Here is a 115,343-nt window from a genome sequence, read left to right as displayed (position 1 = left end):
GTCACTTCAACACTACAATCCAATTGTGGATGATGAAGTTGCAACAACTTTTGGTATTCCACATAACTGGAAACTTCGCGCGCAATTGGTCTTTGGTTCAATTGAAGCAGAAGCAGGCGATAAAGATTTTATGAGCGATGATGAGCGTTTTAAAACCTTTAACTAAGTTTGATATTCTTTTAAACATCAAGAGCGCGTTTACGCGCTCTTTTTTTAGGAGGATGTATTGGAAGTTAGATTTAGCATTGATGCATACACCTGATGACTAAGTATTTAAATATTATTATAAAATTTAATAACTTAGTCATATATTTGAAATATTTGTCATAAAATTGTCACAACTGCGCTGCATAGTGCTCATGATTTAAAAAAATGTAGAGAAATCCGACAATGACTTCAAAATTCACACTTGCCGCATTAAGTTTATGTTTAAGTAGCTCTGTTTTTGCAGCTGCGACGATTACGGCTCCAGAGGAAATCGTAATACTGGCGGTCAATGACCAAGAGGTGAATTCAGGGTTATTGCGTAAAAAAGAAAATGATTACAAAGTTGATGCTGGCGAAATTAGTATTAGTGTCCGTTATCAGGAATTTTTTCAGCATCTAGATGGTGAGCACGATATTGTTAAATCTGGAATAGTAACGTTAAAAACGCCACCCCTAAAAGATGGAGCAACTTATCAACTAGATTTGGTTAATGCGCCGTCAAATTTTGAAGATGCAAAAAAATACGCTGAACAACCAACAATTGGTCTTTATAATGCAAATCACCAATTACTTGTTCAGCAAACAGGTGCAAATACAGAAGCTAAGCCTTGGTTTAACAGAGGGCTTTTTGGCAAAGCTTATGATTTAACTCAAACTAAATCTGCACCAGCAAATCAACCTGCACCCGTATATGCAACTCAAACTGTAGTGGCTAAAGAAAGCGTTGCTGTTCCAACCACAGTGATCAACCCTCAAACTTCGACTGCAGTTAAAAGCAACGATCAACAATTGGTTGAGTTATGGCAAAAATCTTCAAAAACAGAACGCCAAAAATTTATGGCGTGGCTAGCAGGGCAGTCGAATTAAGATAAATCTTAGGCATAAAAAAACCTCCGAAATTTCGGAGGTTTTTTTATTGAGTGACTATTATTTAACAAACCATAGATAATAACCAATCAACATCAGTGGCCATGAGATGTAAGGACTAAATAACCATTTCCACAACCAAAATTGGGGAATGTAGCCTACACCATGAATAAAGCCGCCTGAAATTCCTAGCATAACCAGCATAAGAACACTGTGATTGTAGTGTCCGTTTGCATCTAGCATCATACCAGGATGGACCAACAATACAGCTGCAAGTGGCAATGCCAACAAAAATGAAATTACCATCGCAATGGTCTGCGCTTTACTTCTTTTTACTGTTGTCACTGCTTCAGCCATAATGTTATTCCTCATCTAAATTTTGATGATGCTCAATATAAAGAGCGCTTAGAACACCTGCAAAACAAGCCATCAATATTCCAAGAATCCATGCGAAATACCACATATATTTCTCCTCGTGACCTTAGTACAAACTATGTGAATTAGCTTGAATGTCTTTATTGGTAATGACACCCCACATTTTATAGTAGCACCAGAAGGTATAACTTAATACGATTGGTACAAAAATACATGCAGCAACGGTCATGACACCTAGTGTTTTATGACTTGAAACAGCATCCCACATAGTAAGACTTGAAACAGGACTGATACTAGATGGCATAAGGAACGGAAATAATGCAAAACCAGCAGTTAAAATAGTTCCAACAATCGCTAAAGCAGATCCAAGAAAGCTTAATCCTGCTTTATTTTTACTCGAAGCAAATAAAGCAATCAGACCACCAAGAATACCCACAATAGGTGCAACCATAGTGATTGGATATTGGCTATAGTTGTTTAGCCAACCATGATTCGCATTGGTCACCACTTCTTTTGCTAAAGGATTTGCAACACCGTTGGTATCAAAAGGTTGTACCAAGGTATAACCTTCAATGTTACCGAAATAAAGCCAAGCACCAGCAGCAATAAAGCAAACAAGGTATACAACAGACATAATTTGAGTTGCTTTAGCCGCACGGCGATGTAGCGCAGCATCTGTACGCAGCATGAGCCATGCTCCACCGTGGGCACACAACATAGCAACACTCACTAGACCACATACTACAGAGAATGGGTTAAGTAAGCCAAAGAAATTACCGTCATAGTGAGAACGGACAGTTTCATCCAGACTAAAAGGTACACCAACCAGCATGTTGCCGAATGCTACACCAAATACAAGTGCTGGAACAAAACTACCAATACAAAGTCCCCAGTCCCAAGAGTTACGCCATTTGGTATTTTCAAGTTTAGATCGATAATCAAAACCAACAGGTCTTAGGAAAAGTCCAAACAGAACGAGCAATAAGGCCCAATACATCCCCGAGAAAGCGACCGCATAAACCATTGGCCATGCTGCAAAAATTGCACCACCAGCAGTAATTAACCAGACCTGATTACCATCCCAGTGCGGAGCAATCGTATTGATTGCTACGCGACGTTCATTATCAGTTTTACCGACGAAAGGCATCAAAATCATGGCACCCATATCGAAACCGTCAGTTAGGGCAAGCCCGATCAGGAGTACCCCGACCAAGACCCACCAAATTATTTTTAGGAGTTCATATTCGATCATGATTGAGCCTCCTCAGCGACCAAATTCGAGTTCTCTTGTTTTTCAAAATGGTATTTACCAGTATGAAGTGAGCTTGGACCTAAGCGTGCAAACTTGATCATTAGATACATTTCAATAATGAGCAGTACTGTGTAGAACGCTGCAAGTGCTATGATTGAGCCCCATACATCTCCAGTACTTAAACTAGATGCGGAGAGGTGAGTAGGTAATACTTCACCGATCGTCCAAGGTTGACGACCACCTTCTGCTACATACCAGCCAGTTTGAGCCGCAATCCACGGTAATGGCAAAGCAAACAAAGCAAACTTAAGTAACCATGGTTTATCTTCAGCATTGCGTTTAGCCACAGACCATGCCGCCAAGATGAAGAGCAAGAGCATGAGGAAGCCACAAGCAACCATGATACGGAACGTAAAGAATAAAGCAGGAACGTTCGGAATACTGTCTTTTACAGCAGATTGAATGTTGGCTTCAGTCGCATCAGTGACATTTTCGGTATATTTTTTCAATAATAAACCGTAGCCTAAATCTTTCTGGTTTTCTTTAAATGAGTTAAGCAAATCTGGAGATTTATCGCCTGCACGAAGTTTCTCAAGCTCGCTATACGCCACCATACCATTACGAATGCGTAGTTCATGTTCTTTCATCAAGTCGGTAATACCAGTGACTTGCTGATCGGTTGAACGTGTTGCAATTAGACCTAATGCGTAAGGAATTTTAATCGCATAATCAGTGCGCATTTCTTGCTGATTTGGGATACCAAATAGAGTAAAACTGGCTGGTGCTGGTTGAGTTTCCCATTCGGATTCAATAGCGGCAAGTTTTGCTTTTTGGACATCGCCTAATTCATAGCCAGATTCATCACCTAGTAAAATAACCGATAATGTAGAAGCTAAACCAAAAATAGCAGCAATGGCGAAAGAGCGACGGGCAAATGGCAAGTCACGTTTTTTCAACAGGTAATAACTAGAAATCGCTAATACAAAGATCGCACCAGTGACATAGCCTGCCGAAACAGTATGTACAAATTTAACCTGAGCGACAGGGTTAAAAATAAGTGCTGCGAAATCGGTCAGTTCCATACGCATGGTTTCATAGTTAAATGCAGCACCGACAGGGTTTTGCATCCAGCCATTTGCGACCAAAATCCATAATGCGGACATATTTGAACCAATAGCAACTAACCATGTCACACCAAGATGCTGTACTTTTGATAAACGATTCCAGCCGAAGAAGAACAAACCAATAAAAGTCGATTCTAAAAAGAAAGCCATTAGACCTTCAATCGCCAGTGGCGCACCAAAAATGTCACCTACATAGTGTGAATAGTAAGCCCAGTTAGTACCAAACTGGAATTCCATAGTCAGACCAGTCGTTACACCTAAAGCAAAGTTGATACCGAAAAGTTTTCCCCAGAACTTAGTCATATCTTTATAAATTTCTTTACCAGAAATGACATATGTCGTTTCCATAATGGCAAGAAGAAAAGCAAGGCCTAAAGTCAGAGGGACAAAAATGAAGTGATACATTGCGGTCATAGCGAACTGGAACCGCGAAAGATCGACCACGCTTTCAGAAATCATCAACGTGTCTCCTTGATTTGGGAATTTGTGCCAGCGATACGCTCGGCAACTTGATTGTCAAAATTTTTAGGGATAGTAGGGGCGTCAAACCAGATATGTTTAATTGTCAGTAAAAGAACAATCTTAATTATTAATATGATTGTAATTTCTTTGACTAAACGTTGATTAAAATCTTTTTTCATTAAGCTCATATATACAAGCCTATCTGGATGGATTAACCATATTATTAATGACATAAACAAAAAAATAAACAATTAAAACAATTAAAATAAAAATATATTATTAATTTGTTTTATATCAATTACTTATAAATATATTTTTTGATTTAAAAAATAATAAAAAACATATTAAAGCAGTCTAGTTTAGGCTGAAATAAATCAGACTAAAACGGTTGTATTTAATATTTTAAATCCGACTAAAATAGTAATAATTAAATTTCAGGCGAAATTAAATACCCAACTAAAATGGTCGGATTGTAGTTATGTGGGTATAGTTAAATATCGAGATTAAATTTTTAATTTACTCATTATATTTGAATGATCCTAAGTCAATTTTTCTTATTGATTAAAAGATATACATGATTATTGTTGTGGTGTAAATAAGTGATTTGATACTGCAATTTTTTTGGCGATGTAATGAGTCTGTTTAAAACGAATTAAAATCACTTGTGAGCGAAATTCTAATTCTCCAAATTCTGGTTCAACTTGTACATAATGAATCTGACCAAATTCGTCCCGAATTCGGGCTTGTGCTGAAAATCCTGGACGAGCATTGCCGCTTGAGATGGTTGCAAGTCGCCCAAGTAGACTGGTGTTGTGATGTTCGATCTGTGGCTTGATGACTTGATCAAGACAGTGGATCATAAATACCGTAAAGAAGATGGCAATAATCAGTGCAGGCAAAATCAGATAGAAGGGCGAAACAAAGCTGTGCTGTTTGGCAAAAAAAGCAAGTTGTAAAAAATAGCCAGCAAAACTGAAATTGATTAAAAGAAAAACAAGAATGAGAACTTTTGAAAACTTGACATTAAGCAGTGGCGAATACACAAGCCAATTTGGAGAAACTTTCTGAATAATTGTACTGGGACGTATCCCAATATAAATCCCAATAGTTTCTGCCATGCTGAGAATAATTAAAGCAACCACACTTAAATGAAAAGGAAGCAAGTCGTAGTTGAAGAAAAATTCTGACATGGCAAAAACCTGAGAAATTATTCTGTTAAGTAAATTCCACCATCTGAATGTATCTGAATTTCAACTTTCGTCAAAAACTCACCCAAACAAGGGCCAGAAATACATTCACCCGTTTCTACATTAAACAGCGCACCATGTGTTGAACACTCGATAAATTCCTGATCTTGATCTAGAAATTGATTTTCCAGAAATTCAAGTTCAACTTGTAGGTGTGGGCAGATATTTTGATAAGCAAAAAAACCGCCATCACGTTGCGTAATAAAAATAGTCTCTCCCTGAGGCGTTTCATAAGAACGCGCTTCACGTTCAGGGATATCCTCGGTCATGCAAATTTTTTCCATATTTATGCACATTCAGTCTGGAAATTTTTAAGCAGTTTAGCATAGTTTTCAATATCTAAACGCGGGCCATATTGGGCAACCACTTCACTTGAAATCAAAATAGCAAGCTGAGTTGCATCTTCAATAGACATGTGTTGATTAAGGGCATATAAGAATGCACCTGCAAAGGCATCACCCGCACCATTGGCATCAACAGCAGTAACACGACGACCACCTAAATGAAAATGTGTGTTAGCTGAATATACCGAAGCACCTTTGGCGCCTTGTGTAATGACAATGGTATGATTTTTTAATTTCAATTTGGCAAAAGCTTCATCCAATGTATGCGTTTCTGTATACATGAGCGCTTCTTGTTCATTACAGAACAACACATCAACGCCTTCATCAATCAGTTCATTGAGACCTTCGCGGGCATATTGAACCATCGCAGGATCCGAAAGCGATAAAGCAATTTTGACTCCATGTTCACGTGCAATCTGGCGTGCTTGTTTGACAGCTAGTCGAGCTGAAGGACTAGTCGAAAGATATCCTTCGATGTAAAGCCATTTTGCTTTTTTTAACGGTTCGTAATCGACCTGTTCCGCAGAAAGCTCGGTGGTGATCCCTAAATAAGTATGCATGGTACGTTCTGTATCTGGGCTAATCAGTACCATACAAGTACCCGTTACGCCATCCGTTTTTGATTTTGTGGAAGTGTAAATATCGGCGTCATTTAAACCATCAAGGTAAATTTGACCGAGTTCGTCATTTCCAACTCGACAGGCATAAAAAGCAGAACTACCTAAAGCACTAAACGCGACCGTTGTGTTTGCCGCAGATCCACCACTGGCTTGACCTTTATAATCCTGAGAATTGAGCAGGTTTTGATATAATGCGGCTTGAGTTGGACCATCCGTTAACTGCATGGTGCCTTTTTGCAAGCCTTGTTGAATTAGAAAATCATCAGAAATTTTAAATTCCTGGTCAATAAGTGCATTTCCAATTGCAAAAAGGTCAACAGTTGCCATGATTGTCTTCACAGGTAAAATCAAAGCACACAGTTTACACGATTGTTCAGTTTTACTGTAGTTCGATGAATAAATTTCATTATTGAAGCAGATGGACTGTCTTTATTTACTAAACTGCGTTGTTTGAAAAATGGGCTATAGCTTTTTTATTGATGAGCAAAGTCATTATCGAAAGGACATGTGATGATGTTCACTCGGGAACAGGTAATTCTATGAAAATTTAAAATAAAGTATGAATTTTTATAAAGTGGCTCGAATAGCCACAAAAATACAGCAAAACAAAGAAATTGTGTCAGATTAAAACTACCAAAATGGCATCTGACTAAGGCTATAATGGAGACCAATTATCAAAGCGAAATTTTAGGAGATCACATGACGGTAGATGTCACTGGAACTATTAATCAAACTGTACATCCTGCGTTTCAGTTGGTACGTCAACATCATGTTGAAGCTTTGGATATTTTAGTTTCTGAATATGCTCATAAAGTGACGGGCGCTGTTCATTATCATTTAGCCACTTCACATGATGAAAATGTTTTTTTAGTGGCATTTCGTACCCAACCGATGGATTCAAAAGGTACAGCACATATTCTTGAGCATACGGCACTGTGTGGTTCAGAGAAATTTCCTGTACGTGATCCATTCTTCTTGATGATTCGCCGTTCATTAAATACATTTATGAACGCATTCACGGCGGCAGACTGGACGGCTTATCCATTTGCAACACAAAATAAAAAAGATTTTCAAAACTTATTATCTGTTTATCTGGATGCTGCGTTTGCAGCAAATTTGAACCCGCTTGATTTTGCTCAAGAAGGGATTCGTATTGAGTTAGAAAATGGCGAACCTGTTTATAAAGGCGTGGTATTTAATGAAATGAAAGGCGCGATGAGTGCACCTTCAGATCAGCTTTATCACCAACTGGCTTATCATTTATTTCCTGAAACGACTTATCATTATAATTCTGGTGGTGATCCGAAAGACATTCCAGATTTAAGTTATGAGCAATTGGTCAATTTTTATAAGTCGCATTATCATCCAAGCAATGCGGTGTTTATGACTTTTGGAAATCAAAGTGCTTATGATCTGCAAGAGCAATTTGAAAAACTGGCTTTGGCAAAGTTTGAAAAGGGTACGACACTTTATTCAACCCCAGAAAAACGTTTGACCGCACCGATTGAAGTGACTGAAACCTATGCAGTCGATAGCGAAGATTTAACTGACAAAACCTATCATGTATTGGCTTGGTTATTACCTCAAGCCAGCGATATCAAGTTACGTTTGGGAATGCGTCTGGTCGAAGGTATTCTGCTTGAAAATTCTGCTTCACCATTGCGTCACTATCTGGAAACTTGTGGTTATGCCCAATCGACGGGTCCGCTCATGGGTGTGGATGATTCTAATTTTGAGATGACCTTCTATTGTGCTGTGCAAGGTTCAAATGCTGAGCATGCTGAAGAGTTTAAACAGGGCGTTCTCAAGGTTTTGCAGGATGTTGCCTCTAAACCGATTGATCAGGCCTTGGTTGATGCAATTTTGCATCAGATCGAATTGCATCAGCGCGAAATCAATGGCGATGGTATGCCTTATGGTTTGAGTTTGATCTTAAATGGTTTGGGCAGTGCGATTCACCATAATGATCCGATTCATGTTTGGGATGTAGATACTGCCATTGATCAGGTTAAAGAAGAACTCGAAGATCCGATGTGGTTGTCGAATTTGATTCAAACCTATCTTTTGGATAATTCACATCGTGTACAAATGACCCTGATCCCAGATGCTGAAAAGTCTGTGAAAGAGCAAGCGGATGAAAAAGCACGTCTGACAAAAATTGCTGAACATTTAACCGATGCTGATCGTGCTGAGATTGAGGCTAAAACCCAAGCATTAAAGGAGCGTCAGGATACACCTGATGATCTGGATTTATTGCCAAAAGTCGGATTAGAAGATGTTCCAGCAGATTTACACATTGTGCAGGGGCAACTTCGGGAAATTATTTCCAATCGGCATGATTATCCTCTGAATTTATATCATGCGGGAACCAACGGGATTTATTATCAACAGGTGTTGATTGAGATTCCAGAGGAAGTGGTGCAGTCGCCTTATTTTAGTCTATTGTCAATTTTGATGGGTGAAGTGGGTGCGGGCGAATATGATTATTTGACTCTGCAACAAGTACAGACGGCCTTGAGTGGTGGTTTGGGCATGGGCGCTTCATTACGTAGTAAAGTGGATGATAAAGGTAAAATTAGTGCGTGGTTGACATTGACCACCAAATCCTTAAATGAGCGATTAGATGCGATTGGTTTGTTAAAACTGGCTTTTGAAAAGCTTCGTTTTGATGAAAAAGATCGAATTATTGAGTTATTACAACAACGTAAAACACGTTGGAAATCACGTTTGTCTGGCTCTGGTCATAGCTATGCGATGCAAGCTGCATCACGCAATATGAGTGCATTGGCGCAGCGTGATTATCATAATACTGGCTTGGGTGCTTTAAACTGGCTAAGTGATCTGGTCGATGATATTGAACAAAACGATACGGCTTATGATCAATTGATTAATGAATTAAAAGCGATTCATTTGAAGCTGTTGCAAGCACCTAAACAGTTTTTATTAGTCTGTGAGGAACAACTTTCAGAACAGTTAATTGAAGAAATTCAAAATGTCTGGGATAAAGTTGAAATTGATACGCAGATTCCCGAAATTCAGAATATTTCGCATTCAGAAAATGATCATGATGAAGCATGGTTAATTCAGACCAATGTTCAGTTTTGTGCATCTGCTTATCCAGCCATTGAGGTTGCACATCCTGATGCAGCGCCGCTGATGGTACTCGCAGCCTATTTGCGCAATGGTTATTTGCACAGCGCGATTCGTGAAAAAGGCGGAGCGTATGGCGGTGGTGCAAGCTACGATGGCAATGCTTGTTCATTCCGTTTTTATAGCTATCGTGATCCACGTCTGGCTGAAACATTTAAAGATTTTGAAGCCAGTGTGGAATGGCTTTTGCATACACAGCAACAGCCCCATCAACTTGAAGAAGCCATTTTGGGATTGGTGTCGAGCATGGATAAACCTGGTTCACCTGCGGGTGAAGCCATAACGGCATGTTATGCGCTGTTGCATGCGCGTACACCAGCCTTTAGGAAAACTTTGAGAGAACGTTTGTTAAATGTCACGGTAGAGGATTTACAACGTGTGGCGCAACAATATTTAATTGATCAGAAACCCATAAAAGCTGTGGTTGCACCGTTTGCAAAACGAGAGCAACTTGAACAGCTCGGTTTTCAAATTAAACAAGTAGATTAAAAGAAAAACTGGAGAAACTTATGTCGTTCAAATCTTTTGAACGAACACCGCTACAACTGAGCATGCTGAGTATGCTCAGTTGTATGGGGGTGTCTGTTGTACATGCAGAAATGTCGGTGACATCGAATCAAACACCAAGCACTGTTGTTAAGACAGTTGAAGCACCTGCCGCACCAGCAAGTGCCAAAGCATGTGTCGCATTGGATTCAAATGCAGACCGTCTGGCTTGTTATGATGCGATTTTCAAAGCGCCTGTAGATACTCGAAACGCAATTGCAGCTCAGCTTGCTGCACCTGTTGAGCCTAAAGAGGATAAAGCGAAGCCTGAGACTTTAAAAGCCAAAGTTGAAGAGAAGGTGGGCAGTTTATTTGCATTGGAAGCTGACCCAATTGATCCGAATGTGTCTTTATTGGATAAACGTTGGGAACTCTCTGAAAAGGCAAAATTGGGCACATGGAATATCCGAGCATTCAAGCCAGTATATTTAATGCCAGTTTTCTGGACGACCAAGAAAAATGAATTTCCTTCAAGTCCAAACCCAAATAATACGGTGACAGAAAATCAAAATTTAGATTCGCTTGAGTCGAAATTTCAGCTTTCACTGAAAACAAAAGCTTGGGAAAACATCATTGGTAATAATGGCGATTTGTGGCTTGGATATACGCAGTCTTCACGTTGGCAGGTTTATAATGGTGACGAGTCACGCCCGTTTCGTGAAACCAATTATGAGCCTGAAGCAAGCTTAATGTTCCGTACCAATTATAAAGTATTTGGTTTAGATGGACGTTTGCTTGGTGTGACTTTAAACCATCAATCGAATGGTCGTTCTGATCCATTGTCGCGTAGTTGGAACCGTGTAATTTTTAATGTCGGATTTGAAAAAGACAATTTTGCCTTAATGCTACGCCCGTGGGTTCGCATTCAGGAAGATAGCAAAAATGACAACAATCCAGATATTGAGGATTATATTGGACGTGGTGATCTAACCGCATTTTATAAATGGAATGACCATGACTTTTCTTTAATGCTACGTCATTCTTTAAAAGATGGTGATGACTCGCATGGCGCTGCACAATTTGACTGGACATTCCCGATTAGTGGGAAGTTACGTGGACACTTTCAGGTCTTTGATGGTTACGGTGAAAGCCTGATTGACTACAATCATCGTGCTACGTATTTTGGTTTGGGTATTTCGCTCATGGATTGGTACTAATCCAATATAAACAGCATCATGATTTATGCTTTATCAAACGCTCAATAAACTTATTGGGCGTTTTCTATTCAATGGATGTACTAAAAATTAAAGTCGATTATTAACCAATTTGAATATCTGCACTCGGATGCTTAAGTCGACTTTTCTTGGGTGTTGCAATGAGATACGCCAGCGTAAGGGGGCCTAAACGACCTGCAAACATCAGTAAACTCAGTACAAATAAGCTACCATTATGTAATTCTCCTGTAACTCCACGAGACAAACCCACAGTGCAAGCCGCGGATACTACTTCGAAAAATAAATCCAGAAAATTTTTGTGTGGTTCCAAGATTAAGATCGTCATGAAACCGATAAAAATGAGACTTAAAGTAATCACGACAACAGCAAGTGCTTTAAACGTACTTTCATAGGAAATAGAACGATTAAATACCCGAATCTCATCGTTTCGACGTAAAAAAGAAATAACACTCAATACTAAAATGAAAAAAGTACCGACTTTGATTCCACCTGCGGTACTGAGTGAGCCGCCCCCAATAAACATGAGAAACATGGTCAGTAGAGTGGAGCTATTCATCAAAGATGCGGTATCGATGGTATTAAACCCAGAAGAACGAGGTACAGTCGCCTGAAACCACGCATTTACAGCTTGCTCGCCTAGATTCATTTGCATGAGCGTGAGTGGATTATTGGCTTCAATTAACCAAATAAGTAAAAAACCACTGATATTTAAAACGGCAATGGTCGATAACACGACTTTGCTATTGGTGCTGAGCTTTTTCCAACGCTTATTTTGTTTGATATCCATCAATACCATAAAGCCAATGCCGCCAAGTATGTACAGGAAACTAATCGCAAGACATGCAAGATAATCACTTTGAAAAGTAACTAAGCTATCGGGGAATAAAGAAAATCCTGCGTTATTAAAGGCGGATACACTATAGAAAAAAGCATAATACAAAGCATGAGCGAATCCGAAGTCTGGTGTCCAGATTGACGTTAAAATGATGATTCCTGTGACTTCGAAGAATAAAGAATAAAAAAACACGGACTGTGCAATGGTGGTAACTTTAGACAAACTGGTCTGCCCCAAAGAGTCCTGCGCCATCATTTGTTGCTTCAGTCCCAACTGTGGAGCAAGACTCAACGCTGCCAGTATAGCGAAAGTCATAAAACCGAGACCGCCACACTGAATCAAAAATAGCAAAATAAGCTGACCTGTAGTGGTCAGCGATTGACCGATATTAACAACGGAAAGCCCCGTAATAGTAACTGCGGAGGTTGCTGTAAATAAAGCATCCATCCAGCTTAAATTACCGTTATTGGCAAAAGGAAGCTTAAGTAAAAGTGTTCCAATGATGATAAAACTAAGAAATCCCAACGCCAAAAGAGAAGGTGGACTGAAATTAAAGGTTTTATTCTTAAGTTTAGCTTTCATCATAGCCTAGAAATCGTTTAGATAGTTTTTTGAGTGGTTCAAGATGACCTTCTATGATGAGAATATCTTTGGATTGTACCGCACAAGATGGTTCTGGATCGTAAATGATATCTTTACCGCGTTGTAATAAAATCGTTTTGATATGATGGGTGGCATCAATTAAACCTAATAAATGTACTCCGTTTAGATGTTTAGGAATTTCTACTTTGACAATGAAATGATCATCATTGAGTGCCATATACCGACTGACCATCGGATAGTTTAAAGCTTGCGCGACACGGACGCCCATATCTTCTTCAGGGTGAATAATTTTATCGACATGTAGATGTGACAAAATCATATGATGCGCTTTGGTTTTTGCTTTAACCCAAATTTTAGGAACACCTAAATTTTTCAGATGTAGCACACATAAAATACTGGCTTCAATATCTTCGCCAATCGCGACCACTACAGCATCACAGTTTTTAATATTGAGTTCTTCAAGCACATGTTCATCACTCGCATCGGCGATCACCGCATGTGTTAGTTGATCACCAATGTCTTCAACATTGCGTTTAATCGTATCTATTCCAATGACATCATGATTAAGCTGCGCAAGTTGTAATGCAACCGTTGCACCAAAACTACCTAAACCAATGACAGCGAATTGAGCCATAAAAAAACCTGATCTTTGTATAATAAGTTAAATTTTAAAATTTTGGATAATGCATAATGATGAAGTTAGTTTATTATTTTTGAATAAGTTTTAGTGCAAAGAAGTGTTAAAAAACCGATAAGGCAGGTTGATCCAAATCCAAATCGGTTTATGTTTGAAAACGCTGAAAAATTATTTCAAGAAACGCTGATAACCAATATTGGCTGTGATTTCTTCATAAGGGTACGTAATGTTTTCCAATGTTTCGATTAATACATCTGGATTTTCCTGCGTATCTGTCGCCTGTAATCCAACCAGTACGCGACCTTCGGCAGCGCCGTGATTGCGATAGTGGAATAAGCTAATATTATGCGTTGGACCTAAGCGCTCAAGGAAAGTAAGTAGGGCACCTGGGCGTTCAGGGAATTCAACACGGAATAAACGTTCATTTTCAATATTGGCATGACCACCAATCAAATATCGAATATGCAGTTTAGCCACTTCATCATCAGACAAATCATCGACTTCATACAATTCTTTAAGTGAATTAAAGATCTCGATACGTTCAGCCTGACCTGATTTTAGACTGATGCCAACAAATACCTGAGCTTGGTTGCTATCACTTGCACGATAATTAAATTCGGTAATATTACGGCCATGTAAAGCACGGCAGAAATTTAAAAATGCGCCTTTTTGTTCAGGAATGGTGACTGCAAAAATAGCTTCTTTATGTTCACCCAATTCAGTACGTTCAGCAATATACCGTAAGCGGTCAAAATTCATGTTTGCACCGCAAACGATGGAAACAATATTTTTGTCCTGAATTTGATACTGTTCAACGTATTTTTTTATACCAGCCAAAGCCATTGCGCCTGAAGGCTCAACGATGCTGCGACACTCATCAAAAGTATCTTTAATGGCGGCACAAATTTCGTCTGTATTTACCAATACGACTTCACGTTCAACAATTTGCCCAGAGTTGTCTGATTTTTGCAGTTGAATCACTTCAAATGGTTTTTCACCAATTTGAGCCACCGCAGTACCATCGGCGAATAAACCGACATGCGGCAAGATCACGCGTTGATTATGTTCAAAGGCTGCTTTCAAACAGGCTGATTCATCATATTCAACTGGAATCACTTTGACATGTGGTGCAACATCACCTAAATAAGCGGCAACCCCTGCAATCAAGCCACCACCACCCACAGCAACAAACACATATTCCACATCGCGCCATTGACGTAAAATTTCATTGGCAATCGTGCCTTGACCCGCCATGACCAGTTCATCGTCATAAGGTGGAATAAAGGTCATGCCTTCATCTTTGGCACGTTGAATCGCGTATTTATTGGCGACATCAAAAGAGTCGCCGTGTAATACGACTTCACCGCCTAAACGCTTTACGGCCTGAACTTTAATATCGGGTGTGGTTTTAGGCATTACGATAATGGCGCGTATTCCTAATTTTTGACCAGATAATGCAACACCTTGAGCATGGTTACCTGCTGAAGCGGTGATGACACCACGTTCCAATTGGGATTTTGGGAGTTGGCTAATACGGTTATAGGCACCGCGTAGTTTAAAAGAAAAAACAGGTTGTAAATCTTCGCGTTTAAAACGAATGTTATTATTCAGTTTTTCACTAATTCGTGGCGCTGCTTCGAGTGGGGTTTCGATTGCAACGTCATACACCGTTGCCTGTAAAATTTGTCGAACCAAACGAGACAGCATGTTAATCTTCCATCTAACAGTTTAAAATAAACGATTATTGTAACAAACCCCTAGGCATTTGCGCCGATTAATTCGTCCTAATGTCAAAAATAATAGTTGAGTGATGTCATGAGCCTGTATGCAACCCAAGATGAGAAAAAACAAGCTGCTGCGAAAGCAGCTTTAAAACACTTGCCAAGAGGTGGCATATTAGGAGTAGGAACTGGCAGCACAGTCAATTTTCTGATTGATCTACTACCTGAATTACAGCTCGAAGCAGCTGTTGCCAGTTCTCAGGCCACTGCCGAGCGCCTACAAAAGTTAGGCATTGAAGTGGTGGATATGAATCATGTCGGTGGCTTGGATGCTTATGTTGATGGCGCTGATGAAATTGATCGCCATATGCATATGATCAAGGGCGGTGGTGCTGCGCTCACACGTGAAAAGATTGTGGCATCTATCGCCAAAAAGTTCGTATGTATCGTCGATGATTCAAAATGGGTGGAACAATTAGGTCGTGAATTTCCATTACCTGTTGAAGTCATTCCAATGGCACGTTCTGCTGTCGCACGTAAAATTGTCACTTTAGGCGGTGATCCAGTCTATCGTGAAGGTGTGGTCACCGATAATGGCAACGTGATTTTAGATGTTTATAATTTAAATATCCTAAATGCCATTGAACTTGAAAAGACATTAAATGATATTCCAGGTGTGGTCACTAATGGTATTTTTGCGCTGAATCCTGCATCTGTTGCGATTGTGGCAACCAATAGTGGGATTGAAGAACGTACAGCGATTTAATGCTTTTGGAATCATTACCCGAAATTAAGATGGTCAGACATGTAAGGGCAAGACATTTGCGTTTACGTGTCGAACCGCATCAAATTCGTTTAACTGTGCCGTTATTTTGTACAAAAAAGCAAATTCAGCAATTTTTGGATCATTCGCAAGAGTGGTTATTACAAACTTGGCAGAAACAGACTCAGCAACAACAACTTGCAAGTTCAAATCTCCAGCAGATTCATTTTTTTAATCAAGATCAGCCTTATCAGATTATTTTGCGTAAACAGCATAAAAATTATCTGATTGATCATGAACAAGCGTGCGTCTTTATTCGAGAAGATAAAGGCAATACCGTGTTGAAAGATATGATCTACGACTATGCAAAACAATATTTACCCGTATATCTGAAGGAAATCAGTCAGCAGGTTGGACTTTCGTTTCGTGATTGTAGTATTCGACGGCCTAAAACCCGATGGGGAAGTTGCAGCGCGCAGCACAATATTATGTTACATGCAGGCTTGGTCTTAATGCAGCCTGAAATCGTACGCTATGTTTGCGTACATGAATTGGCGCATACGCGTTATTTTAATCATAGCGTGCAGTTCTGGGCTGAAGTTGAAAAATTCGATCCAAAATATTCCAAGCATCGTAAGCAACTGAAAAGTTATCAATTACCTGTGTGGTGGTATTAGGAGCCATAATGCATTACGGCTCCTATCACACATTTAATTGAAATTACAGCTTAATTTCTCGGTTTCGAGTTGTGCAGGTGAAGTATGTTTATCTAAACCCGCTGTTGCAGACAGAATTTTGTTATCTTTAATTTTAAGCTGAATAAACGGATACTGTTGAGAATTATTGCTCGGTTCAGCAGAGCCGCTATTGAGAATATAGTCGTTTGTGGATGCATTGACTTGCAGCAAGTTATCTGTACTTCCGCCGTTTAAGCTAGATTTATAAGTCTGTTCGCCCTGACTGAGTTCAATTTCACCTGTTGCTCGGACTTTTAAAATACAGTTATTGGCTTCATAGCGACCCACTAAATATTCAATTGTGGGAAAGTTAATATCTGTATTTTCAGTATTTATTCCAGTAATGCCTTGCTTACATGGATAAATAGAATCTCCACATACACTTGAATTGGTAAATCCAATAGCACGTCGATAGTCACCCGCACCACTCGTTCGGATATTAACAGTATTATAAGCGGTATTCGGCGTTCCACTATAGGCGCGCTCGTTCAATGCTTTATAGCCTATTCCATTTAAACTGGGTTGCAGTTGACGAGCAGCTAAGTCTAATACCGCATTTTTTAGACGGCTTGCAAACAGTTCTCTGACAGTTTTTTGATTTGCTCCAATATCAGGAGCCGTATTTAATATTGCTTCCGTATTTTCGACAGTACTCACCATTGGCGCAAAATCAGTGGTATGACCATTCACTGCTTTTCCATCCAGATAGCCATCTGCCAAATCGAGTGCAATGTTTTGAGTAAATTCTGAATAATAGTTGCTACTTTGATTATGTGAGTTATACCAATACACAAAGTATCCAAAGCTTAAATAACTATCTAAATAAAGATTCTGAGGAGATGCTGTATAACTCAGATTGGTTAATGCATTGGCATTGCTTAAAGTCGGGGTGTTTTCATTTTTAAATGCATTGAGTAGTGCGGCATTTACATCTTGCATTGCCATCGTAAAATGTGTGTCATTAATTTTTGAGTTTTCGATATTTTCATTTGGAAGTTGACCTGCGCGGACTAAAGCTCTTTGGTAAATGGCCTCAGATACAGGACTCGCAAAAAATATACGTGACTCAGTGGATGTTGGCCACAACAATGCATGATAAGTGCCCACAAAATTGATAAACTTATCATTAATAAAATCATAAATTTGAGAGTTCTGATTGGTCGTCATCTCAAGACGATAGATTCGATTTGCTTTTTCAATTGGAAACTTCAAAATTGAAGACGTTCCGCTAAAAGAACTGACCTCAGTAACGACTTGATTATTGGTATTGTCATAAAGTTTAAGATTCACATCATGTACTTCCAAAGGGAGTTTAATCAGGACTTCGTTTGGTTGTAAAACTTGATTGTTTGAATTTTCGTTATTTTGCTGTGTTGTTGGAGGGGTGTTAGAACTTCCCCCACAACTGGCAAGATAACTACTCAATATTATGATGCCAATTGATTTGAATAGATTGCTATATTGATATTGTCTGCTTTTAAAAAAAGGCATTCCTTCACCCCTGAAGTTTTAGTCATCCGTGTCAAGTAAGGAGTCAGTTTTATATACTGACAAATCATCATTAGACTTCTTTCATCATTATTTAAACCTTCTTTATTTTTCTCGCGTATGGAGAAATAAAGGGGATTTATCAAAGAAGCCTATTTAAATTTTAGATTTAAATCCTTGTCATTTAACGACATCAAATACTTTTTAGAACTTATTTTGCGATTACAAAGTTTTATTCAGTTTAAAATGTCGGCTTTAGTTTCATTTTATGCCATCTCAATATAATGGCTAAAGTAATTTTTGACCAATGGTCGGATATGTGACAAATACTTTATTACAAGGCTAATTTGAAGCGCCTTTAAAAAGCTTTTTTTAGGTCTCTGAGTCGATTGTAGAAATCCGAGTAAACTGCCATACTATCCGCCATTCGGTTGAAATTTAGAGGTAATAATCGTGGTCTCTGTCGGAATTGTTGGGGGAACTGGATATACTGGCGTTGAATTATTGCGTCTTTTATTACGACATCCGCAGGTCACTGTTCGAGTCCTTACTTCACGTACTGAAGCTGGTAAACGCGTTGCCGATATGTTTCCAAGCCTTCGTGGTCATACTGATCTTGAATTTTCAGATTTGAATCTGGATCTATTAAAACAATGTGATGTGGTGTTTTTTGCTACACCGCATGGTGTGGCGATGCAACATGCAAAAGAACTGGTGGCAGCCCAGACTAAAGTGATCGATCTTGCTGCCGATTTTCGTTTACAAAATCTAGAACAATTTGAAAAATGGTATGGTTTGCAGCACAGTTGCCCTGATATTTTACAAAATTCAGCTTATGGTTTGACTGAACTTAATCGTGAGAGAATTAAGCAGGCTAGTGTAATTGGTAATCCAGGTTGTTATCCAACCACGGTACAGTTGGGTTTAGCACCGTTATTGAAATCTGAACAAAACTTAGTAAACCCTTCAAGCATTATTATTGATGCCAAATCGGGTGTATCTGGTGCTGGTCGTAAAGCGAGTATGGGCATGATCTACTCGGAAAATGCCGATAATTTTAAAGCCTATGGGGTGAGTGGACATCGCCATCATCCTGAAATTGTAGAAGCACTCGAAAATATTTCAGGTCAAAAGGGTGTCTTTGATCATATCGTGTTTGTTCCGCATCTGGTGCCGATGATTCGCGGTATGTTAAGCACTATTTATCTTGATTTGACTGAACAGGGTGCAAATACAGATATTCAAGCGCTTTATGAGCAATTTTATGCCGATGAAAAATTTGTAGATGTGATGCCACCAAATAGCTCACCTGAAACGCGCAGTGTACGCGGAGCAAATGAATTACGCATTGCATTGTACAAACCGCAACCCCATAAATTGATTGTACTATCGGTACAGGATAATTTAGTAAAAGGTGCTGCGGGGCAGGCTGTACAAAATATGAACCTGATGTTTGATTTTGCCGAAGATGCAGGTCTAACAGGTATTGGTTTATTACCATAAAAAACGCTTTTAAGCTTCACACACATTTAAATTTCGATTTAAATGTGTGCTTTGGTTCTATCTTCAAACAGAGATGGCGATGCAGAATACTGAACAAATAAATAATGATGATCTACACACACCCAAGCCATCATTTTGGCATACGAACAGACCCTTAGTGATTGGAGCGATTGTTCTGATTTTGGGTAGTGTTTCGTTGGGTTATACCGTTGGACATCGTCAAGGATTGACTGTAGTAGGTTACGATGCAGATGCGGAACAATTGGTTGAAGTGGTTCAAAAGCAGAAAACTGCTTTAGATGCTGTCAATAAAAGTTTGAATGCAACTGTACAAGAACGAGATGTTGCAGTGAGCAATGCCAATGATTTATATCAGAGGATTACTCAAGCAAAGAATGATAAGGCGCAAATGGAAGGTATGAGTGCGCTTTATCGTGAGATATTACGTCAACGAGGCGGTTTGAGCTTAACGATTCAAGATTTGGCAATTAAACCATTGCCTGAAAATGCCTTTGAATATCAGCTTGATTTGGTACAAGTTAGCCCAAATAAACGTCGTGCAACAGGCTCGGTAGAGATGCGTCTGATACAAGGTGATGAGATTTTAGTAGTGCCACTAGAAGACAACAATTTCAATTTTGATGATTTTGAACGTTTAACAGGACGCTGGACGATGCCTAAAGGTTTTACTCCGCAGTTTATTGAAGTTCGATTGACAGGAGCTACACCTGTTACCAAACGTTTTAGCTGGCAACGTGGAAAACCAGTTGAGGCGGAATCTGCTTTTGTTGCAGAAATCCCGCAAGCCGAAGCAAATGCAAATTAAGAGTGAATCAAAGAGTATATGCGAACCAATAAGCGACAAATTAGTTTAAAAGACGTGAAAGCTTCCTTTTACCAATCTGGATATGTCGATTGGCATATCAATCCGCGCTTAAGTGATTCGCAAAGTAACGAGCCAGAAGGTGATATTGCAGTACAAACTGCTGAGCCTCAGCTAAAACGTCCACCTCTATATGCGGTAGTATTGTTGAATGATGATTACACCCCAATGGACTTTGTAATTGAAATTTTACAACAATACTTTGCATTGAATCTTGACCAAGCCACTCAAGTAATGCTAACTGTACACTATGAAGGTAAAGGTGTTGCTGGTGTTTATCCGAGAGACATTGCGGAGACGAAGGCAAACCAAGTAAATAATTACGCTCGATCCCAAGGTCATCCATTACTTTGTCAGATCGAACCCAAAGATTAAAGGGGGTCGTATGCTCAGTCGTCAATTAGAAGTATCCTTACGTTTGGCTGTAAGCATGGCTCGTCAAAAAAGGCATGAGTTTCTCACTGTAGAACACTTATTGCTGGCTTTGCTCGATAATGATTCGGCTGTTAATGCACTTAAGGCGTGTGGCGCTGATATAGTTTCATTGCGTAAAGAACTAGAAGAATATGTAGAACAACATACACCGAAGCTTGGTGAAAATAACGACCAAGCTCCACATCCGACTGAAAGTTTTGACCGAATTTTACAGCGTGCTATTTTTCATGTGCAATCTAGTGGCGGTGATCGTACCGTTGAAGGTGCAGATGTATTAGTGGCGATGTATTCTGAACGTGATTCTTTTGCGGTTTATCTTCTAAAGCGTCATCAAATCAACCGATTGACCTTAACGCAGTATCTCTCTCATGGAACCCGTAAAGAAGATATTCAGGCAGAAGAAGAGGTTGAAGATATCGAAGGAGATGCTGCTTCATCTTCAAATGCAGGCCCTTTAGAACAATTTACGCTAAATCTCAACAACGAAGCGCTTAAAGGTAAAACAGATCCTCTGATTGGGCGTGAAAAAGAGATAGAGCGTACCGCTCAGATTCTTTGCCGTCGTCGTAAAAATAATCCACTGTTAGTGGGTGATCCTGGCGTGGGTAAAACCTCAATTGCAGAAGGTTTGGCATGGCTTATTGTCAATGGCAAAGCGCCAAAACCACTTGCAAATGCTGAAGTCTATAGTCTGGATATTGGCGCCTTAGTTGCAGGAACCAAATATCGTGGTGACTTTGAAAAACGCTTGAAACAACTGCTCAATGCGTTAAAGAAAAATCCAAATGCGATTTTGTTTATTGATGAAATCCACATGATTATTGGTGCAGGCTCAAGTATGGGCAGTACCATGGATGCATCTAACCTCATCAAGCCGGCATTAGCCAATGGTACTTTACGTTGCATCGGATCAACCACTTTTCAGGAATATCGTCAGGTTTTTGAAAAAGATCATGCATTATCGCGCCGTTTCCAAAAAGTCGATGTGAATGAACCAAGTATTTCTGAAACCATCGATATTTTACGCGGTCTTAAAACCAAGTTTGAAGATTTCCATCATGTTGAGTATGAAGATAAAGCTTTAGTTGCAGCAGTAGAGCTATCTTCCAAATTTATCAATGATCGTTTCTTGCCAGATAAAGCCATTGATGTAATTGATGAAGCTGGTGCACAGCGCCGTTTAAAAGCAGAATCAGACGATAGTTTGATTACCATTGAAAATATTGAAGATATTGTTTCTAAAATTGCCCGTATTCCACCGAAAACAGTCTCTAAAGATGATAAAGCAGTGCTTGAATATCTTGAACGAGACTTAAAACGCGTGGTGTTTGGTCAAGATGAAGCGATTAGCGCACTTGCTTCTGCGATTAAATTATCTCGCGCAGGATTAAAAGCACCAGATAAGCCTGTCGGTAGTTTTGTATTTGCAGGTCCAACTGGGGTGGGTAAAACAGAAGTCACCAAACAATTGGCAAAATTGTTAGGCGTGGAATTGGTACGTTTTGATATGTCGGAATATATGGAACGTCATGCGGTTTCACGTTTGATTGGCGCACCTCCAGGTTATGTAGGATATGATCAGGGTGGTTTGCTGACTGATGCGATTCACAAAAATCCACATTGCGTATTATTGTTAGATGAAATTGAAAAAGCGCATTCGGATGTATTTAATTTATTGCTGCAAGTGATGGATCATGGTGCATTAACGGACAACAATGGTCGCAAGTCTGATTTTAGAAATGTGATTATTGTTTTGACCACGAATATTGGGGCCGAAAGTATTTCAAGAACCAGTATCGGTTTCACTGAGCAAGATAATAGCAATGATAATCAGGAAGCGATGAAACGTGCATTTGCTCCTGAATTCCGTAACCGTTTAGATGGCGTTATTCAATTTAAAGCTTTACCAACTTCAGTGATCGAATCAGTGGTTGATAAGTTCTTGACCGAGCTACAAGCACAACTGGATGATAAAAAAGTAGTGCTTGAAGTTGATCAATCTGCTCGTGATTGGTTAGCCACCAATGGTTATGATCGTCAAATGGGAGCACGTCCGATGCAGCGTCTAATTCAGGAACATTTGAAAAAGCCGCTTGCTGAAATGATTTTGTTTGGTGAGCTGGCTGATCATGGCGGCAATGTCGCTGTTTCTGTGAAAAAAGAAGATGGTAAAGAAGTTGGATTACAGCTTTCTGTCTTTGAAGACCAAACGGCTGAGCCTGCTTAATCGATGCTAGAAGATTTCTCAATCACCCGAATACTCAGTGTATTCGGGTTATTTTTAATCACTGCTATTGCTGAAATATTGGGCTGCTATTTTCCCTACTTAATTTTAAAAGAGGGGAAAAGTACATGGTTATGGATTCCTACCATAGCTAGCCTTGCATTATTTGTATGGCTTTTAACCTTGCATCCAACTGCTTCAGGACGCATTTATGCTGCTTATGGCGGGATCTATATTTTCACAGCGCTGATGTGGTTGCGTTTTGTTGATCAGGTTGCATTAACACGCTGGGATTTGTTGGGTGGCATCGTGGTTTTAATTGGTGCGAGTTTAATTATTTTGCAGCCGCAAGGTTTGATCCGATAATTGCTTTTAATTTTAAACATAAAAAACGCTGTTTTAAAACAGCGTTTTTTTACATCAAACATCTTATTTTGATTATTCGTTTAGCAAGAATTCCATCAATGCCTTTTGCGCATGTAGGCGATTTTCAGCTTCATCCCAAACCACAGAATTTTTATGATCTAGCATATGTTCAGAGATTTCTTCGCCACGATGCGCGGGTAAACAATGCATAAATAAGCAATCTGGATGTGCTATATCCATGAGTTTTTCATTGACTTGAAAGTTTGCAAAAGCCTGTTCGCGTAGCTTTTGTTCTTCTTCTTGTCCCATACTTGCCCAAACATCGGTCACAATCAAATCTGCATTGACGGCTGCATCTTCTGCATTGTCAAAAACTTCAACACAATGTGCAAATTCAGACAAAAATTCAGGTTTTGGTTCATAGCCTTTAGGTGAAGCAATTTTCAGTTTAAAGCCCATCATATGTGCAGCTTCAATATATGAATTACACATATTATTACCATCACCAATCCATGCCACAGTTTTACCTTCAATACTGCCACGATGTTCTTGATAGGTTTGTAGATCAGCTAAAAGCTGACAAGGATGGTGATCATCGGTTAAGCCATTAATCACGGGCACTTTAGAGTACGAAGCAAATTGTTCAACAATTTCATGCCCAAAAGTACGGATCATGACAATATCAAGCATGCTTGAAATAACACGGGCAGAATCTTCAATCGGTTCACCGCGACCTAATTGGGTATCACGTGGTGAAAGAAAAATTGCACTGCCACCAAATTGATTAATTCCAGCCTCAAAAGAAATACGGGTACGTGTACTTGATTTCTCAAAAATCATTCCTAGAACTTTACCAACAAAAGGCTGAAATATCTGTTTCTCATGCTGTAAGCGTTTTAGTTCACTTGCACGAGCTAAAATGCGTTGAAGTTCTGAAGAAGATAAGTCACGTAAAGTTAAGAAATGCCGTAGAGCCATGGTTACTCCACAATAATTGTTGTTAAACAACAATTAGTTGCTGATAAATGAACGAAAAAAGAATCGAATACTATACTACACGTGATTGAAAATGCAAAGAAATTAGCTGATTCTATGACCGTTTAAAAAAACATCAACGCAATATTCGATATGATCCAAAATTTCCTGATCATCAATTTTCATGGGAACGCCCATCGTCACTTTCCATTCAATATTACGTAAAATACCAAAATACATAATTGCAGAATGAAGCGGTTGCGAACAGTTGATTTTGCCTTGTTGAGTCGCTTGTGCCAAAGCACAAGCTATTGTTTTTTGAACGTATTCAGGGCCTCTTTCATGAAGATACAAAGCCAACTCTGGATCACTTTGCGAGCGTTCAATGACAAGACGCATAAAGGCTGCATTTTCTACACAGGTAATTTTCTGATAAAACCCAATTAAAGTCTGGATGAGATAACTTCTCAAATCCTCATGACTATTAAACGCCACACATATATTTTTAAAAAAAAGTTCACGTCTGTAGTCACAAATGGCCTTAAAAAGACCTTCTTTACTACCAAAATATTTATAAATAGACGCTTTTGAAACACCTGCATGATGGACAATATCATCCAGAGATACCGCATCGTAACCACGTTCCAAAAAAAGCTCCGTTGCACTGAGCAAAAGTGCCAAACGTCGTTCGTGACCTCGTTTGGTTTGTGGAAGTTCGCAACAGGCATTTGGAATCATAAGGAAGTTAGTTCTCTACATAATAAATTGAATATTTAAGACATCAAATATTCAAAAAAACAGTATAGCAAAAAAACTCAATGCTGACTGTAAAGACGGTTTACAGTGCAGTGAGAGACTCTATCTATATGGTTTCAAATATGAATAAATCAACGATATTGTGATGATCATCAGCTCATAATCTATAAATGGTATTCATCTTCAGTTTTCAAGAGCGCTTTTCACAAAAGAGAGCATGCAGAGTCAACGTGCCATGGAGTTGTTTATTAAAAGTCTATATTTCTAAACGCACAATTCAGGTAAGGATGATTGATAAAAAGAATTAAACAATAGGTGCTTTTAAAATTTGACAAAAATGTAGCGTAATTTTATAGGCGATGAAATTGCTCCAGAGATGTCAGTGATGTTGGTTTTTGTGTTGAAATGCTCATTGATGTTGCATTTTTTTAAATTTGTGCACAATTGAGACGTATTTTTTTAAGATGATTTAAATAAACTGTTTAAAAAAAAGACACTTAAGCTAAAAACAACCATAACTAAAACTAAAGTATAACAAAAAAGGAATTTTTTAACCTTTTCATTTTTTTTCAAAAGCGTATAAAAAGAGCTATTATCAATCGATAATAAGTAATAATTAAAAGTTGGCTTGATAATTGCAACTAGGAAAAACAGGCTCATCCTTTAGTATCGTTGAATAATACAAATAGATACCAAAGGAGGAGAACTTATAATCAAGGAGTTTTTATGAAACATTCAGCAACCTCATTACTTGTATCAGCACTTATGGTTTTTACAGTCGGAGGAGCAACACAGGTTCAGGCTGCCGATACTTTGGCAAAAATTCAAAAAAGTGGAAAAATTGTGATTGGACATCGTGAATCTTCCGATCCAATTTCTTATGTTGTTGGCGGTAAACCAGTCGGTTATGCAGTAGATATTTGTAATAACTTTGCCAATGAAATCAAGAAAGATCTTAAGATGCCAAATCTTAAAGTAGAGTATAAGGCGGTTACTTCATCTACCCGTATTCCTGAACTTTTATCAGGCAATATTGATATGGAATGTGGAACGACGACTAACTCGAAACAACGTCAAGAGCAGGTTGGTTTTTCGACTAACTATTATGCAACAGAAGTGCGAATGGCGGTTAAAGCTAATTCAGGCATTAAGAGTCTTGCTGATTTAAACGGTAAAGCAGTGGTAACGACTCAGGGTACAACCTCTGATAAATACATCAAAATGAATGAGCGTGGTCAAAAAATTAATGTGCAAAACATTTATGGTAAAGATCATGCGGACTCCTTTGCAATGATGGCTTCTGGCCGTGCAGCAGCATTTGTCATGGATGATAATATTCTTGCAGGACTTATTGCCAAGTCTTCGAATCCAAAAGAGTTTGCCATTGTAGGGCCAGTTCTATCTTCTGAACCTTATGGCATCATGATTGCAAAAGATGATCCAAAATTTAAGGCGGTGGCCGATCGTACCGTAAAAGGAATGTGGAAATCTGGTCAGATGGATGCTTTGTATAAAAAATGGTTCCAATCTGCGATTCCTCCTAAAAATACCAATCTGAACATGCCACAAAGTCAGTCGTTCAAAAAATTAAAAGCGAATCCTACAGATGCAGGTATTTAGCACTGACTTTTAACTCTAAATAAGGGTAGGTTAATTGTTGGCTCATGTAGTGAATTTAGCTGCATGAGCTGTGCTTTTTTGAACTTTAATAAAAGGGGCAGCTATGTCAGTTGGCTCATTAAACTGGACTGCATTTTGTGCTGAATCGAATGAATATGGACTGGATAAAGCTGCGTGGGCTGAGTCTGTCTGTAAAGCATTAGGTAGCGCAAGTTATTCTCCTTACGCCGATGCACCTACATGGCTTCAAATGTTAGGTTCAGGCGTATTTACCATGGTTTGGACATCATTTGCTGCATTTTTGATTGCATTTTTCTTGGGCTCATTACTCGGCATTATTCGAACTTTACCTAATAAGCCTTTAGCATTTATTGGGAATTGCTATGTTGAGATTTTTCGTAATATTCCTTTAATCGTACAGCTTTTCTTCTGGGCTTTTGTATTTCCTGAGTTTTTACCAGATAGTTTGAGTTCAGGCAGTGGAGATATCGTTGCGGGAGGTTGGTGGAAAAATATTTTAAACACGCATCCTGCTGTTATTGGTGTTTTTGCGTTGGGACTTTATACGGCCGCGCGAGTTTCTGAACATGTTCGTGCAGGTATTAGCACAGTCTCACGTGGTCAAAAATATGCGGCGTCTGCGCTGGGTTTTACCACAGGACAAAGCTATCGCTATGTAGTTTTACCTGTTGCATATCGTATCGTTTGGCCAACAATTACATCTGAAGCCATGAATGTATTTAAGAACTCAGCGGTGCTGTATGCCTTAAGTGTATTGAACTTCTTTGCTTATACCAAAACCATGCGTGAAGAGACTTCTCAGGATATTGTGATTCTCATTTTATCTACACCTGTTTATCTCATCATTACCTATGGCATTAAATTTGTGATGGCATGGATTGAAAAAAGAATGGCTGTGCCTGGTTTAGGTTCAGGAGGGAAGTAATATGGACTTTAGTTTATTACAAAATCCTGATGTGATTCATGCATTAAAAGAAGGTTTTATTTTTACCCTGACGGTGACAGTCCTATCGATGATTGGCGGCATCCTGATTGGTACACCTTTGGCAATGATGCGTTTATCCAATAACTTTGTGGCACGTAATTTTGCCAAGTTTTATGTGGATGTTTTTCGTGGCATTCCACTGATTCAGGTCATTTTTATCTTCTATTTTCTGTTGCCAAAAGTGTTTGCCTTCCAATCAGATACCTACTGGGGCCCACTTTTTTCCAGTGTGGTAACGTTTGCGATTTTTGAAGCTGCATTCTTTTCAGAAATTGTGCGTTCGGGTATCCAGTCTGTCTCTAAAGGTCAGGTGAATGCAGGTTATGCATTGGGTTTTACCTACGGTCAATCCATGAAATATGTGGTGTTACCACAGGCTTTTCGCAATATGTTACCTGTACTTTTGACACAAACGATTATTTTATTTCAGGATATTTCACTGGTTTATGTCATCAGCGCACCTGACTTTTTAGGTCGTGCCGATACACTGGCGAATACCTATGGGCCTGAAACTAAAGCAACTTTTTATTTTATTGTAGCACTGGTTTATTTCTGTAGTTCGTTCTTGCTTTCGCAACTCGTGAAACGATTACAGCAGAAAATTGCCATCATTCGCTAATTGGAGATTTTAAATGCCAATGATAGACATCCAACATATCTCTAAATGGTATGGTGATTTTCAGGTTTTAACAGATTGCACTACCAGTATTGAAAAAGGTGAAGTGGTTGTGGTTTGTGGGCCTTCAGGTTCTGGAAAATCGACATTGATTAAAACAGTTAATGCATTGGAACCGATTCAGGAAGGTAATATTTTGGTAGATGGCGTGTCATTACGCGATCCTAAAACTAATCTTGCCAAATTTCGTTCCAAAGTCGGAATGGTCTTCCAGCATTTTGAACTCTTTCCCCACATGACAGTGCTTGAGAATTTAACTGTGGCTCAAGTTAAGGTGCTCAAGCGTTCATCCGTTGAAGCACGTGAAAAGGGAATCAAGTATCTGGAACGGGTCGGTTTACTGGCTCACAAAGACAAATTTCCAGGACAGTTGTCTGGTGGTCAGCAGCAACGTGTCGCGATTGCGCGTGGTCTTTCGATGGATCCGATTTGTATGTTGTTTGATGAGCCTACATCTGCGCTTGACCCTGAGATGGTCGGTGAAGTTTTAGAAGTCATGATGCAGCTTGCAAACGAAGGCATGACTATGATGTGTGTAACGCATGAAATGGGCTTTGCCAAACGTGTATCGAATCGCGTCATTTTTATGGATGAAGGTAAAATTCTGGAAGATTGTGCGACTAGCGAATTTTTCGGTAATTTACATGCACGTCATGATCGTGCCAAATTATTTTTAGACAAGATCCAGATGATGCATTAAGTCTATGTAGTTGAAAGGAGAGCCGAGATATCGGCTCTTTTTTATTGCTTAAATATAAAGATTTGTAATAAAAAACCACAGAATATATCTGTGGTTTTCTAAATCGCAAAAAACCTAGAAGTTATATTTAGCCATCAAGTTTAGACGTGAATAATCACCATCGTCTGATTTATTTGGATCAAGCTGTTCAAAAATCTTACGTTGACCATAGGTATATTCCACACCCAAATCAATCGCTTTGGTTGGACTATAGAATGAATTGACGATGATGTTATACAACGTTTTATTCAAGCCATCACGGGTTGCTGCCGTAGTTGCTGCACGTGAAGCAAAATCAGCGTAGCCATTGTCGTCTTTATACCAAATACCGCCCGCAGCAATCGTTGATCTCAGTTTTGGACTCCATGTACGTGAATATCCAATCAGGCCAGAGTTAAACTCACTTTCTGAAATATTCAAGCTACCATCAGTATTGCTTGAAGCAACATAAGCAGGGTTGCCATAAAGTAAATAACGGTTATCACCCTTAACATGATAGTAGTTAGCAAATACGGTATCTACATCGGTAATTTTATATTTTGCGCCTAAACCAATCCCCCAGCCCAGTTTCTCTTCGTCGTTACTGTCATTGCTTGAGATACGATTTTCATGCAAAAGTGCATGTGCTTGAACTAAGAATTTATTATCAGCCGTTTTAAAATCATAACGTGCAGTGAATGCAGGAAAACGGTTACCACCACTTGAGGTGACACCATTTGCATTCACTGTGGTATTGCCTGTGGTAATGTTATCCACATCACCGCCTTCTAATGCCAGTAACAGTTTTTGATTGGCATCAATTGGCTGAGTATAACGAACCTGAACGGTACGTGTTGATCCATAGCCCATTGGGCCATTGAAGTCGACTGTTTCAGGTGCGGTATCAACGTTTACAAATGGAGAAGTGGTTTGACCTGCCAACCATTTTCCAACATTAACATAGGCATGACGAACACGTAATGATCCCGTTCCGTTTGTGCCAGACGAGCCCATAAAGTCGGCTTCAATTTTACCAGTAATCTCACCAATATCACTTGGACGAGAGAAATCCAATCCAAAACGAGTCGTTGCCGCAGTCACATTCAGTGCATCTTCGGTCGCATTGGCAGAGTTTAAAGGAACTTTGTTGGTTGGGTTATTGATATTGGTGGTATCCGCATTGGTACCTTTAAAGTCATAAGTCGCATCTGCACGGACGCTACCATAAAGTTTAACCTGAGTTTGACCATCTGGTAGAGTGAACCAACCTGGTTTTGTATTAGCAGGCGCAGGTGCGGCAGGAGCTTGTGCCACGACCACCGCAGGTGCAGAAGCCACAACCACTGGACGTGCTTTTTGCTCTGCCACGATTTGTTTCTGAGTTGCCGCCTGTTGTTGAATTAATGCGCGAAGTTCTGCGACTTCTGCACGTAATTGTTGAATTTCTTGTTGTTCACTTGCTGCTGCAAATGTTGGAAGTGAGATTGTAGAGAGTCCTAATGTACTCATACAGAGTACTAATTTATTAAGTTTGATCACGATAACTCCAAGGATAATAGTAAAAGCTGAAATCAAAAAAAGCTTCGTGTTCTTACTAACAAGAATAATGCCAATAATTAAGACAGACTAATGAGTCTTTTGTGTTTGGTTGAAAAACATCCAAAAAAATAGTCAATATGAAGAAAAAGAATTAAACAAGATAACTATATGTAATCTTTGAAAACTCTAAATTTTTTATTCAGAATAATCGATATTAAAAAGTCCTAAAATAAATCATGCATGTTCCAATTTATTGCAATTATCTAAATATTCCTTTAGAAGTCGATCGCTCTTTCTCTCTTGGTTTTTAAAGTAAATTTTATTAATTATAGGCGGTAAGCTGATATTTATAATCAATTAATTATCATAATTTGGAAATAAATTACATAAAATTTATTTTTAATGAAAAATAATTTAGATTTAGCTTGGTTTTTTCTTATTTTAGGGAAATAATCTCGTACAGATATTGGTACTTTATAGATCAGGGTGTGATGGGGATTGAGAAGAGTGGTCTGCGGATTGGGAGATACGCAGATCTAGCCCAAAAGGTCTCGACTCAGCTTTGACAGGATTGACCACAAGTTAATTGCAAGATGAATTCACTTATCGGTGAAAGAGTCGTCACAAGTAAACAGATGTTTTCCCTTGACCCTGTAAAAATTCAAGCATTATAAAAGTTCCAATACACTCAAATATCACGATTAAGCTTGTGGAGTAACGATGGAACTCGATCGTTTTGACAAACAAATTCTTGAAATATTAACCCATGAAGATGTCAATCTAAATGAACTTTCTGAGCGGATCAGTCTTTCAGTCAGTTCGGTACATCGACGTATCAAGCATTTAATAGAAACCAATATCATGAGTAGTCTAAAGCGTGATATTAATTTTGCGAAGCTTGGGTTTACTTTGCATATCTTGCTACAAGTTTCTTTAAGTAAACATGACACCGAAACCTTTGATAAATTTTTAACTGAAATTGAAGATATTCCAGAAGTTACCAATGCATTTTTGGTAACAGGGCAGAGTGCTGATTTTATTTTAGAATTGGTTGCCCGAAATATGGATGATTATAGTGATATTTTGCTGCGTAGAATTGGAAAAATTGACAATGTCGTGGCACTTCATTCAAGTTTCGTGATTAAGGAATATAATGTATTTAACTGCTATAAGCTTTTAAATAAAGTATAAAAAAACGCGCATCAAGCGCGTTCTTTTTAGGTCATATTAAGCATCAAGTTGTGCTAATACATCGTCTGAAAATTCAACATTGGTATAGACGTTTTGAACATCATCCAGATCTTCAAGCATATCAATCATTTTCAAGATCTGTTTTGCTTGCTCGATATCCGTAATTTCTGCTTTGGTCGATGGACTCATTACTACTTCGGCATTGTCAGATTTTAAACCTGCTGCTGTCAATGCATCTTGCACATCACCAAAGCTTTCAGGCGAAGTAATGACTAAAATACCGTCTTCTTCAATTTCAATATCATCTGCACCAGCTTCGAGTGCCACTTCCATGATTTTGTCTTCTAACGACACATCTTCAAAGCTGATTTCACCACGCTTGGTAAATAGATAAGACACTGAACCATTCGTGCCTAAGTTTCCATTGGTTTTGCTAAAGCAATGGCGAACATCAGGTACAGTACGATTCAGGTTATCCGTCATGGTTTCAACTAAAACTGCAACACCGCCGACGCCATATCCTTCATAGGTGACTTCGTTGAGATCATCATTATCTTCACCGCCAGCACCGCGCTGAATCGCACGATTAATGGCATCGCGGGTCATATTTACCGACAATGCTTTTTCAACTACAGCACGTAAACGCGGGTTACTTGCTGCCTCAGCGCCACCCAATTTTGCTGCGGTGACAATTTCACGAATATATTTGGTAAAAACTTTAGCACGGCTGGCATCTTGTTTTGCTTTACGATGCTTGGTGTTTGCCCATTTGGAATGACCTGCCATGTTGCAATATGCTCCTTAAGGATGGGGGAGAGTACCCGATCAAATTGTGCAGATTCTACCATAAGCCTATTTTTAGGAGGAAGAGGTTGGCTTTTGAAAAATCAACAAACGTTATTGTTTCGATTCTGGAATACATACATCTAACCCAACTTTTTCTTTATAAAGTCGTTGGATGGTTTGCAAATCCTGATTGAGATCGGAAGGATAAATTTTGCCTAAAATGCCACCTTGTTTGGTTTTCGCATTGGCATACATCATCACGATTGGAACATTGGCTGCTTTTGCAATATGCCAAAAACCTGTACGAATAGGTTTACGTGCTTCGCCATTTTTTGCACGGGTTCCTTCTGGAGCAATCACCAGATTGAAGCTTTCATGCGTTTCAAATAACTCAACCATTTGTGAGACGATATCTTTACTGGCTTTACGATCAACGGGAATCCCTCCTATTTTTTCTAATAGGGGTTTCAACGGCCCTTTAAAAAGCTCTTTTTTAATCAGCGTATGAATTTTAATATCCAAAATCTCAAACAGTGCCAGTGATAGTACGGCATCCATATTAGAGGTGTGCTCAAAGCCAATAAGCACTTGTTTGTTTTCCAAAATATTGGGTTCGATGTGATATGACCAGCCAGAAAGTTTGAAAATAGACTTAGCAAGTTGCTTTTTCATGATGAACATCCTCTAAAGATCGGCATAGTTTAGGCAGCTTTAATGAAAAAACAAGAAGTAAAAAGATATTTTTATACGCTTGTATAAAATTTTAGGAAAACTAAGGCGTAAGTTTAAGTAAGGATCCGTGACATTAGGTGAGTTATTTTCTCATTGAAATGTGGAAATAGAAGCTAAACTATTCTTGTTTAAAAAAAAGACAAAAAAAAATTATATTTTTGATCTTACATAAGATTAAATAATCTTACATACCGAATTATTGTAAACCATAACTTATGGTCTAGCATGAATGGACATCTTAGGTTTGAGCTTAATTTTAAATGGCTAAGTTCTAAATGACTAAGGTGATTTAAAAAGGAAAAAGAGGAACATTGTTATGTCTAATCAACGTCAACAAGGTCAGTCACAAGATCAACAGTCGAATCCGTCTAAGCAACCTCAGCATAACCAACAGTCTGACAAACAACGTCAGCAAGAACAGCAAAACCCAAATCAGCAAAAAGACCAGCAAAAGCAATCTAATCAACAGCAACGTTAGAATATCCTAATTCATATTCTATGGTTACAAGGAAAAATGGCGCATATATGCGCCTTTTTTAATCGTTAAAAAAAAATAAATAAGGTGTATGTAGCACCTTAAAATATAAAGTCGAAATAATAAAATCTGAATAATTAGAACGTTGAATTCAAGACTTTAATATTTAAATTTCACCGTAAAATTAATTTGTCGAGGGTTTCCAAGCGTAACCATATTGCTATTGAGCAATCCTGCATAATAATCTTTATCAAATAAATTTTTGATAGACAGTTGCGCTCCCCAATATACTGCTTCATAACCAGTTTCTGCATCGTAAAGTATATACGATGGAATGTGTACATCCAGACCACTATATGACTTTGAGCTTTCACCACGAATAGCGCCACCTAGATACCAACCTAAATCATTTGCGGTCAGGTAATAGCGAGAGGACAGGCTATAGGTATTCTGCGGAACATTATTCAGACTTAAGCCAATATTACTCAGAACGGTATCTTTTGTAATTTTAGCATCAAAAAGATGGCTATAACTTGCGGATAGTTTCAAACGATCTAATAAATAAGCATTAATTTCCGCTTCTATACCACGTGTTTGCTGTTCACCATTTAAAACATAAGCGCCTGAATTATTAGGATCTATCGTGGCGACATTTTGGCGACGTAAATCGTATAGGGCAATACTGCCCTGAATACGTTGATCCAGACTTTGTAACTTTAGACCGAACTCAAGCTGCTTTCCTGTTTCTGGGGCAAGAATATTACCTGATACATCCGTTCGAGTATTGGGTAAAAATGAAGTGGCATAGCTGGCATATGGAGCAATCATGTCGTTTATGTTATAGAGCAAACCAGCATTACCCGTAAATTTTTGATCAGAATTCGGGATTTGCTCTAATTTATTGGCAATACCATTTTTAGAGACATTTTGAGTAGAAGCTTGAGCCCAGTCTTGACGACCCGCCAAAGTTAAAATGATTTTATCAGTAAGGTTGATGCGATCCCGCATATACAAGCCTGTATAACGTAAACGATTAATATCTTGAGTACTATTGTTCTTGACATAGCTTACGGTCTGGCTATAAATAGGTTGATATATATTAAGATTACCCGTGGTATATCGATCATTGACATAATCATCTTTGGTCTGCATGGCATCTATACCAATATTCAGATGATGAACCATGTTTAATAAATTAAAACTGCGTTGAATACTATTATCAATCGAATAGGTGGTAATATCGTGAGTTTGATAACGACCATTATTGCTACGATTTAACGTTGTATAGGCAGGCGTGTTTGCCGCCCAAAATGAGGAGCCTGTTTGAGTAAAAACAACTCGGCCAGTCGATTGTAATTTTTGGATAGCGGCATTTTGAGTAAACTTCCAGCCATTATCAAAATTGTAGTTATACGTCCATCCGGTACGATAAACATCTCCCTCATAACCTCCAAATTCGGGTTCACCAATATATAAATCACGGTCGATTGGGCCATTTGGATTATATTTTAATGTTCCAATGACAGGGATGCCTTGTTGACGCATATATTTGCGATGCTGATAGCTTGCGATCACCGATAAATCAGCTTTATCTCCTAAATCAAAGTGATATGAAGGGGAGATATAGAAATTTTTAAAATAGACGTAATCCGTTGGATCATCCTGATCGGCAATACGACCTGTCAGACGAAAAGCACCTTTTTCTGTTTGATTTGGCGCATAGTTCATGTCAAAATTTGCTTGTTTGAAATCATAACTTCCGTAAGTTAATGAAGTATGAGCAAAAGTTTGTGCTTGCGGACGCTTAGTGACTAAATTCACCATACCGCCGGGTTGTACCAAACCAAAATTTACAGAGGCAGGACCTTTAATAATTTGAATCTGATCCATGCCCGAAAGTTCCACAGCGACACCTTCAGATGTGGATTGACTTTGTTTTAGACCATCAATAAAAATTTGATCAGATGAGTTTTGACCTCGAATAAAGAAATCATCCCAACCGCGGCGACCAAGATAACCTGCGCTCACACCTGCGACACCATTGATTGCATCAGCAAGAGTCGTCGCCTGTTTTTGATCTAATTGCTCACGTGTGATTACGCTTACAGATTGTGCAGTCTCAAAAAATGGAGTATCTGACTTTAAGGCCGAATTCGCATGAGTCGCTACAGTTTGAGCATCTTTTGCATTTGCTTTTAAAGAAATAATCGGGAGTACATTTGAGTGAGCGTCATCTACAGGCGTATTATTTGTCGTTGCCATTAATGATGTTGATAGCCCAGAAAATAAAATGAATGAGATCGCTGAACTGAGAGCATGTTTGCGCATTTAAATGGTTCAAAAAGATTAGTTAAGAGTGATTCTTATTATCTGTATTTATCAAGCGTATTCAAGTACGTATCTTATTGATTATTCTTGTTTTTGTTGAAAAATAAAATTTAGTTCTGATGTTATATTTTATTAAATCAACAAGATAAAATTTTTGTGGTAGCTATTTTTAATATATTGATAAACTAAATTAACAATGATCAGCATATAGATTTTATAAATATTCACCGATGTATAGCATTTCTATATGAAAAACCAAAGCACGACCTATCAAATAAAATGCTGACGTGCTTTGGCGTAGCCAATGACGAAGTCTATATTTTAGTTAAACTGAGATCATTCAATAAGCTTTTCTGTCAAAGATCACTTAAAATATCAGCCATATCATCGGCATGTTCTTCTTCCTGAGCTAAAATATCTTCCAAAATACGGCGTGTAGTTGGATCTTTATCGCCAATATATTGAATGATTTCACGGTAAGAGTCGATTGCAATACGTTCAGCAACCAGATCTTCAGTCACCATTTCTTTAAGAGTTTTACCTTCCACGTATTCGGCATGTGAACGTTCTTCCAAACCTCTTGGATTAAAGTTGGGTTCACCACCGAGCTGTACAATTCGCTCTGCCAGATTGTCCGCATGTGTGGCTTCCTGATTTGCATGCTCTAAAAACTCAGAAGCAGCAACCGAGGCTTTGACGCCTTGAGCCATAAAATAATGGCGTTTATAGCGTAAAACGCAAATCAGTTCAGTTGCGAGTGCTTCATTGAGTAATTTCAGAATTTCTTCGCGATCTGCTGAATAACCTTCTGTTACAGCACCTTCTTCAACATGTTGACGTGCTCTTTGACGTAAAGTAGCAATATCTGTAAATTCTACATTTGACATGGGTTTGTTCCTCAACTTTTTGAATTTAATATATATAAATATATTTTGATGGGATAAATTAGGGTGTATTTATTTAAAAGCTCAATCAGAAATTCTGTATTTCATTATTTCTTTTTACATTCTTATAGAAGATCGAATAAATAAATAGCAGAATATAGCTGCATATTTGTAAAAAAACGAAACACAAGTACTTGATAATAATTATTATTTTATTTATCGATTGGGATGATGAGTGAATGTAAATATCATATGTTTATAAGGCTATCGCATGGTTCTAGTTGAATCTTTAATGATCAAAAAATCAGTATCTTAACTTTACTATAATGATCCATATCGGATAGAATCACTCGGGTAAAATCTAGGTGCTTTATAGTTTTATAAATTAAAAAGCACTTGTATTTAATGATCAACTTAGATAATATCTGATTCGCTTAAAATCATTGATTATTCAATATTTTACATTATTTGGGCCTATAGCTCAGTCGGTTAGAGCAGTGGACTCATAATCCATTGGTCCCGTGTTCAAGTCACGGTGGGCCCACCATATATCGAACCCTCTAAACCATGAGTTTAGAGGGTTTTTCAATGGAAAAAATAAGAAAAACAGTTTAGACCAACGGTCTATTTGATGGTCCATTAGTTCAAAAATCCGATGGTCCAAATTGGTTCCATTACTTTAGTCAATTTGTTGTAATCGAAACTTTTGAAGATAAACTATTAATATTAACTATGTACTTGAAAAGATAGTAAATATGTAGCATTCTTCCACTTTTAAAACATTTAAGTTGATTAAAAAATGGCACGATATGTTGTGACTGGAAAAGTTCTTCCTGAAAATTTACAATTTGGAGTTGATTACAAATGCCGTAAAATTAGAAAATCCTCAGGAAAGTTATTATATAAAATAACGAAGGATGACAGTGGCTTATCATTATATATTGAAAATATTGTTGCAAAAAAGCGTAAAAGTTCTTATGTGAATGTAGTAGGTACAGTTGCAAATAGCTTTAACTTAACGGATGTTTTGGCGATTTTACAACTAAATAGTATTGCTGACACTGTAGCAGAATTATTACCATTTCTTGGTGATAGAAATAATGCTGGATTTGTTACAGCAGTTTTGGTTGATTTAGGGCTAGTAAAAATAATTTGATATGAATTTGTTTCTGGTCTTCAGATAACAAAGAAGGGTCTACTAAGTATTTCACCTTCTAATCCATGGGTTTAGAGCTTTTTAGTATGTAAAATAAGTCAAAGGCTTAGGACCAACAGGCTATTTGATGATCCATCAGATTCAAAATCTGATAGACCATTTGATTGTTAAGCTTCTTCTAAATCTGACATTTGAGCTGGTTCATTTGCTAATTGTATAGCCTGTTCTATAATAGTTTCAGTTGCCAATAATGCTGTATCAGGTGTGTATCCATATTTTTTAGTAGCCGATTCACCATTACACTTAACTTTGCACGAACTGCTTCTTTAATTTTCCAATCTAAGGTTACATTTTGGCGAATAGTTTCAGTAATTACCGCAACGGGATCTTAAAGTATATCTTTATGCATGTGTTCTTTTGGACTTTCATTTCAGCTACTGCAGATTAAAAAAGAATATTCGTACTCAGATAAATATTTCAGTAGCGAAATGATATGATTGTGGGAATCGTGGGAAAACAGGACTTGACCCTTTCGTTCTAAAGGTAAAGGTCGAGGACTTTTTTAATTCTCTTTAGAGAATTGTCTATATCAAAAAGTTTTTTTTTAGTATGATGATGTACTAGATAGTGGGTTCATATATATATTTACAGTATCTTTTAATGGATAAATTCCAATGTATGTAAATTTGACATCTGAATCTAAGAAATTATTTATTATCAATAAATAAGTGGAATATAAAAAATTGTAAGGTGCTACATGGTAAGTATTGATGTTGGCGAAGAAAAATTAAAGTCATTGATAAAAGAAGTTAGAGAAGATATCCAGACAATTGTAAGTGAAGAAGATGCAAAAGTTAAAATTATTAATAGAATTTTCCATGAATGCTTAGGTTGGTCATTTACCCAGTTCTCTTGTGAAAATAACCATGAAAATGGGTTTTCGGATTATATATTAAAAATAAATGGTGAGCCGTCTTTAGTTGTTGAAGCTAAACGTATAGGAATTTTGGGGGTAGAGTCTGCAATAACAGATAAATACCGAACTTTAAAAATCTCAGGTTCAGTTTTAAAACCGTCAACTGAAGGTATAAAACAAGCTCATTCATATGCCAGTGAAGCAGGGATTCCTATTACAGTACTAACTGATGGTATTACTTGGATAATATTCAAAACATGGGTCAAGGGGGGGTATAGAGAAAAGGAAGCATTCGTTTTTTCATCATTAGAAGCTATAGAAAATTCATTTAGTGTTTTTTATGAGCTTCTCTCATATGAGCATTTTAATAATAAGACTTATAATACACTTTTTGACCAAGTGCATAATAATCGTGAGCAATTAACTTTACCTTTAGTGGCTGCTCTTGAAACACATGAAATTAATATCCTTCAAAAATCTCCAATTTCATTTGATCTGGAAAAAATCTTTAATGGTTTTTTTACCCAATTAATTGGTGATGAAAACTCAGAAATAATGAAAGAATGCTTTGTTGAGTCAAATGAAAGTCAAATTGCTGATTATTCTTTGGAAAAAATTACTCAGAGTGTTTTAAATAATTTACCTCAAGATCAGAGTCATTTAGAAAGTGAATTAAGTAGTTTAATTCAAGGTAATGTAGAAGCTCAAATACCTGCAGATTCAGATTTATCTGTTTTTATTGTAGGCCCTACTGGTTCAGGTAAAACTACCTATATAGATAGATTCTTTTCTAAGATACTTCCAAAAAGTACACGTGAAGAATGTTTGACTATTAATATTAATTGTTTGGATGCTTCAGGTGATGAAGTTAATGTAATTAGTTGGATGAGAGAAAGTATTATATCTGCATTAGAACAAAAACTTTTTATAGAGAATTTTCCAGTTTATAACGACTTAAAAGGTATGTATTTTTCTGATTATAGAAGAATGTCTTCAGGGTATTTGAAGAAGATATATGAGAATGATAAAAGTTTATTTGATGAGAAATTTGCAAGCTTTTTAGAAAAAGAAGTCCAAGAAAATAGGGAGGGTTATTTAGAAAAACTACTGCATTTTTCGATTCATAACCGTAGGAAACTACCTATAGTTATTGTAGATAATACAGATGAATTTACGTTGGAATTTAAGATTCAAGTATTCCAATTGTGTAATGCTTACAGACGTAAAGTAAAGCTATGCATGTTAATGTTTCCAGTTACTGATAAGTCAGCATGGAGCTTTTCAAAAACAGATATTTTCACAATACATCAATCTAGATCTTTCTTTCTTCCAACTCCAGCTCCAAGAGAAGTGTTTAGAAAGCGAATTGAATATCTTAATAAAAAATTAATAAAAGCAGATATTAGTGAACGTAAAGAATACTTATCTAGTAAGGGAATCCGTATAGCATTAAATGATATTTCTAATTTTGCTAAAGTACTTGAAGATGTATTTGTAGAAAATAATTTTACTGCTAAAACCTTAGGAGAGCTTACGAACTACAATATTCGTTCCATTATGAATCTTTCAAAAAGAATTATAACTTCTCCTGTAATGAAAATTGAAGATCTTATTACGAGCTTTGTAACAACTGAACCTATTAATTATACAAAATTTATAGATGCTTTACTTAGGGGGGATTATGAAGCTTATAAGTCAAGCACAGGAGAGGATTTTGGTGTAATTTCAACTTTCAAAGTTAATTCAACTAGATCACATTCTCCATTACTGAATTTAAGAATATTAGCTTTACTGAGAGTTAAAAAATTTAATGGACGAGATGTTGAGGAACGTCATTTAACTGTCCAATCATTTACTAATTATTTCGAAGCATTAGGAGTCGATTCTATTGATATTGAACTCTGTTTGAAAGATTTGGTTATGATGAGGTTAGTTGAACCATATGATCCTTCAACAAGTGTTTTAAGTGATTCGCAGAAGTTGGCAATTACTTATAAAGGGCTAGCACATTATGAATTATCAACAAAAAACCCTGTTTATTTCTATCAAATGGCAATAACCACAGGTATAAGTGATCCAGAAGTTGCATCTGATATTCGTAGTTATTATAAATCTGATAAGTTTTTCTCTGATAAAACATCTTATATTCGTAGGAAGTTTGCCGAATATTTAATTTACGAAGATAAAAAATATCTTGTAGAAGTGCATGATAAAGATCAATTTGAATGCCAAAGGGAATTAACTAAAGACATAATATCTTTTAGTATAGATAGAAATAGTTGTAGGCCTATTCAGGATAATTATTCTAATTTTATTGGTAAAAGATTAGTAGGGAGAGTTAGGAACTATGATCAAGAAAAAGATTATGGTGTTATTTCTATACCAGAAATTAATGATGAGTTTTCTTTAAAATTTAGTAGATTGGATTCTAACCAAGTTGATTGTGTTTATAGTGGTGATGACATTTATTGCAGTATAGGTAGAAGTGATCGAGGATTGCATATAAAAACTATTGATGGATTTGTTGATAGTATTAATAACCTACAAGTAGAGAAGTGTTCGATAAAAATATATAAACCAGAACGAGGATATGGTTTTGCTTTTATTGGTACAACTTCAAATGAAGCTTTTTTTCATAAAACAGCATTTCCTAGCAATTTTTATGATTACTTAACAAATGGTCTAGATTTTGAGGCAGAGATAAGATTGAATGATAATGGGAAATATCAAGTAAGGCGTTGTTTAGCCCTTACTCAAGCTCATGAATAATTCTGATTTATTTTTAAATATTAAAAAGTTGGCGTTTATAATTTCATTGCTATATATGAATGTAATGATACGTTGATTAGGGTATTTCTATGGTCTAGAAAAGTATGTACTATATCTGCTTCTGGAAACTAACCTTGACTATCGACTGATTTTCTATTGCGTTCATTCAAATGAATTACTGATGTATTTGAGGAAAATCAAACCAAGTAAGACATATTTATATTTAGCAGCATCAATATTCTTTCTAAGCCTATCCGCTGACTTCCAAAGTACAACCTCAATTGGTTCTTGTTTTATTTGCTTTGGAGTATGAGCCATAATGTTTGTGAATTCTAATAAATCATCATTTTATTGAATAATTATAATAGACGGTCTAGTCAAAATGCTACAAGTTGCTGAATTATCAAGATATTAACTGTCGCTATTTATAGCTTGATTGATAAAGCAGATAAGCCATACGTCTAGTTGGGAATCTTTATAGTGGGAGTTTGAAGGGGGTAAAAAATCTGTAGAGAAAAAATAGGTGAAAGCATTACTCTATAAGGGGTAAAGACCAAAAAACAGGGGGAGTTTTCTTATATAATAATTCATATAACTAACAAGTTCCCCCCTTTATGTTTATGCTCAGACAGGCTTTAGCTGGTATTAGCAAAGATGAATACAGTCGAATGGATATGATGTACAACAAAAAGAGTAAGTCAAGGTTTATGAGTACTCATCGATATTGGATTAATCCGAAATGAAAAAATAGCTCGGCTACATATTATTTTCATGATCTTTATAACTAGGAATGATCATGAAGATAATTTATTTGGTACCAAGCAACGTCCCAGTTTCCCATAATCTTTGTTCGCTACAGCCCTATATTTTGAGCTTTGCCCTTATTGGGAGCGACTCAGAATGACCCAAATTTTGCAGCAATGGCTCAAAAAAGAAAGAAAATCTAAAGGAATTTCGAAACTAGAATTATCCAATAAGCTGAACAAACCTAGCTCATATGTCAATGATATTGAGCAGGGTGAATATGTATTGGATATTATTGAGTACCTATATTATTGCCATGCACTAGGGAGTGATCCTAAGCAAGGAATCAAGTACATCAGCGATGAGCTAGAAAATCAGCGTAAGTGATTCTGTTATTGTACGAACTGATTGTATTTTCTACAGTATAGATTTTGGAGGGGGAGTAAAAAATCTAGAATACAAAAATGTGTAAAATCCTTGCTAGACAAGGGTTAGTGACCAAAAATTAGGGGGAGTTTTCTTATATAATAATTCATATAATATCAATTTCACCCCCTACAGTTGATCATTTTCATTTTTCTAGCAAAGCGAAATAAATCTAACTTTGGTTTACATATTATTCGAGTGAATTGCTAAGTAAATATTGTATTCAGCAATAATATTCATAAACGTGAACAGGAGTACAGATGAAATACTCGCATCATTTAGAACGTGTCGCAGATGCAATTGCACTCATCCCTACAGAGAAAGCACAAACTTTGGCAAAGGCACTTTACACGTGTAATAACTCAGAACGAGATATTCTTGAGAAGCTAATTGCTATAGGTCGTATCCTGATCTGATCCAATCTCATTCACCTCAGAATTGATCCCGATATACGAAAAGTATATCGGGTTTTTTTATGCTCGCATTCATATTAGGAGAAAGCTTATGTAACAGACCAATTAGCATGAAAATATCTAGATTGTCGTGGATGATTGATAAGCTCAACAATACTGAACACTTAGGTGGAAGGTATGAAGTTATTTTCATTTGGAATTTCATTCTGAATTAATTCCACTCCAATCTGGGGATCAATACCCAAAGTATGGCAATACCATACATATTCTACGACATCTAAACGACGTTCACCTTGTTCGACTTTTTGGATAAACGAATGAGGTTTGTCCATGCGTTCTGCTAGAGCACGCATAGAAAGATTCTTAGCTTCACGTTCTTGTTTCAACCAACTTCGCAAAGCAAGCATTTCATTGGTATAGATACTATTTGTCATTGTACCTATTTAAGATACATTGACCTTTGTACCCAAAATAGGTACATTATGTGCGTATCTCTATCATCATTTAATTCAAATATTTATAAGTCAGGTATATATGGAAGGAAAAATCCTTGGAATTGATACTGTCCAAAATAAAGCAGTGATCATCACAAAAAATAGTGAGCGTATTACATTTGATCTATACGAATGGCGGGGCGCTATTCCAATAAAAGAGGGCTTAGAAATTGATTATGAGCTTAATGATTCGAGTCAAGCAATTAATGTTTATCCTTCTCTAGCAGCTACCACGGTAGTTCAGAATAAGGAAAAATCAAAAGTTGCATTGATACTCTTAACTTTAGTTGGAGGGGGCTTAGGCGCGCATAAATTCTATGTCGGGTCGTGGGGATGGGGAATTGTATATCTTTTGCTTTGTGTACTCTATATCCCACTTATCTTAAGCTTTATCGAATTTATTCGGTATTGCTTCCTGTCTGAGCAAGAAATCAATGAAAAAGTTCGAAAGCTTAAGGGACCATTTTCATGGCTTTGGTAACTTAGCTTCTTACTGATTCGAAATATCTATGTCCCGATGTACGCAAAGTACATCGGGATTTTTCATATCTAAATTTTGGAGATAAATATGCAACCACGTGTACCCGATAAAATTAATCATACCCTAGTCAATACGCTAATTTGCCCAAAGCTATCAGAACGAGCCAAAGGGAACTTACACTATCAAATATGGCAAAATAATGATGATGCATCTTTGGGAATAGCGATTAGCAAAAATGAATCATCAGGTGGATTTAGCGCAGAATTAGTTAAAATAGAAGATATTCTTCAGACAGTTTATGCATTACGAAAAAGTGGAAAAGCTTTTCATGCAACCGCATTGAAAGATCTATTCATCGGTAAGTCAGCAAATAACCCATGTTTTCTAGCTGCAATTCTCGTTGATCAGAAAGTCGTTCATCCTCATCCTAATACACAACGGTTATTAGAGGTCAGTGATGATGCTGAATTTTGGCTAAAAAGGATCAATGAAGCATCATCTGTAACACTATCCAAAGTATTAGTCGATGATGACAAAAAGGCAATCGATACAAAAACTATTACTGATAAGCCGAAACAAGGACGCTCAGAAACACCGAAAAAGGAGGAATAGCGAAATGAATATTGTCAAAAGTAAGCAAGATTTAGCATTTGTAATGAATCCAGCTTTACATTTAGCAATATCTAATACGATTGATCGAATCGAAATAGATTATCAGGAAGAATATCAAGCCACCCAACATGGGTGGTTTGTTGTTTTAGAGCATAGCCATGAACTTAGCGTACCTATTGCAGGTTTACCATTCTCAATTCTGGACAAACTAAATGCTAGTGAAATTGAGTACATTGAGAAATGCCCACATGCTTTTGAAGTGTATATCACCCTTAACGATACTGAAGGGGTATTGATCTACATTCCTTATCAAATCTATTCAAGTTTGGGTATAAATAATCCGTAATGATGCCTTAGCGAACCCCAATCAGCAAAGTAGTGGAGAAGATAATCGAATAAGCCTCTGAGTTATGCCTCTCTAGTTGTTAAACAGCATCCTATAAATCTAAACACCAGCTTTAAACCGTAAGATGAACCGTAAAACTTTTTGGATTTTACGGGAATTCTAATTTGGACTTGTAAGGAAAGGGCTAATGCATACGTCAAATAGGAAGAAGCAGGGTCTTGTAGTCCTTAGCTTAAAATAAAAAGCTTGTCAACCACTAAATAGTGGTGATTAAAATATAATCAGTCAATCTAAAAAAATGGATTTTTTACAAAAAAAATTTATGTATTTAATCAATGTGTTATGAAACACCAAATTTTCGTATTGTCAAATAATTTTAAAAAAGGGGAATTTATAAGTCATTGAATTATATTTGGATTTATTTTTGTATCAAAAATGTAAAAAATAGGTCCTAAAGAGCTAATCTTTACATCGAACTCACGATCCTGCACCATATTTTCAACTTATTCAGTTAGGAAAAATTTTTTGCCTCTTTGGATTTTGAGCTTAAAGACTATTTAAATTCAGAAGCCAACAACAGTCATCAATGAAATACTCGTTGATCTATTCTTCCCTATTTTGACTCATTTTTTGAATTATGGCCTTTAACGGTCAGGGGGATTTGTTTGCCTAATTTTTGGAGAAATTTATGAATGCAAAACTAAAATTGGATGAGGCACTTGTGATGAATATCATTTGTCCTCAATCTAAACGTGAGTTAGAAATAACGGATCATCTAGTCAAAGGACTCAAACTTGTAGTTACTCGTTTGGGTAGAAAGACTTGGTTATTTCGTTATGTGTCTAACGGCACTAAACGTGCAATGAAACTGGGGAATTATCCAGAATTACGTTTAGCAGATGCAAGAGTGATTGCTGCATCAAAGAATGATTTACTGACGATTGGAAAAGACCCACAGCATGAACGTGATGTGCAAAAAGCGATGCCGACAGTAACTGAGTTTTTCACGAACACATACTATCCACATGCGCAGAAGCGTAAACGTTCGCACAGTGATGATTTATCGCGTTTTAACAACCATCTACGTAATGTGATTGGACATATTCCATTAAATCAAGTCGAAGCAGCTCATGTCATGCAAATTCTTGATCACGCAAAAGATTCGGATCTATCACATGCAACTATTAATCGTATTCGTGCATTATTTTCCGTCATGTATAGCTATGCGATTGATCTTGGTTTGGTTGAAAGGAATCCTGTATTGCGTGTTAAGAAATATAAAGAGGTTAATCAAATCGAACGTTTCTTAACTGAGCAAGAACTACCTAGGCTGATGCAAGTACTCAATACACCTGCTCAATACGGAATTGACAACCTAGTGATTGTGGCAATTGTAAAGGTTTTACTACTAACAGGTATGCGTAAACGGGAAGTTATGGATATGAAGTGGGTCGACGTTGATTTGTCATCTGGTCACTGGAAGCTTGAAAATAACAAATCAGGCAAACCTCGCTTGATACGTTTAGCAAGTGAGAGTTTGACGGAGATAAGAAAAATGTTACCACGTCAAAGTGAGTACATTTTTGCTAATCCGCAAACAGGATTGCCATTTAATGATATTCGTAAATGTTACGACAAAATCATGACAGCAGCAGGAATAACAAATATGCGTATCCATGATTTGAGACACAACTTCGCAAGTATGGCTGTTAATAAGGGACTAAGTCTTTATGTCGTACAGCATTTACTAGGTCATGCCTCCCCACAAACTACCCAACGTTATGCTCACTTGAATGGTGAAGTTATGTTGGATGCCTACCAACAAGTTGCAGAAGTTGTAAATCAAGCTTCAGTTTCAGCTTAACACCTAAACCTAATTACCAACTTTAATTTTAGTGGGTATGAAAAATCATACCCTTAGGAACTCTTATGCCAAATTTTGCAAATACTATGACATTTAACCTAGATGACGGCCAGATGATTGCTGATCTTTTGACGTCAATTGAAGTTGGCACAACTTTGCTTAAAGCTTCTACAGGTACAGGAAAATCTACATTTGTAATGGAAACTCTTATGCCACAGCAGCGCGTTGTGATGTTGTGTCCAAAAGTGTCTCAGGTTCAACAGCTTGAGCAGAATTACAAAGATCAGGGGGCTGTTTTTTGTTATGGGAAGCTTAAAGTGTCTGACGAGGAATTATCGAGAAATAATATTGTGGCTACATATGATCAGTTAGCTAACATAAAAGCGTATATCCAATCAGATACTATTTTGGTGGTTGATGAAGTGCATCAGCTTTATTGTGCAGGTGGCTATAGAGGCAAGGCATTGAATGAAATATTAGAATTTATACGAAAGAAACATGTAAGCAAGGTGTTATTGGTGAGTGCAACGCTTACTATGGAACTTTTGGATAAATTGCCACTTTCACTTGATCATATTTATCAGTTTATACAAGTAAAACCAGTTCAACGTCAGATCTTTTTACAAGAGTATGCTCATCAACATGATCTTAACTGCCTCAACTTTATCATTAACAGAGTTAACTTGATGAAGTCTACGGATTCTGAAAAGATCATCTTTGTTCGAATTAACGATAAAAGGAAAGCAGAAGAATATCGCTTCTTTTTGGATAAACAGGGTATTTCTACACTTGTTGTAAACAGGGAAAGACAAGGTAATGAGGCTATTGTTGATATGGTTAACTCAAGCAAGTTGTCAATGGAATATAGCGTAATTTTGACAACTTCTGTTTGGGATGAAGCCATAAACTTCATGAATACTGATGATGAGATTGATAGTATTCATATATTGGGTGGTAATACACATGTAGATGAAATTACTCAATTTATAGGCAGAACACGTCATGCAAATCCACCAATTTACATTCATTTAGATCAAGAAATTGATAGTTCTATAATTGGTGATGTAGTGGCATTTCATCAGCAATGTGTAAATATGGTTAATTTAGAATGTACAGCCAATATTGCAATTTTAGAGCATTTTCAAGCTGCTTCACAGCTTATGAAGCAAAAACAATCGCTCAAAGGGCATAAGGTTGTAGAGACTATAAATAAGGCTCTCAAAGATTTGATAAAAATAGAAGGTCTTGGAAGCATTGATGATGAAATTATTATCAATCATGCGGTTGTCGCAGCTAAAGCATTCTCAATAGATACTCAGAATCTATATTCTGATATTGGATATTTTGAATATCGATTAGCTCAAGCTAACCCCAATGCATTTATTTCTCAAACAGTGAGCAACGCACCCATTGATGGTGAGTTGGAGACAGCTTACGCTGAAGCTAAGCAAAAGTTGCAAGAACTGAAAGAAAATAAAGTTTCAGGAGTTGCTAAACAATTTCTCAAGGATACGAGTCAAGTACATGGCGTTACTTTTCATGGTTGGCAAGTATTACAAACACCACAAATCAATCCCTATTTGAAAGATGAGTGTAGCATCGAATCTTTTTTGTATAATGAAATGGCTAAGATCTCAAGCTATGTCACTAATATGCATGATATTCTTGCAATATTACGATTAGATCACTATTGCCAAGTGAAAAAGGTGGGTGAAGCGTATCAAAATAACCGCATCATTAAAGTAATTATGGATCACATTGCTGAGCATATATTTAGAAACGATCAAGCATCTAAGTCATATGGTGTAAAAGCCTTGGAAAAGATGATTAATCTAGGACTAAGAAAGCTTGATAAAGATGCGGCTACCAAGTTTGCTTTGGGAATCAAAAGTACTAAATATTTTGAGTTAGACCAGACGAATAAGATCGTTCTTAAGTCTAAGCAAGCCGTAAATTTTATTAATAAATACTGCCATGTTACGATCAAAAACGATAAAAAAGCTTATGAAAAAAAGGTCGTAACTTTTGTGGCGTTAGGTTGGCAGGGATATGAATATATCGGTCTTTCCTATATTGATCCAAACAAACCACAATGTATTGAATTAAATGGTGACAGAATAGATGCTCGATCTGGTCAGTTACTTGGTGGCATATTGGAGTTGACGCAAACTATGGCAGCATGAAAATAAGTTAGACCGTAGTCAAGTGATGAAAAATCAGTCTACGGTCAGTTCTATACACGAAGAGTCAGAAAAAGGAGTCATGGTCAGTTACGGTCTATAAAAAACATATTGTTATCTACGGTTTATAGTTACGGTCTTCTGGTCTGGTTACGGTAAATCTTCGGTTTTACGGTAGATGTAAAATAATAAGGCTTTATTTCTCATATATTTACATTTACTGTTTTTTGATCAAAACTCTATCAAAATATAAAGAATTCGTTATTTTTCTTTGCTTTGTAAAGAATATTCTTACGGTATCTTGATATTGATGAATTTTTATTTATTGGTATATTTAAATTATTGATATTTATACAATTAAATATAAATTTATCTAAACTCATAATCCATTGGTCCCGTGTTCGAGTCACGGTGGGCCCACCATATAAAACAACCACTTAGGGGTACTAATCCTAAGTGGTTTTTTAATGTCTAATATCCATGTAACATTATTATTTTAATCGTTAATTTTTATAAAAAAGCAAACTGAGCGTAGATATGTCGAATACTTCAAATCGTGATCAGCACATCGTTACCAATCAACTCGATCAAACCATTATATGGTTGATGCAACATCAGGATATTTTTGATTCATTGAGTTTCGACGTCCTTACGCAGCAACTCACTGTAAAACATGCAGCAGGGGAAGATTTGATTCGTGAAGGTATGTATCTCACTGCTCAATATGGCATTTTAGTGACATCGTAAAAAACCCTCTTTCTTCAGAGGGTTTAAATAATATGAGACTTTGTTGTTATGCACTCATGGCATCGATAGCCATTTCTCGAACGGAAACTTTTGGTTTTTCAGCAACTAATCCTAATTTTGCAAAAAGCTGTTGATCTCTGCCTTCGCCCGCATTTGGGGTGGTGAGTAATTTATCGCCAGAGAATAAAGAATTTGCGCCAGCCATAAATGCCAGTGCCTGATCAGAATCGCTTAATGACTCACGTCCCGCAGAAAGGCGAATATAACTTTGTGGCATGATAATACGGGCAACGGCAATCGTACGAATCCATTCAGTCACTTCCAGCTTTTCAACATCAGCCAGTGGTGTTCCTTCAATCGGAACTAACATATTAATCGGCACAGATTCAGGGTGAATGGGTAAAGTTGCAAGCTCATACAATAATCCAATACGATCTTGCTTATCCTCACCTAAACCAACAATACCGCCACTACAGACTTTCATGCCCGCATTACGCACATGATCCAGAGTATTTAAACGGTCATCAAAGGTACGGGTGCTAATGATATTGCTATAATATTCGCGTGAAGTATCCAGATTGTGATTATAGTAATCTAGACCTGCATCATATAGGCGTTCAGCTTGTGATTGGTTGAGCATTCCAAGCGTCATGCAGGTTTCCATGCCAAGTGCTTTGACTTCACGTACCATTTCCAGTACATAAGGCATATCGCGTTCATGGGGATTGCGCCAAGCAGCACCCATACAAAAACGTGACGAACCTGATTCTTTGGCAGCTTTTGCTTCAGAAATAACTTTTTCAACGGCAATTCTTTTTTCTGCTTCTAATTTTGAATCGTAGCGTGCCGATTGCGAACAATATTTGCAATCTTCGGGGCATTTGCCTGTTTTGATGGATAATAGGGTACTGACCTGAATCGTATTGGCAGAAAAATATTGACGGTGCACTTGTTGCGCCTGAAAAACCAGATCTAAAAATGGCTGATCATAAAGTGCTTGGATTTCATTACGAGTCCAATCATTACGTAAGGTCATTGTCATAATCCATGATGATTGCATTTACTAGCAACTTATCATACAGAATTCATGCCAAAGCTATAGGGCAAAAAACATCATTTTTACTGACTTGCGCGTTGCTTTAATAATTGTTGTTCAATTGCCCAGTCAATATGCACATTCACGATGTCATCATGCTTTGATTTGGCTTGTATAAGTTGCTCAACAATTAACTCAGAATAGAGTGCATTACCCAATCCAATGGCAATATTACGTTTAAAAGATTGATAGCCTGTGCGACGAATCGGACTGCCTTCGGTGTTATTTAAAAATGTAGCTTCATCCCAGTTCCAGATTTCTATCAATGAAATATTGTCCAGTCCATGTCGGGGATCAAAATCAGGAATGGAGGCTGTTTTTGCAAAACTGTTCCACGGACAAATGAGCTGACAATCATCACAGCCAAAAATGCGATTGCCAATCCCACTGCGCAATTCTTCAGGAATAATTCCTTTATATTCAATGGTTAGATAAGCGATACACTTACGTGCATCCAGCATATAAGGTTCAACAATCGCTTGAGTCGGACAGATATCAATACAAGCACTGCAAGAACCACAATGTGCTGTAGCAGGTTCATCAAAAGGCAAATCGAGTGAGGTAAATAATTCACCTAACACAAAAAAAGAACCTGATTTCTTGTGAATAAGCAGGGTATGTTTACCTGTCCAACCCATTCCTGCGCTTTCAGCCAGTGACTTTTCGAAGATCGGTGCAGAGTCTGCAAAAGGACGTGATTCAAATTCCCCAACTTTTTCCTTAATTTTTGAGGCAAGAGTTTTTAAACGTCCCCGCATGATTTTATGATAATCGCGTCCTCGTGCATAACGCGCGATAATGGCTGAGTTGGGTTCATCTGGTACATAGCGCGGTTTTGGTGTTTCCACCAGATAGTTCATGCGCACACAAATGATGCTTTTTGTTCCTGGAACGAGCAATTTTGGATCTGCACGTTTTTCCAAATTTTCCTCTAAATAGTGCATATCTGCATGGTAGCCACGTTTTAAATACTCCTCAAAACGCGGCATTTGTGCTTGAGCATCTGGTTTGGCAATGACACAATCAGCAAAACCCAGTGCCAAAGCCTGTTGTTTGATCCATTGTTTAAGCGCAATGGCATCATGTTGAAGAACAGGAATAGAAGCTGCTGAAGAAATAGATGACATATGCCAAGAATAATGAGGAAGAAGAACAATGCGAAGCACAGTTTACCATAGCCCTGTTTATAATCGTGAAAGTATTCAAGCATGGGAAAAGCGTTGGTTTGCACAGCACAATTCTTCTTTAGGTCTCATGCAGCAAGTGGCATGGACGATTGTTGAACGATTGGATTTATATATTATACAAAATAGCCCAAGTATTAAAAAAATTGCAGTCTGGTGCGGTTCTGGAAACAATGCAGGGGACGGTTACTATACTGCTGTTTATTTGTCTCAAAAAGGCTATGAGGTTCAAATATTTGCAGCACCAACAGGTGATTCTTCAGATTTACAGCAAGCGATTCTTTACGCGCAGCTTCATAAAATACAGATTGAGCCAAATTTTGCAGTTCCCGATCAATTTGACTGCCATATTGATGCGTTATTTGGAATCGGTTTAAATCGTAAGCTAGATCAAAACTGGCAAGATATTCTTCAACATTTTAATCACTTATCTGGTTTAAAAGTTGCCATCGATGTGCCGAGTGGATTACATGCTAATACGGGTCAGACCTTACCAGTCGCAATCAAAGCCGATATTACTTTTACGGCTTTGGCAATAAAAGTAGGACTGGTGACAGGTCAAGCCAAAGAATATGTCGGGCAACTTGACATCATTTCTCTGATTCCAAATGATGAGAAACTACAGCCAGTCGCGTATCTTACATCTTCACATATTTATTTACCCAAACGTCAGGCTTTTGGTCATAAGGGAAGCTATGGACATGTGTTAGTGGTGGGCGGCCATGCCAATATGGGCGGAGCTGTGATCATGGCGGCAGAGGCGGCTTTTCATGCAGGTGCCGGCAAAGTCACTGTAATTTGTGATGCATCCCATCATTCAGCCATATTGTCACGTGCTCCAAATATTATGGTGCAAGATATTGATCAACTTGATCAGGAAAAAATTGAAGCATTACTTCGTCAGATTGATGCGGTTAGTTTTGGAATGGGCTTGGGGCGAGATGATAAGTCAGCGCAGATTTTTAAGCGGTGGTTTGAAATCTTAAAAAGCCAAACTCAGCTTGAAATTGTATTGGATGCAGATGCGCTTTGGTTTTTGGCAGAAGAAAGAAATACTGATTTGCATGAAAATATCTACTTAACACCACATTCGGCTGAAGCAGCACGATTACTGAATACGACTGTTCAAAAAGTTGAACAAGATCGAGTGGCGGCAATTGATCAACTGCAAGAAAAGTATCAAGGCAATTGGGTATTGAAAGGCTCAGGCAGTTTGATTTTGGAAAATAATACGTTATTTGTCTGCTCCACTGGTAATGCAGGGATGGGGACAGGCGGGATGGGTGATGTATTGGCAGGCATGATTGCAAGTCTAAAAGCGCAGTTCCATGCAGATATTGCACTTTCAGACATTGTGACATTACATGGAAAGGCTGGTGATTTGTTGGCTGAAAAGGGTCAAAGAGGAATTCAGGCACAGCACATGTCAGAGGCAATTTATCAGGTTGTGAATGTTTAATTGAACTTAGCGCCTTCTACTGTTATACCGACTACGTCCACGTGCCATGCCACCCAGAGCATTTAAAACTGCCATTTTGCTCATGCTTCCAGATACATGGGCGTGGCAAATGGCAGCGGCCAGCGCATCGGCAGCATCGGCTTGAGGTTTGATCGTTAAGCTTAAAATCCGCATGACCATCATCTGGACTTGCTCTTTATCTGCTGCACCATAACCGACTACAGATTGTTTAATTTGTCGTGCGGTATATTCAGCGACTTGTAAATCCAGATTCACCAAAGCCGCAATGGCTGCACCACGGGCTTGACCTAATTTAAGAGCAGAATCAGGATTTTGTGCCATAAACACCTGCTCGACTGCGGCTTCGGTAGGTCCATGAAATTTTACAATCCTTTCAACACCAGCAAAAATCCGTTTTAAGCGTTCAGGTATGTCCTGACTTTCCGTGCGTATGGTTCCAGCATCAATAAAACGTAACTGAGCGCCATCTTTTTCAATGATGCCATAACCTGTAAGGCGTGAACCCGGATCAATTCCTATAATTAATGGCATAACAGACTTTAAAAATAAAAGATTGCCCATATTGTTACATAACAGCATTAAAAAATCTTGATTCAGTTGAGATCAGTGTTTAATACTGCTGCAAACATTTATTTTTGAGATAGATACGTTTTACATGAATTTATTATTGATAGTTGTTTTTGGCGCGATTCTCGAAATTGCTGTATGGATTGGTATTGCCCAATTTGTGAGCGGTTGGTATGTTTTTTTCTGGTTTATTATCGCGTTCTTTATCGGGCTAAACATGTTGCGTTCCAGTACGTCTGGGATTATGCCACAGTTGCAGCAAATGCAAATGACAGGACAACTTGGAACAGATCCCGCAGTGAGCAAAAAACTTGCCATGGCAATGGCTGGTTTTCTGCTGATGTTACCGGGGATTATCTCTGATATTTTAGCTGTTTTGATTTTGATTCCTGCTGTACAAAAAGCTTTCCAAAATGCCTTAATGAAAACTATGGCAAAACGCCAACAAGCCATGATGGATAAAATGATGGGCGGCATGATGGGAAGTGCTGGTGGTCAAGCAGGACAAAATCCTTTTGCTGATATGATGCGTCAAATGCAGGATATGCAAAATCAGCAGTCAGGCGGTCAGTATCGTGATTCAAGCATAATCGATGGGGAAGCGCGTGAAGTCACACCAGAAGTGAAGAAAATCGAACACAAAGACAAAGATTAAAATAAGTTTGATGTGAAACGATTATATGCAAAAGCCGAATCATGTGATTCGGCTTTTTTGTGGCTTAAATACTGATCCTAAACTGCTGCCCTGAAAAGTGATAGTGTGGTTTTGCGATAAGCTGCTCCACGATGCCAGTCTGGTAAATGAGCATTATTTTGAAATAACTTTTCTCTTAATGTACCTTCACTGTACTGCATTGGATAAACTCCGCGTTTTTGCAATTCTGGTACGATAAAATCAACCACGTCCTGAAAACTTTGATGCGCTAAAATATAGGCCAGATTAAAACCATCAACATCGGTATCTTCAACCCATTGCTGTAATTCATCAGCTACAGTTTGAGCAGAACCAACTAAAACAGGGCCATTCCCGCCAACACCAATCCAATTGGCAATTTCTTCTATGGTCCAGATACGGTTTGGATCTGCATTGACATAGGAATCAAGCAGTGATTGAATTGCATCTGTCTGGATATATTCAACTTTATCTTTAGATTGATACTGAGAAAAATCAACACCCGACCAGCCAGACAACAAAGTTAAAGCACCATCGTAGCTTGCATAGGACTGATATTCTCTAAATTTGTGTTGAGCTTTCTCATCAGTTTCATCGGTGACAATCGAAAGTAGCGCATAAATTTTTGCTGAATAAGGATCACGACCATTTTCAACCAATTTGTGGCGAATACTTTGAACAATACTTTTAGTCGCTACTTTGGATGGCGCAGCTATGAAAATACATTCTGCATTTTGACTGGCAAATGTCTGTCCGCGTCCTGAAGCTCCTGCTTGATATAAAACGGGTGTACGTTGAGGCGAGGGTTCACATATATGAATACCAGGAACCTCAAAATATTTGCCTTTATGCTTTATTGGATGCACTTTTTTAAAATCTGCAAAGACTCCCGATTTTTTATCTGCAACAACGGCATCATTTTCCCAAGAGCCTTCCCAAAGTTTGTATAAGACTTCCAGATATTCATCTGCAATATCATATCGTTCATCATGACTGACTTGATTGGATAGACCTAAATTTTTAGAGCCACTTGCCAGATATGAAGTCACGATATTCCAGCCGACACGTCCTTTGCTTAAATGATCCAGCGTACTCATCCGTCGTGCAAAAGGATAGGGATGTTCAAATGAAATAGAGGTTGTCACGCCAAATCCCAAATGTTTTGTCACAGCAGCCATCGCAGGTACGATTTGGAGGGGATCGTTGACAGGAACTTGCACCGCACCTGTCAAAGCATGTTCTGCACTTTGCTGATAAACATCATAAATGCCGAGTACATCCGCCAGAAAGACACCATCAAAAATGCCTTTTTCTAGGATTTTTGCCAAATCTATCCAATATTCAAGATCTTTATATTCACGAGAACGATCTTGTGGGTGACGCCATAAACCGGGTGATTGATAGGCGATACAATTCATTTCAAAAGCATTAAATCGTATTTGTTTTGACATGACTTAACTCTATTTTTCATGATTCATGATGAGCTTAAGTCAAAATGTGCAGACGCTTTATATCGATTCATTCAAAGCTTTTATGATTATTTTTTTAATAAAAAATATGATGTATTAAGATATAAAAGATCTATTCATCTGTGTCTGGATTTTTCTGCGTTTCAGATGGCGTGTCAATTGTGGATTCAACATGGCTTGACTCGGCTTTTACACTAGGCTGATATTTATTTGAAGCCAGAGTGGTTTTTTCGTTTTCGGATTCTTTATATTTCCGACTACGATTAGCCCGTTCACGAAAACCACCTTTATTAATCAATTGGGTCATAATGATCAACTTCTGAGGGATTATTAATAAATTTTAACAATTTTTTTGTGGATAATTCTATTTTTTATGTAATCTTATAAGTGGTATTTTATGTATATTGTTGATAATTAATAAATTTATTATTTTTGAGTTTCGTTGAAATCCTGTTCTGTTTCACATAGTATAAAAATATAAGGCCTAAAATGATTTAGCTGTCAATAGAAAAACAAGTTTAGAGGTCTTCGGGAGGGTTTAATTATGCTATACCAATATAACTGTGCATGTTGTAACAAGGTCGTTGCATCGACAGATAAAGAATGTCCGTATTGTGGTTCACAACACATTCGCAGCCCATACGGGTGGTGGATTTTTTGTATTATGGGGTGTTTCGCTGTTGTAATGGTATTTAAATCAGTGCAGTTTTATATTCAGACACATGAAACTGATACGCCAGAACAAAAGTCGATACTGGATGTTTTAAATTCTAATGATAAAAAAACCAATTAACAGTCCAGTATTTAGGGGGCTATACTAATTTTTTTAGATTAACTATTTCGATCGGTTCTCATAAAAACAAGCCCGCAAATGCGGGCTTGTTTAAAATATAGAGCGTGGCTTTATAGACCAGCAGCATCCTTAAGAACGTCAACTTTATCTGTCTTTTCCCAAGTAAATGCATGATCCGTGCCTTCACGGCCAAAGTGACCATAAGCAGCAGTTTGCTTATACATCGGTTGTAACAAATTCAACATACGTGTAATACCAAATGGACGCAGATCAAAATGTTCACGTACTAAAGCAATAATCAGCTCATCATCGACTTTTGCAGTATTAAAGGTATTGATTGAAATTGAAGTAGGTTCCGCAACACCAATAGCATAACTTACCTGAATTTCACACTTATCTGCTAAGCCTGCTGCAACGATATTCTTTGCCACGTAACGACCTGCATAAGCAGCAGAGCGGTCAACTTTTGATGGATCTTTACCAGAGAACGCACCGCCACCATGACGTGCCATACCGCCGTAAGTATCCACAATAATTTTACGGCCTGTAAGTCCACAATCCCCAACTGGACCGCCAATCACAAACATACCTGTAGGATTAATATGGAATTTGGTACCTGCATGGAACATGTCTGCTGGAATCACAGGTTTGACAATTTCTTCAATCACAGCTTCTTTAAGCTGAGTTTGAGAAATTTCAGGATCATGTTGAGTCGAAAGAACCACTGCATCCAGACGTACAGGTCGACCATTTTCATAAGCAAAAGTCACCTGACTTTTTGCATCTGGACGTAACCATGGCAACACACCTGAACGACGTAATTCAGCCTGACGTTCCATTAAACGATGCGCATAGGAAATAGGCGCTGGCATAAGTACATCAGTTTCACGGCTGGCATAGCCAAACATTAAACCTTGATCACCAGCACCCTGATCTTCAGGCTTTTGACGATCTACACCTTGCGCAATTTCAGGAGACTGTTTACCAATCATATTGATTACAGCACAGGTTGAACCGTCAAAGCCAAGATCAGAATGATGGTAGCCAATGCCATTCACGGTTTGACGTACAATGGCTTCGAAATCTACATTGGCTGTTGTAGTGATTTCACCAGCAAGAACCACAGCGCCTGTTTTTACTAATGTTTCACAAGCAACCCGTGCGTATGGGTCTTCTCTTAAGATCGCATCCAGAATCGCATCACTAATTTGGTCAGCCATTTTATCTGGATGGCCTTCGCTTACAGATTCCGAAGTAAAAACAGCATACTCGCGCATGAAAGTCCTATCACAGTAATTTTTAAAGACATAATATGTTACATCGACTTGCCCTTTAGGACTAGCTTAACCTGACTAAATTGCGTGAATTAATTTCATTTTTGCCTTGTTTTATCTGATATGTGTATGAGTAAAACTTATATAGGCTATATAAAATGATCAGTTGCGATTGATTCTGGACAGTGCTTTAAAATTTAGTTTCTGATTTTTAAGATAGTTTCTGATTTTTAAGATAGTTTCTGTTTTGATTCAAAAAAATTATCAATTTACTCGTTGTTTCTAGCTTCGAAGACGAAGAGTTTACTATTTTTTAACGAATAGACTTCTTTCGTATGTCTCTTTTATTTCTCGCTATGAGAGGAAAATAAAGAGGGCTTATACAATGATGAAAGAAGTCTAATTACTCATCTAAGCTTTTAGTTGAATGTGATTCATTCTTTTTTTGAATAGTTGATTAAAATTCTTTTTTTAAAGGTGCATGATTTTCTTGAAAGTTAATACGGAAAATGAACGATTTTTAATCAACTTGATAGGGTTTTAAATAAATTTAACTAATTGATTTTATTTTATTTATACTTGAATTTGGTGGATTTAAAAATAATCTATTTCGTATGCGTTTAAAAAATACAAAAATGAAAACCTGTGTATCGCTACAAGATTCACCACAATTCAATCAAAACCACCATTTAAAAGTATGGAAAATCACGACATAGGCTTTACCCGTGCCTGTTTTTTTAAGACAATATAGCCTGTTTTTGAATCTCGATTCATGCACATCTTTTATATTCTATCGATTTATTTGGACGCTGACCTATGACGACCCCTTTAAACGAACGTCGTATTGCAAACGCAATTCGTGTATTGGCTATGGATGCTGTACAACAGGCAAACTCAGGCCATCCTGGTGCGCCAATGGGTATGGCAGACATTGCAGACGTCGTTTGGCGCGAGTTTTTAAACCATAATCCAGCCAATCCTCAATGGGCGAACCGCGACCGTTTTGTATTGTCAAATGGTCATGGTTCAATGTTGCAATATGCATTGCTACATTTAACGGGCTATGATGTTTCAATTGAAGATATCAAGCAATTTCGTCAATTACATTCTAAAACGCCAGGCCATCCAGAATTAGGTTATGCACCAGGTATTGAAACTACAACAGGTCCTTTAGGTCAGGGGATTGCCAATGCTGTAGGTTTTGCCTTAGCTGAAAAAACGCTTGCTGCACAATTTAACAAAGCTGATTTAACCGTAGTTGATCATTTTACTTATTGTTTCCTTGGTGATGGTTGCTTAATGGAAGGTGTTTCCCATGAAGCATGTTCACTGGCAGGAACTTTGGGGTTAGGTAAGTTGATTGCTTACTATGATGACAACGGTATTTCGATTGATGGTGAAGTAGAAGGCTGGTTCAGTGATGATACAGAACAACGCTTCAAATCTTATGGCTGGCAAGTGTTACGTGTTGATGGTCATGATGCAGATGCGATTCGCCAAGCAACGATTGAAGCGCAAGCTGAAACGTCTAAACCAACCATTATTATCTGCAAAACAATTATTGGTTTAGGTTCTCCAAATAAACAAGGTAAAGAAGATAGTCATGGTGCGCCACTCGGTGCAGATGAAATCAAGCTTACTCGTGAAGTGTTAGGTTGGGAAGATGAAGCTTTCGTCATTCCAGCTGACATTTATGAGCATTGGGATGCCAAAGCCAAAGGTCAACAAGTTGAATCAGCTTGGGATAAAGTTTTTGCAGCGTATCAAGAAAAATATCCAACTGAAGCAGCTGAACTTTTGCGCCGTATTTCTGGCGATTTACCTGCTGATTTTGCGGCTCAAGCAGATGCCTTTATTGCACAAACCAATGCCAAAGCTGAAACTATTGCAACTCGTAAAGCCAGCCAAAATACTTTACAGGCATTTGGGCCGTTATTACCTGAATTATTGGGCGGTTCTGCTGACCTTGCAGGTTCAAACCTGACGTTGTGGAAAGGTTGTGTGGGTGTTCAGGACAATCCAGCAGGGAACTATGTACATTATGGTGTACGTGAATTTGGTATGACTGCGATTGCTAATGGTGTTGCCTTGCATGGTGGATTCATCCCTTATGTTGCAACGTTCTTGATGTTTATGGAATATGCACGTAATGCAGTGCGTATGTCTGCACTGATGAAGCAACGTGTGATCCATGTCTATACCCATGACTCGATTGGTTTGGGTGAAGATGGTCCAACTCATCAACCTGTAGAACAGATTGCTTCATTGCGTTCTACTCCAAATCTAAATACATGGCGTCCTGCGGATACCGTTGAAACGGCAATTGCATGGAAATCTGCTTTAGAGCGTAAAGATGGACCATCTGCATTGATCTTGTCCCGTCAAAATCTGGCATTCCAAACCCGTACTGATGAGCAAATCCAAAATGCTGCAAAAGGTGGCTATGTATTGGCTCAGGAAAAAGGTGAACTTAAAGCGATTATTATTGCAACAGGTTCAGAAGTTGAACTGGCAATGAATGCTTATGCTCAACTTGAGGGTGTACGTGTAGTTTCAATGCCATGTGCAGAAGAATTTATGAAGCAAGATGCGGCTTACCGTGAAGCTGTACTTCCTTCTAACATCCGTGCTCGTGTGGCTGTAGAAGCAGCACATGTGGATTATTGGTGGAAATTTGTCGGTTTAGATGGCAAAGTGATTGGCATGACCACTTATGGTGAATCTGCGCCAGCTAAAGATCTATTTAAATTCTTTGGTATTACAACCGAAACTGTAGTCGAAGCTGTGCAGTCTTTAACGGCCTAAAATAAACTTTAGCGAAACTTAAAGTTTGTAATCCCAGTCAATCAAAAGCTTGGCTGGGATTTTTTTTGATTCAATGTTTCTATGATATATTTTTGAATAGTGTGATTTTAATTGGAGATCGGCATGAAATTTTCATTTGTGGATTTAAATGGACACACGGTTACAGGTGACTGCGAGTTTATAGATCATCCTGCGCAGTCTATCTCTCATGCCTTAGCCGCAGATATTAAAAACTCGACTGCACTTGATGGCGTGTTAGGAGAATTTAGTTTTTATCAAAAAAGTCATACGAAAAATGAGAGTGAAGTATCCAGATTTGCTGTTGATAACGAAAATAATGTCTTTCATAGTGATAAACTGCCTGATTTCGTTCAAATCGGAAGTCATTGGAAAAGTGATAACTCGTGATCAAGAAAAGCATGATTAAGAAAAGCTAGGTTAAGAGAATTATTGAAATTTTTTGTCTTTTAACCTGAGCTGTCTCAGCAACCGTTGAGCTTGATCTCAGTATTGCTGAGCACCGATAAAACTTGTCTATTCAGATAAGTGCATCAATGCAAAATCAAAAAGTCATTTCAGTCTCAATTGAAATATTTGAAGTCAACAATTTATGTACAGGACAACTTTCAGCAACTTTTAATAAACGTTTGTGCTGATCTTCAGTAAAGTTTCCTGTCAGTTTAATGTTACGTTCAATTTGATTAGAGTCAGAAGAAACGCTTTCTCCTTGAGGATTTAAAATCAAATCGACTTGTACATGTTCAAGTTGTATTTGTTTATGGTCTGCATACATTTGCAAAGTCACGGTCGTGCATGCACCTAAGGCAGAAAGAAGCAGCAAAATAGGATTAGGTGCAGAATTTTGTCCACCTTTTTCTTCAGGTTCATCGACGTACCAGACATGTCCAGAGGGATCGGTCAGCGTTACTCGATAAGGTGTTTTGGTGCTTTGAGCTTGCGCAGTGTATGACATGTAATAACCTAAGTTGATCAATAAAGTAGTATCTTTAGCATAAATCATATCGAGCTTGTTGTTATTTTGTATGTTGACAAGCAGACTTAAAAGCATTTGTTTAATTTTATCTAAATAATATAGTATTTAATTCAGTAATATTTAAATATATAAGCTTTATTTCAGATTGATATGATGATTTGTTAAGATAAACTAACTAAATCAAGATTGTTGCATGCTTGCAACAATTCGTCTTATAAATAACAGTGTATTAAAATCAGCAATGTATAAACTAATAACAATCCACTCAGTAGGAAATAATCATGCGTTTAAAAACATTATCACTTGGCTTGGCGGTTGCAGTTGCGAGTACATTAACTTTAGCTGCGCCAGTAGATTATAAAATTGATCCGACTCACACTGCGACTGTATTTTCATGGAACCACTTTGGTTTTTCTACACCAAGTGCCAACTTTAGCGACATTCAAGGTGTGATTAAAGTTGACAATGCAAAACCTGCAAACTCTTCTGTAGAAGTGACAATTCCCGTCAGTAGCGTTAATACAAACGTAACTGCGTTGGATAAAGAGTTTCAAGAAGAAGGCTGGTTTAATGCAGCTAAATATCCAAACATCACTTTTAAAAGTACTAAAGTTGAAACCAAAGATAAAAAACATTTCAAAATTACAGGTAACTTAACTGTTAAAGGGATTACTAAACCTGTCGTATTGGATGCTGTGTTAAATAAACAAGGCGAACATCCAATGGCAAAAGTCCCTGCAATTGGTTTCAATGCAACCACTTCATTTAATCGTTCTGAATTTGGTATCGGAAACTATGTGCCGAATGTTGGTGATAAAATTACTGTAAACATTACGACTGAAGCAGAAGCTGCCAAGAAATAAAAGTTTACAGTTTGAGCAAACCCATCATGAATAAAAACACATGATGGGTTTTTTATTGTGTAGCATAATAATCAATTCTAAAAAAATGAAAACCAATTAAACATCAATAAAAGGAAACAATATGTTCGGTCAATGTTTGTGTGGATCGGTGCAATTTGAGACAAATATTCATCCAGAGCAAATCACGGTTTGTCATTGTTCCATGTGTCGAAAATGGGGAGGTGGGCCATCTTTGACTCTGGAAGTGACAGATCATTTGAAAGTGACGGGTGAAAAATTAATTGGAAAATATGCATCATCAGAATGGGCTGCGCGTTATTTCTGTAAAGAATGTGGCACCAATTTATATTACAAACTCAATGAGCGGGAATACTACAGCTTAAATGCACAATTGTTTGAGTTACCTGAACAGGCAAAAATTCATCTGGAAATTTATGCAGATCATAAACCTGCATATTATCCATTTTTATCTTCAGCCAAACAGATGACTGAACAAGATGTGATTGAGTTATTTTCTTCGGAAAATTAAAAAGGAGGCCAAAAAGACCTTCTTTTAGCTTAATAGTTGATTTTGTTTTAAAAATTGTTTAATCACATGATATGCCGCATGTTCAAGGTGTTGAGCATGCAGTGAATTTTCCTCACGTAACTGAGGAATTGAAAACTTACCCTGACGCAATTCACATGTATGACCAATCAGCCAACGTTCGAACATATCTTCAGCCACTTCGATATGAAACTGTAAAGCCAGTACATGCTGATCGATTGAAAATGCCTGATGTGGATAAAGGGGAGAGCTAGCAAGAAGAGTAGCATGTTCTGGTAAATCAAAGGTATCCCCATGCCAGTGTAAAACTGAGACACCTTCAAGCGGTTCTAAAATATTATGCTCAATCGGTTTAATTTCAAGTTCACCCCAACCAATTTCTTTTTGGTGACCTGCATATACTTTGGCATCCAAGGCTCTTGCAATGAGCTGTGCACCCAGGCAAATCCCTAAAGTTGGTTTTTTACTGGCAAGTCGTTGTTGAAGTAAGCGAATTTCATCCGTTAAAAAAGGGTAGTCTTCTTCCTCATAAACGCCAATTGGCCCGCCCAAAATCACGGTAAGACCTTCATAATTTAGCGCTGGAGTTAAATCATCGACACCTGCCTCGAAATAGCGAATACGAAAACCTAACTGATAAAAAATATCTTCCAGCGAACCCAAGTCTTCAAAAGCAAGGTGCTGAATAGCGTAAATCGTTTTGGAAAAAGTATGATGCGTCATAAGGATCTAAACAGCGTGTGAGTATTGTTTTACATTAAGCCAAATCATGTAAAAAGAAAACAGTACAATCAGCAGCGCTTAAAAGAAAATACGGCTAGATTTAGGTTCGATGAAGAATAAAACGGCAATTCGAGTTCTTTTGAAAATAAAGAGGTGACTCAATCACCTTTATACTTAAATAGACTTCTTTCACAAGTCCCTTTTATTTATCCTTCTTATGGGAAAAATAAAGAGGGATTAAACAATAATGAAAGAAGTCTAATGTCTAAAAATTGGTTTTAGAAAAAGCCCATCGGTTTGGTTGAATAACTGACCAATAAGTTTTTAGTTTGTTGATAATGATCCAGCATCATTTTGTGGTTTTCACGACCAATACCTGATTGTTTATAGCCACCAAATGCGGCATGTGCAGGATAAATGTGATAACAGTTGGTCCAAACGCGACCCGCTTCAATTGCACGACCTGCACGATAAGAGGTATGCGCAGAACGAGACCAAACGCCCGCACCTAAACCATAAACCGTATCATTGGCAATGCGCATCGCATCGTCAAAATCTTTAAATGTCGTGACCGACAAGACAGGTCCGAAAATTTCTTCCTGAAAAATTTTCATACTATTATTGCCTTTGAAAATAGTCGGTTCAATATAAAAACCACCATCCACATCATGACGTGCATCACCACCTGTAAGCAGTTGCGCACCTTCATTTCGACCGCTATCGATACAACCAATAATTTTGTCAAACTGTTGTTTGGATGCTTGCGCACCAATCATAGTATCTGTATCTAAAGGATGACCTGTTTTGATTTTTTTAACACGTTCAACTGCCATTTCAAGGAAACGATCTGCAATGCTTTCCTGAACCAATGCACGAGAAGGACAAGTACAAACCTCACCCTGATTCAGAGCAAACATGGCAAAACCTTCTAGGGTTTTTTCAAGGAAGTCATCATCTTTATCTAAAATATCTTCAAAGAAAATATTCGGTGATTTGCCACCAAGCTCAAGTGTGACTGGAATGATATTCTCAGTCGCATATTGCATAATTTGTTGCCCGACTTTGGTTGAACCCGTAAAGGCAATCTTTGCAATACGTGGATTGGTCGCCAATGGACGACCAACTTCTACACCATAACCATTGACAATATTGAGTACACCCGCTGGTAAAAGGTCTTGAATCAGTTCAACCAGTACCAAAATACTAACAGGCGTTTGTTCAGCAGGTTTTAGTACGATACAGTTGCCAGCAGCTAAAGCAGGTGCAATTTTCCACGCGGCCATTAAAATGGGGAAATTCCACGGAATGATTTGACCTACGACACCTAAAGGTTCATGAAAATGGTAGGCGATGGTATCTTCATCAATCTCTGAAATGCCGCCTTCCTGAGCGCGGATACAGCCTGCAAAATAACGGAAATGATCAATCGCCAATGGAATATCCGCTGCCAGTGTTTCACGTACAGGCTTGCCGTTGTCCCATGTTTCAGCAACCGCTAACATTTCTAGATTTGCTTCAAGACGATCAGCAATTTTTAACAATAAATTTGAACGCGTCGTAGGTGAAGCTTTGTTCCATTGTGCTTTAGCTTTGTGGGCTGCATCCAATGCTAACTCGATATCTTCCACGCTTGAGCGCGGAATTTTTGTAAATACTTTGCCATCGACAGGAGAGATATTTTCAAAGTATTCTCCTTTTACAGGGGCAACCCATTGCCCACCAATAAAGTTTTCATATTGAGATTTAAATTGAACCTTAGAACCAGGTTGATTAGGATCGATGTAACGCATATAAATATTCCTTTGCTTATCATTGATATACATATCAAATTTGAAGCTTATACAGCTTTGGTATAAGGTACTTTTGTACACTATGCAGTTAGCATATAAAAACGAAGGTTGGAGAAAGGTTGGAGACCATGACAATTTTCAGGGAATATACAAATGGTTACAAAACAAAAGCTCAGGGAACAGCGCCACACGGTTGAGACACTTCGTCAACAAAGCATTCTCAAGACAGGACAAACAAGTCAAGTCAATGAAAGTATTGCCAGCTCTTGGCAACGCTCGGTATCTGCTGCAATTCCTAAAGAGCGATCTGCTGCGCCGTTATTGTCCTTAGCCCAAAAACAGCCGTCTGCACTGGATATTGCCTTGCAATATTGTGGCAATGATCTGAAACATGTGGCTGAACAATCATCCATGGTGATTGCAGTAGGGGATGTCGGTAGTACCATTATCTGGACAGCTGCGAGTCAACAGATGCGTAGCGCGGCTGAACGAGTGCATTTTGTAGAAGGTGGCCAATGGGGCGAGGAAATGGTGGGAACCAATGCATTAGCCTTATCCATCAAAACTCGTCAATCTAGTTGTGTATTTTCCAATGAACATTATATGCAGTCGGTACAAGATTGGGTCTGTTATGCTGCCCCGATTATTGATCCACATTCGAGGCAATTACTGGGAGTGATCGACTTATCCACCACATGGACGAATCATAATTCTTTAGGCATTTTAGCTGCTGAACGTTGTGCCTCAATCATTCAAACAGCTTTACAGGAACAACAGCGCCAACAATTGTATATACGGGCATTTTCTATTCCACAAGTGCTATTTAATGGAAAAAATCTGGTACTAACACCACGCCAGATTGAGATTTTGAGTATTTTGGCGCTATGTCCGCAAGGTCTAAATCTGGAAACGCTACATCAGGCGCTATATGGTGAACGTAAAGTCAGTATGGGAACGCTAAAAGCTGAAATGTCGCAGTTACGCGATGTGCTTGGGGGAATGCTTGGTTCACGTCCTTATCGCTTATTGGCACATGTTGAAGCTGATTTTTTACAGGCTGAAAATGCATTGGATTCAGGTTATGTATCGTCGGCATTACAGTTGTATACGGGGGTTTTTCTGGCAAAAACCGAGAGTCCATTCCTATGCGCGTGGCGAGATTGTCTGGAATCACGTTTAAGTGATGCGATTTTCAAAGCCAAAGAAACTGATATGTTACTGAAACACGTGGCGCGTTTCCCTGAAGCGATTGATGCGGTCGAGCGATTAATCGAACTATTGCCGACTGATCATCCTGCCCACCAATCATTAATTAAATATCAGCAGGCAGAACAATAGATTTTAAGGCATTTTGATTTCTAACCAATCAAATAATTGCTGATAAACCTGACTGCGAACTGGCTCAGCAGATAGTACTAAATCATGCAGACCATGATGAATGGTTTGGGTGGTTACGTCACCCTTAATTTTTCTAGCATACTTTTCGATATCTTTTACGCCCAAAATTACATCGCTTTGTGTCGCTTTTTTACTCCATCTTCTTGGATTTTTGGTTTGATTCGAATGCATGACCAGTGCAGGAATTGTAAGTTTAACGCCATGGTGAATTTCTTTTTGTGCAACATGAATAGCACGAATAAAACTTAACTGGACTTTCTTCATATTAGGCAGTTTCCAGTTTAAATCAAATGACCATTCACCGTAGTAATCTCGATGCAAACTAGGCACATACCATTTATTTAAACCGCTCGGAAATTTTGCTTGAGGTAGGTAACGACCAATTTGACTTAATAAAGGTACGCCTAGCGCTTTTTTTAGCGAATTCATATTAAAGTCATAAAATGGGCTATTGGCCCAGAGTGCCTTGATCAGAGGATGATCAGGATGATGTGCAGCATATAGTGTCGCAGTGAGTCCACCCGTAGAATGTCCTGCTAATAATATCTGGCGATGATTTTCCTCGCCAATAATATTAAGGGCTTCAGTAATCTCGGCATTGTATTCATTCAGATCGAGTACGTTATATAAAATCTGGTGAGGAAGATGAGAGCGACCATATTTTCTCAAATCCAGCGCATAAAAATCATAACCATGTTGATTAAATTGTTCAGCCATTTCGGTCTGAAAAAAATAATCGATGAAGCCATGAATGTATAAAACGGCTTTGGAAGTGGGTATTGCTGCTTTTTTTCTGACTAATGTCGCAATGACTTTACCTTCGTAATCATCAGGAAAGTTTAAAGTCAGTTGTTGGTAGCCTTCACCTAGAATATCTGGAGTGTATTGATTCATATTTTTATTCATTTGTGTTTTAAATCATGTTTTCATCCTTGTATGAAATGTTGGTTTTGTCAATTGAAGTAAAGAAAAAAAGAGGGAATATCTTGGAGAAATACTCCCTCAATTGAGCAAGCTGGTTGGAGAGAGAAGCTTGCTCTAAGGACAAAAGTTGGAGACTGTGAAATGATCTTGAATAATTCAAGTCATTAAAGTGCTGCTTTAAAAATCTCTACCACCTGTGCATGAGTTGCCTTGCGTGGGTTGGTCAGCATACAGGCATCCTTTTGTGCATTTTCAGCCATAACCGCCAAATCTTCGGTTTTCACACCTAATTCGGTCAGTCCAGATGGAATTCCGATCGATTGGGACAACTCTCGAATCGCATTGATCGCTGCGCGTGCGGCTTGATTTTGAGTTAAGCCTTGTGTTTGGACGCCCATCAGTTCCGCAATGCGTGCATATCGGTCTGGACAAGCGATTAGGTTAAACTCACAGACATGTGGCAATAGCACCGCATTACAAACCCCGTGCGGTAAGTTATAGAAACCGCCTAATTGATGTGCCATCGCATGTACATAGCCGAGTGAAGCATTGTTAAATGCCATGCCAGCCAGATATTGCGCGTAACTCATGGCATCACGTGCTTCCAGATTTTCACCATTGGCAACCGCAGGGCTGAGCCATTCACTGATCATGGAAATCGCTTTTTCTGCGCAGGCATCAGTAAGGGGATTGGCTGCGATTGAGACATACGCTTCAACGGCATGGGTTAACGCATCCATACCTGTTGCGGCAGTTAAACTGGCTGGCTTGGCGACCATCAGTTTGGGATCATCAATCGCAATAAGAGGTGTGCAGCGCCAGTCAACAATGGCCATTTTGACATGGGTATCGGTATTGGTAATGATACAAAAACGTGTCATTTCCGAGGCAGTACCCGCTGTGGTATTCACCGCAATCAATGGAGTCATTGGCACTTTACTTTTATCGATGCCTTCATAGTCACGAATGTGTCCGCCATCTGCGGTTACGAGCCCAATTCCTTTAGCGCAATCGTGTGATGAACCACCACCAAGCGAGACAATAAAATCACATTGATTGTCGTTATAGGCATCAACACCATGATGTACGTTTTTGTCGGTTGGGTTAGGTTCTGCACCTGGGAAAATATGACTATCTACCCCTGCATCTTTTAAGTATGTAGCAATCGTGTCTGCTACCCCAAACTTGAACAGACCTGCATCAGTGACAATCAGCGCTTTTTTTGCACCTAAATTTTGTGCTTTGGTTCCAATTTCTTTGGCACAACCTGGGCCAAAAAGGGAAACACATGGGATATAAAAACCATTTGTTTGGTCAGCAATATTTTTTAAAGCCATGGAGCGATTCCTTCTTCCATTAGTCCATTTGTTTTTACAGGTGATCTTCACCGTGAAGCTAGTATTCTGATTTGACTATTTTTTTCCTACCTACCAAAAACCTACCAATAAAAATATTGTTGTATCTATTTGATATTTATTTAGTTTAATATTTTGAGTCGCTTTCGGATTTCACTTTTGCATGAAAGTCGTTAAGCTATGGGCTGTTTTATGGAAATGATCAGGTTATGAAGCAAGAAACTGCACTGAAGTTATTAAAAGCGGGTGAAAATGTGTTTTTAACAGGTTCGGCTGGTGCAGGAAAAACATATACCCTGAATCAATACATTAATTACTTAAAAGCACGTAAAGTGCCTGTTGCAGTGACTGCATCTACTGGAATTGCAGCAACGCATATGAATGGGATGACCATTCATACTTGGGCCGGGATTGGCATTAAAGATTATTTATCTGATGATGATCTCAAACGCATGAAAGAGCGCAAATATTTAAAAGAACATCTTGAAAATGCACAAGTTTTAATTATTGATGAAATTTCAATGCTGCATGCCAAACAGCTTAATCTGGTCAATCAAGTCCTGAAATATTTTAAAGAAAGTGATGAGGCTTTCGGTGGGATCCAAGTCATTGTAGCGGGTGATTTTTTCCAGTTACCGCCTGTAGGAAAAAACGACGAACGTAATCGTGACAAGTTCTGTTTTATGTCGGATGCATGGGTTGAGGCTAAATTTCGGGTCTGCTATTTGACCGAACAGCATCGCCAGGATGATGAAATTTTGAATCAAATTTTAAATGCCATACGTGCACAGGATATTCAGCAACAACATACGCAGGCTTTACTACAATCACGTCAGCAAGATATCGGTGATACATTTACCCGTCTTTATACGCATAATATGGATGTCGATAATATTAATTTTCAACATCTTAATGAAATTGAAAATGAAGAACATCAGTTCAATGCTGTGCTAGATGGCAACGAGAAAATGTTGGAAACCTTAAAGTCTTCTGTACGCGCACCTGAAGAATTAATGTTGAAAAAACATGCCAAGGTCATGTTTGTAAAAAATAACTTTGATATGGGCTATATCAATGGCAGCTTGGGCGAAGTTATTGGTTTTGAAGAAGATGATGAACACGGCATTTTGCCCAAAGTAAAATTAACCGATGGCACGACTTTGCTTGTTGAACCTGAAACATGGTCAATTGAAAATGAAGCCGGAAAAAGTATTGCCAGTTTTCAGCAGATTCCACTGCGTTTGGCATGGGCGATTACTATTCATAAAAGTCAGGGCATGACCCTTGAAGCCGCAGAAATTAATCTGTCGCATACCTTTGAAAAAGGACAGGGCTATGTGGCTTTGTCGCGACTTAAATCCTTAACAGGTTTGCGTTTATTAGGTTTTAATGATCAGGCATTGGAACTGGATACATTGGCTCTAAAAGCTGATAAACGTTTTCAGGAATTATCTCAGGATGCAGAAGAGCATTTTCTTGATGCCGATTTAAGTGATCAACATAAAGCATTTATTCGTCACTGCGGTGGTACGCTCAATGAAACTGAGATTCAAAGAAATGAGAAAAAACTGGCCAAAGGTGAAAAGCAAAACTATGGTTCAGCGACACTGGATGAAACCCGTGCTTTATTTGAAGAAGGCTATGATATTCAGGATATTGCAACGGAACGTGGTTTAACACCTGCGACCATTATTAACCATCTGGCACGTCTACAAAAAGAACAAGGACTCGATATTTCTGTTGCACATCCGGGAGATGAAGTGGTTGAACAAATCAGAAAACTCTATAAACGTGTGCAAAAAAGCAAACGCCCAGAAAATTTTAATGATGACGGTTCTATCAAACTTAGACCGATTGTGGAATTAACCAGTCCACGTATGGGCTATGATCAGGTACGGTTAGCACTCTTATTTATTGAATAGGACGATTTGATTATGCCCCACGTGATTGTTGATTATTCTGCAAATCTGAAAGATTTTGAACCTAGACCATTATTATTGCAAATCAACACTGCACTGGTGGAAACAGGTTATTGCGAAGCACTTGATATTAAATCCAGAGCGCACATGGATGATGTTTTTGTAATTGGGCTTGGGGCTGAACAGCAAGCTTATGTGCATGTTAAAGTTTATCTTTTGTCTGGACGTGATCAACAGCAAAAGCAGGGAATTGGGAAGAACGTTCTGAAAGTATTACTTTCTTATTCTGCCTTACAGCAGCAAGATTTTCCTGTGCAAAGCTGTGTAGAATTAATTGAAATGCCGAAACAGGATTATTTTAAACACGTGATTAAATCGCAATTTTGATCAGGATCGGCGCGTTTAATCCTTTCATAATGCTTCTGTCAAATGAACAAGTATTGAAGCTATGATGGCGTATGATCTGAAACTAAAACGTGTCTGTGATTATATTCAACAACATTTGGATGAACCACTAAATCTACAGCGATTAAGCGAAATTGCAGGATTATCACGCTTTCATTTTCATCGTATTTTTTACGCACATTTAGGTATCAATGTGATGAAATATACGCAGATGTTGCGCTTAAAACGCGCATCATTTCAACTGGTATTTAATCACGAACTCAAAATTATTGATATTGCTTTCAATTCAGGATTTGACAGTCCTGAAGCATTTACGAGAGCGTTTAAACGTTCATTTGACCAGACTCCGAGTGCTTTTAGAACTGAGCCTAACTGGCAAAACTGGCATACGAAGTTTGTGTATTTCACCCCTAAAAGTGAGTTAGACATGAACGTAAATATCATTGAGCGACCGCTAGAGAAAATAGCTTATATTTCGCATCTTGGTTCGCCTGAAAAAGTATTTGAAACTGCGGCCAAGTTTATTGAATGGCGTAAAAGAACAGGACTATCTCCAGTCAGAAAATCTGCAACCTATGGCATACCTTTTTCTGATCCAGAACAGACGCCAGAACAGGAATTTCGCTTTGATATTGCGGGTTCAATCGATAAACCTTTTGCTCAAAAAGACGATGGAATCAAAATAGGTGAAATTCCAGCAGGGCGTTATGCCATGATTCGGCATTTAGGTAGTCACGATCAGATTCGCGAAAGCGTGTATTTTCTATTTAGAAACTGGTTACCTGAACAACAGGAACAAGCTGGCGATTATCCAGTTTTTTTTCATTATCACAATTTTGTACATGAAGTGAATGAAGCAGATTTAGTCACAGATATTTATCTGCTGTTAAAATAAATCATGGAAAGAGACGATGATTTTCGTCTCTTTTTTAGAATAAGTGCTGATTAATCATCCGAAATCAGTTCGATACAGGCATATTGCTCAATTAAATTGGCATCCATCATATGAATATAATCCATAAACATGGTATTAAAACTGCCCACCGTTTGAGCCTGATCATAAGCAAGCTTACCTGCAATCGCGAAATGAACATGGGCCGCAATGGTGGCTAAATGAATGGGTGCAACCGCAGAATATGCTGCAATCAATGCACCTAAAGCACAGCCTGTCGCGGTAATTTTGGGCTGTAGATGACTACCGCCACGAATTTTGACAATACAGGTCATGGCAGTCGACAAGATGTAATCGGTTTCCCCAGATATGGCAATACAACTGGCTTTACTCAGCAAGCCTTGTGCAAGTTGGAACATATCATCACTTTTTAAGGTGCTGTCTACGCCTTTGCTTTGAGATAAACTTCCTGCAAGTGCGCTGATCTCTGATGCATTGCCACGAATTAGAGAGGGATGATATTGCAGTAATTCATCGACCGTATCACTTCGCCATTTCAAAACAGCGCCATAACCAACTGGATCTAATACCCACGGAATTTGATTTTCATGGGCAGTTTTTGCTGAAATCCTGATGGCTTGCATCTGTTCAGTGGTTGGCGTACCTAAGTTAATGCTGAGTGCACCACTGATTTTGGTAAATGCTTCCGCTTCAAATGGGTTATCAATCATGGCAGGAGATGCACCTGCGGCGAGCAGAACGTTGGCTGCATAATTTGCTGCAACACTGTTGGTGATACATTGAACTAGTGGTGTTTGCTGTTGTAATTTTTCCCACGCTTCAATGACATAGTCGATAATATTGGATGAGTTATACATATTTTCCCCCTTAAAACTTATAAAAATTATTGCGTAAAATAATGATCCTGATGTTTGCAATGTCGACAAATCAAAGACACATAATCGGCAGCATCATAATCCACTTCTAAATCATGAGAACCACAATACATACAACGTTTGATCGAATAAAAATTAAGTCGAGGTTCAATCTTTCGCCATGCGCGCCAGATCGGTTGAATGAGAATACGCTCATCATAAGATAGAAAATGGAACAAAAAAATTTGACTCATTTTACTTAGAGGTAAATTCATTGGGCGTGGTAGCGTAGATGTTTCCCATTTTTCATTGAGTGAACGCTCACGATATTGCTCCAAGGTCTTTTTTAAAATATTAGTATTAATAAAGTTTTCATTACGTGGCTGTAAGGCTTTTTTATTATATAAATAATCCAAAGCAGTTTGAATAAGATAATAAACTTGACCTACAGCCAAGCTATCGAGCAAACGATAACAAAATTGCTGAAAGCTCCGATTACCTGCAATTTGTATGCCCCATGTACGGCAGTACATTTGCATAAATTGAATAATTTCCTGATAAAGCACTAAAAATAAAACATCTTTCACTTCATCTGAAGTTTTGTAGGGAATGCCTAGGCTTAAGTTTTCGTAAAACCAATAACGTAATTGTTGGGCGATACTAAATAAACTGGGTTCGTTGTAGCCATCCAAACGGACTCTTAAATAATAGATGTGCTGATCATCCTGAAGGTTTTTGGGAGCCAAAATACCCAATTTAATCAACTCTTTGAGCAAGCCATATTGAAATAAATAATTGGGGCTAATGTATTCATATTTGACTCGATCCCAGTAAATATATTCATCATGTGGCAGATTGTCCTGAATTCGATCATCGAGTAGGGCTAAAAGATAAAGCTTATGTAATAAACTTAAGTCTTCCAGATTATAGATGATGTCATCTTTAATTTTATTTTTGCGCTGTTCTTGTTGCAGAGTGTCTTGCATCATTTTTTTGCGTTGTTTGGTGCAAGTTGCACAATGACAGACCATTTTTGCATCAGCAAAGACTTGGTGCTGACAATGGCTGCATTCATGAAATAGAACCTCCTGATCAAATTGATCAGCTTCCACAAAGTACATTGCTGCCTGACATAAAGGGCAAAGTGTACTTTCATCAAGCTGTTTTTTCAGAATATTCAAAATCATGCGAAAATTATACGTGAGTAAAAAGAAGATTATAGCTTGCTCTGAGCCGAATGGTCAGGGGAAACTGGAATAATTGAAACTCCATCAAATGAAAAAGCCGAAACTCCGTAAAGTTCAGGCTTTCTTGATCTAAAAAATTGCTTTATTTAAACAGGGCAAGGCAAGGACTCGTCATGCTGTCCTAATTTTTTGGCAGCAATAAGTGCTTTCACTTTCTTGCTTGGTAGTTTTTCTTTACCCAGCGCATCATAAGTATTGACGATACTGGTCACATCCTGTGGCTGAATGTCTATACCCTCGGCAGTCATAAATACGGCAATCACGTTATGAGCGACGCCTGCATCATGTAAATCATGAATAGCTTTGATATTTTCAGCGCGGTACAAGTGTTGAGTTAATTCCATCTTATGTCACCTCTCGGCTATTTTGTGTATAGCATAGATTGAGTTTTTATTTTGACTAATGACGTCATTTAAGACAAAGCAAAAAACGTGCACAAACTGTAAGCAGTTTAGAAAAAAAGTAATTCGACGTAATCCATGCAAGCACATGTGTAGATTTGTTGGTCAATCTGTAACCAGTGAGATAGCTATGGTAATGCTGAACAGATGTTCTTACATAAGATATGAAGCAATATCAATAATTTTAACTCGTGGGGAATTGAAAAATCAAAGCCTTACACCCATGTAAATTTTAACGTGAAACAACACAGACACTTCAGTTAAGTTGGCGTATGATCAGATTCATACACAATAAATACTGATACCACGATACAAGTGGCGACATAGGAAAATATATGAATATTGCGGCAAATCCACACGTTCAGGCGGATCAAACGGTATATCTTAAAGACTATCAAAAACCTTCATTTTTAGTGCAGTCGATTAACCTTGATATTCAGGTCTATGATGATCGCACTATTGTCGACGCAACCTTGGTCATGAAACGTCAAACTGCTGGGGATTTGGTGTTATTAGGCCGTGATTTAGAGTTGAAATCGATTATATTGAATGGGCAAAGTTTACAAGCCGATCAGTATCAACTTGATTCTGAGCAGTTGGTCATTGCCAACGTACCTGATGATGTTATTTTAAATACTCAAGTGATGATTCATCCTGAAAGCAACACGCAACTCGAAGGTTTATATAAAGCGGGTGATTTGTTTGTCACCCAAAATGAACCAGAAGGGTTTCGTAAAATTACCTTTTATCCAGACCGTCCAGATGTTTTGGCTGAATTTATCACTCGTGTTGAAGCCGATAAAAAATATCCTGTATTGCTCGCCAATGGTAATTTACTTGAAACTGGTGAAGTGGGTGAGAATCGTCATTTTGCAATTTGGCAAGATCCAACCAAGAAACCTAGCTATTTATTTGCCTGTGTGATTGGTGATTTGGCGGTATTGAAAGACCGTTACACGACTTCTGAAGGTCGTGATGTTGCACTTGAAATTTATGCGATCGAAAAAGATATTCCAAAATGTCATATTGCCATGGAAGCCCTAAAACATTCGATGCGTTGGGATGAAGAACACTATGGCCGCGCTTACGATCTGGATAATTACATGATCGTTGCGGTGAGTCAGTTCAACATGGGCGCGATGGAAAATAAAGGATTAAACATCTTTAATACCTCATGTGTATTGGCAGATGAAGAATACACCACTGATGCCGCGATTATGCGCGTGCAATCGGTGATTGCTCATGAGTATTTTCATAACTGGACAGGAAACCGTATTACTTGTCGTGATTGGTTCCAACTCTGTTTAAAAGAAGGCTTAACTGTATTTCGTGATCAGTCTTTTTCAGAAGATTTACAATCGGCGGCGGTACAACGCATTGATGATGTTGCAGTGTTGAAAGCACATCAATTTCCTGAAGATGCAGGTCCATTATCACATCCACCAAGACCAGATCATTTTGTTGAAATTAATAATTTCTATACCGCTACCGTCTATGAAAAGGGTGCGGAAATTAACCGTATGATGTCGACTTTACTTGGAAAAGAAAAATTCCGTAAAGGGACAGATGAATATTTCCGCCGTTATGATGGTCAAGCCGTGACAGTCGAAGACTGGGTGGATGCGTTATCATCAGGTTCAGGTATAGATTTATCAAATTTTCTGACATGGTATAACCAGCCAGGTACGCCTAAACTCCAAGTCAATGCCGAGTACGATGCTCAAAAACAAACTTATCGATTAAACTTTAAACAAAGTTTAAAAGCGCATCCGAAATATCCAAATCTAAAAGCAGTCCCAATTCCTGTCGCGCTTGCATTATTTAATGCCAAAACAGGTGAACAATATACGCTTCATTCTCCAGATTTATTTGTTGATGCTGTTCAGGATGGGGTTTATCTATTTGATCAAGATACGGCCACTATTGAATTCACACAGGTCGCCGAGCAACCAGTTGTATCCTTGTTGCGCAATTTTTCTGCACCCGTGAACTTGGAATTTGACTATAGCGATGATGAATTGGCATTTCTGATTCAGCATGAAACCAGTGGTTTTAATCAATGGCAAGCCAGTCAAACTTTGCTTGAGCGGATTTTGCTTAAAGATCATGATGTTCAACCTTATATTCAAGCCATTAAAAATACGCTGCCTGATTTAGTGCGTAAAGATCCGCTACTCGCCTCGCGTTTATTTGATGTGCCAACTGAAGGGTATTTGGGTAGTCGTATTGATCGTGATTATGAACCACAAGTAGTGCAGGAAAAACGTAACTCGGTTCTGGAAACATTGGCACGTGAATTAGCTACTTTCTGGAAAGAAACTTATCTATCCCTTGATCCATCTTTGCAAAATGATTTCTCTCAGGCGATGGGCGAGCGTGCTTTAAAAAATATCATGCTGAGTATGATGGTGCGTCAGGGTGATGTCGGGGCATTTGAGTTGGCTTACAACCAGTATCAACAGACCCATAACATGTCAGAACGTATGGGCGCATTACGCGTATTGGTCTGGAATGATGCGCCACAAGCACAGCAAGCTTTAGACGATTTTTATAATCGTTATAAGGATGAAGCTTTATCGCTTGATCAATGGTTTATGGTACAGGCAGCCAATCCAAGTGCAACATCTGAAAGTATTGCTGCTTTGACCAAACATCCAGATTACGATTTAGGTACACCTAACCGTGTACGAGCGGTCAGCGGTGGATTAAGTAATAATCCTGTCAATGCATGGAGCTTTGGTGTTGAACACTATATTGGTTTAGCAGAATACTTCGATGAAAAAAATCCGATTTTAGGTTCACGTTTACTACAGGTATTGTCACGTTGGTACACGTTGGCTGAACCTCAGCGTAGTCATGTACAAGGTGCTTTAAAAGCTTTACAGTCTCGTGTGAAGTCGAAAAATGTGACTGAAACCTTAAATAGTATTTTAAGTGTTTAATTGAAATGATCTGCTGCATAATTCACTGAGTTGGGTTATGCAGTAATGTTATGCAGCAGACTACTGCTTTCCCTGAAAAGTGAGAAAATGTTTAGTCATAAAGAAGATTTCTAACGACGTTTGATTGTTTTGCTACGCAAGTAAATTTATAAGCACATTATTTTATACTTTGGTGGTATCATGTTGCCACCTTATGCATGACTGCGTGTGTGATGTCTCATCTCTCAAAATATGTTCAAAGTATTCTATATCCAGAGCAACCTTCGGAACATCAGGTAGTGGATAAAGAGGAAAAAATAAAACAATGGTTTGATGGTGATATTCAAGTTATTGGAAAAATGTCGCTTTTTCAGTTTGAAAATGGCATTACCATTCGCAAGATTGAAGAGCATGATGCAACAGCCATCGAGATCGAAGCTTGTCGTGAGCATTGGATTAGCTATGAAGTCGTCGATCATCAACATCGATTAGAGCATATCACCCCTAAGCGCATTCAGTTTAATTCGACATGTCGAGAAGCATTCTGGCTTAAATATTTCCAAGACGAAAACGTTTAAACAAAAAAACCGCTTAAGCGGTTTTTTTAGGTTTTTGCTTGTTAAGCTTTGACAATCAAAACAGGTACAGGACTTTCAGCAAGCACTTTCTGTGCAACACTACCCAGCACTAATTTTTTTAAACCTGAACGGCCATGAGAACCCATAATAATTAAATCCGCATTCACTTCATCTGCAATATTCAAGATTCCTATCGCTGTAGGTTCTTCTCTAATAATTTTGGTATTTGTTTCAATTCCATTGGAGCTGAAAATATTACTTATTTTTTGTAAATGTGCTTCTGCATTTGTTTCAGCTTCAAACAAATGTTCAGTAACCGCAGGTGCAACCTTATAAAAATCGACGCCGACAAAAGGATCAACGGCAACCACACTCATTACCGTTACACTACTATTAAATGCTTTCGCAACATCTACAGCATGTTTCACTGCTGCATCTGAAAGAGGTGAGTCATCGACTGGAACCAAGATACGATGATAAGACATAATATTTCCTCTTAATTTATTGTTTCTAAAAATCTTTTATGCTTTTAGGCTAACACAGTATCAGAAGATTGTGTTTCTAAAAATTATTATTATTTGTATAGGCTGCATAGGATAAAACTTATCACATTTTAAAAATTTTAAATGGTTTCTTCTGTTTGAATAAATAGTATGCACGATGATGACGTTGCATATTTCGCCTTTCACTTTTTTAGATTAGGATAAAATCAATGATAGTGTTTAATTAAAAATACTGCCTTGATAACAACAATGAGAGGAAAACATGTCTTATAAATATGAATACGCAGGCTTTTGGATACGTTGTGGCGCTTCGATTATTGATACACTGATTATGATGTTAGCTATCATACCTTCAGCATGGATTTTTTATCAAGGGAATTATGATCTGGTTTTTTCTACAGGTTTGGCTGATCAAAAAGCTTCGCTATGGTTTGATATTCTAGTCAATTATATTTTCCCATTTTTATACACGATTCTCTTTTGGTTATATTTAGGTGGAACACCTGGCAAGCGTTTGATGCGTTTAAAGGTGCTAGATGAAAAAACGGGTGATAAACTGACTTTAGGTCAGTCGATTATTCGTTATATCGGATATATACCATCTACTTTGGTTTTTATGCTCGGATTCATCTGGATTGCATTTGATTCAAAAAAACAGGGTTGGCACGATAAAATGGCGAAAACAGTCGTGGTCAAAGAACTTTAATCGATGCAGATGATGTTTTTACAGTAATTGTATTTTATCTGTAAAAAGTTGCACTAAAAGGACTTGTAAATTAAGAAAATCTAAATATAATACAGCCAAATTTAATATGAGGAGACCCTAAGTGGGAAGTTGTTCGAGGTTATGCTGTAAATTGGTTATGCATACTGTCATCTGAGCAAGAAAAGTCACTACTTAGGGCGACTATCTTGCAATGAGATAGTTTGTCATTACATTTATATCCATATCTATATTGAATCACGCTGAATTTTCATTCGGGCGTAATACTGCCTGCTTAGACTCCTTCTAAAATGTGGGAGAAGCTAATGTGGTTACATGCTTCAATTTTAAAACTCTATAGTATTCAATGCTTTTGCATCTGGATTTGTATGTTGCTGTCACAATATGCCAAAGCAGATCCATTGTTGAATACAGACGATGCAGACATTGTGTCTGCAAAACATTGCCAGTTGGAATCCGCTGTAACTCGCCCGTCAGTTTCACAGGCAAGCTATCAATTAAATACGGCTTGCCAGTTCATTGAGGGGGTTGAAAGTTCGATTTCTTATACTGACCAATTTGTTGATGCGGGAAAAGGGCAATGGTTCGCTCAAGTTAAAGGTGTGATCCAACCGATGAGTCAATGGGGAATGGCTGCCAGCCTTCAAGTTTCCCAGCAGAATGAAAAAGATAAAGAGTCCATTCAGTGGTTTCTTAACATTCCTTTTTCTTTAGTTTATCTTAATAATTCTCTGCATATAGATAGTAATATTGGTTATCAATATTCACCACGAAACTTGAATTTACTGCGCTGGAGTTTGGCATCTAACCTTGCTTTAACTCCAAAAACAAGTGTTAGTGTTGAAACTTATAACCAAGATCAACATGCGCCTTTGTTACAAGGTGCTATTCATTATTCTATCCTTCCTAATATTTTGACTTTTGAAGCGTCCATTGGACAGCGCTTAAATACTTTTCGAGAGCGATGGTTTGGCTTTGGCTTAAGCTTTACGCCCTAATCTGATTATTTAGAACCAAAGCACTTATTTTCTAAATCATTTATTGCAAATCCACTTTATTCATCTAAATAGAGTGCAGCTTCGTATGCCTGAAAAAAAGGAGATCTCTACATGAAATATGATCTATGGCAACGTCTATTTACACGTTTTCTGGAAACTTTTCATTTAAAACGTTTCTTTATTCGAAATAGTTCTTTTAAAGAATTGCATCAATCTAGTTATGCCAAAGAAATTGGGCAAACTCTGGCAGTGCAATTAAGACATTATTCAACACTTGAAAGTGAAGCACTCTTAAATACTTTATCTTCGCATGAAGAGGGTTTAACTGAAGTTGAAGCACAAGAGCAGCAGCTTAAAGTTGGACTTAATGAGGTTGCACAGGAAAAACCGTTAACGTGGTGGCAACATCTGTGGTACTGCTATCGTAATCCTTTTAATGTATTACTGAGTCTTTTGGCTGTTGTCGCATTCCTCACAGATGATCTAACTGGGTCAGTCATTATTAGCATCATGGTATTGCTTTCAACATTTTTGCGATATTGGCAAGAGTCTAAGTCAAACAAAGCCGCTGAGTCGCTCAAAGCTATGGTCACGAATACGGCCATGGTGTTGCGTCGTAAGATTAATTATTCAGATTTGAGTTTGCTGCAACAGCGATATGGGGCGAAAGTAAAACAGCTTAAAGAGATTCAGTTTGAAATACCCATCCAATATCTGGTTCCAGGCGATATTATCTTGCTTTCTGCGGGAGATATGATTCCTGCTGACTGTCGAATTCTTTCGGCAAAAGATTTATTTGTCTCACAGGCAGCCATGACTGGAGAATCTATGCCTGTAGAAAAATATGCATTACAACATAGTATGGATGTAAATAGCCCATTAGAACTTGATAATTTAGTCTTTATGGGAACCAATGTGGTCTCAGGTACGGCAAAAGCTGTCGTGCTTAATACAGGTATTCAAACTTATTTTGGTGCATTGGCACACCGGGTTACTGCAACCGATCGCAGCGTGACTTCATTTCAGCTAGGCGTGAATAAAATCAGTTGGTTACTGATTCGGTTTATGTTGATTATGGCACCTATTGTTTTATTCATTAATGGGTTCACCAAAGGAGATTGGGGTGAGGCAGTATTATTTGCCCTGTCCGTTGCGGTGGGTTTAACACCAGAAATGCTCCCGATGATTGTGACCTCAACACTTGCGAAAGGTGCGGTATTTTTATCCAGAAAAAAAGTAATAGTGAAACGTCTGGATGCCATTCAAAATTTTGGTGCGATGGATGTGCTATGTACCGATAAAACAGGAACGCTGACACAAGATAAAATTTTTCTATCACATCACGTCGACGTATTAGGAAAAAAATCACATACAGTGCTGATGCTGGCTTTTTTAAATAGCTATTATCAAACGGGACTCAAGAACTTGTTGGATGTAGCTGTACTTGAAGCTGTTGATCAAGATATGAAGTTTGAAAAGCTACGTTTTAAAAAGCTTGATGAAGTTCCATTTGATTTTGAACGCCGCCGTATGTCAGTAATCGTACGTACTCCTCAATCCCAGATTCGTATGGTGACCAAAGGTGCTGTCGAGGAAATGATCAAGGTCTGTACTCATATTGAAATTAAAGGAGAGATCAAAGAGTTAACTGCCCAACTTCGTAAAGAGATTGAAGAAATTACGCAACATTATAATCGTGAAGGTCTACGCGTTGTGGCTGTAGCTTATCGTGACTTTGATGGTATCTGCGAAAACTTTTCAGTCAAAGACGAGAGCGACCTAATTTTGGCTGGTTATATCACTTTCTTGGATCCACCTAAAGAATCTGCTCGACCTGCCATACAACAATTACATGCGCATGGTGTTAGTGTAAAAGTACTGACTGGGGATAATGAATTTGTGACCCAAAAAATATGTCAAGAAATTGGTATTCCTCATGAAAAGGTTTTATTGGGTGGAATGGTTGAGACATTATCTGACGAAGATTTAAAACTTGTCGTAGAAGAATACACTATCTTTGCCAAATTAAGTCCAATTCATAAAGAACGAATCGTTGAGCAACTTAAGGCAAATGGCCATGTGGTTGGTTTTCTCGGTGATGGGATTAACGATGCGGCAGCGATTCGTGCGGCGGATATTGGGATTTCTGTAGATTCGGCTGTTGATATTGCCAAAGAGTCAGCAGATTTAATTCTTCTCGAAAAAAGTCTGATGGTACTTGAAAATGGTGTCATTGAAGGTCGTCGAACCTTTGCCAATATGCTCAAATATATCAAAATGACGGCCAGTTCAAATTTTGGTAATGTTTTTTCGGTATTAGTAGCTAGTGCATTTATTCCATTTTTGCCTATGCTGCCAATTCATTTGCTTGTACAGAACTTACTTTATGATGTCTCACAAATTGCCATTCCGTTTGATCATGTAGATGAAGAGCAGCTTGAAAAACCTCAACGCTGGCAGCCATCAGAAGTTGGGCGTTTTATGGTGGTTTTCGGGCCAATCAGTTCTATTTTTGATATTTTGACTTTTGGCATGATGTGGTTCGTATTTGATGCGAATACACCAGCCCAACAAAGCTTGTTTCAGTCTGGCTGGTTCGTTGTGGGGCTACTGACTCAAACTTTAATCGTTCATATGATTCGAACCAAAAAAATTCCGTTTATTCAAAGCTGTGCTGCAACACCGTTGGTAGTCATGACGATGATCATTAGTGCAATTGGAATATTTTTACCAATGGGGCCTTTGGCACATTACTTTAAACTAGAAGCTTTACCATTGACGTATTTTCTATATTTACCTTGTATTTTATTGGCTTATATGTGTGTGACTCAATGGATAAAAGGTATTTATATTCGTCGTTATGGCTGGCAATAACAGGTGCAGTATGGTTTTGCAATTTTTACACAATACCAGTCTATCTAATATGGCTAATACTTTGATCAGTCTGACCACTGCTTTTTTATTGGGTGGATTGATTGGTTTTGAACGACAGTATCGACAAAGAACGGCGGGTTTGAGAACCAATGTTCTGGTCGCTTTAGGCGCTGCAATTTTTGTTGATATCGCCAATAATCTTTCAGGGGCAGATGGTGCAGTACGCGTAATTGCGTATGTAGTTTCTGGGATCGGTTTTCTGGGTGCAGGTGTGATTATGCGTCAGGAAGGCAATATTCATGGTTTAAACACAGCAGCGACACTTTGGTGTTCTGCTGCTGTGGGGGCTGCAGCGGGTTCAGATCTGATTATGGAGGCGATATTGGCGACAGCATTTATTATCGCCGCGAATACTTTATTACGACCTCTCGTCAATATGATGGATCGGCAACCATTGGATGCTGAATCAGAAGTGACCCATGTGATCTATCTGATCGCCCATAAGGATCATCGAAAAATGGTGATGTATAAACTCACCGAAATGTTGCAAAGTTTGAATTATCCCTTGATGGATCTGGATGTTGAACCTTTTGGTGAAGAAGATGTGGAAATCGAGGCAACCTTAATTGCAACGTCCATAGACCCTGTTGAAATGAATGAAATGATTAAGCAACTTAATCAAATGCCACAAGTTCAACAGGCCTATTGGGATAAAAATACGATGGCTTAAACATCGTATTTTTAGTTTCAATGAAATTTTAAAAAGCAGTTTGTTGTTTATACCTTTTTAAATTTTACTTTGAATATAAGCGAAACAACAATTCCGACAATTAATCCCCAAAAAGCAGAGCCAATTCCAAAAAACTGAACCCCAGAAGCGCTACATAAAAAAGTCAGTAGCGCTGCTTCGCGATCATTCGGTTCATGAAAGGCAATGGCGATATTGTGGCTAATGGTACCAAATAGAGCAATACCCGCCAGCGCCATAATGAATAATGACGGAAATGACATCAGCAAACTGGTAAGTGTCGCTGCAAACAAACCCATTAAAATGTAGAAAAATCCACAACTGATCCCCGCAATATAACGTTTGGTTGGGTCAGGATGCACTTGATCATCCAGACTTACAGCGGCACTAATCGCGGCAATATTGACGGTATAACAGCCAAAAGGGGCAAGTATGGTTTGCGTTGCTCCCGTCCAGCCAATCAGTTGATTAACATGAGGGCGATAACCATAACTTTTAATCATGGCAATACCAGGTAAATATTGTGATGCCATATTGATGACAAAAAGGGGCAGTGCTAATCCTAAAATTGCAGACCACGTAAATTCAGGTGTAATCCACACCGGTTTTGCCAAAGTCCAATGTAGAACAGGAGGGTGAAACTCCATAAAAAATGGGCAGATGATAATGCCAATCACGACCGTAATGACGATACAGTAGCGTGGCCAAACACGTTTAGAAACGATATAGATGGTAAGTAAACTTAGAATAAACTGCCAGTGATCCTGCATATTGGCAAAAATAGCAATTCCAAATTTAAGTAAAACGCCAGCCAGCATTGCACTGGTCAAACTTTGTGGAATATAAGCGAGGACTTTTTCAAAAACACCAAAAAAACCAAGCAGTGCTGTGATTAAGCCACATACCAAAAATGCCCCAATCGCTTCATGTAAATTATAGCCACTGCCTGTTGCAATAATTAAGGCTAGACCTGCTGTCGACCATGATGTTGCTACAGGATGTTTAAATTTCCATGACAAAATTAGACCAGATAAACCAATCCCAATCCCTAATGCCCAAAACCATGAGGTTATTTGTTCGGTCGTTGCACCCAGTATTTGTGCGGCTTGAATAACCAACACAGCAGATACACTGATCCCAATCAGAAAAGTAACAAATCCAGCAAAAGCGGCAGGAAGTGAAAAATCACGAATAAATTTTTGCATGATTCAGCTTTAGGTCATAAGGTGTTTAAGAAAATGCTTTTCAAAATTCAGCGAAAGAAAAGCATGGGTTGTATTCTAAAGAGGTAGGGATTTAAACAAAAGGTAAAATCTTACAAAGTTGAAGTCGCAAGTTTTAAACCAAAGCCAAAGAATAAAATACCGACCATAAAAATACTGACCGCAGCGATTTTATCTTGAGATTTAAAAAAAGCTGATAATTTCACTCCGGAAAAAATCAAAATGGTTAAATAACTTAGGCTTACGCATTGTAAAATGATGGATAAAATCAGAAAACTTAGCGCGGGATAAGGATAAGTAGGATCGACAAATTGCACAAAAAAAGACAAGAAAAATAAAATCGCTTTAGGGTTAAGTAAGCTAATGCCGAGTGCAGTGCGATAAGGATGAATTTGATCAAGTTGCGGTAAGTCTGCCATTTGAATCTCTTCCACAGACTTATTTTTCCAGCGTTGATAACTTGCTTGCAGTAGTTTAAACCCTAGATAAGACAGATAAAGTGCACCCACAATTTTTAGCGTGGTAAAAATCCATGGAAAAGCGTGCATAAGAGACGCGGCGCCAAGTACCGTACACAAAATTAAAATCGCATCGCCCGTAAAAATACCAAATGCACCACGATAACCAGTTTTAATACCATAGCGCGAAGCAATCGACATGACGTAAATAGAATTTGGTCCGGGTAAAAATACAATTAACAAGGTACCAACGATGTAAGTTGCTAGATCTATAATCCCGAACACGAAGATTTACTCATAAAAAACCGATTTTTGTACTATAACAAAAATCGGTTTTAATATGTGAATTATCAAATATTAGGGTTGAATTTCGGCATCAATTCCAAATGACTGACGTAGTAAGGTATTGAGCTGATCACGCGCTTTGATAAAGCCATCAATACCACTTTGTAATAACTGAAAAGCCATTAAATCATGTTCAAGTTCAATTTTGAAACTTTCACGTGTTTGTGTATCGCGATTGATTTTCTCGGCATCCGATGCTGATTTTGAGCTTAAAACAGTTTCAACCTGACGATGATCTTGATTTAATTCAGTCAACAATGCTGGAGAAATCGTCAGTAGGTCACAACCCGCTAGACCTAAAACCTGATCGACACTACGGAAACTTGCACCCATCACCTGAGTCTGGATATCGTGTTGCTTATAATAATGATAGATTTTTTTGACTGATATTACGCCCGGATCTTTTTCGATCGGATAGTGATCAATATTTTCAGCCTTTTTATACCAATCCAGAATACGCCCGACAAATGGAGAAATGAGAGTGATATGCGCATCTGCACAGGCTTGAGCTTGATGCAAACCAAACAATAAGGTTAAGTTACATGCAATGCCTTCAGCTTCAAGTACTTTGGCCGCTTGAATACCTTCCCATGTCGATGCAATTTTAATTAACACTCTAGATGCATCGATGCCATAATCTTGATAAAGTTTGGACAATTCACGCGCTTTTTGCAGCGTCGCCTCTGTATCATAAGATAACGATGCATCCACTTCAGTCGAAACACGACCTTCAATCAACTTTAAAATTTCTACGCCAAATTTGACAGTCAAAATATCAATGGTACGTTCAATCAATTGATCTGCCTGATAACCTTCTTCACGTGCTTGCGTGTAAGCAGCTTCGATGAGTTCACGATTTTCAGGCTGGCTAGCTGCCGCAGTGATTAATGAGGGATTGGTTGTGGCATCCAGAGGACGAAACTGGCGAATCGCTTCGAGGTCACTACTATCGGCGACAACGGTTGTAACCTGTTTTAATTGGTCTAAAGCTGTTTGTGTCATTGCAATCAACATTCTTGGTTTAAAATATTTATCTCTTTAGTTATAGCATATTCTATTGTAAATCCACGTTAAAACTTGTCGATTGATTATTTTCTGTCACGTCGAATATGCTCGATTAAATATCGCGCAGCAGATCCTAGCTTACTTTCTCGACTCCAGACTAGATCGATGTAATATTCAAATTTGGGCGTAAAATCCAGAAGATCTAAAACTTTCAGTTGTTGTTTTAATCTAGGGTTTTCCTGAAACATTTCTGAGGGTAAAACGCCCCAGCCTAAATTTCTGACAATCAGCATATAAGCCGAATGGTGATTATCTGTACGCCAATAATTTTTAGAGAACAATAATTCAGGTTTAATCGTATTATCCCGACTAGCCACTACGATTTGACGCTGATTTAACAGATCTTCAAATTGAATGTGCTGCATGTTCGCCAAAGGATGTGTTTTGGAGACGACAGGAATCAGTGATTCTTTTTTGATTTCAACAAATTGTTCACGATAATCCAGATTCTCCCGTTCAAACATCCATGCCAGTTGTGCGCGTTGATCGAGCAACATGGCTAAAGCATCTTCTTGAGGTGCCGAGGTAATATTAATTTGTAAGTCTGGAAATTGTTTGGAAATTAAGCTGACATAGTCTGTCCAATTGGTATCCAGTAGTTCAGACGCAATCACAATATTCAAGACTGATTCAAGTCCTGTACTGAGTGCATATGCCTGTTGTTTCCATTGATTCATTTCAATCAAAAGCTGGTTGGTCTTTTCATAAAGCACATGCGCTTCTGAGGTGGCAACAGGTTCACGACCAAGTCGTTCAAACAAATTTAAATTAAGATCTATTTCCAAATTAGCAATAGACATGCTGACAGCAGATGGAACTTTGTTTAATTTTCTGGCGGCAGCAGAAAATGAACCTGTTTCCATCACGGTCTTAAAGATGGTGAGTTGTTCTTGATTAATATTCATCTATCAAAATTATTGAAAGAACCTGATTGGATTTATCAAAATTATAAAAATAAAATAAGCATACTGTAAACAAAAAGAGTGTTTTAAAATGTTGATTTCCAAAAGACGAATTATTCATGCCTTGAGCTATGAAGTGATTCTATTGGTCATCATAGCAATCGCATTGAGTTTTATTTTCGATGTTCCGATGGAAGTCACAGGTTCGCTAGGTATTGCCATGGCGGTGACTTCTGTAGTTTGGAATATGATTTTTAACCATTTTTTTGAAAAATTTGAACATAAGCATCAACTTAAACGAACCATTAAAGTCCGTATTCTTCATGCCATTGGTTTTGAAGGCGGCTTGATGCTTGCAACGATCCCAATGGTGGCCTACGCCATGAATATGAGTATCTGGCAGGCGATTGTTTTAGACTTTGGCTTGACCATGTGTATTTTGATTTATACTTTTATATTCCAGTGGTGTTATGACCATTTAGAAATGCGTCTGGGTTATGCGCCTCAAAACTAATAGTTAAAGTCACTGATTTTTAAAATTGGTGACTTTTTTTATGAAAATTAACATAATTGACAATTAAATTTTTCATTTCGCTACTAATTGAATTTATTAGTTTTTTATAAATATTTAAATTTTATCATATTGAAATATATGATTTTTAATTTAATGCCATTTATCGGTTTTGTCTTATTTTTACTCAATATTTTTGTACGATAAATTGAGTTTTGTCATTGATGATGAGCTAAATATAAAGGGAATATAATATGAAAAGTAAAATATTTTACAAAACAATGTATTGCAGTTTGATTGGTGTAACATGCATTTCTGCGGTACATGCAGCTGATTTTAAAAGGTTCTCAGTGTCAGCAGGGTGGTTACATGTAATGCCACAGGGAAAAGCAAATCCGTTTGATATCTCGACCTCTGTTCCAAGCGGCACTAAAGCCAATGTTGGTCAAATCTCAGTCCCTGCTTTTATGAGTGCTGTTGATCCAGACGCTACTCTTCCATCTACAGGTGAAAACGCTAAAGATATTTTGGATTTAGTCTTTAAAAAACCTGAAGGCGGTGGGCAAAGTGTTGGGGAGCTACTGGGATTTGTTGATTCTGAAGGTAATGTCACCCCAGTTACGTCTGGAGTAGCTACAATTAATGGCATTGATCATTGGCAAAATGAAGGAAGCGGATTAGAAGCGAATGACGTAGATACTCTTGGTCTAACTTTTAACTATTATTTAAATGAAAATGTTTCATTGCAATTTATTGGAGGTATTCCTCCTAAAGTTGATATTAACGGTAAAGGGTTTATTAAAGCACCATTGACAGGTTCTGCTGCGCCAGGTGGTTTGGCTGGCAGTGTTATTGGGGATAATCTTGGACTAAAAAAAGACATTCCTATTACCAATTTAGATGCTTACGGCAAAGCCGCAACGGTACGTGCTTGGACACCTGCACTGGAAGCCCAATATCAGTGGGGTAGAGCGGGCATAAATAAGTTTAGACCCTATGTCGGCGCGGGGGTAATGTATGCTCATTTTAGTGATATTAAACTAAACTCTGGTATACGCTCTGACTTGGAAGCCGCAGGTCACATGATTCAAAATATTCATGATGGACAGGCAGGTGCTGCATTAGACGGTAAAAAATCCAGTGCAAATCCAGTGGTGGATGTTGACGCAGATGATGCGATTGCACCGATTGTAACTGCTGGATTTACTTATGATATCACGCCAAATTGGTATACAGTGGCTTCAGTGTCTTATGCAAAACTCAATAATAAGGCCACGATTAATGTGTTTGATAGCAATACAAACAAACAACTAATTCATGCCACGACCAAAATGGATATCGACCCTATCATTACTTATTTGGGGGTAGGTTATCGTTTTTAATTTTAGTGTCGAGGTTTAAAACTTTATTGATACTGGCATGCTGATCAATACAATGATGGGCATGCTTTTTTAGTTTAGCAAAATAACAAAGCTTTTTTACATTTGAATGATTAATCGCGCATAAAATTTCACAGCTCAACTTACTTTCTGGTATGCATAGCTCGCATATTTAAAAGGCTAAAATGCACATTATCAAATTATGGATTATGTTTAGATGTTACAATTGAAAAAAATGAAGATTTGCTTTGCTTTCGGTTTATTGATCTTCTCATCAGGTTGCCAAAATTTACCCACCACGCTGGTCGCGAAATTAATGGATAATCAGCAAACTCGAGAGAATGTTCAATATCTTGAACAATACGCCAAAGAAAATATTAATCAACAGCTCATTGTTAAAACTGATCTAAATTATGGCGATCAGTCGAGTCAAAGATTGGATATTATTTATCCTGAAGTGCTGGTCGATCAGAAGATTCCTGTGGTCTTTCTGGTTCATGGTGGTGGTTGGGTTGCTGGTAATAAAGAGAGTATGTTGCCCTATGCGAAAATGATTGCGGATCAAGGTTTTTTGGTAGTCAATGTTGAATATACTTTAGTTCCACAAGCCGCTTATCCTCAACAGGTATTAGAGTTAAATCAGGCAGTTGAGTATGTTGTTCAACACCAAAATCAATTACCAATCGACTTATCTCGTGTATTTTTTAGTGGTGATTCCGCAGGTGCAAATATTACGAGTAGTTATGTTGCCGCATTAAATGCGCCTAAAATGGCAGAGCAGCTGAATTTGAAAGCGTCTATTTCTGCTCAAAGTGTGAAGGGACTCGTTTTACATAGTGGTGTTTATGATTTAAAAACGTTATACCACGCAAGTGCAAAAGCTGGAAAAATCGTTTCTTGGGGCGCACAAAGCGTCATTGCCCAATACAGTGGCTATCCTCATCCTACGGATCAACAATTAGACTTGATGTCCGCTTATCCATGGGTCACAGCGCAATTTCCACCCGTGTATTTTAGTGCAACAGATCAGGATATTTTGACTCAAACTCAGACTAAACCATTGGTTAAAAAGCTTAAAAATTTAGGTGTTGATGTGAGTTCGAAAATATACGCCAAAGATTATGCCGAAAATATTAATCATGATTTTAACTTTAATTTGCGGTTTAAAGCCAGTCATGAGGTTTTTGATCAGTCGATCCAGTTCCTCAAACGTCATTCTTGAACTTGATTAGAATTTTAAGTAATTATAAAAAAAATCAGCATCCAAATAAGATGCTGATTTTTTTCAAAGCATTGGTAGAAAATAAATAAAACTTATTTTTCTACAATGGCGACAACACCTTGACCACCAGCGGCACAGATCGAGACTAAAATACGACCTGAACCTTTTTGGTTGAGAATTTTAGCCGCAGTCGCAAGGATACGACCACCTGTGGCAGCAAATGGATGACCCGCAGCTAAAGAAGAGCCGTGAATGTTCAATTTCGAACGGTCAATCGCACCTAAAGGAGCATCTAAGCCTAAACGCTCTTTACAGAATTTAGGATCTTCCCACGCTTTAAGTGTAGAAAGCACTTGTGATGCAAATGCTTCATGAATTTCGTAATAATCGAAATCTTGTAGTTTTAAACCAGCACGTTCAAGCATACGCGGAACTGCATAAGCAGGTGCCATTAATAAGCCTTCTTTTTTATTTACGAAGTCAACCGCTGCTGTTTCAGAGAAGCTTAAGTATGCTAATACTTCATGTCCGTTTGCTTTCGCCCATTCTTCAGAAGCTAAAAGAACAACAGATGCACCATCAGTCAGTGGAGTAGAGTTACCCGCTGTCATGGTCGCATTTTCACCTTTACCAAAAACAGGCTTAAGTTTGGCAAGTTTCTCGACTGATGAGTCTGGACGTAAGTTATTGTCGCGCTCAAGACCCATAAACGGGGTAATTAAGTCGTCGAAGAAACCTTCTTCATAGGCTTTTGCCATTTTGTGATGAGAAGATGCAGCAAGTTCATCCTGTTCTTCACGACCAATATTCCATTCAAGGGCGGTAATTGCAGCATGATCGCCCATTGAAAGACCTGTACGTGGTTCACCATTTTTTGGCGCATCCATCAATTCTTTCAAATTAATTTTAGTTAAAGCCTTTAAGCGATCTTTACCTGTTTTTGCGATGTTCAATTCAAGCAAAGCTTTACGTAACCCGTCACCAAATGCGATAGGAGCATCCGAAGTTGTATCTACACCGCCAGCAATTGCGACATCGATTTGACCCAGTGCAATTTTATTGGCAACGGCAAAAGCAGCTTGTAAACCTGTACCACAAGCTTGCTGGATATCGTAAGCAGGTGTTTCTGGAGCAAGGGCAGTGTTCAGTACGCACTCACGGGTCATATTAAAATCACGGCTATGTTTCAGTACCGCACCCGCAACGACTTCACCAAGGCGTTGACCTTGAAGGTTGTAACGTTCAACCAGACCATTTAATGCAGCAGTCAGCATGTCCATGTTAGATGCTTTAAAATACGCGCCATTAGAACGGGCAAATGGAATACGGTTGCCACCAATAATGGCGACACGGCGAATTGCGTTTTGACTCATGTTTTGATCCTGTTGAACAGAAGGTTGCGCTTTAGTTGAAGTTGATGCTTTTGTACTAGCTGGCGTTTTACTGGTTGCAGCAGTCGTTTTTGTACGCGCAGTGCTTGCACGTGTACGTGGTGTTTTGGTTGCGGTTGCAGAGGTTGCTTTCGCTGTACCTGAAGCTGTACTTTTAGTTGCGCGTGGAGTGCGCTTTGATGTATTTGACACAGTATCCGAAGCAGTATTAGTCGGTGCTGTTTGCTCTTGTGGATTGTCTTGAGTTGTTTTGCTCATAAGGCTTTTCCAAGCATGTTTATGATATTCTTGCGGTGTACATTAACATAATTAAAATAGACCTGTATTGACTAGAATGACATTCTAGACTGCATTCAGGTCAAGACATATCAAGATTAACTCAAGTATTATTTTATTCAAATCCATGAACCTATATGTTCACAAGTTTCCAACAAGGGATATAAACAGCAATTATCTGGCTGAGTTTATACATACATTTTTTGCATGAGAGATAATAACCATGACTGATCAATACCAGGCATTTACCCAATCACCACTTGGTAAATTTGTCGTAAAAAATTTAGGTTTACCATCACCCGTGGTGCTAGATCGTTTTGAAAGTGCAGAACCTGTGATTAATGGTGCTGTATTGCTTGGTGCTGCGCCTTCAAGTTCTTTATCTGGCGCAATTGCGCAGGTTTTGAGTAATATCCATGCGGACAGCTATGCAGGCAATAATGCAGAGTTACAACAAACTGCCGCAAAAGTTGGTTTAAATTTACGTGCTTTTAACTCAGGTGACAAAGAGTCTAAATTTAAAGCAGTGGTTTTTGATGCGTCTGGTATTCAAAACTCTGAACAGTTGAATGAACTGTATAAATTCTTTAATCCAGTGGCACGTCAGCTTCAAAGCTCTGGTCGCGTGATTGTGATTGGCACCACACCAGAATCAGCAAAAACTGTAAAACAAGCAATTGCTCAACGTGCGCTTGAAGGTTTTGTAAAATCTGTTGGTAAAGAATTCAAAAAAGGTATTACTGCACAAGTCGTTTATGTGGATGAAGGCGCGGCGGATAATATCGAATCAACTTTACGTTTCTTGCTTTCTCCACGTTCAGCGTATGTTTCTGGTCAAGTGATCCGTGTATCTAAAGCAGATGTGGTAAAAGTAGACTGGAATCAGCCATTGGCAGGTAAAACTGCATTGGTCACTGGTGCGAGTCGTGGTATTGGTGAAGCAATTGCACATGTATTGGCACGCGATGGCGCACACGTTATTTGTCTGGATGTACCACAGCAGCAAGCAGATCTTGATCGCGTTGCAGCGGAAATTGGTGGCTCGGCTTTAGGTCTGGATATTACTGCGGCTGATGCAGGTGAGAAAATTAAAGCGGCTGCTGCAAAGCAGGGCGGTTTGGATATTATTGTACATAACGCTGGTATTACACGTGACAAAACTTTGGCCAATATGAAGCCTGAGCTTTGGGATCTGGTAATTAACATTAACTTGTCAGCGGCTGAACGTATCAATGACTATCTACTGGCTAATGATGGCTTGAATGAAAATGGTCGAATTGTTTGCGTTTCTTCAATCAGTGGTATTGCAGGGAACTTGGGACAAACCAACTATGCTGCATCTAAAGCAGGCGTAATTGGTCTGGTGAAATTTACTGCGCCAACGTTGAAAAATGGTATTACTATCAATGCTGTTGCGCCAGGCTTTATTGAAACTCAGATGACCGCTGCGATTCCATTTGCGATTCGTGAAGCTGGTCGTCGTATGAACTCGATGAATCAGGGTGGTTTACCTGTTGATGTTGCGGAAACAATCGCATGGTACGCATCAACTGCATCAACTGGTCTAAACGGTAATGTTGTGCGTGTTTGTGGGCAAAGCTTACTCGGCGCATAATTTGCTAGTTTTTATGTGGTCGCTTTGAAAATAGAATAATATTCGCCCTCTCTTTATCATTAAGGAGAGGGTATCCTCATTGTAAATCTATAAAAATTGAATAAGGTCAACCATGAATACACGCCATTTTAGCCAACTTCCTAAACCGTATCTGGCTTATCCAAAAGTCATTCAAGGTCTGGTATTTAAAAAGCCAACGGGTCCAAAAGTTTTGCCACAGGTTGAATATGTGGTGGATTCATTTCAAGTCGATCAGAAACATTTGCAAGCTTATAATGAAGTTTGTGGCTTTAAAAATGATGGTTTTATTCCTGCGATTTATTTAGCGGTGCTTTCGCAGAGTCTACAGATGCATATGATGACCACAGAAGCTTTTCCATTTGCAGTGTTAGGTTTGGTTCATATTCGTAATCAAGTCAAACAAACACGTAAAATTGGAGTAGATGAACGTTTAACATTATCTTGTAAATTTGGCGAGTTAAAGCCGCATGATAAAGGCGTTCAATTTGATTTCATTACTACTGCAAAGGTGGGCAATGAAGTGGTGATGCAAGGTTTAACCACTTACTTGTCTCGTCAAAAGACAGAAAAAAAGACTACTGAAAAAGCAAAAGAAAGCAGAACACCAGAGTATCAACTTCAACAAGTCTGGGATATTGCAGAAAATACAGGTCGTCGTTATGCCAAAGTTTCAGGCGACTTTAACCTCATCCATATTCATGCGGTGACGGCAAAAGCCTTTGGTTTTAAACAGGCGATTGCGCATGGAATGTGGAGTAAAGCTAAGGCTTTGGCCAATATCAACTTACCAGACGCTTATGAAGCAGATGTATGGTTTAAACTTCCAATGTATTTGCCATCAAAAGTTGAGTTTTTGACAGCAGAGCAGCCAAAGGAAACTGATTTTTTAATTCGCAATGAAAAGTCTAAAAAACCGCATGTTTCAGGGACGGTCAGCGCTTTGTAAATTTCAAAAGCCCGATCAATTCGGGCTTTTTATATAAAACTAGAAAAAATGAGGGAACAAGAATGAGCGCTTTAACAGAAATTTTATTTGCAGATAAACAGAATTATCATGGTTTGATTGATCAGCGTTTTCACGATTTGGCAGAGCAATTTAGCCGTTTGCAGGATGCGCGGACTGAACAAGGCGGAGCAGCTTTAACCGTTTATTTTCGCGGGCAAAAAGTGGTTGATATTTATACAGGGAAAAAATCTCAGACTGAACAATGGAATGATGAGACGCTTTCTGTTTGTTACTCAACTGGAAAAGGTGTATTAGCAACTTTGGCACATATTTTAGTCAGTGAGGGCTTGATAGAATATGACATTCCAATTGCACATTATTGGCCAGCGTTTGGGCAGAACAATAAAGAGCAGATCACACTCAGACATATATTGAGTCATCAAAGCGGTTTGTACGACATTCGCAATTTGATTGAGGATGCACGTGAAATGCTGAATTGGTCACATATGTTACAGGTGTTTGAACAAGCGACGCCACGTTTTGCTGTTAATCAAAGCAATGCTTATCAAGCATTAACATTTGGCTGGTTAGTAGGGGGCGCGCTTGAAAAAGCGACTGGACGCGGTTTATCCGATTTAATGCAAACTTATTTGGTTAAACCTTTACAATTAGACGGTGCATTTTTTGGTGTGCCGAGTTCAGAGTTGAATCGTGTTGCTAGATTAATTCCACAAAAAAGATCAACTGAACAAAAACCTCAAGACGCTCAAACAAAAAAAGCAAAAGCACATAAACCTTCTCTTGCCGATAAATTAGTCACATGGACTGGACAAAATCCACAAGACTTTCAGGATGCGATGATCCCAAAAGGAATGAAAAATTTTAGTTTCTTTAGTGATGAGGGACTGCAAGCGATTATTCCTGCTGCCAATGGTACTTTTACAGCGAATAGCCTAAGTAAGATCTACGCAATGCTTGCCAATGGTGGTCGATGGGAAGGTCAGACCTTCATTCAGCCAGAGGTTTTTCAGCAACTGAGTACGATTCAAAGTTATGCAAGAGATAGAGTCATGCCGATTCCGATGAACTGGCGACTGGGTTATCATCGCGTTTTAACGATGGGCAAACGTACAAAAAATGGCTTTGGACACATCGGTTATAATGGTTCGGGAGCATGGTGCGATCCAGATCGAAACTTAAGCTTTGCTTATACTCATAATTTTAAAATTGGTTCGATCACGGGGGATTATCGTTTATGGGGATTGACTCAAGAAACCTTGCGTTGTGGAGACCTGATATTAACAGGGCGTAAGGGCTGGTTTTAATTTAAATTTTCAGCTTTGCAGGAATGTGATAAGTGATCTGAATATATTTGGGTTGTTGTTTGACACGGTTGATGCTTCCCCCCAAACCCTCTGCAAGTTTTCGGCTAGCATAGTTTTGTTCTGCGACGGGATAAACAAAATAATCACTTCCAAGGTTTAAAACCGCCCAATCATAAATCGACTTCAATGCTTCTTTGGCATAGCCTTTGGCGTGTTCATCTTCACGTATCCATAAACCAAATTCAGGCGTTTGAGTATGGATACGGTGAATGCCAATTAAGCCAATAAACTTTTGAGAGCTTTTATCTCTTAGCACAAAATGTTGATCTGTGCCTTGAGTTTGAGCATGTATCCAGCTTTTACCAATCGACTCAAATTCCGCAAAAGATTTTGCTGGCTCCCAAGACATAAATTGAGTCAAACTTGACGTAATGCATGGATAAATATCAGGACAATCCTGTAACTTAAAAGTTTCTATATTGAGTCTAGGAGAACTAAGACTTGGAGTAGCAAACATAGTAAAATTTATATATGTTTAAAGAACTTAATTATCATATATAAATAATAATCATTTGCAAATATAAAGTTAGATTGAATTCATTAATTCCATTTTAATCATGATTTCCACATGACGTTGAAACGATGGCTCATCTAAGCCTTGTAGACCAAGTTGATAAATTCCTTCTAAACCACACACAAAAGCAATGAGTCGCCATGCCACATCTTGAGCGGTTGTCGTTTCAAGCATTTTAAACTGCTTTTGTTGTATCCCATCTTGAATCAACTGCACCAATACATTGTGCCATCGTTGCATGGTGAGGTTATAGGCTTTTTTTATTTCGATATCTTGTTCTATCAAAATTTCAGCTTCATTCCAAAGTCGTAAATAAGGCTGAGTTTGCTCGATATTTTCGCAACCCAATAGTAAAGAAATACGTTGAAGCCATGAATCTGTAAGTACCTGAGCTTCAAGTTCATTCAATTGATCCATCAATTCAATAAAAACTTGCGCTTTTAAGTGTGAGGCAGACTCAAAATGATGTTGAACTTGACCAGTAGAAACCTGTGCTTGCGTTGCGATCGCCCGAACGGTCAATGCATTTAAACCTTCTTTTAATGCCAAAGTTTTAGCAGCAGCTAAAATCATGTTACGACGTTGTTCACGATTTAAATAGTTCATTCGCTTGGCTTTCAATATTTATCATCATCGAATTCAAGTTTAATAAAAGTTGGACGTTTGTTCAAGTTTGAGTATAATGATTTTAATTTGAACAAGTGTCCAACTTTAAATTGGGTGTTTTATGTACCGCAAGTGGATAATTCTTGCAATCATCGTTTTGATTTATTTGCCAGTCTCGATTGATGCCACTATTTTGCATGTCGCAATTCCGACCTTAAGCGCAACTTTGGCACTCAGTAATAACCAAATGCTCTGGGTCATGGATATTTATTCCTTGATTATGGCAGGTTTTATTCTGCCCATGGGGGCGTTGGGGGATCGTATTGGTTTTAAGCGCTTAATGATCATTGGGGCGACAATCTTTGGTCTGGCATCTTTAATGGCGGCATTGGCTCAATCGGCTGATATGCTAATCTTGGCTCGCGCTTTACTTGGGTTAGGCGCTGCCATGATTCTTCCTGCCACATTATCAGGTGTTCGCAACAGTTTTCTAGATGAAAGACAACGTAATTATGCGCTAGGGATTTGGGGAACAGTTGGTGGCGGTGGAGCAGCTTTTGGTCCGCTACTCGGTGGTTTTATTTTAGAGCATTTTGATTGGGGCGCTGTGTTTTTAATAAATGTGCCCATCATTATCCTCGTACTCATTTTAACGGTTTGGATCGTACCAAAACAAAAAGTTGAATCTAAGCAGCCTTTAAACCTGTTACAGGCGCTTATTTTAGTCAGTGCAATTTTAATGATCATTTATGCCGCTAAAACAGCGATGCATGAATTGAATTATTTCATTATTTTATTGTTTGTGATTGGACTCGGTGCTTTGATCCTCTTTGTTAAACAGCAGTTAAAATCAGCAAGTCCAATGATTGATTTTAGTTTGTTTAAGCATCCTGTGATTTCTACCAGCATGGTGATGGCGATTGTGGCGATGATCGCGCTCGTCGGATTCGAGCTTTTGTTGTCGCAAGAACTACAGTTTGTTTATGGTTATACGCCGTTGCAGGCAGGCTTATTTATTTTACCTTTTATGATTGCGATTAGCTTGGGTGGGCCATTTACCAGTTTTTTAATGAATCGTTATGGACTTCGCCCAGTCGCCACTTTAGGGATGATGATGTGTGCCTTTAGTCTATGGGGTTTTGCGCTTACTAATTTTGATACACAACATTTGCAAACTTGGAGTCTCATGATTGTTATGGGCATCAGCGTTGAAATTGCATTGCTTTCATCAACTGCTGCGATTATGACTGCTGTGCCTCCACACAAAGCAACCGCAGCTGGAGCAATAGAGGGCATGGCATACGAACTCGGTGCGGGTTTAGGGATTACAATATTTGGTCTTTTACTTTCTTTTTTCTATACGCAATCTTTATTGATTCCACATGGTTTACCATCTGAGTTAGCTCAAACAGCAAGTCATTCAATTGCTGAAGCGATGCAAATTGCACAACAACTCGATGATAAAAGCTTAGTGCTCGCATTGACTCAGGCAGCATCAGATGCCTTTAGTCATTCACATGCGAAAGTACTTGCGATTGCAGGAAGCCTATTTTTAATTTTATCTGGTTTTGTGTGGTGGGCATTGCCTTCTAAGCAAGTAAGTGATGAAGAGAATAGCTATTAAAACAATTTGTTTATTTAATATTTGCTTGTTGATGTATTGTTGCTGAATTCATTCACTATCGGGCAAAAAAACAGTATCCTTATAAATACATTAAGGAGCATTCATGTATCAAGTACTGGCTAGAAAATACCGTCCTCGTAATTTTATTGAATTGGTCGGGCAAAACCATGTGTCGCGCGCACTCACCAGTGCGCTTGAGCGTGGACGTTTGCATCATGCCTACTTGTTTACAGGTACGCGCGGCGTGGGTAAAACGACCATAGCGCGTATTTTGGCGAAATGTCTAAATTGTGAAACAGGCGTTACTTCTACACCTTGTGAAGTTTGTGCAACTTGTCGCGCTGTCAATGAAGGTCGTTTTATTGACCTGATCGAGATTGATGCGGCATCCCGGACCAAAGTAGAAGATACACGTGAGCTTTTGGACAATGTGCCTTATGCACCAACTCAGGGGCGTTTTAAGGTTTATTTGATTGATGAAGTGCATATGCTGTCTACACATTCATTTAATGCCTTGCTCAAAACTCTGGAAGAGCCGCCTGAACATGTGAAGTTTTTATTTGCAACCACAGATCCGCAAAAGCTACCGATTACGGTGATTTCTCGATGCCTACAATTCACCTTGCGTCCTTTAGCTGTAGATGAAATTACTGAACATCTGACGACTATTTTAGACAAAGAACAGATCAGTGCAGACAAAGATGCGATTTGGCAAATTGCTGAATCGGCGCAAGGGTCTTTGCGTGATGCTTTGTCTTTAACTGATCAGGCCATAGCCTACGGGCAAGGTGAAGTCCATCATCAAGATGTTAAGGAAATGTTGGGGCTGATTGATCGTACCATTATCTATGATCTGATCATTGCGATTCATCAAAATCAACAGGCGCGTGTCAGCCAATTATTATTACAATTCCGCCAACAAGCGCTTGATGTTTCTTTGGTGTTAGATCAGTTGATCTCCACCTTACATGAGCTGGCCTTGTTGCAATATTTACCTGAGTTAAGCCTCAAATACAGTGAGGAAATCAATCAAAAGATTTTAGCATTGTCAAAAATGGTGTCGGCTCAGGATTTACAGCTTTACTATCAGATTGCCTGTAAAGGTCGAGCAGAATTACAACTCGCCGTGACTCAAGAACAAGGTTTCGAGATGTGTGTGCTACGTTTGTTGGCATTTCGTCCTTTAGTAATCGATGAAGTTGTGCTTGAACAACCTTCAGAAATGTCATCTGAAATTGTACAGCCTAGCTTTGAAGCAAACACATCAACATTCGCACATGATTTTTCCGCAGATAACTTACCCGCACATGATTTGCCCAAAGATGATTTGACGGCTGTTTCGCATATTCAGCAAATATCTTCTAAACCTGATCAAGCCGCAGCCAGTTCAATCCTAATCAATACTGAAAATTTTGAGGAAGAATCTCAAGCCTTTGAAGAACCAGAGCAATTGATTGCCATGGATCATGAAGCGTTGGCGTCTTCTCCTGCACCTGCAACTGACACACAAGAAAGCGTGGTGGTCTTTGATGCAAATTCAGATGAGTTGATTGGATTCGATACAGAAAAACCTGTACCAGCGATGTCGGTCGATGAGATGCAGGTTTTTCCTGTAGAAGAACTCTTAACTAAATCAGATATAGTTGATCCATCGCAGGATTGTTTTTTAGTTGAATCTATCGAACCTCTGGGCGAGGCAAAGCAAGATATGCTTTTGGCTCAAGATGGTATTGTTTCATTAGAGAATGTTTCATCAGATCGACTGGTATCTTCACTCTCAGAAAATATTGAAGACTCCAGTAAACCTCTAGAAAATCTATATGAAAGTGCCCAAAATCCGAGCATTTCAGCTACTGACGCCGCAATGAATTTTGAATCCACTGCCCAAACTATACAGTTTGAAGAACATCAACCTGTTGCGTCGCGTCATGAAGATTTAATGCCACAAGAAATTCTTAAACTTTCTGTGGAGGTTCTTGATGGTGAATGGACGCTGGAAAAGTGGGAATATTGGTTTAGAAACAGCCAGCTTTCACCTGCTGTTCAGGAGTTGGCACAGCATGGTCTGATGTCAGGTCAAATAGACGGACTATGTACATTTACCATTCCGCAGCAATACGAAGGTATGCTTTCGCAATTACAGCATGCACTGGAAACTGAAATTAAAACCTTGTGGCCAAATACCCAGTTTTCAGTGCAATATGCTGAAGTTTCAGGTATCACGCCATTTGTAAAACAAGCGGAACGTAAACAAAAAGCCTTTCAACGAGCCGAACATTTGTTGAAAAAAGATCCTGTGGTCAAAAGTTTATTGGAAACATTTCAAGGTGAGTTACAAAATATCCAGTTAAAACCATGATAAAGCTAGTTTTTTAAAACGTATTTAATCTGATTCGGTGTTTAATACATAAGGTTTAAGTGCCATTCTGATTGTGTCCGGAATCGCTGTACTTTTACGCTTTTCACGATCCACAAAAACATGGACAAAATGACCTTGAGCAGACGGTTCAATATGATGTTGTTTAAAAATGGCTAATTCATATCTTAAAGATGAGTTTCCAATTTTCGCAATGGCTACGCCAACTTCAATCATATCTGGAAAAGACAGTTCCTGAAAAAAACTGCATGCAGAATCAACCACGAGACCAATGATGGGAGATTGTCGGATATCAAAACCCGCGTGTTGAATCAGTAATGAGTTCGCAGCAGTGTCAAAGTAACTATAATAAGTGACATTGTTGACATGACCATAAATATCATTATCTGCCCAGCGTGTCTGGATATTTAAAAAGAAATGAAATTGATCCCGTGTTTTTATTACAGGTTTTATCGATTCTTTGTTCATGCGTAAATCGCCTCATAGATTTCAAGCGCAGCCTGCTCAGTCATTTCGCGTGGATTATTTTGTAAAAGGCGAGTTTGTAGCATCGCATCTTTGGCAAGCGTCTCAAGACTTTGTTGCGGTAGATTCAAATCTTGTAGCTTTAAAACCAGTCCACTTTGATCTAAGTGATTTTGCATATGATCAATAAAAAGATCACATAAACCATCGGAGCTTCCATTACTACGTGGATCCAGCCATTGCATCAGTTCTGCATAGAGATGCTTGGCATATGGTGCATTGAATTTGAGAACTTCGACTAGAACCAATGCATTGGTATGCCCGTGTGAAAGATGAAAATGCCCACCTAATGGATAGGCTAAGGCATGAACTGCACCCACTGGTGCATTGGCAAAAGCTTGTCCCGCGAGCATTGATCCCAATAACATATTTTGTCGTGCCTCAAGATCTGTACCATCTTTGAAGACTTTAGGCAGATTATCATTGAGTAAGCGTAATGCATTTTTTGCCAACATATCCGCGTAGAAATTTTTCTTGATTTTGGAGGTATAGGCTTCTATGGCATGCACCATCGCATCTATGCCTGTCGCAGCAGTAATATGTGCAGGTAAGCCTTGAGTGAAATTTGCATCCAATATGGCAATATCAGCATATAAATGAGGGGAGACAATACCTGTTTTAGTGGTTTCACCTGTAGTGACGATAGAAATTGGGGTAACTTCGGAGCCAGTTCCAGCAGTGGTAGGCACTAGAATTAAGGGCAGTTTGGGGCCTTTGGCGTTATTCACGCCATACATCTCCGCGATAGTCTGTTTTTGTTCAGGGTGTGCCAATAGGGTAATGATTTTAGCAACATCCATCGAACTACCACCACCAAAACCCAAGATCGCATCGACTTTTTCTTTTTTTGCAAACTCAGCGGCATCGAGCACGATATGTTCGGGCGGGTCAGCCTGAATATTTGAATAAATTGAATAAGTAATATTTAGGCGTTCTAAAATCTCGATAATAGGCAAATGCAGCTGGTGTTGTACCATTCCTGCATCGGTAATGATAAGAAGTTTTCGATAGTGATTCTCGAGAATAATCTGTTTAAGTTCCTGTATTGAGCCAAGACCTGAAATAATGCGAGCTGCTGTCTGAAATTGAAATTGGCTCATGAGGTATTTCCTTATTTTTCATCATAAATCGAACATTTCTGTTCATTTCTTCTATAGGATTCTGCTTTTAAATAAATTAACATAAGACACCTGAAAATAAAGCACTTTCGAGGTTTATATGTCATCACACCCACCTTTTAAGGTGCTTTGTGTCTGTTTGGGAAATATTTGTCGTTCTCCCACGGCAGAGATTGTTTTAAGACACTTTTGTGATACATATCAACTGAATGTCGTGGTGGATTCGGCAGGTACGAGCAATTATCATCCCAACAAAGCACCTGATTCCCGAAGTCAGCAACACGCATTAAAACGGGGTTATGATTTGTCTTCTTTACGTGCTCGTCAGCTCAGGGTTCAAGATTTTTTCGAATTTGATCTTATTCTAGCAATGGATCATGAGAACTTCGATGATATTCAACTGTTTAAACAAAAAGCATTAAAACAATATAAGCCACATCAATTGCTGGCAACAGTTGCTTTAATGAGTGAACATGATCCAGTTTACTTAGGTCAGGCATTGCCTGATCCTTATTATGGTGGAGCTGATGGTTTTGAGCGAGTGCTCGATCAATGTGAATCTAGTGCACAAGCTTGGGTGCAAATCTTTAAACAGCAAATCATGACTAGCAATCAATAAAAATGAGTTTACCTGTGATCCAAATTCAACACGATGTACAGCTTCAACCTTTTAATACTTTAAATTTGCACTCAATCGCTTCACATTATGTAAAGATTGATTCAATTCAAAGCTTAATCTCGGCGTTAAACTATGCCGAACAGCAGCAGTTGAATGTTCTCATTCTGTCTGGTGGGAGCAATTTGTTATTGCCAGAGCATATTCATGCATTGGTATTGCATATCAATATTCAGGGTATCGAGCTGATTGAAGATCATCCTGACCATGTAAAAGTGAAAGTTGGTGGAGGGCAGATTTGGCACGATTTTGTCTTGATGACCACAGAGAACGGCTGGTATGGACTACAAAATCTGGCACTCATTCCAGGTCTGGTTGGGGCTTCACCTGTACAAAATATTGGTGCTTATGGGGTCGAGGTCGGTGAGTTTATCGAGTCTGTACAAGTCTATGACCGATTTGAGAAAACGACACAAGATATTTTCGCTGAAGATTGCCAATTTGCTTATCGGGATAGTATTTTTAAACGTGACCCAAACCGTTACATTATCACTCATGTCACTTTTCGTTTATTGAAACAACCTCAACTTAAATTGAATTATGGTGATTTAAAAGCCGCAGTGGGAAGTGATGTCAGCCCTGAAAATTTACAGAAACAGGTAATTCAGATTCGTCAGAGTAAATTGCCCAATCCAAAGCAATATCCGAATGTCGGCAGTTTCTTTAAAAATCCTGTGATTGATCAAGCAGATTTTGACCAGTTACTTACAAAATTTCCGCAAATTCCACATTATCCTCAAGCCCAAGGCTGCGTTAAAATTGCGGCAGGCTGGCTGATTGATCAAGCAGGCTGGAAAGGTAAAAAATTGGGTTCTGTTGGGATGTTTGAAAAGCAGGCATTGGTTTTAGTGAATTATGCCAATGCATCTTTAAGTGATGTTAGGCACACTTATCAGTCCGTTCAATATGATGTAAAACAGCGTTTTAATATCCAGCTTGAACCAGAACCAGTGTTATTTGATTCAAATGGATTAATTCGATCCCATTCGGAAGTGTAGTTATGGTTAAAACGCATTGGGCGATTCGATTAGTACGTTTAGTTGCCATACTATTCGTACTCTTTGCTTGTCTAATGGTTTTTATTTATACGCCTTTTTACTCAAAATTGATTGTAAAAGCTTTAAATTATTTTGTGCCTGTCGAAGTCAATCAAGTCGCTGCAAAGAGTCAGCAACAGGCTGCATTAAGTGAACATGATAATCTCGAACCAGGATCAAACCTATGGATTGCACGTCAGGCTTATTTAAGCCTGATTGAAGAAGCGCTAAACTCAAAAGATCCAGAGTCTTTAGGCTTGCTACAAACTCGATATAAACTTTTACAAGACCGTATATTAGAACAGCAAAAACAAGAAGAAACGGAAGATGAAGATCAGGAAAAGCCAGCCGTGCCATTGCTTAAAGCTTCTGTTTCAGAACCAGAAGCTGCTACAAGTGAGGTACACGTCGATGAGCCTGCAAATCCATTGATTGAACTCAATAGTTCTGAAAATAAAGCATTAATGCAGCAGTATGTTGAATTTCTTAAAAAACATCCTGTTTCAGTTGAGCATGAAAAAACGATTGATCAACAAACTTCACAGGATGTTGCTTACGTTCAGCAAAACCAGAATGATGAAAAGCCCGCAAATCATAATAAGCCTTATGCCATTGTGGTTTTAGGCGGTGGTTTGACGCTGGATGAAAACAAAAAAGATATCGTTGTTAATCCTTATACACGGTTACGACTGGAAAAAACGCTGGAATTACACCAACAAAATCATTTACCTATTGTACTGAGCGGTGTAGAAGCACCCTATATGCAAAAATGGCTGAAACAACGGGGTGTGGATGCAAAACTCCTTGAAAATAGAAGTATGAATACCTGTGAAAACACACGCTTTAGTTCTTTATTACTACAAAAAAAAGGGGGCGCGCCAACAGTCATGTTGGTCACAGATATTTATCATATGCCAAGAACAAGACGTTTATTTGCTTTAAATGGAATTGAAACTATTCCTGTTGAAGCACCTATGCCGACACAATTGACAAAATGGCAACCAAATCAACAAAATTATGATCATAGTCGTCGAGCCAATTATGAGCTATTGGCGACTATACGTGATGTACTTTTTGGCTCTAGCGGATGTCGGGAGGTACCTTAAATGCCAGAAATTCCTTTTTTAAATCCAACTGTGCTTCAGCAACTGGATTTGCCTGTTCCGAGTCGTGATTTAACTCCGCATGTACTTGAACCTTTAAATCTAAATCATGCCTTTGAGCCATCAAAAGATCTTTTAGCTTATCGTAAACTCTATGGTCTTGATTCGCTTGATTGTGAACAATGGCAAGGCTATATCCAAATGCCATTGTTCAAACTGCATGTACAGGTATTTAAGCCACATCGTAAACCATTAGGTACAGTATGTTTATTGCATGGTTATCTGGAACATAGCGGGATCTATCAACCGATTATCCGAGAAATTCTGGAACAGGGCTTTAGTGTATTGACTTATGATCTGCCGGGTCACGGTCTAAGCGATGGTTCACCTGCCAATATTCAAAATTTTGATCATTATCAACAAGTCTTAAAAGCAGTTCACCAATACGTTAAACATGCCAATCAACTTCCAAAACCGTGGTTGGGTATTGGGCAGAGTACGGGTGGCGCGATCTGGATGCATCATTTACTTGAATATGCAGAAAAACGTCAAGATCCGATTGTCGATCGAGTATTATTATTATCACCATTGATTCGACCTGCAAAAACCGCGTGGTGGCACAATTCAGTGGGTTTGGGCATTATTAAACGGATTAAACGTCAAGTTCCGCGTCATTTCAGACGTAATAATCATAATCCAGAATTCCTGCGTTTTATTCGGCTTAAAGATCCACTTCAACCGCGTATGATGGGTATGGATTGGATTTTAGCTATGTCCAAATGGATGCTGGAAATGGAGCAACGTCCGCCATGTCGTATTCCTGTCTGGTTGGCGCAAGGCGCATTGGATCAAACGGTGGACTGGCGATATAACATCGAGTTTATTCGACGTAAATTTCGCTTACAAACCTTGCTAATGCTTGAAGAAGGTTCGCATCAGTTGATTAATGAACGCGCTGATATTCGTGCTGCTTTAACGGGGCTGATTCCTGCATTTTTACATGCACGACCCAAGCATTATTACTATTGATGAACTGTATTCGTGATGACTAGCAATGTTAAACAAGCTCTCAAATCTATTTAAATCTGGCAAGCCATCGGCTGAACAGCAATATATGCAACAGCATCAAATTCAGTTCGATTCACAGCAAGGTTATATAGTGGATGGAATTGTCATAAATGATTTATCGGAACGACTGGAATATTTTTCAAATCGAAAATTATCCAGTTTTAATGATTTGGAACAGCTTTATTTAAGATCGATGCTGATTAATGAAAAAATTGATCTGGAAATGGCAACAGGACGTTATGTCCAGCGTTTGGGAAATAATCACGAGAATTTACAACAATTCAAAAGCCTGATCGAAAAGCTCAATCAATATTACCGTGAGTTTAAACGAGACAAATAATTCCTTCAAAGCTTGCGCAAACAACAACATAAATCAAGTTTGGTCTTGGCTCATCATGTTAATATAGATGCTATGTCTTTTATCCAAACACATTCAATGTTCCAACAAGAAATCTCTCAGCTCAAATTACAGCAATTAAAAGCAGGCGAAAAACGCTGGATCGGATCAATATTAGGTTCATCTGGCGCATTACTATTTAAAGAAATGGCCGATCAATGTGCATCTCTATTGGTCATTGTAGCAAGAAATAATCAGCACTTGGCTCAACTTGAAAGTGAGCTTGAATTTTATGGGGTTAAACCCACAATTTTTCCTGACTGGGAAATTTTGCCTTATGATCGTCTTTCGCCTCATCAGGACATTGTTTCAGAACGCCTTGCGATTCTATCCAATATGCCGCAAAAAGGGGTCTTGCTGATCTCTGCTGCGACACTGGCTCAACGAGTTGCGCCTGTTTCATGGATATTGGGAGAACATTTTGATATTCGTGGGGGACAAAAGTTTGATCTGGAAAAAGAAAAATTAAGACTGATTCAGGCGGGTTACCATCTGGTCGATACGGTTTATGATCATGGTGAGTTTGCCGTTCGTGGCAGCATCATGGATATTTTCGCTTCTGGACAAGAACAACCGATTCGTGTTGACTTATTCGATGATGAAATTGATACACTCAAATTTTTTGATCCAGAAACCCAACGAACGACTGAGAGTCTGGATCAATTTACAGTATTACCCGCAAAAGAATTTCCATTAAAAGAAGGACGTTCAGTCTTTCGTGACCGTTACGCTGAAAGTTTTCCAACGGCAAATCCTAAGAAAAATCCGATCTATCAAGATGTATTAGATGGAATTTCATCACCGGGTGTTGAGTTTTATTTCCCCTTATTTTTTGAAAAGGAAATAATGCAAACGCAAAGTGCATTTACATCTTACTTACCAAAGAATTGCGTTGTCATTACAAATACGGATCTGGATGAATGTTTATCTCAATTTTGGAAAGATGTTCTACAGCGTTATGAAAGTCGTAGACATAATATTGATCAGCCACTTTTAGCTCCAGAAGAATTATTTCTCATGCCAAATCTGGTGCTTGAACGTCTTAATCAATTCCCCCGAATTTTAGCCAGTGCAGAAGCAACAGAACTACGTGCAGGCGCAATCAATCTTGATACCTTAGCTCCACCGAAACTACCTGTCGACGCCAAAAAAGAGCATCCTTTTGAAAGTGTCAAACAGTATATTGATGAGTCAAATCATCCCGTGCTTTTGGTCGCTGAAAGTGCAGGTCGTCGTGAAAGTTTAAAAGATTCATTGCGATCGAGTCTGGGTGAAATTCCAAATGTCGAGGGGTTTAGCGATTTTCTTAAACAGCAATATGTGATTGCGATTACCAACGCGCCCTTAGATCGAGGCTTGGTGATTCGAGATCAGCTTTCAGTGATTTCAGAAAACCAGCTTTATGAGCATCGTGTTGTACAACGCCGTCGTAAACGTCAACAAGAAGTTTCAGAAGAATTTCTGATCCGTAGCCTCACCGAACTCAGCATTGGCGCGCCTGTGGTGCATATCGATCATGGAGTCGGACGATATGCAGGACTGATCACACTGGCAATCGATGGACAGGATCATGAGTTTTTGCAGCTTGATTATGCTGAGGGAGCTAAAGTTTATGTTCCCGTCACCAATTTGCATTTGATTAGTCGCTACAGTGGTGGTGATCCTGATCTTGCGCCATTACATAAACTGGGAACAGATACATGGAGCAAAGCAAAACGTAAAGCTTTAGAGCAAATTCACGATGTAGCTGCGGAATTATTACATATACAGGCGCGTCGTCAATCTAAACCGGGGTTTGCTTTTGAACTGGATCAAAGTTTGTATATGCAATTTGCCAGTGGTTTTGCCTATGAAGAAACGCTCGATCAGGCCAATGCCATTGAAGCGACTATACACGATATGCATTTAGCAAAACCAATGGATCGTTTGGTCTGTGGTGATGTCGGTTTTGGTAAAACTGAAGTGGCGATGCGAGCGGCTTTTGTGGCATTGCAAAATAATAAACAGGTGGCGGTTTTAGTTCCAACAACACTTTTGGCGCAGCAACATTATGAATCTTTTAAAGATCGTTTTGCAGACTGGCCTGTACGCATCGAAGTTTTATCGCGTTTTGGTTCCAACAAAACGCATCAAAAAAATATTGAAGATTTGATTGATGGCAAAGTCGATATTGTGATTGGAACACATAAATTACTTCAGGAAAATGTCCAGTTTAAAAATCTGGGCTTAATGATTGTCGATGAAGAACATCGTTTTGGTGTAAGAGATAAAGAGCGAATTAAAGCCTTGCGTGCTGATGTCGATATGCTGACATTAACAGCAACGCCGATTCCGCGTACCTTAAATATGGCATTTTCAGGAATGCGTGATTTATCGATTATTGCGACACCGCCAGCACGACGTTTGGCAGTAAAAACCTTTATGCAAGAACATACCGATGAGTCTGTCAAAGAAGCCATTTTGCGTGAATTACTACGGGGTGGTCAGGTTTATTTCTTACATAATGAAGTCGATACGATTGAGCGCACTGCCGAAAATATTCGGCATCTAGTGCCTGAAGCGCGCTTAGCAGTTGCACATGGGCAGATGCGTGAACGTGAGCTCGAACAAGTGATGCAGCAGTTTTATCATAAAGAATTCAATGTATTGGTGTGTTCAACCATTATTGAAACAGGAATTGATGTCCCTAATGCCAATACCATTATCATTGAACGAGCCGATAAGCTTGGATTGGCGCAATTGCATCAATTACGTGGTCGAGTTGGGCGCTCGCATCATCAGGCTTATGCCTATTTGTTGGTACCATCAATTAAACATTTGAAAGGTGATGCCGAAAAACGTCTGGATGCGATTCAACGCGCTTCAACGCTAGGTGCGGGTTTTATGCTCGCCACCGAAGACTTGGAAATCCGTGGTGCGGGTGAATTATTGGGTGAACAGCAAAGTGGTTCTATGCAGGCAATTGGTTATAGCTTGTATATGGAAATGCTAGAAAAAGCCACCAAAGCCATTCAAAAGGGTAAAACACCGAATTTCGATGCGCCATTATCTTTAACCGCAGAAATTAATTTACACATGCCTGCTTTAATTCCAGATGATTATCTTGGAGATGTGCATCAGCGATTGTTATTTTATAAACGAATCAGCAATACCGATACCCAGGAAAAACTTGATAATATCCGCATGGAATTGATTGATCGTTTTGGAACATTGCCACAAGCCGTTAAACAGCTATTTAGTGTGCATCAGATTCGTCTTAAAGCCGAACATCTAGGTATAACCAAGATTGATATCAATGCAAACGGAGGCTATGTTGAATTTTCACCAGATACGCCTGTACAAGCGATCAGCATTATTCAACTGATGCAGAAAAATCCAACTTATTATCGGATGGAAGGTGGGCAGCGCTTAAAAATTACAGTGCAATTACAGGAATATGATAAACGTGTCCAATTTATTCAGGATTTACTTGCAAAACTTGTTAATGAGTTGCATTAAGACATGCAACTTTTGTTAAGTTAATGTGATGAAATGCCATCGATTTTCATCACATTTTTTAGTTTAACTTGAGGTTGGCTAAATCGATCAGCAAACCGCTGTAAAATTGGACTTTTATCGCTGAATTATTGAATAAAATCATTGTTATTTGTAAGTAAACAAGGTACTAATAATACTCACATCACAAGTGTTGTGATAGTATTAGCCATCATAATTCATGCGTCATTTATAAAGATATGTTTAGTTTGCATCCACAACTTGCTCAAGATACTTTTTTTGTAGGCGATTTCCCGCTTTCAACATGTCGTTTAATGAATGATATGCAATTTCCATGGTTGATTCTTATACCGCGTGTACCTGGAATTACAGAGCTTTATGAGTTAAGCCAAGCTGATCAGGAACAGTTCCTGCGTGAATCAAGCTGGTTATCTAGCCAATTAGCCCGTGTTTTCCGTGCAGATAAGATGAATGTTGCCGCACTAGGTAATATGGTGCCACAGTTGCATTTTCATCATGTGGTTCGTTATCAGAACGATGTCGCTTGGCCTAAACCAGTATGGGGAACACCTGCGGTACCATATAGTAATGATGTACTTGCACATATGCGCCAGACTTTGATGTTAGCTTTACGCGGACAGGGTGATATGCCATTTGATTGGCGTATGGACTAAGTCTTTGTTAAACCGCATGAAAATGTGGTTTAAGTTAAAGATCGGAGGGTAGAGTGCCATTAGATAGGCTGGTTGATAGGGAACCGCGGCAGTTTGCATATTTTCATCGTTTGATGGGATATTTTATACTGTCACTGATTGTGGTAATTTATTCATTTACCTCACCAGATGCTAACTATCAACTCTTTATCCCTATTTTTCTGGTTTTGATTTTACTGATCAGTCCCAAATTAGATCGTTGGTTACAATATAAATTTAATCAGAATGTCGCCCGAAATGTTTTTTTTGTCATTGATGTCATCGCCGTTGCGGTTTCATTGGCAGGCGTGCATTTAAGTCTGGTTCTGACTTTTACCTCTTTATTTGCCTTATTGTACACTGCAATTAATAGTAAAATTTCATTTATGGCGGCATCTTTGTCTGGCATGATTGGGATTACAATTTTTTATGCAAGTACTATTTTTATTTTTGGTTTTCAGGACTATTTCGAGCCAACGAGTCAGGAGCTGACCGTTATTAGTCTAATTTGCCTGATTACTTTTATTAATATTGGCAATTATTATCAGCATATTCGTATCGAAAAACTGACCCAGCTTCGTCAACATTACTATAATCAAATGACCCGTTACATGGCATTTTCCAACCAGCTGAGTCGTTATGCGCCTTTACAGCTTTGGCAATCGATTATGCGTGGTGAAGCGGAAGCTAAAATTGAATATAAACGAAAAAAACTCACGATTTTCTTTTCTGATATTCAGGGATTTACCGAACTTTCAGAGAGTTTGATTCCAGATGATTTAGCATTTCTACTGAATGACTATTTAAGTCACATGACTGAAATTGCCAAACAGTATGAAGCGACTGTCGATAAGTTTATGGGTGACGCGATTCTTATCTTTTTTGGTGATCCGACTTCTCAAGGGGTCGAGAAAGATGCGAAATCCTGTGTAGAAATGGCAATCGCCATGCGCCAGCAAATGAAATTATTGCGTGAGCGCTGGATCAAAATGGGCTATCCAGCATTGCACATTCGTATGGGAATCAGTACGGGATATTGTCACGTTGGAAACTATGGCGCGACCCATCGTATGGCCTATACCATTGTAGGACGTGATGCCAACCTTGCAGCACGGTTACAATATGCGGCAGAAATCGATGAAATTTTAATTTCTGATGATACTTATCAATTAGTTAAAAATGAATTCCTATGTGCACCTAAAGCACCTATTTATCTAAAAGGTATTCAGGGTGCAGTTAAAACATGGCAAGTCATGGAAAAATACACGGGTAAAAAATCCGATAATCAACAATGGTTTGATTATGAATACAAGGGATTTCACTTGGTACTTAATCTTGAGGAAGTACAAAATTTTGAATATCCTGAACTGGTAGAAGTGCTCGAAAAAATGATCCAGCGTATTCAGGTTCAGCAGAATCTCACTAATGCGCAGGGTGTTGCCAAGTTAAAACTCGAAGATGAAGTCAAATAAAAGCCACTCTTTTGAGTGGCTTTTATTTTCTGAGTTCTGAATTAATGATTTTCTGAAGCATGGTTGATGGTATATTTTGGAATCTCAACTTCCAAATCTTCATCAACAATTTTAACCTGACAAGATAGCCGTGAATCTGGTTCTAATCCCCAAGCACGATCAAGCAAGTCGGCTTCGACATCATTCATTTCATCTAAACTGTCAAAACCTTTACGCACAATCACATGGCAAGTCGTACAGGCGCATGACATATCACAGGCATGTTCAATTTTGATGCCATTATTGAGTAAGCTTTGGCAAAGGTTGGCATTTTCTTCAACTTCAAACTCAGCACCTTCTGGGCAAATTTGCGCATGGGGAAGAACTTTAATACGTGGCATATATTCACCTGTTTCTTAATTTGAGTCTGACCAGTCGTTCAGTTTGGTGCCTTTGAGTGCATGATCGATATGTCGATTCATGCGTAATGCTGCAAATTCATC

Annotated in this window: 107 protein-coding genes, 1 tRNA gene and 1 pseudogene (2 of these 109 cut by a window edge); 61 read left to right on the top strand and 48 right to left on the bottom strand. The window is 38.5% G+C overall.

The window, feature by feature from the left end; translation table 11 throughout:
* On the top strand, positions 1 to 166 hold the 3' end of the coding sequence (locus tag F944_RS08350) for a nitroreductase family protein (RefSeq protein ID WP_004989296.1). Its footprint begins 431 nt before the window's first position; the window shows 166 of its 597 coding nt (coding positions 432–597); the start codon falls outside the window, past its left edge; it ends in the stop codon at positions 164 to 166.
* 224 nt (positions 167 to 390) lie between these two features.
* A complete protein-coding gene (locus tag F944_RS08345) occupies positions 391 to 1,074 on the top strand; it encodes a DUF2057 family protein (protein ID WP_004989295.1) in 684 nt (227 codons plus the stop codon).
* Between the two features lie 60 nt (positions 1,075 to 1,134).
* Here the strand turns inward: F944_RS08345 and F944_RS08340 are convergent, their stop codons facing one another.
* The 8 genes from F944_RS08340 to F944_RS08305 form a co-directional block, all read right to left on the bottom strand.
* Positions 1,135 to 1,431 (bottom strand): cyd operon YbgE family protein, encoded by a 297-nt coding sequence (locus F944_RS08340; protein WP_004989293.1) that lies wholly within the window; start codon positions 1,429 to 1,431, stop codon positions 1,135 to 1,137.
* Between the two features lie 4 nt (positions 1,432 to 1,435).
* Complete coding sequence (cydX, locus tag F944_RS16770) at positions 1,436 to 1,537, bottom strand: cytochrome bd-I oxidase subunit CydX (protein WP_000270276.1); 102 nt, start codon at positions 1,535 to 1,537, stop codon at positions 1,436 to 1,438.
* A gap of 18 nt (positions 1,538 to 1,555) precedes the next feature.
* Positions 1,556 to 2,701: a cytochrome d ubiquinol oxidase subunit II gene (gene cydB, locus F944_RS08330; RefSeq protein WP_004989291.1), complete on the bottom strand. Its 1,146-nt coding sequence runs from the start codon at positions 2,699 to 2,701 to the stop codon at positions 1,556 to 1,558.
* Positions 2,698 to 4,284 carry a cytochrome ubiquinol oxidase subunit I gene (locus F944_RS08325; RefSeq protein ID WP_004989287.1) on the bottom strand — a complete coding sequence of 529 codons (1,587 nt, stop codon included), beginning with the start codon at positions 4,282 to 4,284 and terminating at the stop codon, positions 2,698 to 2,700. The genes cydB and F944_RS08325 overlap by 4 nt, the downstream gene beginning before the upstream one ends.
* Entirely contained in the window at positions 4,284 to 4,475 is a 192-nt protein-coding gene (gene cydP, locus F944_RS08320; protein ID WP_004989285.1) for a cytochrome oxidase putative small subunit CydP, read from the bottom strand. Before cydP ends, F944_RS08325 begins: the two co-directional genes overlap by 1 nt.
* Before the next feature lie 390 nt (positions 4,476 to 4,865).
* On the bottom strand, positions 4,866 to 5,477 hold the full coding sequence (locus tag F944_RS08315) for an OB-fold-containig protein (protein ID WP_004989281.1): 612 nt from the start codon (positions 5,475 to 5,477) through the stop codon (positions 4,866 to 4,868).
* Positions 5,478 to 5,494: 17 nt separating this feature from the next.
* Positions 5,495 to 5,803 carry a Rieske (2Fe-2S) protein gene (locus F944_RS08310; protein WP_004989278.1) on the bottom strand — a complete coding sequence of 103 codons (309 nt, stop codon included), beginning with the start codon at positions 5,801 to 5,803 and terminating at the stop codon, positions 5,495 to 5,497.
* A gap of 17 nt (positions 5,804 to 5,820) precedes the next feature.
* Positions 5,821 to 6,825 (bottom strand): adenosine kinase, encoded by a 1,005-nt coding sequence (locus F944_RS08305; RefSeq protein WP_004989277.1) that lies wholly within the window; start codon positions 6,823 to 6,825, stop codon positions 5,821 to 5,823.
* 372 nt (positions 6,826 to 7,197) lie between these two features.
* Between F944_RS08305 and F944_RS08300 the strand changes: the two genes are divergently transcribed.
* Complete coding sequence (locus F944_RS08300) at positions 7,198 to 10,137, top strand: insulinase family protein (RefSeq protein ID WP_010588704.1); 2,940 nt, start codon at positions 7,198 to 7,200, stop codon at positions 10,135 to 10,137.
* A gap of 20 nt (positions 10,138 to 10,157) precedes the next feature.
* Positions 10,158 to 11,351 (top strand): phospholipase A, encoded by a 1,194-nt coding sequence (locus F944_RS08295; protein ID WP_004989275.1) that lies wholly within the window; start codon positions 10,158 to 10,160, stop codon positions 11,349 to 11,351.
* Positions 11,352 to 11,451: 100 nt separating this feature from the next.
* Here the strand turns inward: F944_RS08295 and F944_RS08290 are convergent, their stop codons facing one another.
* The 3 genes from F944_RS08290 to ilvA form a co-directional block, all read right to left on the bottom strand.
* Complete coding sequence (locus tag F944_RS08290) at positions 11,452 to 12,789, bottom strand: TrkH family potassium uptake protein (RefSeq protein ID WP_373869000.1); 1,338 nt, start codon at positions 12,787 to 12,789, stop codon at positions 11,452 to 11,454.
* On the bottom strand, positions 12,776 to 13,441 hold the full coding sequence (locus F944_RS08285) for a potassium channel family protein (protein ID WP_004989270.1): 666 nt from the start codon (positions 13,439 to 13,441) through the stop codon (positions 12,776 to 12,778). The genes F944_RS08290 and F944_RS08285 overlap by 14 nt, the downstream gene beginning before the upstream one ends.
* Before the next feature lie 171 nt (positions 13,442 to 13,612).
* Positions 13,613 to 15,151, bottom strand: a complete 1,539-nt coding sequence (gene ilvA / locus F944_RS08280) for a threonine ammonia-lyase, biosynthetic (protein WP_004989268.1) — start codon at positions 15,149 to 15,151, stop codon at positions 13,613 to 13,615.
* 108 nt (positions 15,152 to 15,259) lie between these two features.
* On the opposite strand from ilvA, the gene rpiA reads away from it, so the two are divergent.
* Entirely contained in the window at positions 15,260 to 15,931 is a 672-nt protein-coding gene (rpiA, locus tag F944_RS08275; protein WP_004989265.1) for a ribose-5-phosphate isomerase RpiA, read from the top strand.
* Positions 15,931 to 16,605, top strand: a complete 675-nt coding sequence (locus tag F944_RS08270; protein ID WP_004989264.1) for a YgjP family zinc-dependent metalloprotease — start codon at positions 15,931 to 15,933, stop codon at positions 16,603 to 16,605. Before rpiA ends, F944_RS08270 begins: the two co-directional genes overlap by 1 nt.
* A 33-nt stretch (positions 16,606 to 16,638) precedes the next feature.
* Here the strand turns inward: F944_RS08270 and F944_RS08265 are convergent, their stop codons facing one another.
* Complete coding sequence (locus F944_RS08265; protein WP_227546593.1) at positions 16,639 to 18,090, bottom strand: hypothetical protein; 1,452 nt, start codon at positions 18,088 to 18,090, stop codon at positions 16,639 to 16,641.
* Between the two features lie 510 nt (positions 18,091 to 18,600).
* Here F944_RS08265 and argC point away from each other — a divergent pair.
* From argC to F944_RS08240, 5 genes are all read left to right on the top strand, one after another.
* A complete protein-coding gene (argC, locus tag F944_RS08260) occupies positions 18,601 to 19,656 on the top strand; it encodes an N-acetyl-gamma-glutamyl-phosphate reductase (protein WP_171063275.1) in 1,056 nt (351 codons plus the stop codon).
* Positions 19,657 to 19,729: 73 nt separating this feature from the next.
* Positions 19,730 to 20,482, top strand: a complete 753-nt coding sequence (locus F944_RS08255; RefSeq protein WP_128910936.1) for a DUF6776 family protein — start codon at positions 19,730 to 19,732, stop codon at positions 20,480 to 20,482.
* Between the two features lie 18 nt (positions 20,483 to 20,500).
* Positions 20,501 to 20,914 carry an ATP-dependent Clp protease adapter ClpS gene (clpS, locus tag F944_RS08250; protein WP_004989257.1) on the top strand — a complete coding sequence of 138 codons (414 nt, stop codon included), beginning with the start codon at positions 20,501 to 20,503 and terminating at the stop codon, positions 20,912 to 20,914.
* A 10-nt stretch (positions 20,915 to 20,924) separates the two neighbouring features.
* Positions 20,925 to 23,201, top strand: a complete 2,277-nt coding sequence (gene clpA, locus F944_RS08245; protein ID WP_004989255.1) for an ATP-dependent Clp protease ATP-binding subunit ClpA — start codon at positions 20,925 to 20,927, stop codon at positions 23,199 to 23,201.
* Positions 23,202 to 23,204: 3 nt separating this feature from the next.
* A complete protein-coding gene (locus F944_RS08240) occupies positions 23,205 to 23,564 on the top strand; it encodes a YnfA family protein (protein ID WP_004989254.1) in 360 nt (119 codons plus the stop codon).
* Positions 23,565 to 23,636: 72 nt separating this feature from the next.
* Here the strand turns inward: F944_RS08240 and argF are convergent, their stop codons facing one another.
* Together argF and F944_RS08230 are read right to left on the bottom strand one after the other, a co-directional pair.
* On the bottom strand, positions 23,637 to 24,542 hold the full coding sequence (gene argF, locus F944_RS08235) for an ornithine carbamoyltransferase (RefSeq protein ID WP_004989252.1): 906 nt from the start codon (positions 24,540 to 24,542) through the stop codon (positions 23,637 to 23,639).
* A gap of 102 nt (positions 24,543 to 24,644) precedes the next feature.
* Entirely contained in the window at positions 24,645 to 25,277 is a 633-nt protein-coding gene (locus tag F944_RS08230; RefSeq protein WP_004989249.1) for a TetR/AcrR family transcriptional regulator, read from the bottom strand.
* 744 nt (positions 25,278 to 26,021) lie between these two features.
* On the opposite strand from F944_RS08230, the gene F944_RS08225 reads away from it, so the two are divergent.
* The 4 genes from F944_RS08225 to F944_RS08210 all read left to right on the top strand — a co-directional run bounded on the left by F944_RS08225 (position 26,022) and on the right by F944_RS08210 (position 29,297).
* Positions 26,022 to 26,915: an amino acid ABC transporter substrate-binding protein gene (locus F944_RS08225; protein ID WP_004989248.1), complete on the top strand. Its 894-nt coding sequence runs from the start codon at positions 26,022 to 26,024 to the stop codon at positions 26,913 to 26,915.
* Positions 26,916 to 27,018: 103 nt separating this feature from the next.
* Positions 27,019 to 27,861 (top strand): amino acid ABC transporter permease, encoded by an 843-nt coding sequence (locus F944_RS08220; RefSeq protein ID WP_004989247.1) that lies wholly within the window; start codon positions 27,019 to 27,021, stop codon positions 27,859 to 27,861.
* A gap of 1 nt (position 27,862) precedes the next feature.
* A complete protein-coding gene (locus tag F944_RS08215; RefSeq protein ID WP_004989246.1) occupies positions 27,863 to 28,540 on the top strand; it encodes an amino acid ABC transporter permease in 678 nt (225 codons plus the stop codon).
* A 13-nt stretch (positions 28,541 to 28,553) separates the two neighbouring features.
* Positions 28,554 to 29,297: an amino acid ABC transporter ATP-binding protein gene (locus F944_RS08210; RefSeq protein ID WP_004989245.1), complete on the top strand. Its 744-nt coding sequence runs from the start codon at positions 28,554 to 28,556 to the stop codon at positions 29,295 to 29,297.
* A 114-nt stretch (positions 29,298 to 29,411) separates the two neighbouring features.
* Here the strand turns inward: F944_RS08210 and F944_RS08205 are convergent, their stop codons facing one another.
* Positions 29,412 to 30,854 (bottom strand): DcaP family trimeric outer membrane transporter, encoded by a 1,443-nt coding sequence (locus F944_RS08205; protein WP_004989243.1) that lies wholly within the window; start codon positions 30,852 to 30,854, stop codon positions 29,412 to 29,414.
* A gap of 720 nt (positions 30,855 to 31,574) precedes the next feature.
* Between F944_RS08205 and F944_RS08200 the strand changes: the two genes are divergently transcribed.
* Positions 31,575 to 32,045, top strand: a complete 471-nt coding sequence (locus F944_RS08200) for an Lrp/AsnC family transcriptional regulator (protein ID WP_004989241.1) — start codon at positions 31,575 to 31,577, stop codon at positions 32,043 to 32,045.
* A 36-nt stretch (positions 32,046 to 32,081) separates the two neighbouring features.
* Here the strand turns inward: F944_RS08200 and F944_RS08195 are convergent, their stop codons facing one another.
* A complete protein-coding gene (locus F944_RS08195) occupies positions 32,082 to 32,831 on the bottom strand; it encodes a YebC/PmpR family DNA-binding transcriptional regulator (protein WP_004989240.1) in 750 nt (249 codons plus the stop codon).
* Positions 32,832 to 32,942: 111 nt separating this feature from the next.
* Entirely contained in the window at positions 32,943 to 33,503 is a 561-nt protein-coding gene (locus F944_RS08190) for a 1-acyl-sn-glycerol-3-phosphate acyltransferase (RefSeq protein WP_004989238.1), read from the bottom strand.
* Positions 33,504 to 33,879: 376 nt separating this feature from the next.
* Here F944_RS08190 and F944_RS17085 point away from each other — a divergent pair, with 376 nt between their 5' ends.
* Complete coding sequence (locus F944_RS17085; RefSeq protein WP_004989236.1) at positions 33,880 to 34,041, top strand: hypothetical protein; 162 nt, start codon at positions 33,880 to 33,882, stop codon at positions 34,039 to 34,041.
* 156 nt (positions 34,042 to 34,197) lie between these two features.
* Here F944_RS17085 and F944_RS08185 read toward each other — a convergent pair whose 3' ends face one another.
* Positions 34,198 to 36,366 carry a TonB-dependent siderophore receptor gene (locus F944_RS08185; protein WP_004989235.1) on the bottom strand — a complete coding sequence of 723 codons (2,169 nt, stop codon included), beginning with the start codon at positions 36,364 to 36,366 and terminating at the stop codon, positions 34,198 to 34,200.
* Between the two features lie 356 nt (positions 36,367 to 36,722).
* Positions 36,723 to 37,253 carry a ferritin-like domain-containing protein gene (locus F944_RS08180; protein WP_004989233.1) on the bottom strand — a complete coding sequence of 177 codons (531 nt, stop codon included), beginning with the start codon at positions 37,251 to 37,253 and terminating at the stop codon, positions 36,723 to 36,725.
* Between the two features lie 467 nt (positions 37,254 to 37,720).
* On the opposite strand from F944_RS08180, the gene F944_RS08175 reads away from it, so the two are divergent.
* Positions 37,721 to 37,797 (top strand) — tRNA-Ile (locus tag F944_RS08175).
* A gap of 252 nt (positions 37,798 to 38,049) precedes the next feature.
* Positions 38,050 to 38,406 (top strand): hypothetical protein, encoded by a 357-nt coding sequence (locus F944_RS08170; RefSeq protein WP_004989231.1) that lies wholly within the window; start codon positions 38,050 to 38,052, stop codon positions 38,404 to 38,406.
* Between the two features lie 226 nt (positions 38,407 to 38,632).
* Here the strand turns inward: F944_RS08170 and F944_RS17280 are convergent, their stop codons facing one another.
* The gene (locus tag F944_RS17280) at positions 38,633 to 38,737 is read right to left on the bottom strand and encodes a hypothetical protein (RefSeq protein WP_244489480.1); all 105 of its coding nucleotides are present in this window, start codon (positions 38,735 to 38,737) and stop codon (positions 38,633 to 38,635) included.
* Positions 38,738 to 39,163: 426 nt separating this feature from the next.
* On the opposite strand from F944_RS17280, the gene F944_RS08165 reads away from it, so the two are divergent.
* Positions 39,164 to 42,091, top strand: coding sequence for a type I restriction endonuclease (locus F944_RS08165; RefSeq protein WP_004989229.1), 2,928 nt, complete (start codon positions 39,164 to 39,166; stop codon positions 42,089 to 42,091).
* Positions 42,092 to 42,256: 165 nt separating this feature from the next.
* On the opposite strand, the pseudogene F944_RS16760 reads toward F944_RS08165, so the two are convergent.
* A pseudogene (locus F944_RS16760) lies at positions 42,257 to 42,409 on the bottom strand (type I restriction-modification system subunit M N-terminal domain-containing protein); the annotation flags it as partial.
* Between the two features lie 582 nt (positions 42,410 to 42,991).
* Between F944_RS16760 and F944_RS08160 the strand changes: the two are divergent.
* Both F944_RS08160 and F944_RS16970 read left to right on the top strand, forming a co-directional pair.
* A complete protein-coding gene (locus F944_RS08160; RefSeq protein ID WP_004989227.1) occupies positions 42,992 to 43,222 on the top strand; it encodes a helix-turn-helix transcriptional regulator in 231 nt (76 codons plus the stop codon).
* A gap of 299 nt (positions 43,223 to 43,521) precedes the next feature.
* Positions 43,522 to 43,677, top strand: a complete 156-nt coding sequence (locus F944_RS16970; RefSeq protein WP_004989226.1) for a hypothetical protein — start codon at positions 43,522 to 43,524, stop codon at positions 43,675 to 43,677.
* Between the two features lie 161 nt (positions 43,678 to 43,838).
* On the opposite strand, the gene F944_RS08155 is transcribed toward F944_RS16970, so the two are convergent.
* Positions 43,839 to 44,108, bottom strand: coding sequence for a helix-turn-helix domain-containing protein (locus F944_RS08155; RefSeq protein ID WP_004989220.1), 270 nt, complete (start codon positions 44,106 to 44,108; stop codon positions 43,839 to 43,841).
* 100 nt (positions 44,109 to 44,208) lie between these two features.
* Here F944_RS08155 and F944_RS08150 point away from each other — a divergent pair, with 100 nt between their 5' ends.
* The 6 genes from F944_RS08150 (at position 44,209) to F944_RS08125 (ending at position 50,398) form a co-directional block, all read left to right on the top strand.
* A complete protein-coding gene (locus tag F944_RS08150) occupies positions 44,209 to 44,649 on the top strand; it encodes a TM2 domain-containing protein (RefSeq protein WP_004989216.1) in 441 nt (146 codons plus the stop codon).
* Positions 44,650 to 44,736: 87 nt separating this feature from the next.
* A complete protein-coding gene (locus F944_RS08145; protein ID WP_004989212.1) occupies positions 44,737 to 45,261 on the top strand; it encodes a hypothetical protein in 525 nt (174 codons plus the stop codon).
* Positions 45,262 to 45,265: 4 nt separating this feature from the next.
* Positions 45,266 to 45,607, top strand: a complete 342-nt coding sequence (locus F944_RS08140) for a hypothetical protein (protein WP_004989210.1) — start codon at positions 45,266 to 45,268, stop codon at positions 45,605 to 45,607.
* 688 nt (positions 45,608 to 46,295) lie between these two features.
* Positions 46,296 to 47,471, top strand: coding sequence for a site-specific integrase (locus F944_RS08135; protein WP_004989208.1), 1,176 nt, complete (start codon positions 46,296 to 46,298; stop codon positions 47,469 to 47,471).
* A gap of 65 nt (positions 47,472 to 47,536) precedes the next feature.
* On the top strand, positions 47,537 to 49,654 hold the full coding sequence (locus F944_RS08130; RefSeq protein ID WP_004989207.1) for a DEAD/DEAH box helicase: 2,118 nt from the start codon (positions 47,537 to 47,539) through the stop codon (positions 49,652 to 49,654).
* 534 nt (positions 49,655 to 50,188) lie between these two features.
* Complete coding sequence (locus F944_RS08125; RefSeq protein ID WP_004989206.1) at positions 50,189 to 50,398, top strand: hypothetical protein; 210 nt, start codon at positions 50,189 to 50,191, stop codon at positions 50,396 to 50,398.
* A gap of 46 nt (positions 50,399 to 50,444) precedes the next feature.
* On the opposite strand, the gene bioB is transcribed toward F944_RS08125, so the two are convergent.
* Both bioB and queG read right to left on the bottom strand, forming a co-directional pair.
* Positions 50,445 to 51,434, bottom strand: a complete 990-nt coding sequence (gene bioB / locus F944_RS08120) for a biotin synthase BioB (protein WP_004989203.1) — start codon at positions 51,432 to 51,434, stop codon at positions 50,445 to 50,447.
* Positions 51,435 to 51,517: 83 nt separating this feature from the next.
* A complete protein-coding gene (gene queG, locus F944_RS08115; protein WP_004989202.1) occupies positions 51,518 to 52,621 on the bottom strand; it encodes a tRNA epoxyqueuosine(34) reductase QueG in 1,104 nt (367 codons plus the stop codon).
* 28 nt (positions 52,622 to 52,649) lie between these two features.
* On the opposite strand from queG, the gene F944_RS08110 reads away from it, so the two are divergent.
* Positions 52,650 to 54,137 (top strand): bifunctional ADP-dependent NAD(P)H-hydrate dehydratase/NAD(P)H-hydrate epimerase, encoded by a 1,488-nt coding sequence (locus F944_RS08110; protein WP_004989199.1) that lies wholly within the window; start codon positions 52,650 to 52,652, stop codon positions 54,135 to 54,137.
* A 6-nt stretch (positions 54,138 to 54,143) separates the two neighbouring features.
* Here the strand turns inward: F944_RS08110 and ruvC are convergent, their stop codons facing one another.
* Positions 54,144 to 54,689, bottom strand: a complete 546-nt coding sequence (gene ruvC, locus F944_RS08105; RefSeq protein ID WP_026039905.1) for a crossover junction endodeoxyribonuclease RuvC — start codon at positions 54,687 to 54,689, stop codon at positions 54,144 to 54,146.
* A gap of 124 nt (positions 54,690 to 54,813) precedes the next feature.
* Between ruvC and F944_RS08100 the strand changes: the two genes are divergently transcribed.
* Complete coding sequence (locus F944_RS08100) at positions 54,814 to 55,380, top strand: FxsA family protein (protein WP_004989196.1); 567 nt, start codon at positions 54,814 to 54,816, stop codon at positions 55,378 to 55,380.
* 77 nt (positions 55,381 to 55,457) lie between these two features.
* Here F944_RS08100 and F944_RS08095 read toward each other — a convergent pair whose 3' ends face one another.
* Both F944_RS08095 and F944_RS08090 read right to left on the bottom strand, forming a co-directional pair.
* Complete coding sequence (locus F944_RS08095) at positions 55,458 to 56,849, bottom strand: LLM class flavin-dependent oxidoreductase (RefSeq protein WP_004989193.1); 1,392 nt, start codon at positions 56,847 to 56,849, stop codon at positions 55,458 to 55,460.
* 130 nt (positions 56,850 to 56,979) lie between these two features.
* Positions 56,980 to 57,174: a hypothetical protein gene (locus tag F944_RS08090; RefSeq protein ID WP_004989190.1), complete on the bottom strand. Its 195-nt coding sequence runs from the start codon at positions 57,172 to 57,174 to the stop codon at positions 56,980 to 56,982.
* A 237-nt stretch (positions 57,175 to 57,411) separates the two neighbouring features.
* Here F944_RS08090 and F944_RS08085 point away from each other — a divergent pair, with 237 nt between their 5' ends.
* The gene (locus F944_RS08085; protein WP_004989188.1) at positions 57,412 to 57,660 is read left to right on the top strand and encodes a hypothetical protein; all 249 of its coding nucleotides are present in this window, start codon (positions 57,412 to 57,414) and stop codon (positions 57,658 to 57,660) included.
* Between the two features lie 110 nt (positions 57,661 to 57,770).
* On the opposite strand, the gene metK is transcribed toward F944_RS08085, so the two are convergent.
* Positions 57,771 to 58,937 (bottom strand): methionine adenosyltransferase, encoded by a 1,167-nt coding sequence (gene metK / locus F944_RS08080; RefSeq protein WP_004989187.1) that lies wholly within the window; start codon positions 58,935 to 58,937, stop codon positions 57,771 to 57,773.
* An 813-nt stretch (positions 58,938 to 59,750) separates the two neighbouring features.
* Here metK and tkt point away from each other — a divergent pair.
* Entirely contained in the window at positions 59,751 to 61,739 is a 1,989-nt protein-coding gene (tkt, locus tag F944_RS08075) for a transketolase (protein ID WP_004989186.1), read from the top strand.
* Positions 61,740 to 61,862: 123 nt separating this feature from the next.
* A complete protein-coding gene (locus F944_RS08070) occupies positions 61,863 to 62,147 on the top strand; it encodes a hypothetical protein (RefSeq protein ID WP_004989184.1) in 285 nt (94 codons plus the stop codon).
* A 154-nt stretch (positions 62,148 to 62,301) separates the two neighbouring features.
* Here the strand turns inward: F944_RS08070 and F944_RS08065 are convergent, their stop codons facing one another.
* Positions 62,302 to 62,712, bottom strand: a complete 411-nt coding sequence (locus F944_RS08065) for an OsmC family protein (protein WP_010588699.1) — start codon at positions 62,710 to 62,712, stop codon at positions 62,302 to 62,304.
* Between the two features lie 302 nt (positions 62,713 to 63,014).
* Here F944_RS08065 and F944_RS08060 point away from each other — a divergent pair, with 302 nt between their 5' ends.
* On the top strand, positions 63,015 to 63,596 hold the full coding sequence (locus tag F944_RS08060) for a YceI family protein (RefSeq protein ID WP_004989182.1): 582 nt from the start codon (positions 63,015 to 63,017) through the stop codon (positions 63,594 to 63,596).
* A 121-nt stretch (positions 63,597 to 63,717) separates the two neighbouring features.
* The gene (locus F944_RS08055) at positions 63,718 to 64,125 is read left to right on the top strand and encodes a GFA family protein (RefSeq protein WP_004989180.1); all 408 of its coding nucleotides are present in this window, start codon (positions 63,718 to 63,720) and stop codon (positions 64,123 to 64,125) included.
* 24 nt (positions 64,126 to 64,149) lie between these two features.
* On the opposite strand, the gene F944_RS08050 is transcribed toward F944_RS08055, so the two are convergent.
* Together F944_RS08050 and exaC are read right to left on the bottom strand one after the other, a co-directional pair.
* Entirely contained in the window at positions 64,150 to 64,866 is a 717-nt protein-coding gene (locus F944_RS08050; RefSeq protein ID WP_004989178.1) for a glutamine amidotransferase, read from the bottom strand.
* Between the two features lie 278 nt (positions 64,867 to 65,144).
* Positions 65,145 to 66,656, bottom strand: a complete 1,512-nt coding sequence (gene exaC, locus F944_RS08045) for an acetaldehyde dehydrogenase ExaC (protein WP_004989176.1) — start codon at positions 66,654 to 66,656, stop codon at positions 65,145 to 65,147.
* A gap of 153 nt (positions 66,657 to 66,809) precedes the next feature.
* Between exaC and F944_RS08040 the strand changes: the two genes are divergently transcribed.
* A complete protein-coding gene (locus F944_RS08040; RefSeq protein ID WP_004989172.1) occupies positions 66,810 to 67,994 on the top strand; it encodes a helix-turn-helix domain-containing protein in 1,185 nt (394 codons plus the stop codon).
* A gap of 3 nt (positions 67,995 to 67,997) precedes the next feature.
* Here the strand turns inward: F944_RS08040 and F944_RS08035 are convergent, their stop codons facing one another.
* Both F944_RS08035 and mdh read right to left on the bottom strand, forming a co-directional pair.
* Positions 67,998 to 68,960 (bottom strand): alpha/beta hydrolase, encoded by a 963-nt coding sequence (locus tag F944_RS08035; RefSeq protein ID WP_004989169.1) that lies wholly within the window; start codon positions 68,958 to 68,960, stop codon positions 67,998 to 68,000.
* A 182-nt stretch (positions 68,961 to 69,142) separates the two neighbouring features.
* Positions 69,143 to 70,315, bottom strand: a complete 1,173-nt coding sequence (gene mdh / locus F944_RS08030) for an iron-dependent methanol dehydrogenase (protein ID WP_004989167.1) — start codon at positions 70,313 to 70,315, stop codon at positions 69,143 to 69,145.
* Positions 70,316 to 70,542: 227 nt separating this feature from the next.
* On the opposite strand from mdh, the gene F944_RS08025 reads away from it, so the two are divergent.
* The 3 genes from F944_RS08025 to F944_RS08015 all read left to right on the top strand — a co-directional run bounded on the left by F944_RS08025 (position 70,543) and on the right by F944_RS08015 (position 73,552).
* Positions 70,543 to 72,255 (top strand): AAA family ATPase, encoded by a 1,713-nt coding sequence (locus tag F944_RS08025; protein ID WP_004989164.1) that lies wholly within the window; start codon positions 70,543 to 70,545, stop codon positions 72,253 to 72,255.
* Positions 72,256 to 72,267: 12 nt separating this feature from the next.
* On the top strand, positions 72,268 to 72,639 hold the full coding sequence (locus F944_RS08020) for a 5-carboxymethyl-2-hydroxymuconate Delta-isomerase (RefSeq protein WP_004989162.1): 372 nt from the start codon (positions 72,268 to 72,270) through the stop codon (positions 72,637 to 72,639).
* A 61-nt stretch (positions 72,640 to 72,700) separates the two neighbouring features.
* Positions 72,701 to 73,552, top strand: a complete 852-nt coding sequence (locus F944_RS08015; RefSeq protein WP_004989160.1) for an AraC family transcriptional regulator — start codon at positions 72,701 to 72,703, stop codon at positions 73,550 to 73,552.
* Between the two features lie 50 nt (positions 73,553 to 73,602).
* Here the strand turns inward: F944_RS08015 and thiM are convergent, their stop codons facing one another.
* From thiM to F944_RS08000, 3 genes are all read right to left on the bottom strand, one after another.
* Positions 73,603 to 74,427, bottom strand: a complete 825-nt coding sequence (gene thiM, locus F944_RS08010; protein WP_004989158.1) for a hydroxyethylthiazole kinase — start codon at positions 74,425 to 74,427, stop codon at positions 73,603 to 73,605.
* Positions 74,428 to 74,453: 26 nt separating this feature from the next.
* Positions 74,454 to 75,611, bottom strand: a complete 1,158-nt coding sequence (locus tag F944_RS08005; protein WP_004989156.1) for a hypothetical protein — start codon at positions 75,609 to 75,611, stop codon at positions 74,454 to 74,456.
* 146 nt (positions 75,612 to 75,757) lie between these two features.
* Positions 75,758 to 76,015 (bottom strand): hypothetical protein, encoded by a 258-nt coding sequence (locus F944_RS08000; RefSeq protein WP_004989154.1) that lies wholly within the window; start codon positions 76,013 to 76,015, stop codon positions 75,758 to 75,760.
* Positions 76,016 to 76,407: 392 nt separating this feature from the next.
* Here F944_RS08000 and pepN point away from each other — a divergent pair, with 392 nt between their 5' ends.
* Together pepN and F944_RS07990 are read left to right on the top strand one after the other, a co-directional pair.
* Complete coding sequence (gene pepN / locus F944_RS07995; protein ID WP_004989150.1) at positions 76,408 to 79,014, top strand: aminopeptidase N; 2,607 nt, start codon at positions 76,408 to 76,410, stop codon at positions 79,012 to 79,014.
* Between the two features lie 212 nt (positions 79,015 to 79,226).
* The gene (locus tag F944_RS07990; protein ID WP_227546596.1) at positions 79,227 to 79,571 is read left to right on the top strand and encodes a hypothetical protein; all 345 of its coding nucleotides are present in this window, start codon (positions 79,227 to 79,229) and stop codon (positions 79,569 to 79,571) included.
* A 41-nt stretch (positions 79,572 to 79,612) separates the two neighbouring features.
* On the opposite strand, the gene F944_RS07985 is transcribed toward F944_RS07990, so the two are convergent.
* Positions 79,613 to 80,056, bottom strand: a complete 444-nt coding sequence (locus tag F944_RS07985) for a universal stress protein (protein ID WP_004989145.1) — start codon at positions 80,054 to 80,056, stop codon at positions 79,613 to 79,615.
* 280 nt (positions 80,057 to 80,336) lie between these two features.
* Between F944_RS07985 and F944_RS07980 the strand changes: the two genes are divergently transcribed.
* The 4 genes from F944_RS07980 (at position 80,337) to F944_RS07965 (ending at position 85,400) form a co-directional block, all read left to right on the top strand.
* Entirely contained in the window at positions 80,337 to 80,780 is a 444-nt protein-coding gene (locus tag F944_RS07980; protein WP_004989141.1) for an RDD family protein, read from the top strand.
* Positions 80,781 to 81,103: 323 nt separating this feature from the next.
* The gene (locus tag F944_RS07975; RefSeq protein ID WP_004989139.1) at positions 81,104 to 81,796 is read left to right on the top strand and encodes a hypothetical protein; all 693 of its coding nucleotides are present in this window, start codon (positions 81,104 to 81,106) and stop codon (positions 81,794 to 81,796) included.
* Positions 81,797 to 81,907: 111 nt separating this feature from the next.
* Entirely contained in the window at positions 81,908 to 84,670 is a 2,763-nt protein-coding gene (gene mgtA / locus F944_RS07970; RefSeq protein ID WP_004989137.1) for a magnesium-translocating P-type ATPase, read from the top strand.
* A 10-nt stretch (positions 84,671 to 84,680) separates the two neighbouring features.
* The gene (locus F944_RS07965) at positions 84,681 to 85,400 is read left to right on the top strand and encodes an MgtC/SapB family protein (RefSeq protein WP_004989136.1); all 720 of its coding nucleotides are present in this window, start codon (positions 84,681 to 84,683) and stop codon (positions 85,398 to 85,400) included.
* A gap of 47 nt (positions 85,401 to 85,447) precedes the next feature.
* On the opposite strand, the gene F944_RS07960 is transcribed toward F944_RS07965, so the two are convergent.
* From F944_RS07960 to aceR, 4 genes are all read right to left on the bottom strand, one after another.
* On the bottom strand, positions 85,448 to 86,623 hold the full coding sequence (locus tag F944_RS07960) for a benzoate/H(+) symporter BenE family transporter (protein WP_004989133.1): 1,176 nt from the start codon (positions 86,621 to 86,623) through the stop codon (positions 85,448 to 85,450).
* Between the two features lie 110 nt (positions 86,624 to 86,733).
* Complete coding sequence (gene leuE / locus F944_RS07955; protein ID WP_004989131.1) at positions 86,734 to 87,384, bottom strand: leucine efflux protein LeuE; 651 nt, start codon at positions 87,382 to 87,384, stop codon at positions 86,734 to 86,736.
* A gap of 72 nt (positions 87,385 to 87,456) precedes the next feature.
* The gene (gene tal / locus F944_RS07950; protein WP_010588697.1) at positions 87,457 to 88,446 is read right to left on the bottom strand and encodes a transaldolase; all 990 of its coding nucleotides are present in this window, start codon (positions 88,444 to 88,446) and stop codon (positions 87,457 to 87,459) included.
* Between the two features lie 86 nt (positions 88,447 to 88,532).
* Complete coding sequence (aceR, locus tag F944_RS07945) at positions 88,533 to 89,414, bottom strand: HTH-type transcriptional regulator AceR (RefSeq protein WP_004989126.1); 882 nt, start codon at positions 89,412 to 89,414, stop codon at positions 88,533 to 88,535.
* An 88-nt stretch (positions 89,415 to 89,502) separates the two neighbouring features.
* Between aceR and aceI the strand changes: the two genes are divergently transcribed.
* The 3 genes from aceI to F944_RS07930 all read left to right on the top strand — a co-directional run bounded on the left by aceI (position 89,503) and on the right by F944_RS07930 (position 92,523).
* Positions 89,503 to 89,925, top strand: coding sequence for a chlorhexidine efflux PACE transporter AceI (aceI, locus tag F944_RS07940; protein WP_004989124.1), 423 nt, complete (start codon positions 89,503 to 89,505; stop codon positions 89,923 to 89,925).
* A gap of 251 nt (positions 89,926 to 90,176) precedes the next feature.
* Positions 90,177 to 91,304, top strand: a complete 1,128-nt coding sequence (locus tag F944_RS07935) for an OmpW/AlkL family protein (RefSeq protein ID WP_004989122.1) — start codon at positions 90,177 to 90,179, stop codon at positions 91,302 to 91,304.
* A gap of 214 nt (positions 91,305 to 91,518) precedes the next feature.
* The gene (locus F944_RS07930; RefSeq protein ID WP_004989121.1) at positions 91,519 to 92,523 is read left to right on the top strand and encodes an alpha/beta hydrolase; all 1,005 of its coding nucleotides are present in this window, start codon (positions 91,519 to 91,521) and stop codon (positions 92,521 to 92,523) included.
* A 92-nt stretch (positions 92,524 to 92,615) separates the two neighbouring features.
* Here the strand turns inward: F944_RS07930 and F944_RS07925 are convergent, their stop codons facing one another.
* Positions 92,616 to 94,172 carry an acetyl-CoA C-acetyltransferase gene (locus tag F944_RS07925; protein ID WP_004989120.1) on the bottom strand — a complete coding sequence of 519 codons (1,557 nt, stop codon included), beginning with the start codon at positions 94,170 to 94,172 and terminating at the stop codon, positions 92,616 to 92,618.
* A 241-nt stretch (positions 94,173 to 94,413) separates the two neighbouring features.
* On the opposite strand from F944_RS07925, the gene F944_RS07920 reads away from it, so the two are divergent.
* The 3 genes from F944_RS07920 to F944_RS07910 all read left to right on the top strand — a co-directional run bounded on the left by F944_RS07920 (position 94,414) and on the right by F944_RS07910 (position 98,097).
* Complete coding sequence (locus F944_RS07920) at positions 94,414 to 95,805, top strand: 3-oxoacyl-ACP reductase (protein WP_004989118.1); 1,392 nt, start codon at positions 94,414 to 94,416, stop codon at positions 95,803 to 95,805.
* 112 nt (positions 95,806 to 95,917) lie between these two features.
* Entirely contained in the window at positions 95,918 to 96,772 is an 855-nt protein-coding gene (locus tag F944_RS07915; RefSeq protein ID WP_004989116.1) for a MaoC family dehydratase, read from the top strand.
* Positions 96,773 to 96,834: 62 nt separating this feature from the next.
* Positions 96,835 to 98,097: a serine hydrolase domain-containing protein gene (locus tag F944_RS07910; RefSeq protein WP_004989115.1), complete on the top strand. Its 1,263-nt coding sequence runs from the start codon at positions 96,835 to 96,837 to the stop codon at positions 98,095 to 98,097.
* 1 nt (position 98,098) lies between these two features.
* Here F944_RS07910 and F944_RS07905 read toward each other — a convergent pair whose 3' ends face one another.
* Positions 98,099 to 98,614: a GNAT family N-acetyltransferase gene (locus tag F944_RS07905; RefSeq protein WP_004989113.1), complete on the bottom strand. Its 516-nt coding sequence runs from the start codon at positions 98,612 to 98,614 to the stop codon at positions 98,099 to 98,101.
* A gap of 69 nt (positions 98,615 to 98,683) precedes the next feature.
* Complete coding sequence (locus tag F944_RS07900; RefSeq protein WP_004989111.1) at positions 98,684 to 99,277, bottom strand: TetR family transcriptional regulator; 594 nt, start codon at positions 99,275 to 99,277, stop codon at positions 98,684 to 98,686.
* A gap of 121 nt (positions 99,278 to 99,398) precedes the next feature.
* Between F944_RS07900 and F944_RS07895 the strand changes: the two genes are divergently transcribed.
* Together F944_RS07895 and dnaX are read left to right on the top strand one after the other, a co-directional pair.
* Positions 99,399 to 100,901 (top strand): SmvA family efflux MFS transporter, encoded by a 1,503-nt coding sequence (locus tag F944_RS07895; protein ID WP_004989110.1) that lies wholly within the window; start codon positions 99,399 to 99,401, stop codon positions 100,899 to 100,901.
* A gap of 103 nt (positions 100,902 to 101,004) precedes the next feature.
* Positions 101,005 to 103,260, top strand: a complete 2,256-nt coding sequence (dnaX, locus tag F944_RS07890) for a DNA polymerase III subunit gamma/tau (RefSeq protein ID WP_004989108.1) — start codon at positions 101,005 to 101,007, stop codon at positions 103,258 to 103,260.
* A gap of 24 nt (positions 103,261 to 103,284) precedes the next feature.
* On the opposite strand, the gene F944_RS07885 is transcribed toward dnaX, so the two are convergent.
* Both F944_RS07885 and F944_RS07880 read right to left on the bottom strand, forming a co-directional pair.
* Positions 103,285 to 103,746 (bottom strand): acyl-CoA thioesterase, encoded by a 462-nt coding sequence (locus tag F944_RS07885; protein WP_004989105.1) that lies wholly within the window; start codon positions 103,744 to 103,746, stop codon positions 103,285 to 103,287.
* The gene (locus F944_RS07880; protein ID WP_004989103.1) at positions 103,743 to 104,903 is read right to left on the bottom strand and encodes an iron-containing alcohol dehydrogenase; all 1,161 of its coding nucleotides are present in this window, start codon (positions 104,901 to 104,903) and stop codon (positions 103,743 to 103,745) included. The genes F944_RS07885 and F944_RS07880 overlap by 4 nt, the downstream gene beginning before the upstream one ends.
* 118 nt (positions 104,904 to 105,021) lie before the next feature.
* Here F944_RS07880 and F944_RS07875 point away from each other — a divergent pair, with 118 nt between their 5' ends.
* The 8 genes from F944_RS07875 to F944_RS07840 all read left to right on the top strand — a co-directional run bounded on the left by F944_RS07875 (position 105,022) and on the right by F944_RS07840 (position 114,861).
* Complete coding sequence (locus tag F944_RS07875; RefSeq protein WP_004989102.1) at positions 105,022 to 105,540, top strand: low molecular weight protein-tyrosine-phosphatase; 519 nt, start codon at positions 105,022 to 105,024, stop codon at positions 105,538 to 105,540.
* A 17-nt stretch (positions 105,541 to 105,557) separates the two neighbouring features.
* The gene (gene murB, locus F944_RS07870) at positions 105,558 to 106,595 is read left to right on the top strand and encodes a UDP-N-acetylmuramate dehydrogenase (protein WP_026039902.1); all 1,038 of its coding nucleotides are present in this window, start codon (positions 105,558 to 105,560) and stop codon (positions 106,593 to 106,595) included.
* Positions 106,596 to 106,597: 2 nt separating this feature from the next.
* Positions 106,598 to 107,740, top strand: a complete 1,143-nt coding sequence (locus tag F944_RS07865; RefSeq protein WP_004989099.1) for a YdcF family protein — start codon at positions 106,598 to 106,600, stop codon at positions 107,738 to 107,740.
* Complete coding sequence (locus F944_RS07860) at positions 107,741 to 108,766, top strand: alpha/beta hydrolase (protein WP_004989097.1); 1,026 nt, start codon at positions 107,741 to 107,743, stop codon at positions 108,764 to 108,766.
* Between the two features lie 25 nt (positions 108,767 to 108,791).
* Complete coding sequence (locus F944_RS07855) at positions 108,792 to 109,145, top strand: hypothetical protein (RefSeq protein WP_004989094.1); 354 nt, start codon at positions 108,792 to 108,794, stop codon at positions 109,143 to 109,145.
* A gap of 96 nt (positions 109,146 to 109,241) precedes the next feature.
* Positions 109,242 to 112,700, top strand: a complete 3,459-nt coding sequence (gene mfd, locus F944_RS07850) for a transcription-repair coupling factor (protein ID WP_004989093.1) — start codon at positions 109,242 to 109,244, stop codon at positions 112,698 to 112,700.
* Between the two features lie 236 nt (positions 112,701 to 112,936).
* Positions 112,937 to 113,371, top strand: a complete 435-nt coding sequence (locus F944_RS07845) for an HIT domain-containing protein (RefSeq protein ID WP_004989091.1) — start codon at positions 112,937 to 112,939, stop codon at positions 113,369 to 113,371.
* A 113-nt stretch (positions 113,372 to 113,484) separates the two neighbouring features.
* The gene (locus F944_RS07840) at positions 113,485 to 114,861 is read left to right on the top strand and encodes an adenylate/guanylate cyclase domain-containing protein (protein ID WP_275889965.1); all 1,377 of its coding nucleotides are present in this window, start codon (positions 113,485 to 113,487) and stop codon (positions 114,859 to 114,861) included.
* A 41-nt stretch (positions 114,862 to 114,902) separates the two neighbouring features.
* Here the strand turns inward: F944_RS07840 and fdx are convergent, their stop codons facing one another.
* Positions 114,903 to 115,241, bottom strand: a complete 339-nt coding sequence (gene fdx, locus F944_RS07835; protein WP_004989078.1) for an ISC system 2Fe-2S type ferredoxin — start codon at positions 115,239 to 115,241, stop codon at positions 114,903 to 114,905.
* A 15-nt stretch (positions 115,242 to 115,256) separates the two neighbouring features.
* A protein-coding gene (gene hscA, locus F944_RS07830) for a Fe-S protein assembly chaperone HscA (RefSeq protein ID WP_004989076.1) crosses the window boundary here: on the bottom strand, positions 115,257 to 115,343 show its final stretch. Its footprint extends 1,773 nt past the window's final position; 87 of the gene's 1,860 nt are visible here — the last part of the coding sequence; its start codon lies beyond the right edge, outside the window — the gene reads right to left on this strand; its stop codon occupies positions 115,257 to 115,259.

This window comes from Acinetobacter ursingii DSM 16037 = CIP 107286, assembly GCF_000368825.1.
Classification (GTDB): domain Bacteria; phylum Pseudomonadota; class Gammaproteobacteria; order Pseudomonadales; family Moraxellaceae; genus Acinetobacter; species Acinetobacter ursingii.
This window is presented reverse-complemented; position numbering and strand designations above follow the sequence as displayed.

Excerpts from the sequence above, each read along its gene's own strand:
- F944_RS08345 (WP_004989295.1), top strand. The coding sequence starts at position 391 with ATGACTTCAAAATTCACACTTGCCGCATTAAGTTTATGTTTAAGTAGC.
- F944_RS08340 (WP_004989293.1), bottom strand. The coding sequence starts at position 1,431 with ATGGCTGAAGCAGTGACAACAGTAAAAAGAAGTAAAGCGCAGACCATT.
- cydX (WP_000270276.1), bottom strand. The coding sequence starts at position 1,537 with ATGTGGTATTTCGCATGGATTCTTGGAATATTGATGGCTTGTTTTGCA.
- cydB (WP_004989291.1), bottom strand. The coding sequence starts at position 2,701 with ATGATCGAATATGAACTCCTAAAAATAATTTGGTGGGTCTTGGTCGGG.
- F944_RS08325 (WP_004989287.1), bottom strand. The coding sequence starts at position 4,284 with ATGATTTCTGAAAGCGTGGTCGATCTTTCGCGGTTCCAGTTCGCTATG.
- cydP (WP_004989285.1), bottom strand. The coding sequence starts at position 4,475 with ATGAGCTTAATGAAAAAAGATTTTAATCAACGTTTAGTCAAAGAAATT.
- F944_RS08315 (WP_004989281.1), bottom strand. The coding sequence starts at position 5,477 with ATGTCAGAATTTTTCTTCAACTACGACTTGCTTCCTTTTCATTTAAGT.
- F944_RS08310 (WP_004989278.1), bottom strand. The coding sequence starts at position 5,803 with ATGACCGAGGATATCCCTGAACGTGAAGCGCGTTCTTATGAAACGCCT.
- F944_RS08305 (WP_004989277.1), bottom strand. The coding sequence starts at position 6,825 with ATGGCAACTGTTGACCTTTTTGCAATTGGAAATGCACTTATTGACCAG.
- F944_RS08300 (WP_010588704.1), top strand. The coding sequence starts at position 7,198 with ATGACGGTAGATGTCACTGGAACTATTAATCAAACTGTACATCCTGCG.
- F944_RS08295 (WP_004989275.1), top strand. The coding sequence starts at position 10,158 with ATGTCGTTCAAATCTTTTGAACGAACACCGCTACAACTGAGCATGCTG.
- F944_RS08290 (WP_373869000.1), bottom strand. The coding sequence starts at position 12,789 with ATGATGAAAGCTAAACTTAAGAATAAAACCTTTAATTTCAGTCCACCT.
- F944_RS08285 (WP_004989270.1), bottom strand. The coding sequence starts at position 13,441 with ATGGCTCAATTCGCTGTCATTGGTTTAGGTAGTTTTGGTGCAACGGTT.
- ilvA (WP_004989268.1), bottom strand. The coding sequence starts at position 15,151 with ATGCTGTCTCGTTTGGTTCGACAAATTTTACAGGCAACGGTGTATGAC.
- rpiA (WP_004989265.1), top strand. The coding sequence starts at position 15,260 with ATGAGCCTGTATGCAACCCAAGATGAGAAAAAACAAGCTGCTGCGAAA.
- F944_RS08270 (WP_004989264.1), top strand. The coding sequence starts at position 15,931 with ATGCTTTTGGAATCATTACCCGAAATTAAGATGGTCAGACATGTAAGG.
- F944_RS08255 (WP_128910936.1), top strand. The coding sequence starts at position 19,730 with ATGGCGATGCAGAATACTGAACAAATAAATAATGATGATCTACACACA.
- clpS (WP_004989257.1), top strand. The coding sequence starts at position 20,501 with ATGCGAACCAATAAGCGACAAATTAGTTTAAAAGACGTGAAAGCTTCC.
- clpA (WP_004989255.1), top strand. The coding sequence starts at position 20,925 with ATGCTCAGTCGTCAATTAGAAGTATCCTTACGTTTGGCTGTAAGCATG.
- F944_RS08240 (WP_004989254.1), top strand. The coding sequence starts at position 23,205 with ATGCTAGAAGATTTCTCAATCACCCGAATACTCAGTGTATTCGGGTTA.
- argF (WP_004989252.1), bottom strand. The coding sequence starts at position 24,542 with ATGGCTCTACGGCATTTCTTAACTTTACGTGACTTATCTTCTTCAGAA.
- F944_RS08230 (WP_004989249.1), bottom strand. The coding sequence starts at position 25,277 with ATGATTCCAAATGCCTGTTGCGAACTTCCACAAACCAAACGAGGTCAC.
- F944_RS08225 (WP_004989248.1), top strand. The coding sequence starts at position 26,022 with ATGAAACATTCAGCAACCTCATTACTTGTATCAGCACTTATGGTTTTT.
- F944_RS08220 (WP_004989247.1), top strand. The coding sequence starts at position 27,019 with ATGTCAGTTGGCTCATTAAACTGGACTGCATTTTGTGCTGAATCGAAT.
- F944_RS08215 (WP_004989246.1), top strand. The coding sequence starts at position 27,863 with ATGGACTTTAGTTTATTACAAAATCCTGATGTGATTCATGCATTAAAA.
- F944_RS08210 (WP_004989245.1), top strand. The coding sequence starts at position 28,554 with ATGCCAATGATAGACATCCAACATATCTCTAAATGGTATGGTGATTTT.
- F944_RS08200 (WP_004989241.1), top strand. The coding sequence starts at position 31,575 with ATGGAACTCGATCGTTTTGACAAACAAATTCTTGAAATATTAACCCAT.
- F944_RS08195 (WP_004989240.1), bottom strand. The coding sequence starts at position 32,831 with ATGGCAGGTCATTCCAAATGGGCAAACACCAAGCATCGTAAAGCAAAA.
- F944_RS08190 (WP_004989238.1), bottom strand. The coding sequence starts at position 33,503 with ATGAAAAAGCAACTTGCTAAGTCTATTTTCAAACTTTCTGGCTGGTCA.
- F944_RS17085 (WP_004989236.1), top strand. The coding sequence starts at position 33,880 with ATGTCTAATCAACGTCAACAAGGTCAGTCACAAGATCAACAGTCGAAT.
- F944_RS08185 (WP_004989235.1), bottom strand. The coding sequence starts at position 36,366 with ATGCGCAAACATGCTCTCAGTTCAGCGATCTCATTCATTTTATTTTCT.
- F944_RS08180 (WP_004989233.1), bottom strand. The coding sequence starts at position 37,253 with ATGTCAAATGTAGAATTTACAGATATTGCTACTTTACGTCAAAGAGCA.
- F944_RS08170 (WP_004989231.1), top strand. The coding sequence starts at position 38,050 with ATGGCACGATATGTTGTGACTGGAAAAGTTCTTCCTGAAAATTTACAA.
- F944_RS08165 (WP_004989229.1), top strand. The coding sequence starts at position 39,164 with ATGGTAAGTATTGATGTTGGCGAAGAAAAATTAAAGTCATTGATAAAA.
- F944_RS08160 (WP_004989227.1), top strand. The coding sequence starts at position 42,992 with ATGACCCAAATTTTGCAGCAATGGCTCAAAAAAGAAAGAAAATCTAAA.
- F944_RS16970 (WP_004989226.1), top strand. The coding sequence starts at position 43,522 with ATGAAATACTCGCATCATTTAGAACGTGTCGCAGATGCAATTGCACTC.
- F944_RS08155 (WP_004989220.1), bottom strand. The coding sequence starts at position 44,108 with ATGACAAATAGTATCTATACCAATGAAATGCTTGCTTTGCGAAGTTGG.
- F944_RS08150 (WP_004989216.1), top strand. The coding sequence starts at position 44,209 with ATGGAAGGAAAAATCCTTGGAATTGATACTGTCCAAAATAAAGCAGTG.
- F944_RS08145 (WP_004989212.1), top strand. The coding sequence starts at position 44,737 with ATGCAACCACGTGTACCCGATAAAATTAATCATACCCTAGTCAATACG.
- F944_RS08140 (WP_004989210.1), top strand. The coding sequence starts at position 45,266 with ATGAATATTGTCAAAAGTAAGCAAGATTTAGCATTTGTAATGAATCCA.
- F944_RS08135 (WP_004989208.1), top strand. The coding sequence starts at position 46,296 with ATGAATGCAAAACTAAAATTGGATGAGGCACTTGTGATGAATATCATT.
- F944_RS08130 (WP_004989207.1), top strand. The coding sequence starts at position 47,537 with ATGCCAAATTTTGCAAATACTATGACATTTAACCTAGATGACGGCCAG.
- F944_RS08125 (WP_004989206.1), top strand. The coding sequence starts at position 50,189 with ATGTCGAATACTTCAAATCGTGATCAGCACATCGTTACCAATCAACTC.
- bioB (WP_004989203.1), bottom strand. The coding sequence starts at position 51,434 with ATGACCTTACGTAATGATTGGACTCGTAATGAAATCCAAGCACTTTAT.
- queG (WP_004989202.1), bottom strand. The coding sequence starts at position 52,621 with ATGTCATCTATTTCTTCAGCAGCTTCTATTCCTGTTCTTCAACATGAT.
- F944_RS08110 (WP_004989199.1), top strand. The coding sequence starts at position 52,650 with ATGCGAAGCACAGTTTACCATAGCCCTGTTTATAATCGTGAAAGTATT.
- ruvC (WP_026039905.1), bottom strand. The coding sequence starts at position 54,689 with ATGCCATTAATTATAGGAATTGATCCGGGTTCACGCCTTACAGGTTAT.
- F944_RS08100 (WP_004989196.1), top strand. The coding sequence starts at position 54,814 with ATGAATTTATTATTGATAGTTGTTTTTGGCGCGATTCTCGAAATTGCT.
- F944_RS08095 (WP_004989193.1), bottom strand. The coding sequence starts at position 56,849 with ATGTCAAAACAAATACGATTTAATGCTTTTGAAATGAATTGTATCGCC.
- F944_RS08090 (WP_004989190.1), bottom strand. The coding sequence starts at position 57,174 with ATGACCCAATTGATTAATAAAGGTGGTTTTCGTGAACGGGCTAATCGT.
- F944_RS08085 (WP_004989188.1), top strand. The coding sequence starts at position 57,412 with ATGCTATACCAATATAACTGTGCATGTTGTAACAAGGTCGTTGCATCG.
- metK (WP_004989187.1), bottom strand. The coding sequence starts at position 58,937 with ATGCGCGAGTATGCTGTTTTTACTTCGGAATCTGTAAGCGAAGGCCAT.
- tkt (WP_004989186.1), top strand. The coding sequence starts at position 59,751 with ATGACGACCCCTTTAAACGAACGTCGTATTGCAAACGCAATTCGTGTA.
- F944_RS08070 (WP_004989184.1), top strand. The coding sequence starts at position 61,863 with ATGAAATTTTCATTTGTGGATTTAAATGGACACACGGTTACAGGTGAC.
- F944_RS08065 (WP_010588699.1), bottom strand. The coding sequence starts at position 62,712 with ATGTCATACACTGCGCAAGCTCAAAGCACCAAAACACCTTATCGAGTA.
- F944_RS08060 (WP_004989182.1), top strand. The coding sequence starts at position 63,015 with ATGCGTTTAAAAACATTATCACTTGGCTTGGCGGTTGCAGTTGCGAGT.
- F944_RS08055 (WP_004989180.1), top strand. The coding sequence starts at position 63,718 with ATGTTCGGTCAATGTTTGTGTGGATCGGTGCAATTTGAGACAAATATT.
- F944_RS08050 (WP_004989178.1), bottom strand. The coding sequence starts at position 64,866 with ATGACGCATCATACTTTTTCCAAAACGATTTACGCTATTCAGCACCTT.
- exaC (WP_004989176.1), bottom strand. The coding sequence starts at position 66,656 with ATGCGTTACATCGATCCTAATCAACCTGGTTCTAAGGTTCAATTTAAA.
- F944_RS08040 (WP_004989172.1), top strand. The coding sequence starts at position 66,810 with ATGGTTACAAAACAAAAGCTCAGGGAACAGCGCCACACGGTTGAGACA.
- F944_RS08035 (WP_004989169.1), bottom strand. The coding sequence starts at position 68,960 with ATGAATAAAAATATGAATCAATACACTCCAGATATTCTAGGTGAAGGC.
- mdh (WP_004989167.1), bottom strand. The coding sequence starts at position 70,315 with ATGGCTTTAAAAAATATTGCTGACCAAACAAATGGTTTTTATATCCCA.
- F944_RS08025 (WP_004989164.1), top strand. The coding sequence starts at position 70,543 with ATGAAGCAAGAAACTGCACTGAAGTTATTAAAAGCGGGTGAAAATGTG.
- F944_RS08020 (WP_004989162.1), top strand. The coding sequence starts at position 72,268 with ATGCCCCACGTGATTGTTGATTATTCTGCAAATCTGAAAGATTTTGAA.
- F944_RS08015 (WP_004989160.1), top strand. The coding sequence starts at position 72,701 with ATGATGGCGTATGATCTGAAACTAAAACGTGTCTGTGATTATATTCAA.
- thiM (WP_004989158.1), bottom strand. The coding sequence starts at position 74,427 with ATGTATAACTCATCCAATATTATCGACTATGTCATTGAAGCGTGGGAA.
- F944_RS08005 (WP_004989156.1), bottom strand. The coding sequence starts at position 75,611 with ATGATTTTGAATATTCTGAAAAAACAGCTTGATGAAAGTACACTTTGC.
- F944_RS08000 (WP_004989154.1), bottom strand. The coding sequence starts at position 76,015 with ATGGAATTAACTCAACACTTGTACCGCGCTGAAAATATCAAAGCTATT.
- pepN (WP_004989150.1), top strand. The coding sequence starts at position 76,408 with ATGAATATTGCGGCAAATCCACACGTTCAGGCGGATCAAACGGTATAT.
- F944_RS07990 (WP_227546596.1), top strand. The coding sequence starts at position 79,227 with ATGTCTCATCTCTCAAAATATGTTCAAAGTATTCTATATCCAGAGCAA.
- F944_RS07985 (WP_004989145.1), bottom strand. The coding sequence starts at position 80,056 with ATGTCTTATCATCGTATCTTGGTTCCAGTCGATGACTCACCTCTTTCA.
- F944_RS07980 (WP_004989141.1), top strand. The coding sequence starts at position 80,337 with ATGTCTTATAAATATGAATACGCAGGCTTTTGGATACGTTGTGGCGCT.
- F944_RS07975 (WP_004989139.1), top strand. The coding sequence starts at position 81,104 with ATGTGGTTACATGCTTCAATTTTAAAACTCTATAGTATTCAATGCTTT.
- mgtA (WP_004989137.1), top strand. The coding sequence starts at position 81,908 with ATGAAATATGATCTATGGCAACGTCTATTTACACGTTTTCTGGAAACT.
- F944_RS07965 (WP_004989136.1), top strand. The coding sequence starts at position 84,681 with ATGGTTTTGCAATTTTTACACAATACCAGTCTATCTAATATGGCTAAT.
- F944_RS07960 (WP_004989133.1), bottom strand. The coding sequence starts at position 86,623 with ATGCAAAAATTTATTCGTGATTTTTCACTTCCTGCCGCTTTTGCTGGA.
- tal (WP_010588697.1), bottom strand. The coding sequence starts at position 88,446 with ATGACACAAACAGCTTTAGACCAATTAAAACAGGTTACAACCGTTGTC.
- aceR (WP_004989126.1), bottom strand. The coding sequence starts at position 89,414 with ATGAATATTAATCAAGAACAACTCACCATCTTTAAGACCGTGATGGAA.
- aceI (WP_004989124.1), top strand. The coding sequence starts at position 89,503 with ATGTTGATTTCCAAAAGACGAATTATTCATGCCTTGAGCTATGAAGTG.
- F944_RS07935 (WP_004989122.1), top strand. The coding sequence starts at position 90,177 with ATGAAAAGTAAAATATTTTACAAAACAATGTATTGCAGTTTGATTGGT.
- F944_RS07930 (WP_004989121.1), top strand. The coding sequence starts at position 91,519 with ATGTTACAATTGAAAAAAATGAAGATTTGCTTTGCTTTCGGTTTATTG.
- F944_RS07925 (WP_004989120.1), bottom strand. The coding sequence starts at position 94,172 with ATGAGCAAAACAACTCAAGACAATCCACAAGAGCAAACAGCACCGACT.
- F944_RS07920 (WP_004989118.1), top strand. The coding sequence starts at position 94,414 with ATGACTGATCAATACCAGGCATTTACCCAATCACCACTTGGTAAATTT.
- F944_RS07915 (WP_004989116.1), top strand. The coding sequence starts at position 95,918 with ATGAATACACGCCATTTTAGCCAACTTCCTAAACCGTATCTGGCTTAT.
- F944_RS07910 (WP_004989115.1), top strand. The coding sequence starts at position 96,835 with ATGAGCGCTTTAACAGAAATTTTATTTGCAGATAAACAGAATTATCAT.
- F944_RS07905 (WP_004989113.1), bottom strand. The coding sequence starts at position 98,614 with ATGTTTGCTACTCCAAGTCTTAGTTCTCCTAGACTCAATATAGAAACT.
- F944_RS07900 (WP_004989111.1), bottom strand. The coding sequence starts at position 99,277 with ATGAACTATTTAAATCGTGAACAACGTCGTAACATGATTTTAGCTGCT.
- F944_RS07895 (WP_004989110.1), top strand. The coding sequence starts at position 99,399 with ATGTACCGCAAGTGGATAATTCTTGCAATCATCGTTTTGATTTATTTG.
- dnaX (WP_004989108.1), top strand. The coding sequence starts at position 101,005 with ATGTATCAAGTACTGGCTAGAAAATACCGTCCTCGTAATTTTATTGAA.
- F944_RS07885 (WP_004989105.1), bottom strand. The coding sequence starts at position 103,746 with ATGAACAAAGAATCGATAAAACCTGTAATAAAAACACGGGATCAATTT.
- F944_RS07880 (WP_004989103.1), bottom strand. The coding sequence starts at position 104,903 with ATGAGCCAATTTCAATTTCAGACAGCAGCTCGCATTATTTCAGGTCTT.
- F944_RS07875 (WP_004989102.1), top strand. The coding sequence starts at position 105,022 with ATGTCATCACACCCACCTTTTAAGGTGCTTTGTGTCTGTTTGGGAAAT.
- F944_RS07865 (WP_004989099.1), top strand. The coding sequence starts at position 106,598 with ATGGTTAAAACGCATTGGGCGATTCGATTAGTACGTTTAGTTGCCATA.
- F944_RS07860 (WP_004989097.1), top strand. The coding sequence starts at position 107,741 with ATGCCAGAAATTCCTTTTTTAAATCCAACTGTGCTTCAGCAACTGGAT.
- F944_RS07855 (WP_004989094.1), top strand. The coding sequence starts at position 108,792 with ATGTTAAACAAGCTCTCAAATCTATTTAAATCTGGCAAGCCATCGGCT.
- mfd (WP_004989093.1), top strand. The coding sequence starts at position 109,242 with ATGTTCCAACAAGAAATCTCTCAGCTCAAATTACAGCAATTAAAAGCA.
- F944_RS07845 (WP_004989091.1), top strand. The coding sequence starts at position 112,937 with ATGTTTAGTTTGCATCCACAACTTGCTCAAGATACTTTTTTTGTAGGC.
- F944_RS07840 (WP_275889965.1), top strand. The coding sequence starts at position 113,485 with ATGGGATATTTTATACTGTCACTGATTGTGGTAATTTATTCATTTACC.
- fdx (WP_004989078.1), bottom strand. The coding sequence starts at position 115,241 with ATGCCACGTATTAAAGTTCTTCCCCATGCGCAAATTTGCCCAGAAGGT.